87 protein-coding genes, 1 tRNA gene and 2 pseudogenes (1 of these 90 cut by a window edge) are annotated in these 101,877 nt (G+C 72.8%); 47 read left to right on the forward strand and 43 right to left on the reverse strand.

Annotation, left to right across the window (positions count from 1 at the left end; translation table 11 throughout):
• From ACLQ20_RS24005 to ACLQ20_RS24015, 3 genes are all read left to right on the forward strand, one after another.
• Positions 1-29 carry the 3' end of a response regulator gene (locus ACLQ20_RS24005; protein ID WP_425857733.1) on the forward strand. 631 nt of this gene lie to the left of the window's left edge, so the window shows 29 of its 660 coding nt (coding positions 632-660); its start codon lies beyond the left edge, outside the window; it ends in the stop codon at positions 27-29.
• Between the two features lie 171 nt (positions 30-200).
• A complete protein-coding gene (locus tag ACLQ20_RS24010) occupies positions 201-1,349 on the forward strand; it encodes an endonuclease (RefSeq protein WP_225852336.1) in 1,149 nt (382 codons plus the stop codon).
• A gap of 222 nt (positions 1,350-1,571) precedes the next feature.
• Complete coding sequence (locus tag ACLQ20_RS24015) at positions 1,572-2,069, forward strand: DUF2231 domain-containing protein (protein ID WP_327031045.1); 498 nt, start codon at positions 1,572-1,574, stop codon at positions 2,067-2,069.
• A 75-nt stretch (positions 2,070-2,144) separates the two neighbouring features.
• On the opposite strand, the gene ACLQ20_RS24020 is transcribed toward ACLQ20_RS24015, so the two are convergent.
• On the reverse strand, positions 2,145-3,308 hold the full coding sequence (locus ACLQ20_RS24020) for an LLM class flavin-dependent oxidoreductase (RefSeq protein WP_327031044.1): 1,164 nt from the start codon (positions 3,306-3,308) through the stop codon (positions 2,145-2,147).
• 190 nt (positions 3,309-3,498) lie between these two features.
• Between ACLQ20_RS24020 and ACLQ20_RS24025 the strand changes: the two genes are divergently transcribed.
• From ACLQ20_RS24025 to ACLQ20_RS24035, 3 genes are read left to right on the forward strand one after another with little or no spacing between them, the layout of a single operon-like run.
• Positions 3,499-4,479 (forward strand): aliphatic sulfonate ABC transporter substrate-binding protein, encoded by a 981-nt coding sequence (locus ACLQ20_RS24025; protein WP_151455938.1) that lies wholly within the window; start codon positions 3,499-3,501, stop codon positions 4,477-4,479.
• Complete coding sequence (locus tag ACLQ20_RS24030) at positions 4,476-5,312, forward strand: ABC transporter permease (RefSeq protein ID WP_425857734.1); 837 nt, start codon at positions 4,476-4,478, stop codon at positions 5,310-5,312. The genes ACLQ20_RS24025 and ACLQ20_RS24030 overlap by 4 nt, the downstream gene beginning before the upstream one ends.
• Positions 5,285-6,016 (forward strand): ABC transporter ATP-binding protein, encoded by a 732-nt coding sequence (locus ACLQ20_RS24035; RefSeq protein WP_425857735.1) that lies wholly within the window; start codon positions 5,285-5,287, stop codon positions 6,014-6,016. The genes ACLQ20_RS24030 and ACLQ20_RS24035 overlap by 28 nt, the downstream gene beginning before the upstream one ends.
• A 130-nt stretch (positions 6,017-6,146) precedes the next feature.
• On the opposite strand, the gene ACLQ20_RS24040 is transcribed toward ACLQ20_RS24035, so the two are convergent.
• The 5 genes from ACLQ20_RS24040 to ACLQ20_RS24060 form a co-directional block, all read right to left on the reverse strand.
• Entirely contained in the window at positions 6,147-6,713 is a 567-nt protein-coding gene (locus ACLQ20_RS24040; RefSeq protein WP_425857736.1) for a flavin reductase family protein, read from the reverse strand.
• Positions 6,714-7,188: 475 nt separating this feature from the next.
• Positions 7,189-7,821 (reverse strand): CG0192-related protein, encoded by a 633-nt coding sequence (locus tag ACLQ20_RS24045; RefSeq protein ID WP_425857737.1) that lies wholly within the window; start codon positions 7,819-7,821, stop codon positions 7,189-7,191.
• A gap of 82 nt (positions 7,822-7,903) precedes the next feature.
• Positions 7,904-8,935 carry an MBL fold metallo-hydrolase gene (locus ACLQ20_RS24050; protein WP_425857738.1) on the reverse strand — a complete coding sequence of 344 codons (1,032 nt, stop codon included), beginning with the start codon at positions 8,933-8,935 and terminating at the stop codon, positions 7,904-7,906.
• A complete protein-coding gene (locus ACLQ20_RS24055) occupies positions 8,932-20,010 on the reverse strand; it encodes a MupA/Atu3671 family FMN-dependent luciferase-like monooxygenase (protein WP_425857739.1) in 11,079 nt (3,692 codons plus the stop codon). Before ACLQ20_RS24055 ends, ACLQ20_RS24050 begins: the two co-directional genes overlap by 4 nt.
• Positions 20,007-21,263, reverse strand: a complete 1,257-nt coding sequence (locus tag ACLQ20_RS24060; protein WP_425857740.1) for an MFS transporter — start codon at positions 21,261-21,263, stop codon at positions 20,007-20,009. Before ACLQ20_RS24060 ends, ACLQ20_RS24055 begins: the two co-directional genes overlap by 4 nt.
• A gap of 221 nt (positions 21,264-21,484) precedes the next feature.
• Between ACLQ20_RS24060 and ACLQ20_RS24065 the strand changes: the two genes are divergently transcribed.
• Positions 21,485-22,285: a crotonase/enoyl-CoA hydratase family protein gene (locus ACLQ20_RS24065; protein ID WP_358119124.1), complete on the forward strand. Its 801-nt coding sequence runs from the start codon at positions 21,485-21,487 to the stop codon at positions 22,283-22,285.
• Positions 22,286-22,411: 126 nt separating this feature from the next.
• Here ACLQ20_RS24065 and ACLQ20_RS24070 read toward each other — a convergent pair whose 3' ends face one another.
• Together ACLQ20_RS24070 and eda are read right to left on the reverse strand one after the other, a co-directional pair.
• Complete coding sequence (locus ACLQ20_RS24070) at positions 22,412-23,506, reverse strand: sugar kinase (RefSeq protein ID WP_151456148.1); 1,095 nt, start codon at positions 23,504-23,506, stop codon at positions 22,412-22,414.
• 3 nt (positions 23,507-23,509) lie between these two features.
• Positions 23,510-24,136 carry a bifunctional 4-hydroxy-2-oxoglutarate aldolase/2-dehydro-3-deoxy-phosphogluconate aldolase gene (gene eda / locus ACLQ20_RS24075; RefSeq protein ID WP_225852365.1) on the reverse strand — a complete coding sequence of 209 codons (627 nt, stop codon included), beginning with the start codon at positions 24,134-24,136 and terminating at the stop codon, positions 23,510-23,512.
• Positions 24,137-24,229: 93 nt separating this feature from the next.
• Here eda and ACLQ20_RS24080 point away from each other — a divergent pair, with 93 nt between their 5' ends.
• The 3 genes from ACLQ20_RS24080 to ACLQ20_RS24090 all read left to right on the forward strand — a co-directional run bounded on the left by ACLQ20_RS24080 (position 24,230) and on the right by ACLQ20_RS24090 (position 28,101).
• The gene (locus ACLQ20_RS24080) at positions 24,230-25,006 is read left to right on the forward strand and encodes an IclR family transcriptional regulator (RefSeq protein ID WP_225852366.1); all 777 of its coding nucleotides are present in this window, start codon (positions 24,230-24,232) and stop codon (positions 25,004-25,006) included.
• Positions 25,007-25,198: 192 nt separating this feature from the next.
• Positions 25,199-26,752 carry a ricin-type beta-trefoil lectin domain protein gene (locus ACLQ20_RS24085; protein ID WP_327031035.1) on the forward strand — a complete coding sequence of 518 codons (1,554 nt, stop codon included), beginning with the start codon at positions 25,199-25,201 and terminating at the stop codon, positions 26,750-26,752.
• A gap of 86 nt (positions 26,753-26,838) precedes the next feature.
• On the forward strand, positions 26,839-28,101 hold the full coding sequence (locus ACLQ20_RS24090) for a ricin-type beta-trefoil lectin domain protein (protein ID WP_425857741.1): 1,263 nt from the start codon (positions 26,839-26,841) through the stop codon (positions 28,099-28,101).
• A 133-nt stretch (positions 28,102-28,234) separates the two neighbouring features.
• Here the strand turns inward: ACLQ20_RS24090 and ACLQ20_RS24095 are convergent, their stop codons facing one another.
• A complete protein-coding gene (locus tag ACLQ20_RS24095) occupies positions 28,235-29,176 on the reverse strand; it encodes a phosphotransferase (RefSeq protein WP_425857742.1) in 942 nt (313 codons plus the stop codon).
• A 171-nt stretch (positions 29,177-29,347) separates the two neighbouring features.
• Here ACLQ20_RS24095 and ACLQ20_RS24100 point away from each other — a divergent pair, with 171 nt between their 5' ends.
• From ACLQ20_RS24100 to ACLQ20_RS24120, 5 genes are all read left to right on the forward strand, one after another.
• Positions 29,348-29,890, forward strand: a complete 543-nt coding sequence (locus tag ACLQ20_RS24100) for a hypothetical protein (protein ID WP_425857743.1) — start codon at positions 29,348-29,350, stop codon at positions 29,888-29,890.
• A 706-nt stretch (positions 29,891-30,596) separates the two neighbouring features.
• Positions 30,597-32,123, forward strand: coding sequence for a TROVE domain-containing protein (locus tag ACLQ20_RS24105; protein ID WP_425857744.1), 1,527 nt, complete (start codon positions 30,597-30,599; stop codon positions 32,121-32,123).
• A gap of 164 nt (positions 32,124-32,287) precedes the next feature.
• Complete coding sequence (locus ACLQ20_RS24110; protein ID WP_425857745.1) at positions 32,288-33,187, forward strand: bile acid:sodium symporter family protein; 900 nt, start codon at positions 32,288-32,290, stop codon at positions 33,185-33,187.
• 84 nt (positions 33,188-33,271) lie between these two features.
• On the forward strand, positions 33,272-33,754 hold the full coding sequence (locus ACLQ20_RS24115; RefSeq protein ID WP_425857746.1) for an NUDIX domain-containing protein: 483 nt from the start codon (positions 33,272-33,274) through the stop codon (positions 33,752-33,754).
• Positions 33,755-34,014: 260 nt separating this feature from the next.
• Positions 34,015-35,892: an ATP-binding cassette domain-containing protein gene (locus ACLQ20_RS24120; protein ID WP_358119173.1), complete on the forward strand. Its 1,878-nt coding sequence runs from the start codon at positions 34,015-34,017 to the stop codon at positions 35,890-35,892.
• Positions 35,893-35,942: 50 nt separating this feature from the next.
• Here ACLQ20_RS24120 and ACLQ20_RS24125 read toward each other — a convergent pair whose 3' ends face one another.
• The 3 genes from ACLQ20_RS24125 to ACLQ20_RS24135 all read right to left on the reverse strand — a co-directional run bounded on the left by ACLQ20_RS24125 (position 35,943) and on the right by ACLQ20_RS24135 (position 39,966).
• On the reverse strand, positions 35,943-37,526 hold the full coding sequence (locus ACLQ20_RS24125) for a DHA2 family efflux MFS transporter permease subunit (protein WP_151453071.1): 1,584 nt from the start codon (positions 37,524-37,526) through the stop codon (positions 35,943-35,945).
• Positions 37,527-37,741: 215 nt separating this feature from the next.
• Positions 37,742-39,370, reverse strand: coding sequence for an isovaleryl-CoA dehydrogenase (locus ACLQ20_RS24130; protein ID WP_151453070.1), 1,629 nt, complete (start codon positions 39,368-39,370; stop codon positions 37,742-37,744).
• On the reverse strand, positions 39,367-39,966 hold the full coding sequence (locus ACLQ20_RS24135; protein WP_425857747.1) for a TetR/AcrR family transcriptional regulator: 600 nt from the start codon (positions 39,964-39,966) through the stop codon (positions 39,367-39,369). The genes ACLQ20_RS24130 and ACLQ20_RS24135 overlap by 4 nt, the downstream gene beginning before the upstream one ends.
• A 101-nt stretch (positions 39,967-40,067) precedes the next feature.
• Here ACLQ20_RS24135 and ACLQ20_RS24140 point away from each other — a divergent pair, with 101 nt between their 5' ends.
• On the forward strand, positions 40,068-40,523 hold the full coding sequence (locus ACLQ20_RS24140) for a hypothetical protein (RefSeq protein ID WP_425857748.1): 456 nt from the start codon (positions 40,068-40,070) through the stop codon (positions 40,521-40,523).
• 108 nt (positions 40,524-40,631) lie between these two features.
• Here ACLQ20_RS24140 and ACLQ20_RS24145 read toward each other — a convergent pair whose 3' ends face one another.
• From ACLQ20_RS24145 to ACLQ20_RS24170, 6 genes are all read right to left on the reverse strand, one after another.
• Positions 40,632-41,072 (reverse strand): hypothetical protein, encoded by a 441-nt coding sequence (locus ACLQ20_RS24145; protein WP_151453079.1) that lies wholly within the window; start codon positions 41,070-41,072, stop codon positions 40,632-40,634.
• A gap of 101 nt (positions 41,073-41,173) precedes the next feature.
• Positions 41,174-42,337 carry an FG-GAP repeat domain-containing protein gene (locus ACLQ20_RS24150; protein ID WP_425857749.1) on the reverse strand — a complete coding sequence of 388 codons (1,164 nt, stop codon included), beginning with the start codon at positions 42,335-42,337 and terminating at the stop codon, positions 41,174-41,176.
• A 195-nt stretch (positions 42,338-42,532) separates the two neighbouring features.
• Positions 42,533-43,459, reverse strand: a complete 927-nt coding sequence (locus ACLQ20_RS24155) for a phosphotransferase (RefSeq protein ID WP_151453066.1) — start codon at positions 43,457-43,459, stop codon at positions 42,533-42,535.
• A gap of 131 nt (positions 43,460-43,590) precedes the next feature.
• Positions 43,591-45,039, reverse strand: coding sequence for a rifampin monooxygenase (gene rox / locus ACLQ20_RS24160; RefSeq protein WP_425857750.1), 1,449 nt, complete (start codon positions 45,037-45,039; stop codon positions 43,591-43,593).
• A 213-nt stretch (positions 45,040-45,252) separates the two neighbouring features.
• Positions 45,253-45,900, reverse strand: coding sequence for a DNA alkylation repair protein (locus ACLQ20_RS24165; protein WP_425857779.1), 648 nt, complete (start codon positions 45,898-45,900; stop codon positions 45,253-45,255).
• A gap of 178 nt (positions 45,901-46,078) precedes the next feature.
• The gene (locus ACLQ20_RS24170) at positions 46,079-47,389 is read right to left on the reverse strand and encodes an MFS transporter (RefSeq protein WP_425857751.1); all 1,311 of its coding nucleotides are present in this window, start codon (positions 47,387-47,389) and stop codon (positions 46,079-46,081) included.
• A 282-nt stretch (positions 47,390-47,671) separates the two neighbouring features.
• On the opposite strand from ACLQ20_RS24170, the gene ACLQ20_RS24175 reads away from it, so the two are divergent.
• A complete protein-coding gene (locus ACLQ20_RS24175) occupies positions 47,672-48,787 on the forward strand; it encodes a MerR family transcriptional regulator (RefSeq protein ID WP_425857752.1) in 1,116 nt (371 codons plus the stop codon).
• Positions 48,788-48,977: 190 nt separating this feature from the next.
• Here the strand turns inward: ACLQ20_RS24175 and ACLQ20_RS24180 are convergent, their stop codons facing one another.
• Together ACLQ20_RS24180 and ACLQ20_RS24185 are read right to left on the reverse strand one after the other, a co-directional pair.
• A complete protein-coding gene (locus ACLQ20_RS24180) occupies positions 48,978-49,721 on the reverse strand; it encodes an SDR family NAD(P)-dependent oxidoreductase (RefSeq protein ID WP_151453062.1) in 744 nt (247 codons plus the stop codon).
• A gap of 180 nt (positions 49,722-49,901) precedes the next feature.
• A pseudogene (locus tag ACLQ20_RS24185) lies at positions 49,902-50,524 on the reverse strand (GOLPH3/VPS74 family protein).
• A 519-nt stretch (positions 50,525-51,043) separates the two neighbouring features.
• Between ACLQ20_RS24185 and ACLQ20_RS24190 the strand changes: the two are divergent.
• The 4 genes and pseudogenes from ACLQ20_RS24190 to ACLQ20_RS24205 all read left to right on the forward strand — a co-directional run.
• Positions 51,044-51,236, forward strand: a pseudogene (locus ACLQ20_RS24190) (IS256 family transposase); the annotation flags it as partial.
• Positions 51,233-51,748, forward strand: a complete 516-nt coding sequence (locus tag ACLQ20_RS24195; RefSeq protein WP_425857753.1) for an HAD domain-containing protein — start codon at positions 51,233-51,235, stop codon at positions 51,746-51,748. The pseudogene ACLQ20_RS24190 and the gene ACLQ20_RS24195, both read left to right, overlap by 4 nt.
• Before the next feature lie 380 nt (positions 51,749-52,128).
• The gene (locus ACLQ20_RS24200; protein ID WP_151453059.1) at positions 52,129-52,437 is read left to right on the forward strand and encodes a hypothetical protein; all 309 of its coding nucleotides are present in this window, start codon (positions 52,129-52,131) and stop codon (positions 52,435-52,437) included.
• Positions 52,438-53,246: 809 nt separating this feature from the next.
• Complete coding sequence (locus tag ACLQ20_RS24205) at positions 53,247-53,795, forward strand: DUF1062 domain-containing protein (protein ID WP_327030997.1); 549 nt, start codon at positions 53,247-53,249, stop codon at positions 53,793-53,795.
• A 183-nt stretch (positions 53,796-53,978) separates the two neighbouring features.
• On the opposite strand, the gene ACLQ20_RS24210 is transcribed toward ACLQ20_RS24205, so the two are convergent.
• Complete coding sequence (locus ACLQ20_RS24210) at positions 53,979-54,314, reverse strand: site-specific integrase (RefSeq protein ID WP_327030996.1); 336 nt, start codon at positions 54,312-54,314, stop codon at positions 53,979-53,981.
• Between the two features lie 17 nt (positions 54,315-54,331).
• On the opposite strand from ACLQ20_RS24210, the gene ACLQ20_RS24215 reads away from it, so the two are divergent.
• The 6 genes from ACLQ20_RS24215 to ACLQ20_RS24240 all read left to right on the forward strand — a co-directional run bounded on the left by ACLQ20_RS24215 (position 54,332) and on the right by ACLQ20_RS24240 (position 58,431).
• Positions 54,332-54,886, forward strand: a complete 555-nt coding sequence (locus ACLQ20_RS24215; RefSeq protein WP_425857754.1) for a GrpB family protein — start codon at positions 54,332-54,334, stop codon at positions 54,884-54,886.
• 171 nt (positions 54,887-55,057) lie between these two features.
• Positions 55,058-55,393, forward strand: coding sequence for a DUF6204 family protein (locus ACLQ20_RS24220; protein ID WP_225851970.1), 336 nt, complete (start codon positions 55,058-55,060; stop codon positions 55,391-55,393).
• Positions 55,394-55,542: 149 nt separating this feature from the next.
• On the forward strand, positions 55,543-56,046 hold the full coding sequence (locus tag ACLQ20_RS24225; protein ID WP_358122833.1) for a hypothetical protein: 504 nt from the start codon (positions 55,543-55,545) through the stop codon (positions 56,044-56,046).
• Complete coding sequence (locus ACLQ20_RS24230) at positions 56,046-56,567, forward strand: SigE family RNA polymerase sigma factor (protein ID WP_358122831.1); 522 nt, start codon at positions 56,046-56,048, stop codon at positions 56,565-56,567. The genes ACLQ20_RS24225 and ACLQ20_RS24230 overlap by 1 nt, the downstream gene beginning before the upstream one ends.
• A complete protein-coding gene (locus tag ACLQ20_RS24235; RefSeq protein WP_425857755.1) occupies positions 56,560-57,834 on the forward strand; it encodes a rod shape-determining protein MreC in 1,275 nt (424 codons plus the stop codon). The genes ACLQ20_RS24230 and ACLQ20_RS24235 overlap by 8 nt, the downstream gene beginning before the upstream one ends.
• A 309-nt stretch (positions 57,835-58,143) precedes the next feature.
• A complete protein-coding gene (locus ACLQ20_RS24240; RefSeq protein ID WP_151453051.1) occupies positions 58,144-58,431 on the forward strand; it encodes a hypothetical protein in 288 nt (95 codons plus the stop codon).
• A 438-nt stretch (positions 58,432-58,869) separates the two neighbouring features.
• Here the strand turns inward: ACLQ20_RS24240 and ACLQ20_RS24245 are convergent.
• Positions 58,870-58,944: transfer RNA gene (locus ACLQ20_RS24245), tRNA-Val, on the reverse strand.
• 104 nt (positions 58,945-59,048) lie between these two features.
• Positions 59,049-59,594 (reverse strand): TIGR02611 family protein, encoded by a 546-nt coding sequence (locus tag ACLQ20_RS24250; protein WP_425857780.1) that lies wholly within the window; start codon positions 59,592-59,594, stop codon positions 59,049-59,051.
• Positions 59,595-59,897: 303 nt separating this feature from the next.
• On the opposite strand from ACLQ20_RS24250, the gene ACLQ20_RS24255 reads away from it, so the two are divergent.
• On the forward strand, positions 59,898-60,329 hold the full coding sequence (locus ACLQ20_RS24255) for an SsgA family sporulation/cell division regulator (RefSeq protein ID WP_053653619.1): 432 nt from the start codon (positions 59,898-59,900) through the stop codon (positions 60,327-60,329).
• 103 nt (positions 60,330-60,432) lie between these two features.
• On the opposite strand, the gene ACLQ20_RS24260 is transcribed toward ACLQ20_RS24255, so the two are convergent.
• The gene (locus ACLQ20_RS24260; RefSeq protein ID WP_151457604.1) at positions 60,433-61,209 is read right to left on the reverse strand and encodes a glucose 1-dehydrogenase; all 777 of its coding nucleotides are present in this window, start codon (positions 61,207-61,209) and stop codon (positions 60,433-60,435) included.
• Between the two features lie 308 nt (positions 61,210-61,517).
• On the opposite strand from ACLQ20_RS24260, the gene ACLQ20_RS24265 reads away from it, so the two are divergent.
• From ACLQ20_RS24265 to ACLQ20_RS24275, 3 genes are read left to right on the forward strand one after another with little or no spacing between them, the layout of a single operon-like run.
• Positions 61,518-62,420: a helix-turn-helix transcriptional regulator gene (locus tag ACLQ20_RS24265; protein WP_327030964.1), complete on the forward strand. Its 903-nt coding sequence runs from the start codon at positions 61,518-61,520 to the stop codon at positions 62,418-62,420.
• A gap of 7 nt (positions 62,421-62,427) precedes the next feature.
• A complete protein-coding gene (locus tag ACLQ20_RS24270) occupies positions 62,428-62,883 on the forward strand; it encodes an RrF2 family transcriptional regulator (protein WP_121398934.1) in 456 nt (151 codons plus the stop codon).
• Positions 62,883-63,395: a GNAT family N-acetyltransferase gene (locus ACLQ20_RS24275; protein ID WP_151457288.1), complete on the forward strand. Its 513-nt coding sequence runs from the start codon at positions 62,883-62,885 to the stop codon at positions 63,393-63,395. The genes ACLQ20_RS24270 and ACLQ20_RS24275 overlap by 1 nt, the downstream gene beginning before the upstream one ends.
• 40 nt (positions 63,396-63,435) lie before the next feature.
• Here ACLQ20_RS24275 and ACLQ20_RS24280 read toward each other — a convergent pair whose 3' ends face one another.
• Complete coding sequence (locus tag ACLQ20_RS24280; protein WP_425857756.1) at positions 63,436-63,993, reverse strand: flavin reductase family protein; 558 nt, start codon at positions 63,991-63,993, stop codon at positions 63,436-63,438.
• A 337-nt stretch (positions 63,994-64,330) separates the two neighbouring features.
• On the opposite strand from ACLQ20_RS24280, the gene ACLQ20_RS24285 reads away from it, so the two are divergent.
• Entirely contained in the window at positions 64,331-64,510 is a 180-nt protein-coding gene (locus tag ACLQ20_RS24285; protein WP_007075522.1) for a DUF4236 domain-containing protein, read from the forward strand.
• Between the two features lie 57 nt (positions 64,511-64,567).
• Here ACLQ20_RS24285 and ACLQ20_RS24290 read toward each other — a convergent pair whose 3' ends face one another.
• Together ACLQ20_RS24290 and ACLQ20_RS24295 are read right to left on the reverse strand one after the other, a co-directional pair.
• Complete coding sequence (locus ACLQ20_RS24290) at positions 64,568-65,458, reverse strand: hypothetical protein (RefSeq protein ID WP_425857757.1); 891 nt, start codon at positions 65,456-65,458, stop codon at positions 64,568-64,570.
• A 150-nt stretch (positions 65,459-65,608) separates the two neighbouring features.
• Positions 65,609-66,130, reverse strand: coding sequence for a VOC family protein (locus ACLQ20_RS24295; protein WP_311411444.1), 522 nt, complete (start codon positions 66,128-66,130; stop codon positions 65,609-65,611).
• Between the two features lie 50 nt (positions 66,131-66,180).
• On the opposite strand from ACLQ20_RS24295, the gene ACLQ20_RS24300 reads away from it, so the two are divergent.
• Together ACLQ20_RS24300 and ACLQ20_RS24305 are read left to right on the forward strand one after the other, a co-directional pair.
• On the forward strand, positions 66,181-66,642 hold the full coding sequence (locus tag ACLQ20_RS24300) for a MarR family winged helix-turn-helix transcriptional regulator (RefSeq protein ID WP_132240103.1): 462 nt from the start codon (positions 66,181-66,183) through the stop codon (positions 66,640-66,642).
• A gap of 57 nt (positions 66,643-66,699) precedes the next feature.
• On the forward strand, positions 66,700-68,262 hold the full coding sequence (locus ACLQ20_RS24305) for a tetratricopeptide repeat protein (protein ID WP_425857758.1): 1,563 nt from the start codon (positions 66,700-66,702) through the stop codon (positions 68,260-68,262).
• 175 nt (positions 68,263-68,437) lie between these two features.
• On the opposite strand, the gene ACLQ20_RS24310 is transcribed toward ACLQ20_RS24305, so the two are convergent.
• Together ACLQ20_RS24310 and ACLQ20_RS24315 are read right to left on the reverse strand one after the other, a co-directional pair.
• Complete coding sequence (locus ACLQ20_RS24310; protein WP_425857781.1) at positions 68,438-69,940, reverse strand: sensor histidine kinase; 1,503 nt, start codon at positions 69,938-69,940, stop codon at positions 68,438-68,440.
• A gap of 53 nt (positions 69,941-69,993) precedes the next feature.
• Entirely contained in the window at positions 69,994-70,650 is a 657-nt protein-coding gene (locus tag ACLQ20_RS24315) for a response regulator transcription factor (protein ID WP_132240027.1), read from the reverse strand.
• A 94-nt stretch (positions 70,651-70,744) separates the two neighbouring features.
• Between ACLQ20_RS24315 and ACLQ20_RS24320 the strand changes: the two genes are divergently transcribed.
• Positions 70,745-71,854 (forward strand): LolA family protein, encoded by a 1,110-nt coding sequence (locus ACLQ20_RS24320; RefSeq protein ID WP_358122525.1) that lies wholly within the window; start codon positions 70,745-70,747, stop codon positions 71,852-71,854.
• 259 nt (positions 71,855-72,113) lie between these two features.
• Positions 72,114-74,333, forward strand: coding sequence for a HelD family protein (locus tag ACLQ20_RS24325; protein WP_425857782.1), 2,220 nt, complete (start codon positions 72,114-72,116; stop codon positions 74,331-74,333).
• An 86-nt stretch (positions 74,334-74,419) separates the two neighbouring features.
• On the opposite strand, the gene ACLQ20_RS24330 is transcribed toward ACLQ20_RS24325, so the two are convergent.
• On the reverse strand, positions 74,420-74,827 hold the full coding sequence (locus ACLQ20_RS24330; protein ID WP_151457334.1) for a hypothetical protein: 408 nt from the start codon (positions 74,825-74,827) through the stop codon (positions 74,420-74,422).
• Positions 74,828-75,220: 393 nt separating this feature from the next.
• Between ACLQ20_RS24330 and ACLQ20_RS24335 the strand changes: the two genes are divergently transcribed.
• Entirely contained in the window at positions 75,221-75,625 is a 405-nt protein-coding gene (locus tag ACLQ20_RS24335) for a hypothetical protein (protein ID WP_151455875.1), read from the forward strand.
• Between the two features lie 69 nt (positions 75,626-75,694).
• On the opposite strand, the gene ACLQ20_RS24340 is transcribed toward ACLQ20_RS24335, so the two are convergent.
• A complete protein-coding gene (locus ACLQ20_RS24340) occupies positions 75,695-76,660 on the reverse strand; it encodes a sporulation protein (RefSeq protein ID WP_151455874.1) in 966 nt (321 codons plus the stop codon).
• Between the two features lie 329 nt (positions 76,661-76,989).
• On the opposite strand from ACLQ20_RS24340, the gene ACLQ20_RS24345 reads away from it, so the two are divergent.
• Positions 76,990-77,424, forward strand: coding sequence for a pyridoxamine 5'-phosphate oxidase family protein (locus ACLQ20_RS24345; protein WP_425857759.1), 435 nt, complete (start codon positions 76,990-76,992; stop codon positions 77,422-77,424).
• 114 nt (positions 77,425-77,538) lie between these two features.
• On the opposite strand, the gene ACLQ20_RS24350 is transcribed toward ACLQ20_RS24345, so the two are convergent.
• Positions 77,539-78,144, reverse strand: coding sequence for a TetR/AcrR family transcriptional regulator (locus ACLQ20_RS24350; protein ID WP_425857760.1), 606 nt, complete (start codon positions 78,142-78,144; stop codon positions 77,539-77,541).
• A gap of 100 nt (positions 78,145-78,244) precedes the next feature.
• Here ACLQ20_RS24350 and ACLQ20_RS24355 point away from each other — a divergent pair, with 100 nt between their 5' ends.
• Entirely contained in the window at positions 78,245-79,411 is a 1,167-nt protein-coding gene (locus ACLQ20_RS24355) for an FAD-dependent oxidoreductase (protein ID WP_425857761.1), read from the forward strand.
• Positions 79,412-79,428: 17 nt separating this feature from the next.
• Here the strand turns inward: ACLQ20_RS24355 and ACLQ20_RS24360 are convergent, their stop codons facing one another.
• Positions 79,429-80,205 carry a DeoR/GlpR family DNA-binding transcription regulator gene (locus ACLQ20_RS24360; RefSeq protein ID WP_327030954.1) on the reverse strand — a complete coding sequence of 259 codons (777 nt, stop codon included), beginning with the start codon at positions 80,203-80,205 and terminating at the stop codon, positions 79,429-79,431.
• Positions 80,206-80,227: 22 nt separating this feature from the next.
• A complete protein-coding gene (locus ACLQ20_RS24365; RefSeq protein ID WP_425857762.1) occupies positions 80,228-82,249 on the reverse strand; it encodes a beta-galactosidase in 2,022 nt (673 codons plus the stop codon).
• A 271-nt stretch (positions 82,250-82,520) separates the two neighbouring features.
• Between ACLQ20_RS24365 and ACLQ20_RS24370 the strand changes: the two genes are divergently transcribed.
• Genes ACLQ20_RS24370 through ACLQ20_RS24385 form a run of 4 tightly spaced genes read left to right on the forward strand, consistent with a single transcriptional unit; the run spans position 82,521 to position 87,870 of the window.
• Positions 82,521-83,846, forward strand: coding sequence for an ABC transporter substrate-binding protein (locus ACLQ20_RS24370; RefSeq protein ID WP_151455869.1), 1,326 nt, complete (start codon positions 82,521-82,523; stop codon positions 83,844-83,846).
• A 21-nt stretch (positions 83,847-83,867) separates the two neighbouring features.
• Positions 83,868-84,824 carry a sugar ABC transporter permease gene (locus ACLQ20_RS24375; protein ID WP_327030952.1) on the forward strand — a complete coding sequence of 319 codons (957 nt, stop codon included), beginning with the start codon at positions 83,868-83,870 and terminating at the stop codon, positions 84,822-84,824.
• Positions 84,821-85,732 carry a carbohydrate ABC transporter permease gene (locus tag ACLQ20_RS24380; RefSeq protein WP_151455867.1) on the forward strand — a complete coding sequence of 304 codons (912 nt, stop codon included), beginning with the start codon at positions 84,821-84,823 and terminating at the stop codon, positions 85,730-85,732. The genes ACLQ20_RS24375 and ACLQ20_RS24380 overlap by 4 nt, the downstream gene beginning before the upstream one ends.
• Positions 85,729-87,870 carry an alpha-galactosidase gene (locus ACLQ20_RS24385; protein WP_425857763.1) on the forward strand — a complete coding sequence of 714 codons (2,142 nt, stop codon included), beginning with the start codon at positions 85,729-85,731 and terminating at the stop codon, positions 87,868-87,870. Before ACLQ20_RS24380 ends, ACLQ20_RS24385 begins: the two co-directional genes overlap by 4 nt.
• A gap of 90 nt (positions 87,871-87,960) precedes the next feature.
• Here ACLQ20_RS24385 and ACLQ20_RS24390 read toward each other — a convergent pair whose 3' ends face one another.
• Positions 87,961-89,748 carry a trypsin-like serine protease gene (locus ACLQ20_RS24390; RefSeq protein WP_425857764.1) on the reverse strand — a complete coding sequence of 596 codons (1,788 nt, stop codon included), beginning with the start codon at positions 89,746-89,748 and terminating at the stop codon, positions 87,961-87,963.
• Positions 89,749-90,240: 492 nt separating this feature from the next.
• A complete protein-coding gene (locus tag ACLQ20_RS24395; RefSeq protein WP_327030948.1) occupies positions 90,241-91,629 on the reverse strand; it encodes a cellulase family glycosylhydrolase in 1,389 nt (462 codons plus the stop codon).
• Between the two features lie 239 nt (positions 91,630-91,868).
• On the opposite strand from ACLQ20_RS24395, the gene ACLQ20_RS24400 reads away from it, so the two are divergent.
• Both ACLQ20_RS24400 and ACLQ20_RS24405 read left to right on the forward strand, forming a co-directional pair.
• A complete protein-coding gene (locus ACLQ20_RS24400) occupies positions 91,869-92,831 on the forward strand; it encodes a TIGR03557 family F420-dependent LLM class oxidoreductase (RefSeq protein WP_425857765.1) in 963 nt (320 codons plus the stop codon).
• Positions 92,828-93,685, forward strand: coding sequence for an alpha/beta fold hydrolase (locus ACLQ20_RS24405; protein WP_327030946.1), 858 nt, complete (start codon positions 92,828-92,830; stop codon positions 93,683-93,685). Before ACLQ20_RS24400 ends, ACLQ20_RS24405 begins: the two co-directional genes overlap by 4 nt.
• Positions 93,686-94,019: 334 nt before the next feature.
• Here the strand turns inward: ACLQ20_RS24405 and ACLQ20_RS24410 are convergent, their stop codons facing one another.
• The 7 genes from ACLQ20_RS24410 to ACLQ20_RS24440 all read right to left on the reverse strand — a co-directional run bounded on the left by ACLQ20_RS24410 (position 94,020) and on the right by ACLQ20_RS24440 (position 100,603).
• Positions 94,020-94,793 carry a hypothetical protein gene (locus ACLQ20_RS24410; protein ID WP_327030945.1) on the reverse strand — a complete coding sequence of 258 codons (774 nt, stop codon included), beginning with the start codon at positions 94,791-94,793 and terminating at the stop codon, positions 94,020-94,022.
• A gap of 251 nt (positions 94,794-95,044) precedes the next feature.
• The gene (locus ACLQ20_RS24415; protein WP_425857766.1) at positions 95,045-95,848 is read right to left on the reverse strand and encodes an endonuclease/exonuclease/phosphatase family protein; all 804 of its coding nucleotides are present in this window, start codon (positions 95,846-95,848) and stop codon (positions 95,045-95,047) included.
• An 8-nt stretch (positions 95,849-95,856) separates the two neighbouring features.
• The gene (locus tag ACLQ20_RS24420) at positions 95,857-97,347 is read right to left on the reverse strand and encodes a phosphatase PAP2 family protein (protein ID WP_425857767.1); all 1,491 of its coding nucleotides are present in this window, start codon (positions 97,345-97,347) and stop codon (positions 95,857-95,859) included.
• Positions 97,348-97,426: 79 nt separating this feature from the next.
• The gene (locus ACLQ20_RS24425; RefSeq protein WP_151457564.1) at positions 97,427-98,428 is read right to left on the reverse strand and encodes a YihY/virulence factor BrkB family protein; all 1,002 of its coding nucleotides are present in this window, start codon (positions 98,426-98,428) and stop codon (positions 97,427-97,429) included.
• A complete protein-coding gene (locus tag ACLQ20_RS24430; protein WP_151457563.1) occupies positions 98,421-99,428 on the reverse strand; it encodes a diacylglycerol/lipid kinase family protein in 1,008 nt (335 codons plus the stop codon). Before ACLQ20_RS24430 ends, ACLQ20_RS24425 begins: the two co-directional genes overlap by 8 nt.
• Positions 99,429-99,788: 360 nt before the next feature.
• Positions 99,789-100,367, reverse strand: a complete 579-nt coding sequence (locus ACLQ20_RS24435; protein WP_358122553.1) for a Clp protease N-terminal domain-containing protein — start codon at positions 100,365-100,367, stop codon at positions 99,789-99,791.
• Positions 100,367-100,603 carry an HTH domain-containing protein gene (locus tag ACLQ20_RS24440; protein ID WP_089001290.1) on the reverse strand — a complete coding sequence of 79 codons (237 nt, stop codon included), beginning with the start codon at positions 100,601-100,603 and terminating at the stop codon, positions 100,367-100,369. Before ACLQ20_RS24440 ends, ACLQ20_RS24435 begins: the two co-directional genes overlap by 1 nt.
• A gap of 131 nt (positions 100,604-100,734) precedes the next feature.
• On the opposite strand from ACLQ20_RS24440, the gene ACLQ20_RS24445 reads away from it, so the two are divergent.
• Together ACLQ20_RS24445 and ACLQ20_RS24450 are read left to right on the forward strand one after the other, a co-directional pair.
• A complete protein-coding gene (locus ACLQ20_RS24445) occupies positions 100,735-101,169 on the forward strand; it encodes a VOC family protein (RefSeq protein ID WP_151457780.1) in 435 nt (144 codons plus the stop codon).
• Between the two features lie 109 nt (positions 101,170-101,278).
• A partial coding sequence (locus ACLQ20_RS24450; protein WP_425857768.1) for a PP2C family protein-serine/threonine phosphatase occupies positions 101,279-101,877 on the forward strand: 599 nt, incomplete at its 3' end.

Consider the following 101,877-nt stretch of genomic DNA (forward strand, 5'->3'; position numbering starts at 1 on the left):
ACCTGCGCGCGGGCCCGTCGCCCCGGTAGCCGGCTCCGGCGCGACCGGTGGCCGCCTCCGGCGCGGCCGTCCGCCGGGCAGGCGCGGCCGCCCCGCCGAAAAGTTGCGGTCCCGATCTCCCGCCGTTCACCCGCGCCCCGCTAGCATCGCTGCTCATGAATACGAGGAGCAGTACCCGCTCGGGCCCCAGAAGGCTGGCGATGGCGTTCGCGCTGGCCGTCGTCCTGGTGGCGCCCGTGGCGGTGACGGCGGCGGCGTCGGCCGCCGGCCCCCTTACCGTGGCCCAGGCGCTTGCCGCGCAGGACGGCCGGACGGCCGCCGTGACCGGCTACGTCATCGGCCAGCCGACCAGCACCACGACGGTGCTCAGGTCCGGCTTCACCGCCGACACCGCGATCGCGATCGCCGACACGGCCGCCGAGACCGGCGCGAGCAGGATGCTCTACGTCCAGGTCACCGCCGCCTACCGGAGCACGTTCGGGCTGCTCACCAACCCGGGCCTGCGGGGCCAGCGGATCACCGCCACCGGCGCGCTCACCGCCTACTTCAGCCACGGCGGCCTGAAGAACCCGACGGCGATGACCCTCGGCGGCACCACGCCATCGCCGAGCCAGTCCCCGACTCCGGTCCCGACGACCACCCCGGCGCCCGGCGGCGACTACGACTCCACCTACTACGCCAACGCGATCGGCAAGTCCGGCACGGCGCTGCGCAGCTCGCTGCACTCGATCATCAAGGTGCAGACGAAGCTCTCCTACGACCAGGTCTGGGAGGCGCTGAAGGACACCGACCAGGACCCGGCCAACACCAACAACGTCATCCTGCTCAACACCGGGCGGTCCCAGAGCAAGAGCAGCAACGGCGGCGGCGTGAACGACTGGAACCGTGAGCACGTCTGGGCCAAGTCGCACGGCGACTTCGGCACCGCGACCGGCCCGGGCACGGACGTCCACCACCTCCGGCCGGAGGACGTCTCGGTCAACTCGACGCGCGGCAACAAGGACTTCGACACCGGCGGCAGCCCCGTCGCCGAGGCGCCGGGCTGCTACACCGACGCCGACTCGTGGGAGCCGCGCAACGCGGTCAAGGGCGACGTGGCACGCATGCTGATGTACATGGCGATCCGGTACGAGGGCACCGACGGCTGGCCCAACCTGGAGCTGAACCAGTCGGTCAACAACGGCAGCGCGCCGTACCACGGCAAGATGTCGGTGCTGCTCCAGTGGAACCAGGCCGACCCGCCGGACACCTTCGAGAAGCGCCGCAACCAGCGAATCTACGAGCGCTGGCAGGGCAACCGGAACCCGTTCGTCGACCACCCGGAGTGGGCGACCGCCATCTGGGGCTGACCTCGCCCCAGCGGCGTGTCGCGGCCGGTCCCCGTCGGGGGACCGGCCGACCGGCGGGCGGTCGGTCGGCCCGCGCCCGTGGGATCCGCCGCACGCGGGCGTTCCGCCTTCGCCGTACGGGACGCCGCAGCCTGGGCCACCGACAAGGTAGGCACTGGTAGGTGTACCCGCGCCCGAGCGGGGTATCCCGCGCGGCCAGCATCCGTCTGTCGGGAGGTCACCGTGGAGAGTCGAGCCAAGGCGTTGGGCCACGGGATCCATCCCATGATGATCGTCTTTCCGCTGGGACTGCTCGCCACGGCGGTGATCTTCGACATCCTGTACCTGATCACGGACCGCGCCGGATTCCAGATCTCCGCCGCGTACACCATCGGCGCCGGCGTCATCGGCGGCCTGCTCGCGGCGGTCTTCGGCTTCACGGACTGGCGGGCCATCCCGTCCGGCACCCGCGCCAAGCGGGTGGGCGCGATCCACGGCATCGGCAACGTCGTCGTCGTGCTGCTGTTCGCGGTGAGCTGGTTGGCGCGGGCCTCCGCGACGAACTGGGAGCCGAACGCCCTGGCCCTGATCTGCAGCTTCGCGGGCATCCTCCTGTCCGGGATGACGGCCTGGCTCGGCGGCGAGCTGGTCGAGCGGCTGGGCATCGGGGTCAGCGACAACGCCGGCGTCAACGCGCCGAGTTCCCTGTCCCGTCGTTCCACGCGCCGCGCCCGCGCCTGATCCGTCCGCCCGTGCCCCGGACGGACCGGGCAGGCCGGTGGGTCCGCCGGCCCGACCCGCCGGGGGGCGGGATCGTCACCGCGCGCCGGCGGGTTCCGGGACGAACGGCAGGCTCCTCGGCTCCACCGGCTGGGCCTCGCCGGCCGGGTGCCGCCACAGCCCCCGCGCGCGCAGGATCGGCAGCACGCCTTCGCCGAACCAGTACGCCTCCTCCAGGTGCGGGTGGCCGGAGAGGATGAACTCGTCCAGGCCGAGCGCGTGGTACTCGGCGATCCGGTCCGCCACCTCCGTGTGGCTGCCCACGAGGGCCGTGCCGGCGCCGCCCCGGACCAGGCCGAAGCCGGCCCAGAGGTTGGGGGCGACCTCCAGTCCGTCGCGGGAGCCCCCGTGCAGGTCGAGCATCCGGCGCTGCCCCTCGGACTCGCTGCCGCGCAGCCCCGCCTGAGCCGCCCGCAGGTCGGACTCGGCGATGCCGTCGAGCAGGCGGCGGGCCTGCGCCCAGGCCTCCTCGGCGGTGTCCCGGGTGATGACGTGCAGCCGGATGCCGAAGCGCAGTTCGCGGCCGGCCTCGGCGGCCAGCGCGCGGACCCCGTCGAGCTTGCCGGCCACCTGGGCCGGCGGCTCGCCCCAGGTGAGGTAGACGTCGCTGTGCCGCACCGCCACCGGCAGCGCGGCGGCGGAGGAGCCGCCGAAGTAGATCGGCGGGACCGGGTCCGGTAGCCGGTTGAGCCGGCCCTGCGCGATCCGCAGATGCTCGCCGGCGTGGTCCACGGTCTCGCCGCGCCACAGCGCCCGCACGATGTGCAGGAACTCGTCGGTGCGCGCGTACCGGGCGTCCTTGTCCAGGAAGTCGCCGTAGGCGCGCTGCTCGTGCGACTCGCCGCCGGTAACGATGTTGACCATCAGCCGGCCGCCGGAGAGCCGTTGGAACGTCGAGGCCATCTGCGCCGCCAGCGCGGGCGTGAGCAGGCCGGGGCGGAAGGCGACCAGGAACTTCAGCCGCTCGGTCACCTCGGTGAGCATGGCGGTGCTCAGCCAGGCGTCCTCGCACCAGGCGCCGGTCGGGGTGAGCGCGCCGACGAAGCCGAGCTGCTCGGCGGTCCGCGCGATCTGGCCCAGGTAGGCGACGGTCGCCGGGCGGGCGCCGCCGGCCGTGCCGACCGGCACGCCGTGGCCCCCGCCGACGATGTCCCGGCTGTCGCCGTAGGTGGGCAGGAACCAGTGGAAGGTGAGGGCCATCCGGATCTTTCCTCCAGTGCGGTGGCGAGAAGAGGTGCGGCGGGGCAGGCGGCCGGCGGCCGGGTGCTCCTGAGGGGTGGGACGATCCCGGCGACAGTCTACCCATAAAACCTATCGGGTTAGTAGGCTTAGTGCGACAGGCGGCTGTCAGTGCCGTCGCGCCCCCAGGTCCATCTCCGTAGGAGCTGTCATGCGAACCCCCAGAACGGCCCTCCCCCGTCGGCACCGCCTGGTGACGGCACTGCTCACCGCCGTGGCACTGGTCGCGGTCGGCGGCGTCAGCGCCTGCGGCGACGGGTCCGCGGCGGCCGGCGGAGACAAGGGCCCACTTCGGATCGGCTATCAGCGCTTCGGAGGACTGAGCCTGGTCAAGGCCCGCAACGCCGCCCCCGACGTGGAGTGGTCGTTGTTCGAGAGCGGCCCGGCGCTCACCGAGGCGCTCAAGGCCGGCTCGATCGACATCGGGCAGGTCGGCGAGGCGCCGCCCGTCTTCGCCGCGGCGGCCAAGATCCCGTTCTCCGTCATCGGCACCTCCGCGCCCGTCCCGCAGGGCGAGGCGGTGCTGGTCAAGGACGACAGCGGCTACCGCACCTTCGCCGACCTGCGCGGCAGGACGGTGGCCCTGAACAAGGGCTCCAACGTGCACTGGCTGCTCGTGCGCCTGCTGGCGGCGCACAAGATGACGTTGGACGACATCAACGTCAAGTACCTCAAGCCCGCCGAGGGACGGCCCGCGTTCGACAACGGGCAGGTCGACGCCTGGATCATCTGGGACCCGTACTTCGCCCTGGCCGAGCAGCCCGGGGTCCGGGTGCTCGCCGACGCCACCGGCCTCGCCAGCAACCGGGAGTACGTCCTGGCCGCCCCGGACGCCGTACAGAACCGGTCGGACGACATCCGGGCGTTCCTGCGGACGTACCGGACGGTGACGGACTGGGGCATCGCCAACCCCGACGAGCGGGCCCGCACCCTCGCGCCCGAGTTGAAGATCGCGCAGGACGTCACCGAACGCGCCCTGCTCCGCAGCGCCAAGCCCCTGTCCCCGGTCACCCCGGCCGTCGGCGACGAACTCCAGGCGATCGCGGACGGCTTCGTCGCGCTGAAGCTCGTTCCGGGGCCGGTCGACATCCGGGGCCGCGTCGACGGCCGGTTCAACGAGGTCTTCCAGTGAGCCGTACGACGCTGGCCGACGCCCCGGCCACGGCCACGGCGACCGCACCGACGCGGCCTGAGCGGCCCGCGCGGCCGGCCCGGCGGTGGCGCCGGCTCGCCAGCCCGGTGCTGCTGGTGCTCTCCTGGGAGCTGGCCGCCCGGATCGGGCTGCTGGCACCCGAGAAGCTGCCGGCGCCGAGCGACGTGCTGGCCACCGGGTGGCGGCTGTCCCGCGACGGCATCCTCGCCACCCACCTGTTCGACTCGCTCACCCGCGCCGGCGTCGGCCTGCTGATCGGCGGGGGTCTCGCCCTGCTGCTCGGCACCGTGGCAGGGTTGCTCCGGCTCGGCGACGACCTCGTCGACCCCCCGGTGCAGATGGCCCGGATGCTCCCCCACCTGGGACTGGTGCCGCTCCTGATCATCTGGGTCGGCATCGGCGAGTCGCTCAAGATCAGCCTGGTGGCCCTCGGTGCGTTCTTCCCGATCTACTTCAACACCTACGCCGGCATCCGGGACATCGACGAACGCCTCGTCGAGGCGGCCCGGACGTGCGGGCTGGGGCAGGCCGCCCGGCTGCGCCACGTGGTGCTGCCCGGCGCACTGCCCGCCCTCTTCCTCGGCCTACGCCTGGCGATCGGGGCGGCCTGGCTCAGTCTGGTCGTCGGCGAGCAGGTCAACGCCCAGACCGGGATCGGCTTCCTGATGATGGAGGCGCGCGAGTTCAGCCAGACCGACGTGGTCGTGCTCGGCCTGCTGATCTACGCGCTGCTCGGCCTGGCGTCCGACCTGGCGCTGCGTGTCGCGGAGAGGAGGACGCTGACATGGCGGCGCGGACTGCGGGCGACCTGACGGGCGCGGGGCCGGTGCTGACCGCCCACGCCGTACGCCGGGCGTTCGGCCCCTCGGTCGTGCTGGCCGGCGTCGACCTGGCGATCTCCCGGGGGGAGGTGGTGGCCCTGCTGGGCGGCAGCGGCTCCGGCAAGAGCACCCTGCTGCGCATCCTCGCCGGCCTCGACGGCGATGCCACCGGCGGGACCACCGTGCACGGCACGGCCGCCGTGGTGTTCCAGGAGCACCGGCTGCTGCCCTGGAAACGGGTGGCCGAGAACGTCGGGCTCGGCCTGTCCGGCGCCGACACCGGCCGGCGGATCGACCGGGCCCTGGCCGAGGTCGGGCTCGCCGACCGGCGCCGCGCCTGGCCGGCCGAGCTGTCCGGCGGCCAGGCTCAGCGGGTCGCCGTCGCCCGGGCACTGGTCCGCGAACCCGACCTGCTGCTGCTCGACGAGCCGTTCGGCGCCCTCGACGCGCTCACCCGGCTGCGGATGCAGGGGCTGCTACGCCGGCTGCGCGCCGAGCACGGCTTCGCCGCCCTGCTGGTCACCCACGACGTGGACGAGGCCCTGCTGCTCGCCGACCGGATCCTGCTGCTGGAAGGGGGCGTCATCGCCGAGGAACTCCCGGTCGACCTGGGGTCGGTGCGTACGCCGGACGAGCCGGCCTTCGGCGCGCTGCGCCGCCACCTGCTCGACCGCCTCGGCGTGCCGGCCGCCTGACCGCGCCGCCGGCCCCGCACCGGCCGGTCCTCGCCACGGAGATCCGTCAACGGCCCCCGGCCCCACCCGGCAGATCCGGGTGGGGCCGGGGCCGCTCGCGCCGATCCGGGTCGACCGGCGGGAAGCCGGGTCACGCGGCCTCTCGGCCCGCCCCGTCGACCCCGGTGTAGCGGCCCTGGTGGTGCAGCAGCGGCGAGCCGCCGTCGGCGTGCCGGATCAGTTCCGGCTCGGCCAGCACGACGGCGTGGTCGCCGACGGGCACCCGGTCGACCACCCGGCAGAGCAGCCAGGCCAGGACGCCCCCGAGGATCGGCGCCCCCTCCGGTCCGGTACGCCACCGGGTGGGGGTGGCGAACCGGTCGATGCCGCTGGTGGCGAAGGTACGGGCCAGTTCCCGCTGGTCTTCGGCGAGCAGGTGCACCGCCACGTGGCGGGCGCCGGCCAGGGTCGGCCAGCTGGACGATCCGAGGTTCACGCAGAACGACACGACCGGCGGCGCCAGCGACACCGAGGTGAACGACGTGGCGGTGAAGCCGACCGGCGGCGCGCCGGGCGCGGTGACCACGGTGACGGTGCTGGCCTGGTGGCGCAGCACCGTGCGCAGCGCGCGGGCGTCGGCGTCGACCGTCCACCCGCCCTCCGGGCCGTCCTGCCACTGTCGGACGAGGGGGTCGGTGTCGTACCGCGCGATGACCATCGGGACCTTCCGGAGGGGAGTCAGGCAGAGAATCGTGACAGAGCGGCGACGCCAGCCCCGGCCGCCCGCCCCGGCCGCCCGCAGCGACGGCACGCGGACCTCGGTCCACGGCGGCATCCTGGAGTCGGGAAGCGCCGGGACCAGGAACCGCCCCCGCGGGTCGTCGACGACCGCGACGGGTGGCCGCGCTGGCCGCGTCGAGGGGGCAGGTGGCGATCACCGAGCGGCGACGAAGCCGGGGAACCGACCGGTGCGGCCGTCGGGCGCGACGCGATCGGCGGTCAGGCCACCGGGCGCGGACCGGGACAGAGCTGCGAGGCGACCCGCATCAGGTCGACGACCCGGCGGGAGGTGAGCAGCGGTACGCGCGGCATGACCCCATTTTCCTACTGGATCAGTAGGAATACAAGTCCCCTTCACCCGCCGGTGGGCCGAAGGGGGTCGGCGCGCTGCCCCGAGCCGACGGTACGGGCCGTCAGCGCCGGCGGGCGTACGCCAGCGGCAGAGGGCTCGCCTGGCCGCTCCACGTGCCGGTCAGCACGGCGCCCTCCGACGCGGTGCCGCCGTCGGGGCGGCGCACGACGGCCAACTCCACGGAGTCGGTGACGATGACGGTGAGGTCGTCCTCGACCACGCGGCGCACGGCGCCGACGGGCGGGACCTCGGCGCCCCGGGTGCCGCTGCCGGCGATGGTCATCGACAGCTCGCGGTACTCCCGCTGGCCGTCGGCCTCGAAGTACTCCTGCGCCTGCCCTGCGTCGGCGAGGACGGCCGCCGCCAGCGTCGCGGCGTAGACGGGATCGGCGCACGCGTCGTACACCCAGCGGCGGCCGAGCACGGAGTGCTCGGTGGTGCCGACGAGCCAGTCGTCGCCGCCGTCGAGGGGCGCGCCGCGGTAGGTCAGCGGAACCTGGTGGATCGGCCCGTCGCCGGCCCTGACGAGCAGCGTCTCGACGCCGACGGCGCCGGCCGGGTCGTCGAACCGGTAGGCCGCCACGCGCTCGACGTCGACGCCGGCCGGCCCCTGGAACCAGGGTCGGCCGCGCAGCCACGCCGCCAGGAGTGCGAACTTCGTGGGGCGCATCTCCGCCCGGTGCAACAGCGCCATACGCCGCATCGTAGGGGCACCCCCGTGCCCCGCGCTGACCCGGCCGCACGCGACGCGCCCGGCGCGAGCGGGGCCCGGCGGGTCAGGCGGTGGCGTAGCGGCGCAGCCCGTCGACGTCGGACCGGGTCAGGCGGCCCTGGGCGACCAGGAGTTCCAGGTGCGCCGCGGTCTCGGTGACGGCGAGCATCGCGTTGAACACGTCGAGGTCGGCCAGCCTGTGCTCCCGCCGGGTCCAGCGCAGCCGTGCGGCGACCTCGTACGCCGAACTCGCCCCCCGGGCCACGGCGGCCTCCGTCTCGTCGAGCCGCGCGCCGTGGTGCGCGACGAGTTCGTCGACCCGCGCGTGCACGCTGGGGGTCACCGGCCCGTGCGCCGGGAGCAGCCGCGCGTCCGGTCGCCGGCGCACCAGCGCGAGCGATGCCAGGAAGTCGCCGAGCGGGTTCGCCGAGAGTGCGGCCTCGAAGCCGATCGAGGGGGTGATGGTGGGCAGCACGTGGTCACCGGCGAACAACAGGTGCGAGCCGGTGTCGTGGAAGACGACGTGCCCGCGCGTGTGGCCCGGCGTCTCGACGACGTGCAGGGTGCGCTCGCCGTGCCTGATCTGCTGACCGTCGTGGAACCAGTCGTCCGGCAGTTCCCAGTCCTCGGTGCTCAGCCGCGTCCCGGTCAGCCTCGCCAGGGTGTCGGCCAGCTCGCCGGCGCCCAGCAGCCGCAGGCGGCCGAGCTGCTCGGCGAGCGGATTCCGGTGCGGCGTCATGGACGCCGCCAAACTGTCGCGTTCGCCGGCGCCGAGGCTCACCCGCATGCCGTACTCGCGGCGCAGGTGCACGGCCTGCGTGTAGTGGTCCCGGTGCACGTGCGTGACGAGGAACCGGCGCACGTCCCCCAGCGAGCAGTCCAGCTCCTTGAGTGCCGCGTCGAGCGCGGAGCGCGCCTCGGCGATCGCCCACCCGGAGTCGACGAGCACGAGACCGTCGTCGTCGCGCAGGACGTACACGTTCACCGCGCGCAGGCCGTCGTTCGGCAGCGGCAGCGGCACGCGGTGGACGCCGGGGGCGACCTCGAACGTTCCGGGCGTGGTCCAGTCGTCGGAGTTGCCGGTGCCCGAGGTCATGATCCGACCATAGTCCGCGCCGCGACCTGCCCCGGCTCCTCGTCGACGGCCGCGACGAGAATGGCGACGAAGCGGTCGCACCAGGCCGCCACCGTGGACCGGTCGAACAGGTCCGTGGAGTACTCCACGACGCCCCGCAGGCCGCCCTCGTGCGGGGTGAAGACCGTGGCGTAGTCCCGGCGGGCGCAGCCGAGCCCCTGGTCGGTGACGTGCGCCACGAGCCCCGGCAGCCGCACCTCCGGCATCCCCGGATTCCAGCCGAACAGCGTCGTGGCGACCGGTGGCGGCATGCCGACCCGCCAGTGCGGGTCGACGGCCGCGTACACCTCGGCCAGGGGCGCCGGCTGGTGCCGGAGCGCGTCGAGGAACACCCGGTCGGTGCCCGCCGTCAGCTCCGCGAAGGACGCCGCGCGCGCCAGCGGGGGCCGCATCAGCAGCGGGCTGGTGAACAGGCCCACGACCGACTCGTCCTCGCGGTGGTCGCGGTGGGCGTACGGGCAGGCGAGGACCACGTCACGCGTGCCGGTGAGTTCGCGTACGAGCAGCGCGTACCCGCTGGCCAGGACCGGGAACAGGGTCGTGCCGCAGCGCTCGGCGAGGCCGGTCAGGCGGTCGGTCAGCTCGGCCGGGACGTCGAAGGCGAACTCGCTGCCCCGGCCGGACGGCCGCGCCGGCCGTGGGCGGTCGGCCGGGAACGACACCGCGCGGGGTGCTCCGGCGAGCTGGTCCCGCCAGTACCGCAGGACGTCCGGCGGGACGGCGGTCGCCCGTTGCCGGCGCGCGTGGTCGACGTAGCGTGCCGTGGGCGCGGCGGGGGCCGCACCCTGGCCGGTCTCCGCGGCGTAGCCCCTTCCCAGCTCGTCGAGCAGTTGGAGCATCGACCAGCCGTCACCACAGAGATGGTGCACGACCAGCATCAGCACCCACGCGTCTTCGTCCAGCCGCGCCAGCCGGGCCCGCAGCCATGGTCCCGTGTCCTCCGGGAAGGGCTCGCGGCCGGTCCGCACGCACCACTGCTCGACCTCGTCGGCGGCGAGGTCGCACACCGGCAGCGTCCCCGGCCGGGCCGGGAGCACCTCCTGGACCAGCTCACCGGCGCGTTCCACCAGGCGGGTGCGCAGCGCCTCGTGCCGGGCGACCAGGCCGTCGACCGCCCGTTGCAGGGCCGGCACGTCGAGCCGACCGGCGAGGGTCACCCGTACCGCCATGTGCACGGCCGGCGGGTCGGGGGCCTGCCGCTGGCGATGCCACATCAGTTCCTGCGGGTAGGTCGCCGGCGCCCGGTCCACGACCTCGGACCCGCCGTCCGCGGTCGCCAGGTCCCGCGCCATCGCCCGGATGCCCGGGCTGCGCAGCACCCGGTGCGTGCCGACCGTCAGGCCCAGCAGGTCCGTCAGCCGGTTCGCCAACCGTACGGCCGCCAGGGAGTGACCGCCCGCGGCGAAGAAGGGGACGTCCACCGGCAGCCGGGCCACCCCGAGCTCGGCGCACCAGGAGTCGTGGACGAGCTGCTCCATGGCGGTGCGGGGCCGGTCGGCGGCGCCCGTCACGGCGGGCGCCGGCAGCCGCGACCGGTCCACCTTGCCGTTGTCCGTGGTGGGCAGGGTGTCCAGCAGCACCCAGGCCCGGGGCACGAGGTGTGCGGGCAGGCGCTCGGCGAGCACCGCGGCGAGTCGCTCCGCGCGGGTCGCCGCCGGTTCCCCGTCGTCGTCCGCCACGACGTACGCGGCGAGGTACGGCTCGTCGCCCCGGTCGTGCCGCGCGATGACGGTGGCCTGGCGTACCCCGGGCAGCATGGCCAGCTCCGCAGCGGCCTCGCCGGGCTCCGTCCGCTGTCCGGCGATCTTGACCTGGTCGTCCACGCGGCCGACGAACTCGAGGGTCCCGTCGCCCCGTTCCCGGACCAGGTCCCCGGTCCGGTAGACCCGTGCCCCGGGCAGGCCAGGATCGGGCAGGAAGGCGGCGGCGGTCGCCGCGGGTCGGTCGAGGTAGCCCCGGGCCACGCCGGCCCCGCCGACGTACAGCTCCCCCACCGCCCCCCGTGGCACCGGCACACCGCGCTCGTCCAGCAGGTACAGCCGATGGTTGTCGACGGGGGTGCCGATGTCGACCGGCCCCGGAACGTCCGCCCGCACCGGACCCGCCGTGGCGACGATGCTGCACTCGGTCGGACCGTAGGCGTTGATCACCTCGGCCGGGAAGCCGGCGGGCGGTCGGCGCCGGAGCTGGCTGCCGCCCACGACGAGCGTGCGCGGGGCGTGCGCGGGCATCGGAAGGGCGAAGACCAGCTCGGCGAGCGGCGCCGGCAGGAAGGCCACCGTGACGCCGCCGCGGGACCACTCCTCGACGAGGGCCGCAGGGTCGCTCCGCGCCTCCTCCGGTACGAGATGCACGGTGGCGCCGGCGGCGAGCGCCGGATGGATCTCGGCGAGGTTCGCGTCGAAGGCGAGCCCGAGCGCGTGGCCGACGGTGTCGGCTCCGGTGAGGGCCAGGGCCCGCACGTGCCAGTCGATGGCGTCCACGGCGGCCCGGTGCGGCACCAGGACGCCCTTCGGCCGGCCGGTCGAGCCGGACGTGTGGACGCACCAGGCCACCTGCTCCGCCGTCGGCACCCGGCCCGGGGCTGGCAGGTCCGGGTCACCGGGATCCTCGACCCGCAGGCAGACCGCGTCCGTCGGCGCGTCCACGTCCTTCGTGGTGACCAGCAGCCGGGCGCCGCTGTCGGCGAACAGGGTGGCCACCCGGGCGGCGGGCAGCCCCGGGTCGAGGGGGAGGAAGCCCGCGCCGGCGATCAGCACGGCGAGCTGGGCGGCGATCAGCTCCGGTCGGCGCGGCAGGAGCACCGCGACGAGGTCGTCGGGCCCGACGCCGGCGGCGGCGATCCGGCGGGCGAGCAGGTCGGCCCGCTCGCGCAGTTCGCGGTACGTCCACCGGGTCGTCCCGCACACGACCGCCACGGCGTCCGGGGTGCGGGCCGCCTGCCGCAGGAACAACTCGTGCAGCCGGGCGTCGCCGACGGGTGTCCGCGGCCCGTGCAGGCGGTCGGCGGAGTCGTCCAGGTACGCCGCCAGGCCCGACAGCGGCTCGTCGGGCTCCCGGGTCGCCCGGTCGAGCAGCCGCTCGACGTAGTCCAGCAGGCGACGCACCGTCGCCCGGTCGAGCACGTCGGTCCGGTACTCGACGTGGCAGCGCACGGTGTCGCCGTGGGACAGGTAGACGACCAGGTCGACCGGGGCCTTGTCCAGGCCCACCGGGATCGGCTCGGCGGTGACCCCCGGCAGGTCGAACAGGAACGCCGGGGCGCCGCGCTCGTACTCCACGACCACGTCGAAGAGCGGGTGGCGGCCGGCCTCCCGGTTCGGGGCGAGCGCGCTGACGAGGTCGTCGAAGGGCACGCCCGCGTGTTCGTACCCGTCCGCCGAGCGGTACTGGACCCGAGCGAGCAGCTCCCGGAAGGTGGGGTCACCGGCGAGGTCCAGCCGCAGCGGCATGGTGTCGACGAAGAACCCGATCAGGTCCTCGGAATCCTCGTCGCGGCCGCTCATGCCGGTGCCGATCACCAGGTCCGGTTGGCCGCTGAACCGGAACAGCGCCACGCCGATCGCGCTGAGCAGCGTGGTGAACGGGGTGACCCGCTCGACGCGGCTGAGCTGCCGGACCCGTTCGGTCAACTCCACCGGGATCTCCACGAGGAGACTCTCACCGGCGGCCGAGACGGTGGCCGGTCGCTGCCGGTCCGAGGGCAGCACGAGGGTGGGCGGCAGCGGATCGAGCAGGTCGAGCCAGTACGCCAGGCTCTTGTCCACGCCGTCCCGGGCCGACCGGGCACGCGCCCTGGCCAGCTCCGGGTAGGTGACCGGCAGCGGGGGCAGCGCGGCCGTCGTACCGGTCGACCGGGCCCGGTAGCACGCGCCGACCTCGCGGGTCAGGACCGCGTACGAGCCGCCGTCGGTGGCCAGGTGGTGGAACGACATCACCAGCACGTGGTGTGTCGGGGAGAAGCGCAGCAGCTCGAACGCGAAGACCGGCCCCTCGACGAGGTCGAACACCCGCGCGCTCTCCCGGGCCATCGCGGCCCGCACCACGGCGTCCTCGTCGGCACCGGCATGCTCCCGCACCGGCAGGTCGACCGTCGCCGTCGGCCGGACCACCTGGCAGGGTTGCCCGTCGACCTCGCGGTAGGTCGTCCGCAGTGGTGCGTGCCGGTCCACGACGTCCTGCAACGCTCCGCGCAGCGCCGCCGTGTCGAGCGCGCCGCACAGCCGCACGGCCGCGCCCTCCGTGTAGGCCGGGGTGCCCGGGTACGCCTGCTCGACCAGCCACAGCCGCCGCTGGCCGGGCGTCAACGGAGCGATCTCGACGGTCGGTGGCGCGGCGATCCCGACGGCCTCCGGCACCGCCGTCCCGACGACCACCGAAGCCGTGGCCGCAGCCGGGGCGGGGGCCACAGCCGGGGCCGGGGCCGCAGCCGGGGCCGCAGCCGGGGCCGGGGCCGCAGCCGGGGCCGGTCGACGGGGCGTGGCCCGCCGCAGCGCGTCGATGGCCGGCAGGCCGTCCCGCACGGCCCCCGCCGGCAGGCCGAAGTCGACGAAGCAGGCGATCTCGTCGGCGCCGGCGTCGAGAACCGCGTCGAGCACCGGCCGGCAACTCTCCGGCGAGCCGATCAGGGCCCGCTGCTCGCAGTACCGCTGGTAGGCACGGGACAACACGAACCGGACGTCCTCGTCGGGGGTGTCGGCGAGGTCGACGTTCATGCCCAGGCTGTTGACCACCTGGCCGAGCAGGCTGAACGAGGAGCGCAGGTAGGCACAGAACGGCTCGAACGCCATGGCCCGCGCCTGCTCGGCGTCGTCGCCGAGGAAGGTGTGCAGCAGCACCACCACCCGCCCCGCAGCGGGATCGAGACCGTGTTCGGCCCGGGTACGCCGGTACAGCGCGACGTTCTCGGCCAGCCGCGCGACGTCCTGGGTCATCAGGTTGGTGACCACGCCGAGGCCGCGGCGGGCCGCCTCCCGGTAGCTGTCCGGGTTGCCGACGATCGCCGTGAAGGTCGGCGGTTCCGCCTGCACCGGGCGGGGGAACAGTCGGATGTCGACGTCTTCGCCGCTGCCCGACCGCGCGGTGATCGCCTCGCCGCGCCAGAGCCGCCGTACGGTGTCGAGATTGTCGTACATCACCTGCTTGTGGCGACGGTAGTTGTCCGGGTAGAAGACGAAGTCGTTGGCGTGCCATCCGGGCGCGCACCCCAGCCCGACCCGCCCCCCGGAGAGGTTGTCCACCATGGACCATTCCTCGGCGACCCGGACGGGATGGTGCAGGGGCAGCACCACCGAGCCGGCGTTGAGGCGCAGCCGGCGGGTCCGCGTCGCGAGGGCCGCGGCGAGCACCGACGGGTTGGGAAAGAGCCCGCCGAAGGAGTGGAAGTGCCGTTCGGGCAACCACACCGCGTGGAAGTCGTGGGTGTCGGCGAACTCGGCGGCCTCGATGATGGTTCCGTAGGCGTCGTCCCGGGCCGAGTCGGGGTAGTCGCCGAAGAAGTACAGGCTGAAGTCGACGGTGTCCTGCGTGCCGGCCACCGACGCGGCCGGCGCCGGCCGCGTCGACGGCTCGGGGACGACGGCCGCGCCGCCACTGGTGCTGGCGTTGGCGCCGGTGGCGGTGGCGCCGTTGCCGCCGGCGCCGGTGGCGGCGCCGAGAAGAGCGAGCTGGTCGCGCATCAGGTCCAGCTGGCGGTGCACGATCGTGACGAGGTCGGCCGGTACGTCCCGGGGGGCGTCGCCCGGGACGGCCGGTGCCGCCGAAGCGACGGGCACGGGAACCGGCCCGGCGGGCACGGGAACCGGCGCGACAGGGACGGAGGGCGACGCGGTCGTCGGACCGGCCGGCGGGGCAGCCGGAGGGAGCACGCCGGCCGAGGCGCCGCGCGTCACCGCCTCGGCGAGCCGGCGGGGGGTGTCCACGGCGGCGAACAGGTCCCGGACGGGAACCCGTACCCCGAACGCGTGGTCGATCTCCCGGGCCATGGTGATCAGGAGCAGCGAGTCGGCACCGAGGTCGAGGAAGGTCTCGTCCGGATCGACCTCTCCCACGTCCAGTCCGAGCCGCTCGGCCGTCAGCGTCCGGATGCGCGCGAGCACCTGCTCGGCCCCGACGTCGTGCCCGGCCGGCGGCCGGGGCGGCCCCGGCTCGGCGGTCGCCGACGACCCAGCCGCGCCGCTCGCGGCAGACCCGCCGGCCGCAACCCGGACGTCGGTCGCGGCGGAGGTGCCGGTCGCGACCCGGCCGTCGGTCGCGTTGGAGGTGTCGGCCGCAACCCGGACGTCGGTCGCGGCAGAGGTGTCGGTCGCGGCGGAGATGTCGGTCGCCCCGGGCGCGGAGACCCAGAACCGCCGGCGCTGGAACGGATAGGCCGGCAGTGGCACGGCTCGGCCACCGCAGTCGGCGGTCAGCGCGGCCCAGTCGACCGGGAACCCCGCCACGTGCAACTCCGCGACGGCGCGCCACAGCCCGTCGACCGGTGGGGTGCCACGACGTTGCGACGGCACCCACCGCAGGTCGGATCCCGTGCCGCGGGCGATGCTGGTCAGCGCCCCGTCCGCGCCCGCCTCGACGACCGATCGCACGCCCTGCTCGGCGAGGGTGGCCACGGCGGCGCTCCAGGCGACCGGCTCGCGCGCCTGCCGGCACAGGTGGTCGGCGTCCGGCAGCCAGCCGGGTGGGCGTACCCGGCCGTCCAGGCTGCTGATCAGGGGCAGGCGGGTCGGTGCGAGCTGCACCTCCCCGATCATCCGGCGGAGCCGGTCGAGGACCGCGTCCACGCCGGTCGAGTGGAACGCCCGGTCGACCGGGAGCGGGCGGGTCGCCACGCCGTGCCGTTCGGCTTCCCGGACGACCGCCGCCAGGGCATCCGGGGAACCCGCGAGCACGTGGTGCTCCGCGCCGTTGCGGGCGGCGATCTCCGCCGTCGACCCACGCAGCAGCTCATCGACCGTCGCTTCGTCGGCCAGGACCGCGCACATCGCGCCGGGTGGCAGCGCGTCGCGCATCAGGGCGCCCCGGTGCGCGGCCAGCCCGACCGCGTCGCCCAGGGACAGCGCACCGGCCACGACCAGTGCGGCGTACTCGCCGACGCTGTGCCCGAGGACGACGTCCGGCGTGAGCCCCCACGACCGCCACAGCTCGGCGAACGCCACCGCGGTGACCACCAGCGCCGGCTGCGCCACGTCCGTCGGGCGACCCGTTCCGACGGGGTGTTCCCGCAGCCGGGCGACGAGGTCGCCACCGGTCACTCGGCGGTACGCGTCGGCCCCCTCGGCCAACACGTCCCGCGCGACCGGGAACCGCTCGGCGAGATCGAGGACGACGCAGCGACGGTCGCCCTGCCCGGGAAAGGCCAGCGCGACCGGAGTGACGCTCTCCGGCTCCGCCCGGCCGGTCAGCACGTTTCCCGCCACGCCCGCCTCGACGTACCGGTGGAGGCCGTCGGCCAGCTCGGCGGCGGAGGTGCCGAGCGCGACCAGGCGGTGCCGGAGGTGGCGTCTGCGCCGCCCGGCGCTGGTGACCACGTCGGCCAACGCCGGCCCGGGGTCCTCGCGGAGCAGGTCGCGGTGGCGGGCGGCCAGCTCCACCAGCGCCGACGGGTCGGCCGCCGACAGGGGCAGCAGTCCCGGCGCGGGGTGGGCCGGTGGCTCGTCCGACCGGCGTCGGTCCGCCGGGGGCGGCTCCTCGACGATCACGTGGGCGTTGGTGCCGCCCACCCCCAACGCGCTGACGGCCGCCCGGCGCGGCCGCAGGTCCGCTGGCCACCGCGTGCCACGGGTGGTCACCGTGAAAGGGCCGGCGGCGAGGTCGATCGCCGGATTCGGCCGGCGGAAGTTGATCTGTGGGGCGACCCGGCCGGAACGCACGGTCAGGATCGTCTTGATCAGGCCGGCCATGCCCGCGCAACTGTCCAGGTGACCGATGTTCGCCTTGACCGAGCCGAGGAACGGTCGACCGCCCGCGTACACCTCGGCGAGGGCGTGGTGCTCCACCGGGTCGCCCAGGGCCGTGCCCGTACCGTGTGCCTCGACGTACCCGATCGACTCCGCCGGGACGCGCGCGGCGGCCAGCGCCCGCCGGGCGACGTCGACCTGCCCGGCCACTCCGGGTGCCGTGAAGCCCACCTTGCCGGCACCGTCGTTGTTCACGGCCGAGCCGATGATCACGGCGTGCACGGTGTCGCCGTCGGCGAGGGCCCGGTCGAGCGGCTTCAGCACCACGGCGGCGACGCCGTTGCCGCCGACCGTTCCGTCCGCGTCGGCGTCGAAGGGCCGGCACCGACCGCTCGCCGACAGGATCGATCCCGGGGTGTGCCGGTGACCCGTCACCTGCGGCACGTGCACGGCCACGGCGCCCGCGACCGCCTGGTCGACCTCGCCGTCGAGCAGCGCCCGCACCGCCAGGTGCACCGCCACGAGCGAGGTCGAGCAGGCGTTCTGCACGTTGATCGCCGGCCCGGTCAGCCCCAGCCGGTACGCCACCCGGGTGGCCAGGAAGTCCGGCTGGTTGCCGAGGGCGACGCCGATCGAGTCGGCCGGATCGGCGGGCCCCGTCCGGTGGCCGAGCTGGCGGAGATAGGTGTGGTGCGGATAGAGGTTCATTCCGCTGCCGGCGTAGAGGCCGGTCCGCAGCCCCCACGTGTCGCCCGGGTGCCCGGCATCCTCCAACGCGTGGTGACAGGTCTCCAGGAACAGCCGGTGCTGCGGGTCGAGCAGCTCCGCCTCCCGGGCGCTGATCGAGAAGAAGCCCGCGTCGAAGCCGGCGACGTCGTCGTCGAGGACCCCGCTGGCCGCCACGAGGTCGGGGGCGTCGACGGTGTCGCGTGGGATTCCCGCCGCGACGAGTTCGTCCGGTGTGAAGGCACGCACGCTCTCCACCCCGGCGGTCAGGTTCGCCCAGTACTCGTCGACCGTGCGCGCTCCGGGGAACCGGACCGCCATGCCGATCACCGCGATCCGCCGGTCCCGTACCGGCCCGCCGACGGGCTCCGCCGTGGGCGTGGCCGCCGGGGCGGCGAGGTGCGCGCTGAGCGCGTCGACCGTCGGGTGGGCGAAGAGCACCGGCTGTGAAACCGGGCGCTCCAGTGCCCGCTCCAGGCGGGCCCGGAGACGGACGATCTCGACCGAGCCGATGCCGAGTTCGTAGAACGGACGCGCCGGGTCGACCTGGCCACCCGTCAGGTCGCCGAGGATGCCGGTCAGCAGGGCGCGTACCTCCGCCCTGCCCGGTCCGGCCGCGCGCGCCGCCGTGGCCCCGGCGGGGTCGGTGGTCGCCCGCCGCCTGTCGTGCGGCCGGTGCGGCGACCGGTCGGCCAGGCAGCGCCGGACCAGCTCCGCGCGCCGGATCTTCCCCCCGGTGGTACGCGGGAACTGCTCCGCGGGGAGCGACAGCACCCGCTCGGGTACGACCTGCCAGCGTCGGGCCACCGCCGCCCGCACCGCCTCGGCCACCCCCGTCGCGGGTGCGTCGTCGTCGGGCACGTAGAAGATCACCAGCGACTCGGTGCCGGTGCGGGGCTCCGGTACGCCGACGGCGGCCACCAGGCCGCGCCGTACCCCGGCCACCTCCCCCGCCACCTGCTCGACCTCGTGGCAGGGCAGGTTGTGCCCGTTGAGGATGATCATGTCCTTCGCCCGGCCGGTGATGGCGATCCGACCGTCCCGCATGAAGGCGAGGTCGCCGGTCTCCAGCCAGCCGTCGCCGTCGGGGAAGGCCAGGCGGTTCGCCTCCGGGTCGGCGAGGTACCCGGGCGTGACCCGCGCCGACGAGACCTGGAGCCGGCCGATGCGGCCCTCGGGAAGCACCGCGCCGGCGGCGTCGACGATCCGCAGGGTGGCACCGGGCGCGGGCGGCCCGACGGAGAGGAACTCGGTGACGTCGGCCGGGTCGTCGTCCTCGGCGTACTCCAGGTCGCCGCCCAGGCTCGCCGTACGGATCCGGAGGCGGGTGCCGGGCTCGGCGAAGGAGGCGAAGGTGATTCCCGTGCTGGTCTCCGACATGCCCCAGGCCGGCGTCATCGCCTCCGCCGGCACCCCGGTGGCGGCGACGAACGCTTCGAAGGTCTCCGGCAGGCACTGCTCCCCGCCGCTGACCATGCGGCGTACGCCGCCGAGGTCCCACGGTTCACCGGGGGCCCGGGCGACCGCGTCGGCCACCAGCCGCAGGCCGAAGTTCGGCGCCCAACTGTGCGTGACCCGGTGCCGCCGCATCAGCTCCAACCACCGCAGCGGATCGTCGAGCACCCACTCGGTGGCGACGTGGACGGACGTGGCGCCGAGGAAGACGCCGCCGAGGTGGTAGAGCAGCAGGCCGGCGACGTGGTCCAGGGGAAGCCAGTTGAGCAGGACGTCCCGCGGGCCGATGTCGAGCATCGTCCGGGCCCCGACGGCATATTCCGAGAGCCCTCGGTGCGTCAACGGGATCACCTTCGGCCGGCCGGTGCTGCCCGAGGAGAGCTGCAGCAGCGCCACTGACCCGGGGTCGGTGTCCGTCGCCTCCGGCTCCGGTACGGAAGGGGCGGGGCCGTCGGGAGCGGTCGTCGCGGTCAGCTCCGGCACCGCGACCACCCGGTCCCGCAGCGGCAGCCGGGCCAGCACGTCCAGGTCCTCCGGCCCGGCCAGCACCACGGGCTCCCCCAGCACCCGCCAGGCGTGCACGAGGGCGGCGGCGGTGGGGTTGTCCGCGTCGTACCCGGTGGGCGCGCCGACGGTGAGCGGCACGATCCCGCCGAGGACGCAGCCGAAGAAGGTCGGCCAGTACTGCTCGCCCGAGGTGATCCTCAGGACGACGTGGGACCCCCGCCCCAGGCCGTGGGCCCGCAGACCGGGCAGCGCCGCGCGCGCCCCGGCGAGCAGCCGCCCGTGGTCGAGGAACTCCTCGCGCCCGTCGGGACCCACGATCCGGATGCCCGCGTCCGGGTGGTTCCGGGCCGCCCGCAGCAGCGCCTCGCCCAAGGTCCGGGGATGGTCGACGGGGCCGGGCAGGTCCCCGCCGTGGCTGACGGCAGCGGGGCGATCGGCGGACGTCGACTTCACGGTGCTACCTCGACTTCTTGCGTTCTCTGTCGGTGCGGACGGTGCGCCGGCGTGCGGGCGTGGGAGATGAGGAAGGCACCGGCGGCGGCGAGCGCCAGGCCGTGCGCCAGCGCGACCACCGACAGGGGCGTCAGGCGGTCGAGCGCGAAGGCACTGACGATCATGCCGATGCCGAACCCCGCGTTCTGCGCGGTGCTGGCCAGGCCCATGAGTTGCGGCAGACGGGAGGGCTCGACGGTCTGCAACCGGGTGGTGTAGCTGATCTCGGCGTAGCCGTCCGCCATGCCGGCGGCCAGCGCCAGGACGGCCACCAGCCAGATCGGGGGCCCCGCGAAGGCGAGCACGAACAGCAGCGACATCGCGCAGGTGGCGACGCCGAAGGCCCTCGGCGATCCCGGGCGGGAGGTGCCGGCGGCCCGCCGGGCGTACCACCGGCCGGCGACGAGACTGCCGACCGCCCAGGGCGTGGTGAACAGGGCGGCGAACGCGGCGGGGGCGTCGGGCCAGGCCAGGTTCGCGTACACCGGCAGGCCCACGTTGTGGGAGGCGGACCCGAACGCGTCGACGGACCGCACCGCGATCATGGCCAGGATCACGGGGGCGACCGAGGGCAGGAGGCGCCGGAGCCCCGCCCCGCGGCGGGAGCCCTTGGTGGGCGGCCCGGCGGGGCGGCCCACCACGCGCCAGGCGCGGACCGCGGAGAGCAGCAGTGCGGACACCACGAACGAGGTGGCGTCGAGCAGGAACGCGGCGTGGTAGCCGAACAGGGTCACGAGGATCCCCGCGCTGCCGAAGCCCAGCAGCATGGCCACCGAGCGGGCCGCTACCAGGTTCGCGTTGGCCCGGGCCAGGTCGTCCGGGCCGACCAGCGCGGGCAACCCGCTGCGCAGCGCGACCACCCACAGCGTCTGACTTCCGCCGAGGAGCACGGCCAGCGCGTGCAGCATGGTCGGTTGCGCGGCGGACGGCATCGCGACCAGCAGCACCAGCGCACCGGCCGACAGCAGGTCGCCGCCGATCATGAGCCTGGCCCGCGCGTACCGGCTGACCAGCGTGCCGGCGACCAGCCCCATCAGGACGCCGGCGCACAGGCGGACCGCCATGAAGATCCCGGTGGACACGGCGGAGCCCGTGATCTCCAGGGTGAACAGCCCCAGCGCCACCATGTTCAGGAAGCTGCCGTACGTGGACACGGCGTGCGCGGCGATGACGAGACGGAGCGGACGTGCGGAAGGTTCCTCCGTTGCTGGCACCTGTCGAGATCCGCCCCGCTCATGATCGTGTATGGAGCGAGGATCATGCCATTGCGGGTACGGGCATCTCAATACGTCGAAGGACCGGCGCCCGCATCGCCGACGGCGGCTGTCCGCCCGCCGTGGCGCAGAGCCGTTCGGGGCACCCCGCCTTGCCGGCCGGGCCGGCGTGTGGTTGGTTTCGGGGCAGACCAGATCAGCGGCACACCGAGGAGACACGCGTGGACGACCCGGTTCTCGTCGAGCGGGACGGTCCCGTGGAGACGTGGACGATCAACCTGCCGGAGGCCCGCAACCCCATCTCCGGCGACGACGTGATCGACGCGTTGGTGGCCCGGGTCGACGCGGTCAACGCCGACCGGGGGGTCCGGGCGGTCATCCTCACCGGCGCCGGCAGCGCCTTCTCCGCCGGCGGCAACGTCAAGGACATGGCGGACCGGGTCGGCCTCTTCGGCGGCGCCCCGCACGAGCTGCGCGACGGCTACCGTCGCGGCATCCAGCGGATCCCCCGGGCGATGTACGCGTGCGACGTGCCGCTGATCGCTGCGGTGAACGGAGCGGCCGTCGGCGCCGGCTGCGACCTGGCGCTCATGTGCGACCTGCGGATCGCCTCGGAGCGGGCGTTCTTCGCGGAGAGCTTCGTCAAGCTCGGCATCATCCCCGGCGACGGCGGCGCCTGGCTGCTGCCCCGTGCCGTCGGTGCCGCCCGGGCCGCCGAGATGACGCTGACCGGGGACCGGGTCGACGCCGCCACCGCCCTGGAGTGGGGGCTGGTCTCCCGGGTCGTGCCGCACGAGGAACTGCTCACCGAGGCGCGCCGGCTGGCCGACCGGGTGGCCGCGAACCCTCCGCACGCCGTACGGATGGCCAAGAAGCTGCTGCGCGAGGCCCAGCACCAGAGCCTCGACAGCGTGCTGGAGCTCTCCGCCGCCATGCAGGCGCTGGCGCACCAGACCCGGGACCACGACGAGGCGGTCCGGGCCTTCCTCGACCGGCGCGAACCGCACTTCACCGGGGAGTGAGCGGGACGGGCAGCCGGTGACGGCCCCGCCGTGGGTGCTGGCCGCCGGCCGGCCGCGTCGTGCACTGCGGACCGCCGCCGGGGCCCGGGAGCCGCGCCGCTCCCGAGCCGGTCGGCCGTCGGCGGGTCAGCGCTGCACGCGCGCGCCGGCGCCCCGGACGAGCGCCTCGACCTCCCGGAGGCTGGCCATCGAGGTGTCGCCGGGCGTGGTCATCGCCAGCGCGCCGTGCGCCGCACCGTACTCGACGGCCGTGGCCAGGTCACCCTTCTCCAGCAGCCCGTAGATGAGGCCGGAGGCGAAGCTGTCGCCCCCGCCGACGCGGTCCATGATCTCCAGGCCGGGCCGGTGGGTCGCCTCGACGAACCGCCCGTCGGCCCAGGCGATCGCGCCCCAGTCGTTGACGGTGGCGGTGCGCACCGTACGCAGGGTGGTGGCGACGACCTTGAAGTTGTCGTACTCCTTGGTGGCCGCCTCGATCATCCGCTGGAAGTTGGCCACCTCCAGCTCCGACAGCGACGCGTCCGTGTCGGGCACCTCGAAGCCCAACGAGGCGGTGAAGTCCTCCTCGTTGCCGATCATCACGTCGACGTACCGGGCCAGCCGGCGGTTGACCTCCTGCGCGCGGGCCTGCCCGCCGACCGCCTTCCAGAGGCTGGGCCGGTAGTTCAGGTCATACGACACGACGGTGCCGTGCCGGGCCGCGGCGGCCATCGCCGCCTCCATCGTCTCCGGGGTGGTCTCGGAGAGGGCGGCGTAGATGCCGCCGGTGTGCAGCCACCGCACCCCCAGCGTGCCGAACAGGTGGTCCCAGTCCACCTGGTCGGGCCGGAGCTGGCTGGCGGCGCTGTGGCCACGGTCGGAGGTGCCGACGGCGCCCCGGACGCCGAAGCCGCGCTCGGTGAAGTTGAGCCCGTTGCGCACGGCGCGGCCGACCCCGTCGTAGGGCAGCCAGGTCACCAGTGAGGTGTCCACCCCGCCCTGGAGCACGAGGTCCTCCAGCAGCCGGCCCACCTCGTTGTCGGCGAACGCGGTGACCACGGCGGTCCGCAGCCCGAAGCAGCGGCGCAGGCCGCGTGCCACGTTGTACTCGCCGCCGCCCTCCCAGGCCCGGAAGGTGCGGGCCGTGCGGACCCGGCCCTCGCCCGGGTCGAGCCGCAGCATGATCTCGCCGAGGGAGACCAGGTCGTACCGGCACTCGCCGGCCGGACGGATGGACAGCACGGCTCAGGCCTCCACGGTCGATCGGGCGGCCTCGACGGCCGCGGCGGTGCGGGCGGCGACCTCGTCCCAACGCCCGGCGGCGATCAGGTCGGGGGCGACCATCCAGGTGCCGCCGACGGCCAGGACGGCGGGCAGGGCCAGGTAGTCGGCGAGGTTGGCGGTGTTGACCCCGCCGGTCGGGACGAACCGCACCGAGCGGTACGGCGCGGCGAGCGCCTTGATCATCGCGACGCCGCCGAGCTGCTCGGCGGGGAAGAACTTGACCGTGTCGAGCCCGGCGTCGAGGGCCATCTGGATCTCGGTGCCGGTGGCGACGCCGGGGAAGACGGGCACGCCCGCCTCCTGGCAGCGCCGGACGACCGCCGGGGAGAACCCGGGGGTGACAACGAACCGGGCGCCCGCCTCGACGGCCCGGTCGACCTGGGCCGGGGTCAGCACGGTGCCGGCGCCGACGAGCAGGTCGCCCCGCTCGGACATGACGCGGATCGACTCGGCCGCGGCGTCGGTGCGGAAGGTCACCTCGGCGCAGGGCAGCCCGCCGCGCACCAGCGCCTCGGCCAACGGGGCGGCGTCGCGGGCGTCGTCGAGCACGACGACCGGCAGGATCCGGGCCGCGCCGACGGTCGCCACGACCGCAGGTCTCTGTTCATCATTCTGTACGCCAGTCACATATGTGACCCTAGCGCTGCCGCCCGGCCTGTCAACCCCGCTAGAGTGGCGCCCATGACGCTGCCCGGCGGGTTCCAGCCCGTGAAGTCCTCCACCCGGACGCTGGAGGTGCTGGAGGCGCTGGCCGCCTCGCCGCAGCGGCGCTCGCTGGTCGACCTGGCCCGCGCGCTGGACATCCCGAAGAGCAGCCTGCACGGCATCCTGCGCACCATGGCCCAGCGCGGCTGGGTCGAGAGCGACCCGACCGGCACCCGCTTCGGGCTCGGGGTACGCGCGCTCCAGGTCGGTGCCGCGTACCTCACCAGCGACGACACCGTGGGCCTGCTCGGCGGGGTGCTCGACGACCTGTCGCGGCAGTTCGGCGAGACCGTCCACCTGGGACGCCTGGACGGCGCGCACATCGTCTACCTCGCCAAGCGCGAGTCGGTGCACCCGCTGCGGCTCTACAGCGCGATCGGCCGGCAACTGCCGGCCCACGCCACCGCCCTGGGCAAGGCGCTGCTCGCCGAGCGCCCGGACGACGCGCTCGACGGGCTGCTGACCTGGCCGCTGCCCGCGCTCACCCCGCACACCGTCACCGACCCCGACGCGCTGCGCGCCGAGCTGGCCGCCGTCCGGGAGCACGGCTACGCGGTGGACCGCGAGGAGAACACCGAAGGCATCGTCTGCTTCGCGACGGCCGTACCCCTGGCGGCGCCGGCCACCGACGCGATCAGCCTGTCGGTGCCGGTGGCCCGGCTGGGCGCCGCCGGCGAGGACCGGATCGTGGCCGCGCTCCGCCGGGCCGTCGACCAGGTCCAGGCGGCGCGCGGCCTGCTCTCCCCCGCCTGATCCGACGCCGCTTCGACGCCCCCGCCGCCCACCGCCGGGCCCGGCGCGGGCGCGCACCGGCCGTCGCCGAGGGCGACGTGCGGGCCACAACTGGCAACCTTCTTGACAGATGTGTCGAGATATCGACAGACTTCTTTCAGAGAGCGCTCTCTTGATCCGTCTGCCACCCCCGCCGCACCGGGAGGAACCCTCTTGTCTCGAAGACTGCGCATGCTCGTCCCCGCCGCCGCCGGCCTGCTGCTCCTCGGCCTGACCCCGGCGGCGGGCCACGCCAGCGACACGTCCCCCGCCGCCCCGGACCGCGCCGAGGCGGCCACTGCCGGGCCCAGCCCCGCCCTGGTCGAGGCGATGCGCCGCGACCTCGGCCTCACCCCCACCCAGGTCGACGAACGACTGCGCACCGAGGCCGCGGCGCCGGTGGTCGAGCGGCGCCTGCGGGCAAAGCTCGGCCCGGCGTTCGCCGGCGCGTGGATCCCGCCCGGCGGGCAGCGCCTCACCGTCGCCGTCACGGATGCGGCCCTCGCCACGGACGTCCGCGCCGAGGGCGCCGACGTCACGGTCGTCGCCCGCAGCGAGCGCACCCTCGACGCGGTCAAGCGCGCCCTCGACCGGCGCACCGCCGCCGCCGACCCGCGCGACGTCCGCGGCTGGCACGTCGACGTCGCCCGCAACAGCGTGGTCGTGACGGTCCGGCCGGGCGCCGCCGACAAGGCCATCGCGTACGCCAAGGCCAGCGGCGTGCCCGCGGACGCGATCCGGGTCGTCACCGCGACCGACGCGCCCCGCCCGCTCTACGACATCCGCGGCGGCGACCAGTACGTGATCAACGGCAACACCCTCTGCTCGGTCGGCTTCGCGGTCGTCGGCGGCTTCGTCACCGCAGGCCACTGCGGGGGCGTCGGCAGCCCGACCCTCGGCTTCAACAACGTCTCCCAGGGCACGTTCGCGGGGTCGTCGTTCCCCGGCAACGACTACGGGTGGGTACGCACCAACGGCTCCTGGACGCCGCAGCCCTGGGTGAACAACTACGCCGGAGGCAACGTGACGGTCGCCGGCTCGCAGGACGCGGCGATCGGCAGTTCGGTCTGCCGCTCCGGGCGTACGACCGGCTGGCGCTGCGGGACCATCCTGGGTCGCAACGAGACGGTCAACTACCCGCAGGGTGCGGTGTCGGGCCTGACCCGCAGCAACGCCTGCGCCGAGGGCGGCGACTCCGGCGGGGCCTGGATCTCCGGCAACCAGGCCCAGGGCGTCACCTCCGGCGGTTCCGGCAACTGCTCCACGGGCGGCACGACCTGGTTCCAGCCGGTCAACGAGATCCTCGGCGTCTACGGGCTGTCCCTGGTGACCACCGGTGGCGGCGGCGGAAGCCGGCTGATCAGCAACTGGAACAACCGCTGCATCGACGTGCCGAACTCCAACTTCTCCGACGGCGTGCCCCTGCAGACCTGGACCTGCAACGGCACCGGCGCGCAGTCGTGGACCTTCACCGGCGGCACGCTGCGCACCCAGAACAACAAGTGCATGGACGTGGCGTGGGGGTCCACCGCCAACGGCGCGGTCATCCAGATCGCCAACTGCAGCGGCAACCCGGCCCAGCAGTTCGTCCTCTCGGCCGCCGGTGACCTGGTCAACCCGCAGGCCAACAAGTGCGTCGACATCAAGGAGTGGAACAACTCCGACGGCGCCCGCCTGCACCTGTGGGACTGCCTCGGCGCCGCCAACCAGAAGTGGCGTCGCGGCTGACCGGCACCCGTCCGCCGTCGCGCCCACGCCGAACGGCCGATCGTCCGCGCGAGACATCGCGCCGGCATCCTCCAAGGAGGTCCCACATGTTCAGAGTCCGTACCCGTCGCCGGCCGTGGGCGCTCGCCCTCGCCGCGACCGCGATCATCGCCGCCACCACAGCCCTCTCCGTGCCGGTCCACCCCGAACCGGCGCAGGCCGCCATCGGGGGGATCACCTGGCAGGACGAGTTCAACGCCTCCGCCGGCACGCCCGTCGACCAGAGCAAGTGGCGCTTCGACATCGGCGGCGGCGGCTGGGGCAACAACGAGCGGCAGTACTACACCAACAGCACGAGCAACGCCGTGCACGACGGCCAGGGCAACCTGGTGATCACCGCCCGCCGCGAGAACCCCGCCAACTACCAGTGCCACTACGGCCGGTGCGAGTACACCTCTGCCCGGCTGCTGACGGCGGCCACGTTCACCCAGGCGTACGGCCGCTTCGAGGCCCGCATCAAGATCCCGCGCGGTCAGGGCATCTGGCCGGCGTTCTGGATGCTCGGCAACGACATGGGCGGCGTGGGCTGGCCGAACGCGGGCGAGATCGACATCATGGAGAACATCGGCCGGGAGCCGAACACCGTCTACGGCACCATCCACGGCCCGGGCTACTCGGGTGGCGGCGGCATCACCGGCAGCCGCACCATCGGCCAGCCACTCGCCGACACCTTCCACACCTACCGGGTGGACTGGGAACCGAACTCCATCATCTGGTACCTCGACGGCGTCGAGTTCCACCGGGTCGATCCGGGTCGGCTGGGCGGCAACCGCTGGGTGTTCGACCACCCGTTCTTCATGATCCTCAACGTGGCGGTGGGCGGGAACTGGCCGGGCTACCCCGACGCCTCCACGCAGTTCCCGCAGCAGATGCTCGTGGACTACGTACGCGTCTCGGGCTACACCTCGGGCGGCAACCCGCCGACCGGCACCAACGCCATCCGGGGCGCGCTGAGCGGTCGGTGCATCGACATCCCGAGCGCCAACCCGGTCGACGGGGCCAAGCTCCAGATCTGGGACTGCAACGGCACCGCCGCGCAGGCCTGGACGTTCGCCTCCGACGGCACGATCCGGGCGATGGGCAAGTGCATGGACCCGGCCTGGGCCGGCACGGCGAACGGCACCGAGGTCAACCTCGTCACCTGCAACGGCAACCCGGCGCAACGCTTCACGCTCAACGCCGCCGGTGACCTGGTCAACCTCAGCGCCAACCGCTGCGTCGACGTACGGGACCGCAACCCCAGCAACGGGGGCAAGCTCCAACTGTGGGACTGCACGGGCGACGCCAACCAGAAGTGGTCCCGCGTCTGATCCCCTCGACGCGGACGCCGGCAGGGTCGGCCGGGGCACACCGCCTCGACCGGCCCTGCCGGCTCGCGCCCCCTCAGCGGCCGTACCGCGCTGCTGTCCCCGTTCGACCGCCTGGTGTACGACCAGGCACACGTCACACCCTGTCCGGCACGCCACACCCAACCCAACGCCGGACCTGCTCGGCCGCCTGGTCAGCAACGGCGTGCCCCACCGGGCGAGTCACCAGGTCACTCAACGCGAACATGTCCAGGACCCGCCCCACGTAGGCCCAGTCCTCGACCAGGGGCAGGTCCGCAGGCTGCTGCTCAGCGAATCCCGCGCGGAAGCCGTCCAGGAAGCCGGCGGGATAGTCGGCGCCGAACCGGGCCATGTTCGCGGCGTCGCCATACGGGCAACCGGAGTAGCTGAACTCCCAGTCGAGCAGCGCATCCACCCGCCAACCGCCGCCCACGCGAGAGACCAGGATGTTCTTCGGGTTGATGTCGGCATGCACCAGCCGGGTGTGACCGTCAACGCCTTCCAGCGCCGACGAGTGAGCCGCGCACAACTCCGCCCAGGCACGACGCGTCTCGCCGTCGAGCCGGCCCTCGGGAACCGCGGCCATACAAGCCTCGACGACCTCAACCAGTTGCTGCGACCACGGGTCTTCCTCCTTGACGGTGAGGTCCGCGTCGACGAAGAAGCCTCGTCGGTCGAACGCCACCACAGCGACCTCCGCGACGACCCTTCCGACCTCAGCCCCCAGCTCACCCGCTTCCACCTGACCAAGATCACCCTTGGCGAGCACCCCGCTCAGAGCATCGCCGTCCACATACTCGATGACCATCGCCGGCCGCACGCTCTCGTCCTCACCGGGTGTGACCAACAGGACGTCCGGAACTGGCACATGCCGACGGGCGGCGGCCATGACCCCGGCCTCGATCGCCGGGTCCGTTCCTCCGAACCGGGCAACGACTTGGCCGTCAGCAAGCGTGAGCAGACACGTCTCGTGAGAGAAGCCGCCCGCCAACACGGATGTCGTCACCACCCTGCTGCCCAGTGCCGCCGCGATGCCCTCGAGTTCTTCGACGCGCATCCGAACAGTCCATCAGGACGGTAGGACATCCAACCGACCGAAGCTACGTGCCGACGTACGCAGCGACCGCTGCTCCGCAGCGTGGCGGCACCCGCCCCGCCCGCTGGATAGGACCGACCGGTCGCGGCCTTCTGCTGTTTGTCACCCCGTCGGGCCGGGCAGGGGGCCACAGTGACCTACACCGATGCACGCCACACCGTCGAGTTCAGACGGTCGGCCCTCCGGCTGGTCCGGAGGACGACCCTGGGGCTGCTCGCCGCCGCAGTGATCGGGGTCCTCGTCAGCCTGGCGCGGGGTCGGCTGTGGTGGGACGGGCTGTGGGTGCTGCTGCCGTACCTCGCGGTCTTCCACTTCTCGCCGCTACCAACCCCACCGAGAGGCAGCCAGCGGACGCGCCTGCCGGTGCGGCTCGACGACCAGCGACTGGAGGTGTCGGGCCCCGGCGACACGACCCTGGCGATCGACTGGTCGAACGTCGAGCGCGCCGAGATCCGCGGGCGCCTGACGCCGTCGCTGCACGTCGAGCCGGCCGATCCGGAACGGACCCGACCACCGATGAGGCGATGGCAGTGGGCCGGGTACGGGCAGAGCCGCCCGTACGAGATCGTGGTGCCGCTCACCGGCATGACGCCAGGCCCGGGTGTGCTACGCCGCGAGCTGGCCCGGTGGTTGCCGGGGGCCACCCAGGAGGACACGCTGGGGCTGCGGCAGTGAACTGGCTTGCCCACTTCCGCACCGGTCGCCTACCTTCGGCCGGCACCTCCCGGTGCGCAGGCAACGGCTACTTCCGCTTCCAACGGGGAGACGCGGGTGCGAATCCCGCCGCCGCCGAAATGCGGTGTCGACCAGCAGCCCAGGTCACCTTGGCCCGCGAGGGCCAGTCTCCGTTGCCGCTTCGATCTCGGGAGGTGCGCGCGCCGCGTACCCGGTGCGTAGACAGCGGATACTTCATCTATGGGTCGGGGGTTCGAGTCCCCTCCAGCCTTCCGGGGCTGGTAGCTCAGCTGGCAGAGCGATAGCCCTTCCGCCGTCGACCTTCTGGTCTCGGGTGCGCGGCGTGGCCGTCATTTCCGGCCCCGGTCACCGGGCGGCAAACCTCGTTGCCCCCGAGGCGGCGCCACCGCTACGGTCGTGCCCGCACCTCCCGGTGCGAAGGCGACGGTTACATCTTGGAGGGGTGCCCGCACCCCGTTGAAGAGGCCGTCCGTCGCCGGCTCCGATCTCGGGAGGCGCGACCACGCCGCACGCCCGGTGCGCAGGTGACGGTTACTTCAGGGATCCGCAGGTTGGAGGTTCGAGTCCTCCGCCGCCTTCGGGCGGCTGGCTCAAGCGGCAGAGCGGCGGACAGGTCCGTCGCCGACTTCTGGTCTCGGGTGTGCGGTGCGGTCGCGCCTTCCGCTCCACCCACACGGGGTACGCGATGGCCAAGTTCAACCTCAAGCTGCGGCGCGCCAAGCTGCCCGTCACCGCCGAGGGCGCGACCGGCTTCGTCCGCGAGCCACGGGCCGAGCTGTTCCTGCTGGGCGTGTCGAACATGGTCGGCGAGGACACCTTCTACGAGGGCGCCGCCGACCGGGACTCCCGGTTCCGCGAGCTGGTCGCCGCCGTGGCCGTCGCCGACCCCGACTGGTTCGGGCGCTTCGTGCGGTGGCTGCGTACCGGCGCGATGCTGCGGTCCGCATCCGTCGTGGCCGCCCTGGAGGGTGCCCGCGCGCAGGTCGCCGCCGGCATCCCCGGTTCCCGGGCGGTGGTGGACTCCGCGTTGCAGCGGGCCGACGAGCCGGGCGAGGCCCTCGCGTACTGGCTGGGTCGCCACGGCCGGGCGATGCCCAAGCCGGTCAAGCGGGGCATCGCCGACGCGGTGACGCGGCTGTACCACGAGCGGAGCCTGCTCAAGTACGACGCCGACGGCAGCGCGGTGCGGTTCGGCGACGTCATCGACCTGACCCACCCGACGGCCCGGGACGCGCGGCAGGGCGACCTCTTCCGGCACGCGTTGGACCGCCGGCACAAGCGCGACAACCCGCTGCCCGGGTCCCTCACGATGCTGGCGGCGCGGGCCGAGCTCATGGCGTTGCCGGTCGAGCGGCGCGTGGAGATCACCGACCCGGCGGTGCTGGGCGCGGCCGGCATGACCTGGGAGGCCCTCGCGGGCTGGCGGCAGACCGCGATGGACGCCGCAGCGTGGGAGGCGATCATCCCGACCATGGGCTACCTGGCGCTGCTGCGCAACCTGCGCAACTTCGACCGGGCCGGCGTCAGCGACACCGTCGCCGAGGCCGTGGCGGCGAGGCTGGCCGACCCGGGCGAGGTCGCCCGGTCGCGCGTGCTGCCGATGCGGTACCTGTCGGCGTACAACGCGGCACCGAGCCTGCGGTGGGCGTACCCGTTGGAGCGGGCGTTGCAGCAGGCGCTGGCGCACGTGCCCGCCCTGGACGGGCGGACCCTGGTTCTGATCGACACGTCGGGGTCGATGAACAGCGCGTTCAGCAAGGACGGCACGCTGCGCTGCTGGGACGCGGCCACCGTGTTCGGCCTCGCGCTGGCCGCCCGCGCGCGGGACGCCACGGTGGTGTCGTTCTCCAACGCCAGCACGGTGTTCCCGGCCGTCGCCGGTGAGTCGGTGCTGGCGGCGGTGCGCCGGTTCAAGGAGGGTGGCTACTTCTACGGCGCCGGGACCCAGACCGAGAAGGCGGTGCGCGACCACTACGACCGGCACGACCGGGTGGTCATCCTCACCGACGAGCAGGCGCACTGGCACGGCGCGGCAGACGTCACGGCCGCCGTGCCGGCGCGGATACCGGTGTACACCTGGAACCTGGCCGGATACCGGGTCGGGCACGCGCCGGCGACCGGCAACCGGCACACGTTCGGCGGCCTCTCCGACGCCGCGTTCGCGATGATTCCGCTCATCGAGGCGGGGTCACGAGACCGGTGGCCCTTCTGACCGCGTCGTGGCGTCGGCCCCGTCGCCCGGGGCCGGCGCCGGGGCACGGCCGGTGGACGACGCCCATTGACGGTCGTCTCCGCACGTTGCAAGATGCGGGCGCACCCGTCGTGGTGTGAAGCTCCGGTGATCCCTGGCGTACCGCGATCAGGAGGCCCAGCACTGTGAATACCGGTCTGTCGCTCGTGCTCTTCCCCATCGCGCTGGGCATCGTCATGCTCGGCCTCGGCCTCACCCTGACCATCGCCGACTTCCGTCGCGTCGTCGCCTATCCCCGGGCCGTGATCATCTCCCTGGTCTGCCAGATGCTGGTCCTGCCGGCCGTCTGCCTGGGCCTGGTGCTCGCCGCCGACCTGCGCCCGGAGCTGGCCGTCGGAATGATGCTGCTCGCCGCCTCCCCCGGCGGCAGCACCGCCAGCCTCTTCAGCCACCTGTTCCAGGGCAACGTCGCGCTGAACGTCACCCTGACCGCCATCAACTCGGTACTCGCCCTGTTCACGCTGCCGGTGATCGTCAACCTCTCCGTCGCCGCGTTCATGGGCTCGGACAGCTCGCTCGGCCTCCAGTTCGACAAGGTGCTCCAGGTGTTCGCCCTGGTGCTCATCCCGATCGCGATCGGCATGGTCGTCCGGCAGCGGCGTCCCGCGTTCGCCGAGCGCATGCAGCGACCGGTGAAGATCCTCTCCATCGTGGTCCTCATGGTCGTGATCGTCGGCGCGGTCCTCGGCGTCAAGGACGAACTCGCCGCCACCATCGGCGCGGTCGGCCTCATCGCGCTGCTGTTCAACCTGCTCAGCCTGGCCATCGGGTACGCGGCGCCGCGCCTGCTGCGCGTCGGGCACCGGGATTCCGTCGCGTCGTCGTTCGAGATCGGCGTCCACAACGCCACCCTGGCCATCACGATCGCACTCAGCCCGGCCCTGCTCAACAACACCGACATCGGTATGCCACCGGCGATCTACGGCATCCTGATGTTCTTCACCGCCACCGCCTTCGGCTTCGTCGCCGCCCGCCGCTTCCGGGCCGCGGACGGTCCGACCCGCCTGCCTACCCCGACGGCGTGAGCGGGCACTGAGCCACACCGCGCGAGCGGCGGCGTGCCGTACCGCCGCTCGCGCGCGGCACCGGATTTCGCCTAGGGTCCGGTCATGCCGCCTGAGGGTTCCGACTTCACGGCCGGGCTGCCCCGCAAGCGCATGGGCGCCGGCCTGCTCGTGACCGATCTCGCCGGCCGGGTCCTCCTCGTCGAGCCGGCGTACAAGACGTCGTGGGAGATTCCCGGCGGGTGCGTCGAGGCGGACGAGTCTCCGCACCGGACGGCGGCCCGCGAGTGCCGTGAGGAGCTCGGGCTCGCCATCGAGCCGGGGCGGCTGCTCGTCGTGGACTGGGTCCCCCCGCGGCACCCCAGGACCGAGGGGGTCATGTTCGTCTACGACGGGGGCCGGCTGACCCCGTCGCAGGCCGCCCTGATCGTGTTGCCGCCCGCCGAACTGCGGAGTTGGTCGTGGTGTGACCGGCGGGAGGCCGACGGGCGGCTGGTCCCGCTGCTCGCCCGACGGGTCGCGGAGGCACTCGCCGCGCGCGACGACGGCGTCACCCGCTACCTGGAGGACGGCTTCCGGGTGAGCTGACCCGTCCGGATCCGCTCCATCTTCCCTGCCGTGGGGTCTGGACCAGCGCGTCGTCGACAGTGACCATTGGTAGCTGTGCAAATACTGTGGGTTGGATAGCTCGCTCCCCCACCGCCACCCGACCCGCGACCGACGACCACGTCACCGCGCAGCGAGGAGACACGCCCGTGACCGGAGCCGCCACCCGCACCGAACAGGGCACCACGTCGGAACAGTCGGCTCCGGCAGGGGCGCAGTCGGTCCTGCCGGAGCTGCGGACGATGTACTGGGAGACCGGGATGCAGGCGCGGTCCGAAGCCGGCCTGTTCACCGTCTTCGCCGAACTGCCCCGGCTGGTCTGGACGGCGGTCCGGACCAGCTGGCGGGCCGACCGGCTCCGGACCTCGGTGGTGGCCGCTGCCACGGTCGGCGGCGGGGCGATGGCCGCCTTCGGGCTGCTGGCCACCCAGCGGGTGCTCGTCGAGCTGTTCGCCGGGGGCCCGACCACGGAGAAGGTGGTCGCCGCGACGCCCGCGCTCGCCGTGCTGGCGGGGGCGACCGCGCTGCGCGCCGGCATGGGCATCGCCACCGGGTACGCGCAGAACGGGCTCACCCCGCGGGTGAGCCGGGAGGTGGAACGCGGCCTGTTCGAGATGTCCACGGCGGTACGCCTGGAGGCGTTCGACGCCGACGCGTTCGCCGACGACATGGAGCGCGCCTCCCGGGGCACCGAGTCGACGGTCGACCTGGTGGAGTCGTCGATGAACCTGCTCGCCGGGCTGGCCGGCCTGCTCGCCGTGGCAGTCGCCGTCGTCGTCATCCACCCACTGCTGCTGCTGGCGCTGCTGGTCGCGACGCTGCCCAAGGCCTGGGCGTCGCTGCGGGCCGGGCACCTGCGCTACCGGACCTACACGGCCGGCTCGGTGCGGCGACGGCGGCTGTGGCTGCTGCACCGGCTGATGGCCGAGCGGGACTCGGCGCCGGAGCTGCGCTCCTACGGGCTGCGCCGCTTCCTGCTGGACCAGTACGACCGGGTGATGGAGGTCGAGACCGACATCGAGCTGGCCCTCGCCCGCCGGGTCACCACGACCACCACGGTCGGGGCGGTGATCGGCGGAATCGCCACCGCCGTGGTCTACCTCCTGCTCGGGCTGCTGCTCGTCGACGGTCAGATCCCGCTCGCGGCGGCGGCGACCTGCGTGGTCGCGGTGCAGGCCGCGCAGCGTTCGCTGGCCGTCACCACCTTCCAGGTCGACCGCGTCTACACCGAGGGCCAGCACTTCGGCGACTACACCGGGTTCATGACCCGCGCCGCCGACTACCTGCACGACCCGGCGCCGGGCGCCGCGGGCACGGATCCCGGCCCGCTGCGTGAGCTGGCCGTGCGGGAGGTCAGCCTGCGCTACCCCGACCGGGACGTCCCCGCCGTGGACCGCGTGACGCTGACGATCACGGCGGGGCAGACGGTGGCGTTCGTGGGCGAGAACGGCTCGGGCAAGACCACCCTCGCCGCGATGATCGCCACCCTGCGCGCGCCCACCGAGGGCGTCATCTGCTGGAACGGGCGACCCCTGCCCGAGTGGGACCTCGACCGGTTGCGGGCCCGCATCGCGGTGGTCACGCAGGAATACCACAAGTGGCCGTTCACGGCCGCGACGAACATCGCCGTCGGCGACGTCGAGAGCGAGGCACGGCAGGACCGGATCGAGGCCGCCGCCGCCCGTGCCGTCGCACACGACATGATCCAGGAACTCCCCGACGGGTACGAGACGCTGCTCGACCGGACGTTCGCCAGGGGCCAGGACCTCTCCGGCGGCCAGTGGCAGCGCATCACGGCGGCCCGCGGCTTCCTCCGCGACGCCGAGCTGCTCGTCATGGACGAGCCGTCCTCCGCCCTCGACCCGCGCGCCGAGGACGCCCTGTTCCAGGCCATCCGGGACCGGCAGGGTCGGGCGACCACCATCCTCATCACCCACCGGCTGGCCAACGTCCGGCACGCCGACCGGATCTTCGTCCTGCACGACGGCGCGCTGGTCGAGGCCGGCAGTCACGCCGAACTCGTCGCCGCCGGCGGCCGGTACGCCGAACTGTTCGCCCTCCAGGCCGCCGGCTACCACGGCGCCCACGACGAGCCCGCCCCCGCGCCACGGCAGCGCTGACCGACGGGCGCTCCGGCCCCCGGGGGCGTCCCGGGGGCCGGAGCGTCGCGTCAGTGGATGATGACGGGAGCCTTCGGCTGCCCCTCCTGCTGGCCGTCGAGCAGGTGCGACGGCTCGCGCCGGCGCGGCAGGAACGCCACCGGGACGAACGTGAGCAGCACCAGCGCGAACGCGACCCAGAACGTGGTGGCGAAGGAACTGGCGGCGAAGTCGAGGCCACGCTGGATGAGCGAGGGGTCCACCGGGAACTGCTCGGCCAGCTCCGGCTGCTGCTGGACGGCGATGGCGAGGCCGGCCTCCGTCAACGGCTCCCCGCTCGGGTCGGTCGCCCCGGGGATCGGCCGGGAGCCGTTCAGCTCGCTGGTGAGGATCACCGACATCATGGCGGCGCCCACGGACCCGCCGATCTGCTGGAGGATGTTGACCAGGGTGGAGCCACGGGCCACGTCGTGCGCCTTGAGGGTCTTCAGCGCCGAGGTCATGATCGGCATCATGGTGCCGCCCATGCCCAGGCCCATGACGAACAGCGACCCGCAGAGCAGGACGTACGAGGTCTGCGGGTCGACCTGGGTGAAGGTGAAGAACCCGAGGGCGATGAGTGCCAGCGCGAACGGCACGGTGCGGCCGACGGGGACCCGGTCGGCCAGCATCCCGGCCACCGGCATGGTCACCATCGCGCCGATGCCCTGCGGCGCCATCAGCAGGCCGGCGGCCAGCGTCGTCTCGCCGCGGATCTGCAGGAAGTAGCTCGGGAACAGCAGGCCGGCGCCCATGAACGCGATGATGAACACGAACATGGTCACCGCCGCGACGGTGAGGTTGCGGTTGGCGAACAGCCGCAGGTCGAGCAGGGGGTGCCGGGTCCTGAAGGAGTAGAGGACGAAGGCGACGAGGAGCGCGCCGCCGACCACCATGGGCGCCCACACCCCGGTGTCGGCGAACGTGCCGGTCTCGGGCAGCGAGGAGACGCCGTAGAGGAAGAGGGCGAGCCCCGGCGAGAGCATCAGCATGCCGAGGAAGTCGAACGACTCGGACGGCTCGGGGTTGTCCTTCGGCAGCGCCAGTGCGGCGTAGACGAGTGCCAGGGCGCCGATCGGCAGGTTGATCAGGAAGATCCAGTGCCAGCTCGCGACGTCGATCAGCCAGCCGCCGAGGATCGGGCCTCCGATGGGACCGAGCAGCATCGGGATGCCCAGAACGGCCATCAGCCGGCCGATCCGGTGCGGCCCGGCCGCCCTGGTCATGATCGTCATGCCCAGCGGCAGGAGCATGCCGCCGCCGAGGCCCTGGAGCACGCGGTAGCCGATGAGCTGCCCGATCGTGTCGGCGTTGGCGCACAGCCCGGACCCGATCGTGAACAGCGCGATGGCGATCATGTAGAGCCGCTTGGTGCCGAACCGGTCGGCGGCCCAGCCGCTGAGCGGGATCACCGTGGCCAGCGCGAGCGTGTAGGCCGTCATGGTCCAGGCGACCTCGGCGTACGACGCGTTGAACTCGCGCTGGAAGGTCGGCAGGGCGACGGTGACGACCGTCACGTCGAGGATCGACATGATCGCGCCGAGGACGACGACCCCGGCGACCTTGAGCACCGAGGCGTCGAGTTTGTCCGAGGTCGCGATGGATTGCTGTGTCACTAAATCTCCTGGGTCCCCGTGGTGGCCGGCGCGAGCCGTGCCTCGACCTGTCACGTACTGACACTGTCCGCAGGCAGACTAACGAGCGGCACCGACGATCGGCGTACGATTTCCGACCGCCGGAGAGTGGGCGACGCCACGTCGGCGGGCGGGTCGACCGCCGCAAGGGGCGCTCGCGCGCGAAGTCGGGGCCCGGTCGGCCCCGCCGCCGGCGGTCAGCCCACCTTGGGTACGGCGCGGGAGATGATCGCGGCGAAGTCGACGCCGCGGGGCAGCGTGCCGTACGCCTGGCCGTGGTCGCCGCCGAGCCGGGAGGCGCAGAAGGCGTCGGCGACGGCGGGGTGGCCGTGCCGCACCAGCAGCGAGCCCTGCAGGACCAGGGCGAGCCGCTCGACGACCCGGCGGGCCCGCAGCTCGACGTCGTCGTGGTCGGACAGCTCGGCCTGCACCCGGCGTACGGCGGCGTCGAGCCGGGCGTCGGCGCCGGCCGCGGCGGTGACCTCGGCCTGGAACGCCGCCATGACCTCCGGTTCCCTGGTGAGGGCGCGCAGCACGTCCAGCGCGGCGACGTTGCCGGAGCCCTCCCAGATCGAGTTCAGCGGGGACTCGCGGAAGAGCCTCGGCATGCCCGACTCCTCGACGTAGCCGTTGCCGCCCAGGCATTCGAGGGCCTCGGCCGCGTGCGCCGGCCAGCGCTTGCAGACCCAGTACTTGCCGACGGCGAGGGCGAGCCGCTTGAACGCGGTCTCGCCAGCGTCGCCGCGCGCGGACCGGTCGGTGGCCCCGGCGAGGCGCATCATCAGGACGGTGGCGGCCTCGGACTCGACCGCGAGGTCGGCGAGCACGTTGCGCATCAGGGGCGCCTCGACGAGGTACCGGCCGAAGGCCTGCCGGTGGGTGGCGTGGTGGGCGGCGGTGGTCACGCCCTGGCGCATGCCGGCCGCCGCGCCGATGACGCAGTCGAGGCGGGTCAGGTTGACCATGTCGATGATGGTGCGCACGCCACGGCCCTCGTCGCCGACCCGCCAGGCGACCGCGTGCTCGTACTCGACCTCGGCGGAGGCGTTGGAGCGGTTGCCGAGCTTGTCCTTGAGGCGCATCAGCCGCATCGGGTTGCGCGTGCCGTCGGGCAGGACGCGCGGCACGAGGAAGCAGGTGAGCCCGCCCGGCGCCTGGGCGAGGGTGAGGAAGAGGTCGCACATCGGCGCCGACGTGAACCACTTGTGCCCGAGCAGGCGGTAGGTGCCGTCCGGCTCGGGGCGGGCGGTGGTGGTGTTGGCGCGTACGTCCGAGCCGCCCTGCTTCTCCGTCATCGACATGCCGGCCAGCAGTCCCCGCTTGGCCAGCGGCGGACGCAGCCCGAAGTCGTACGACGTGGCGGTGAGCAGCGGCTCGTAGCGCGCGGCCAGCTCCGGGGCGTGCCGCAGCGCCGGCACGGCGGCATAGGTCATCGAGATCGGGCAGCCGTGGCCGGCGTCGGGACGCCAGGTGTAGAACTTGGCCGCGCGGGCCACGTGCGCGCCCGGCCGGTCGTCCGCCCACGGCGCGGCGTGCAGGCCGTGCGTGACCGCGGTACGCATCAACTCGTGCCAGGCCGGATGGAACTCCACCTCGTCGACGCGGTGGCCGTGCCGGTCGTGGGTGCGCAGGACCGGCGGGTGCTCGTTCGCCAGCCGCCCGTGCTCGATCGCCTGCTCGCCGCCGCCGAGGCGGCCGAGCTCGTGCAGCTCGGCGGCGGCCCAGCCGGCGCCCTCGCGTTCGAGCCCGTCGAGCAGCGCCGCGTCGTCGGCCGTGTCGTGACCGACCAGCGGTGGAACCTGGTTGAGGACCTCGTGCGTCGTCACGGCGACACTCCCAGCGCGCGGTGGAGGAAGGCGGTCAGGTGCTCGATGGTGCGCGGCCCGGCGACCCCGGCGGCCAGGGGGCCGACCATCGCCTCGGCCAGGGCGCCGACCAGCGCGGTGGCGGTCAGCTCGGGATCCTGCGGGGGAAGTTCGCCGCTCGCCACCCCCTGGGCGACGTGACCGGCGATCAGCGCGGCGTACGCGCGGCGGAAGACGAGCCGCTCGGCGTCGACCGCCGGGTCGGCCGGCTCGGCGAGCAGCGCGTACGCCAACCGTGGCGACCGCAGCGCCCGGCCGGAGAACGTCTCGATGACGGCGGTGACCCGCTCGGCGACGGTGCCCTCCAGCGCCGCCGCGCGCGCCACCGCGTCCACCTCGCGCTGCGAGGCCACGCGGAACACCTCGGCGACCAGGGCGGCCTTCGTGGGGAAGTGCCGGTAGACGCTGCCGGTCGCCATCCCGGCCCGCTCGGCGACGGCGGCGACCGAGCAGCCGGCGTACCCGTGCTCGGCCATGATCTCCAGCGCGGCGGTGATGATCCGCTCCCGGGACGCGCTGAGCCGGGCCTTCACGCGTTCGGTGCTCCGGTAGACCACGCAAGGATTGAACCATCATTCAATCCTTGCCGGCAAGGGGCCTGCCAGGCTGGCGTACGACCCGCCCGCGACGCGGTCTAGGCTCCCCCTCTTCGGCCGGAATGGACCCCCTGGCCCGCCTGTTCGTCAAGGGCCGCTGGCAGGACTGGCCCGCCGCGCAACGCGACGCGGCACGGGAGTTCCTGGCGGCCTGGTGGCAGCACACGCTGGTGGATCCCGGGGCGAGCGTCCCCGCCCACGAGGCCCTGGCCTTCGTCGCCGAGGTCAGCGGACAGCTCGCCCCGTGGCTGGACACCTGGGCGCGGCTGCTGGCCGACCCGACGGCTCGGCGACGACTGGTCGCGGCGGCGGACGAGTGGTCGTACGACCTGGTCGTCGACCGCCTGCCCTGGTCGAGCTGGCGGGACGAGGAGGACACGGCGTGCCTCGCGCTGTCGATGTGGGTGCTGCGGCACGCGCCGGCCGCGCTGCGGGAACACGACGCGTCCGCCGAGCTGCGCGACCTCGTGCAACTGCTGGCCCTCCCCGACGCCGACCGGTGGGACAGGCGCGGCTAGCCACGCGAGGCTGCCGGGAACGGCGAAAGGGGGCACCCCCGTCTCGGGAGTGCCCCCTGGGCCGTAGCCGGCACGCGGTCCGCGGGCCAGCCGGGCAGGGGCGATGCGTCAGCAGCCCTGCCGGCGGCTGTAGATCTGGTGGCGCGCGCCCGCCCAGCCGATGTAGCCGACCGCCTCTACGCAGTAGGACGCCGTGCCGGTGACGCCGACCGGGCCGGCGTGGTAGCTGAAGTCACCGGAGTCGGTGTCCGCGCTACCCGAGCGGGTGCAGTGCGCGCCCTCACCGGAACGCTCGGCGCAGCGGTAGATCTGCACGAAGGTGGGTGCCGACTTCCCGTAGGCCGCGCCCCGGTGGTAGAAGCACGCGCTGTTGGTGCCCCCGTTGCTGCTGTTGTAGTAGATCACCAGTTCGCCGTAGCCCGAGGACTGCACCTGGCTGTAGATGATCGTGCCCGAGCAGGAGCCGGCCGCCTGGGCGGCGGGTGCGCCGACCGTCATGACCGACGCGACGGTCACCAGTGCCATCAGGGTCGAGAACACTCTCTTCATGGTCACCAAGGCCCAATCCACAGTCGACTGTCTTCCGTTGTGGATCATGATCGCACACGGGCGCCCGAACACCGCCCCGTGGGCGACACGCCGCCGGGGCGTCAGAGCTGCCGCAGGATGGCCACCTTGTCGTACGCGACGGCGACCACGTCCGGCTTCCCGTCCCCGGTGACGTCGCCGACGGCCAGGGCGTCCTCCTGGGACCCGACCCCGTCGACGCTGTTCGTCGCGTACCCGCCGAGGGTTCCGGTCGGTCCCTGCAGATGGACGCTCACCGCCAACCAGTTGGCGTGCGCGACGACCAGGTCGTTCCGGTTGTCGCCGGTCAGGTCGCCGATCACGAGACCGGCGGCGCAGTCGTAGGCGGGATACCTGGTCGGCGTCGCGGCGAGCCCACCGACGCCCTGCGCGAACACCTGGACGGCGGCGTCCGGGGTGTTGCCCTGGACGCTGGTCACCAGGTCGGCCCGGCCGTCGCCGGTCACGTCACCGACCGCCGCGCCGAGGCTGACCCGGCGGTGGCCGTTACCGTCCGCCGGCGTCCGGTAGGTCGTCGCCGGCCCGTAGGAACCGTCCGCGCGGCGCAGCCGCACCCACGTGCCGTGGCCGTAGAACTGCGCGAGGTCGACCCGGGCATCCCCGTCGAGGTCGGCCACGAAGACCTGGTTCGCCGGCGCACCGGCCGTGAACGGCCCGGTGACCGTCGTGTGCGTCGGGAACGTGTGCGTCGCGCTCTGCGCGTGGATCCTCACCTCGCCCTGCTTCGCACCGACGACCAGGTCCGGGCGCCCGTCACCGGTCACGTCCGCGATCGCGACGTCCTCGGCGCCACCGGCCACCAGCACCGGCGCGGCGAGCCGCCCGCCCCGCTGGAACAACACGTCGACGCCGGCGGACGAGGACATCGCCACGTCCGTACGCCCGTCGCCGTCGATGTCGGCGACCGCCAGCCGTACGTCGCTGTTGTAGCCGCCGTGCGCGGGGATCCTCGTGGGAGCGCCGTACCCGTGGTCGGCCTGCTGGGCGAAGACCAGCACCGAACTCGTCTGCGTGCCGGCGGCGGCGTCCACCCCGACGACGATGTCACGCCGCCCGTCGCCGGTGACGTCGGCGACCGCGACCGCGTTGGTCCCGGTCGACCCCGTCGCGAGGTACCGCGCGGGCGCGAAGGCCCCTGCGCCCGCCGCCCCAGCGCGCGCCGGCGCCGCCACCCCGGCCGCCACGGCGAGCGTCGCCGCCATACCGACCCTGACCAGTCTGTCCATTCCGTCCCCCGTTCGCATCCCGGCCATCGATCGACAGCCGCGCATGCGCCACGTGCCCCGGCCGTCGACGCCGCAAACCTCGCGCGAGGCCGACCCCGGCGATTGGCACGGGGACGCGGCCCGCCCGGCGGCGCGGAACGCGCACGCGCCGTCTGCCGCAGGCCGCGCCGACACCCGCTCACGCCGCAGCCGGCGTCACGGGGCGTGGCGCCACCAGGGGTTCTCGAGAACGAGTTCCTCGAGGTCACGGACGTTCTCGGCAACCGTCTGCGCGGGGATGTCCGGGCGTTGGAGCGAGACGCGGAGGTCCGCGGCGAGGTAGCTCGCCTCGCGCACCTCGCACTCCCGGCGCAGGGTGGCCGGGGACGTCCCCGTCTCGTCGGCGACGACGTCGAGGACGGCCTCCATGTGCGGGCCGCTGAACCGGACCAGGAAGAACCAGTCATCCATCGGTTCGCCGAAGCGCGCCCACTCGAAGTCCAGCAGCGCCGTCACACTGCGGTCGCGAGCGAGCCAGTTTCCCCAGTGGCAGTCCGCGTGGACCGGGACGGCCACGCTCGCCTGCGCCGGCGCGCCCTCCGCTATCGCCGCCAGACCGTCGAGCACCCGGCGAGGGATGATCCCGTCCCGGTTCAGGGCGCCGAGGCTCTCCACCTCGGCGAAGAGCGCGGCCTTGCTGACGAACCCGCCGTGGTCGAGCGTCTCTGCCAGCGTCTGCCGGGCGGGGGCCGCAGGCGTCCAGCGGTGCAGGGCGTGCAGCCGCTGCACCGCCTCCGCCGCCAGCAGGCGCGCGGTCACCTCGTCCACGCCGGGCATGTCCATGCCGGGCGTCGCCCCGGGCGCACGGGCGTAGCAGGCGTAGCGGACCTCGTGGGTCTCCAGCTCGTAGCGCCCGCTGTCGAGCAGCGGCGCCGTGATGCCGGCGGGCAGGTGGGGCGCGAGGGCGATCTCCCGGTCCAGCCGCGAGTGGCGGTCGGCCTCGATGACCTTCACGACGACGTCCGCCCCCAGGTAGACGTGGTGCGAGAGGCTGTCGCCGACGATCATGGGGCCGGGGTCCCGGCCCAGGGCCGCCGTGGCGATCGCGTGGGCCACGTCGTGGGCCTGTCGCGGGTCGATCATCGGCGGTCGCACCGCGGCGTGGCCGTCGTCCTGGAGAACGTCATCCGAGTGTCCGATCGTGAGGGCCGGTCGCGAGAACCCTATCCCCGTACGGTGATCGCCGTTGTCCACCTTCGACGTGCCTGCCGCCCTCACCCGGCCGTGGGAGTTCCCGCGGCGCCGAACCACCTGGCGAGCGCGACGTCGAGCGTCTGCTGCTCCTCGCCGACCCACGCGACGTGCCCGTCCGGCCGGAGCAGTACGGCCGGCACGTCCCACTCGTCGCTGCCGTCGGCGACGTGGTCGACCCGGTCGGCCCAGCCGTCCACCGAAAGCCGCCCCGTCTGGTCGAGCAGCAGCCCGTTGCCGGTGCGCAACAGCTCGAACAGGCGCCCGTGATTCAGCCCGACGTCGCGCAGCCGCCGCCCGAGCAGGTCGTGGCCCGCACCGAAGTCGTACCGGATGTCGATCGCCGTGATCTTCTCGATCAGGAACCGGTTGACGTCGTTGAAGTTCATGAGCTGCGCCAACAACCGCCGAACCGCCTGCGGTCCGGGTTCGTTGGTCGTCAGCTGCATCTGTGCGCGGGTGTTGTCCAGCACGTCGGCGGCCACCGGATGCCGCTCGGACCCGTAACTGTCCAGCAGGTCGTCCGGCGCCCAGCCGTTGACGGCCGCCGCCAGCTTCCACCCCAGGTTGAACGAGTCCTGGATGCCGAGGTTGAGTCCCTGCCCGCCCATGGGCGGGTGGACGTGCGCGGCGTCCCCGGCCAGGAACACCCGGCCGACCCGGTAGCGCTCGGCCTGGCGGGTCGCGTCGCCGAAGCGCGACAGCCAGCGCGGGGAGTGCGCGCCGAAGTCGGTGCCGGCGTACCTGCGTAGCTGTCGCTTGAACTCCTCGAACGTCGGCGGCACCGAACGATCCTCGACCACGCCCTCCGCCGGTACGACCGCCCGGAACACGCCCGGCTTGCCCGACGGCCCGATCCCGAACCGCTTCTCGGTCCTGCGTACCTCGGTCATCACCTCGGTGAGGTGATCCGGGGACGCCGTCACCTCCATCTCGCCCAGCAGGGTGTCGATCTTCGACGGCTCGCCGGGGAATCCGACCCCGAGCAGTTTCCGAACGGTGCTGCGCCCACCGTCGCAGCCGACGACGAACCGCGCCCGCAACGCGGTCGCGGTTCCACTTCCAAGGTGTACGGTCACGCCGTCGTCGTCCTGCGCCAACCCGACCACCGCACAACCGCGCCGGATCTCGGCCCCGACTTCGACCGCGTGCTCGGCGAGCAGTCGATCGGTGAGCGTCTGCGGAATGCCGAGCACGTATCCGTGGGCGGTGTCCAGCCCGGACGGGTCGGGCTTTTCGATGCCCGCGAAGAATCCCCTGAGCGGATACTGCCTGCCGTTTTCGAGGAACCGCTCCAACAGCCCCCGCTGATCCATCACCTCGATACTGCGCACGTGCAGCCCGAGCGACCGCACGAACGGCGGCGGCTCGGCGTCCTTCTCGACCACGAGCACGTGGACGCCCCGAAGACGCAATTCACTCGCCAGCATCATGCCGGTCGGACCGCCGCCAACAATGATCACATCGAACATGAATCCCCCATGGTGTGCCGATTCCCGCGCTCGGCCGACGATTCTGCGCCACGACGGGGGTCTTGCCGCAAGCCCTGGGGTGCGGTATATGTTAATGGTGGCAAGGAGTTCTCCTCCTTGCCTTTGTTGTTCTCCGGCCCCGCACGCGCGGCCTTTGTTGTTCCCAGGCCGACGGGATCTGCCCGTCAGTACGCTGCGCTCGTCACCGGTTCCTCACGAGCTGCCCTGCTGCCGGCGCACCATCTCGGTGATCCAGATGGGCGCGAACGGAGACGTACAGCCCGGGGAGGTCGGGTAGTCCTTGAGCACCCCCAGGCGCTCACCGATCTCGATCGCGCGGGCGCGGTGCCCGGCGTGCTCGATCCCGATCCGAGCCAGGCACTCGTTCATCGCCCACTGCAGGCGATCCGGCGCGTCTCTCATCTCCGCCTCGATGACGTCGAGCAGTCCTTCGAGGTCGAGGCCCTCGGGCCTCTTCGTCACGCGTTCGGCGGTCAGGGCCCAGCCGGCACTCGCCACCACTGGATCGGGATCGGCGGACCACGCCAGGCGCAGCTCTTCGGAGTGCGGGTTCTTCTTCACCACGTAGTTCACGAGCCAGTCGTGCACCTTGGGTGTGCGCGCCCCACGCAACATAACGTCCAACTCGTCACGCCCGAACGCCTTCGGGCGGCAGATCAGGATCGCCAGCAGCCGCGCCGCGGTGTCGTCCGTCGCCCAGAGCCGGCACGCGAGTTCCTGCTGCGTCCTGAGCCGCTTCGCGAGCGCGCGCAGCTTGCCGAGGTGCACACCATGGTCGTCACCGTGTCTCCTGTTCACCTCGCGCGCCTTCGGGTCCTCGAGTGCGGCCAACTCGGCCATCACCTCGGCCACGGTCGTCTCCGTCACCTCAGCCTCCTCCCCGAACTGTGCGGCTCAGCCTACGAGGGAAGCGCGGGTGAGCCACCTGATCAGCAAAGAGCATGGTCGAGACCACCCATCCGCTGTGGCATCGTGGACGCTGCGTCCGTGTGCCGGGCTCCGCTGGTCACCGGTGGGCCTACGGTGCAGGAGGACCCTGTGCCCGCGCCGGGTCCGGCGCTGGTTCGGCGGATCCGCCCGTCGCGCTGGCTGGCTGCGGGTCCTCCGTGCTCGCCGACCGCGCCCGCAGCCGGCGTACCTCCGGCACCGCGAGCGTCGCTGCCGTGCCGACCGCGACGGCGCCGGCCCCGGCGACCAGCGTCGCGCTGGCCCCGATCAGGGCGCTCGCCGGACCGGCCAGGGCGTACCCGATCGGTTCGAAGGTGTAGGCGCCCAGCCAGTCGTACGAGCTGATCCGCGACAGGGTCTCCGGCGGGACGTTCTCGTGCATGGCCGTCTGCCAGTACGTCCAGAAGACGGACTGGGCGATCCCGCCGAGGAACGCGACCGCGGCGATGGCGACCGGGGAAGCCGCGACGGAGAGCAGCAGGAGCATGGGTACGAAGAGGAACGCGCCGGCCACCGCCGGGATCAACGGCCGCCGGGGGTGGGCCGACATGGCGACGAATCCACCGACGAACGCCCCGAGGCTGATCGCGCCCAGGATGAGGCCCCAGCTGGCCGGCCCGCCGAGCTCGTCCTTCGCGATCAGTGGGCCGAGCACCATGAACGGCGCCAGGCCGAGCATCCGCACGAGCGCGCTCTGGAGGGTCACCGGCCAGAGCCACCTGCGCGACCGGAAGTCCTGCCAGCCGTCCCGAACGTCACGCAGCACGCTCTTGCCCGAGTTGGCGACGGGCGCGGAGCCGACCCGGATCGCGCTGATCAGCACGGCGCTGAGCAGGAAGGAGAGCGAGTCCAGCGCCAGCGCGTAACCGGCGCCGACCGCCACCACCAGCAGCCCGCCCAGAGCCGGCCCCACCACCCCCGCAGCCGCGATCATCAGCCCTCGCAGCCCGTTGGCCTCCCGGTGGTGCTCCGCCGGCACCGTCTCCGGTTGCAGGGCGCTGACGGCCGGGATGAAGAACGCCGAGGCGATTCCGGACACCACCTGCAACAGCAGGAGGTGCCAGATCCTGGCGTGGCCGGAGATCAGCAGCGCCGCCATCACGCCCTGCGACGCGAACCGCACCAGGTCGGCGGTGATCATGAGCCGACGCCGGGACATCCGGTCCGCGACCGCGCCGCCGATCACGAGAAACAGCGCCAGGGAGAACGCCTCCACGGCGAGCACGAGTCCCAGGTCGGAGGCGGAACCAGTCAGGTCGAGCACCCCGAAGGCCAGGGCCACGACGGTGATCTGGTTGCCGAGCTGCGAGGTGATGCGCCCGCCGAGCAGCAGCCGGAAGTCGCGCTCCCGCAGCACGCGCATCGATGGAAGTTTGAACAAGAGAGGGCCTCCTCAGACCGAACGGACTGCGCCGTGCCGCGTCATGGCGGCGGACACAAGCCCTCCATCTTGGCCCAACAGTTGGGCAAGGACGCCGCGAATTTCCGCGATCCCTTCGGGACTCACCACCGAGGCAGAACAGCACGTTGCGGGGCGAGGTCGTCGAGATGGTGGCGGTCGTTCCGGATATGGCGGTGGCCGCGACGTCCGAGTCGCCGCCCGCCACGCGCCGGCGGCGAAGCGCTTGCTCCTCACGCGACGTCATGCCACATAGTCGGGGGCGTGGCGGAGCACCTGACGGTGGGGCGCGTGGCGGAGTTGGCCGGGGTCAGCGTCCGCACCCTGCATCACTACGACGAGATCGGCCTCCTGGAGCCGTCCACGCGGACCACGGCCGGGCACCGGGCCTACTCGGCGGGCGATGTGGAGCGGCTGCGGGAGGTGCTCGCCTACCGGCGGCTCGGCTTCGGGCTGCGGGAGATCGCGGCTCTGGTCGACGACCCGGCCACCGACGCGGTCGCGCACCTGTGCCGGCTGCGTGGCCTGCTGATGGACCAGCGCGACCGTGCTGCCGCCATGGTGACGGCCATAGACAGGGAACTGGAGGCACGGGCGATGGGGATCAGGACGACGCCGGAGGAGCAACTGAAGGTGTTCGGGGCACAGTTGTACGACGCCATCGGATCTGCCTACCCGGCGACGCGACGCACCGAGCCACGGATCGCCGCACGCATCTGGGATGCGCTGGGGGACGCACGAACGGTGCTGAACGTCGGGGCTGGCACCGGCTCCTACGAACCACCCGACCGGGACGTCACGGCGGTGGAGCCGTCGGCGGTCATGCGGGCGCAGCGTCCCGTGGGTGCGGCGCCGTGCGTGGCCGCCCATGCGGAGAATCTGCCGTTCGAGGACCAGTCCTTCGACGCCGCGATGGCCGTCAGCACCGTCCACCACTGGCCGGACCCCGTCGCCGGGCTGCGTGAGATGCGGCGGGTGGCGCGCCGCGTGGTGGTGTTCACGTACGACGCCGATGACACCGGCTGGCGTGAACGGTTCTGGCTCACCCGTGACTACCTGCCCGAGTTCGCGAACCTTCTTGTCGGCTGGCCCTCACTGGCCGACCTGACCAGCGCGATCGGAGGACGCGCGGAGCCGTTGCTCGTCCCGTGGGACTGCACCGACGGCTTCTTCGAGGCACACTGGCGCCGGCCCGAGGCGTACCTCGACGAACATGTCCGCCGCGCGGTCTCGGTGTGGACCAGGGTCGGACCGCAGGCTGAGCAACGGGCAGTCCGCAATCTCCGCGAAGACCTCGCCTCAGGCCGGTGGGCCGAGCGCAACCGCGACCTCCTCGCCCTCGACACGGCAGAGCTCGGCCTCCGCCTGCTCGTGGCCTGAGCCGCCCTGCGGCATGCCGGCGCGAGACGCAGATCCGGCGCACGCTGATCGGCCCACCGGTGTACGGCATCCGGACGTGCCGGATCGAGGTGGTCCGGCCCGGATGCTGAGTGCCTGGCAATGGCTACGGCCCGTTCCCGGCGGAGGAACGGGCCGTAGCCGCGTGCAAGGGTGGCCGGGACGGCGGCGATCAGATGGTGAAGCCGCCGTCCACGTTGATCGTCGCCCCGGTGACGTAGCGCCCGCCGGCGCCGGCGAGGAACGCCACCGCTGCTGCCACATCGGCCGGGTCCGCGTAGTGGCCGAGGGCGGTGTACCCGTTGATCGTGTCGGCATTGGGGCCGTCGGCCGGGTTCAGCTCCGTGTCCGTGGCCCCTGGATTCACCAGATTCACGGTGATCGCTCTGCCGCCGAGTTCGCGTCCGAGTGCTTTGGTCAGGCCGATCAGGGCGGTCTTGCTCATCGCATACAGCGCGAAGCCCGGAAAGACAGCCCGCTCTGCCACGTTGCTGCCGATGTTGATGATCCGCCCACCGGCCGACATGTGTCGCACCGCAGCCTGGGAGGCGACGAACGGTGCCCGGACGTTGACCGCGACGGTCTGTTCGAACTCCTCCAGCTTCAGTTGCTCCAGCGGTCCGAGCAGGAACGCGCCGGCGTTGTTGACCAGGATGTCCAACCGGCCCAGCTCGCCGGCGACCCGGTCGACCGCGCCGACCACGGCCGCCGGGTCGGCGCTGTCCGCCTGTACGGCGATGGCCCGCCGTCCCGCAGCCTTGATCTGGTCCACCACGTCATCGGCGCGCTGCTGATTCTGCTGGAACGTCAACGCCACATCGGCGCCGTCCTCCGCCAGGCGCAGCGCCACCGCAGCGCCGATGCCGCGACCACCACCAGTAACCAGAGCCACCTTGCCGTCAAGTGCGTTGTTCATGACAGCAGCCTGGCCGACAGGAGACCCGCCGTCTGGCGGCGATCGGACGGCGCGTTCTCCTCGCCGTACCACCTCGCGCGTCAGGTGGCCGCTGGAGACAGTTCCACCTCGCCGTGGCGTTTCGACAGCCTGTCGATGTCGAGCCTGTCGGTCCTGTCGATCCCCTCATCCCGGTGACGACTAGACCTCACCGACCGCGGCGGCCTGGATCGATTTGCGCAGGGCGGGGCCGATCGGTCCGCTGAGCTTGGTGAGTTCCTGGATGCGCTGCTTGTTGGCGCGTCTGGTCCCACGGTCGAGGACGAGCGTCAGGTCGCCGGCGGCAACGATGGCCACGAGTGCGGCGTCGGCGGAGTCGATGCTGCCGACGGGTTGGTGCAGGGCGGCGTTGACCAGGTCGAGGAGTTCCGTGCGGACGCGGGGGTCGCGGAGGGGCACCCTGGTGGTGGGGAACAGCCCGAGAATCTTGCGGGTTGGAGGTGGACCCAACCGCCGTCGCTGAGCTGCTGGCGTACCGCTCGGACGGTGGTGCCCTGCCTGTGGCCGATCCAGGACTGCCATGTGTGCGGCTTGGAGCCGGCGATCTCTTCGAGGAGCGCGTCGAGGACGGGATCGCGGCAGGGGTGCCGAACGTCGATGGCGACGCGGCCACATGCGTCGGTGAGGTGGCCGCCCCGGTGGAGGTCGGCGAGGGCCGCGGCACGGAGCATGGCGCCCAGGTTGGTACCCAGGCCGACGCCGCCTTTGTCCGGGTCGTAGGCCAGCACGAAGATGCGCTCGGGAAGGCTGTCGGGTACGGCCACGTCATGCCTCCTTCGGCTCCCCGGTGGCGGGAGCTGCTGCGATGCCCTTGGTCAGCGCCGCCTGGACGATGCGGATGGCCTCGTTGGTGTCGATGCCGACGCTGGCGATGACGGCGGCGTACTCGCCGGCGGCGCGGCTTGCCGCGTCAAGCCTTGCGACAAGTCAATCAAGGGCGTAAATCTCATGGCGCCGTCTTCACGGTCCACCAGCCCGTAGCGCACCTGCGGCACTCGTACGCCACAGGGCTGGTCTCGCGCGGCGCCCCCGTCCGAGGTCATCCAGCCTGCTGAAGCTCGTCTCGGGCCGGGTCGGCTGGCACGGCTGCGGCACTTCCCTGCTGTACTGCTGGCCTCACACGAGGCGCTGAATGCGGACCTTGGGCTGCTCGTTCCTGCACTGGTTATCGGAAGGGATCAAACGTCGATGCGGAAATGGACGGACAGTCGCGTGAACTGCGGTGACATGATCGGCGTGGTGACGGCCGGGACTCCCTCCCCCTCTGCCGACACCCCATCGGCGTGCGGCTGCGCACCAAGGTCACGCGGTGCCGGATCCCGCGCAGCCGCCCTTGCGATGACGTTCGAGCTCATCGAATCCGCCCAGAAACGCTGGCGCGCGGCCAACGCCCCTCACCAGGTCGCTCTCGTGCGCGCCGGGTCCCGATCCGACAAGGGCGTGCTCGTCGAGCGCGAACAGTTCGCTGCGGCATGACCGACCCTGCGGAGAGTCCACTGCTGTTCCTCGATGTCGATGGGCCGCTCCTGCCGTTCGGGGACGGCCCGCAGCGCGAACTGTCAGGTGACGTGTCGACCTCGCATCTGTCGCGGCTCGACCCACAGGTCGGGCATCGTCTGGCGGCGCTGCCATGTGCGTTGGTCTGGGCCACGACCTGGGAAGAGGAGGCGAACACCGAGATCGCGCCCCGGATCGGGTTGCCGCGCCTACCAGTCGTACGCTGGCCGGAGGCCTCCGACGAGCACGAACGCGAGGACCAGTGGTTCGGACTTCACTGGAAGACCCGGACCGTGGTGGCGTGGGCGGAGGGACGCCCGTTCGCCTGGGTCGACGACGAGATCAGCGACGCCGATCGGGACTGGGTGTCCGCGCACCATCCCGGCCGAGCCCTCCTCCATCACGTCGTGGCATCGCGGGGCCTCACCGACGACGACTTCGCAGCCCTCGATCAATGGCTACACGCAGCCTGGGTCAACCACAGGATTTGACGATTGCTCCTCGCATGTAGGTCCTGTGCGCTCCGTGCGGCAACGTCCATCCGCGTACGCACCCTCAGGGCGATGGTTCGCACTCGGTCGCCAGCGGCTGCCCTCGTCCCGGCTGGCTGCTGTCACCGACGCGGCCGACAGCAACAGGAGACAACCGGCCGGCAGGCCGCAGGGGCGTCCACAGGGTGATGGGCGGGACCGCAATGCGATCGGGCCGTCGGCCCTGCTTCGCATAAACTCTCGTGACTGCTTCGTCGCTAGGAAGCACCGGCCGTCGTTGAGCTGTGTCATCAGCAGGGCTGAGCTGTTCGAACGGCCCACCGGAGTCCACAGGCGTCCCGCGCTGCCCGCGCCCGCCGTCACACACCGAGAGGGGTCAGATGGAGACCTGGCGTGTCCTGGCGGCTGTCATCATCGGCCCGGCTGTGAGCCTCCTAGGCGTCGCCCTGGCCACCAACTTTCGCGGGGTGACGGAGTGGCATATTCGGCGATCGATGTCCACGGCGAGCGTGCTACGGCGAGTCCCACCGTGGCGCTCGCTACCCGACGTCCCGCACGAGGAGCGTCTAGCGCGCTTCATCCTGCTGGAACGGGTGATAGGCGTAGCTTTCGCAGTGGCCGGCGTGATGATTTTGGTTGCTGTCAGCTACAGCGCCTTGACCGGTGAGCCGATAAAGACGGTGAAGTAGGCAGCTTCGTCTCGACCACCGACCCGCCCTTCAAGGAAGCAGGCCGGCTGCTCGTCCCGCCACATCAAGCGGGCCTCGACTGCTCGTACGGCCGCTGCCGGAACAGACTGAGTCGGCTCCCGTGTCACGGACCGCGCCCCTCGGCGGACACCGCCCCCATGCTCGGGCCTTGCCGCGCGGTCCCGGCGCGCACCTTCCCCGGCGCCGCGCTGGTCAGGCGCGGCGCGGCCGGCGCGCGCCCAGGCGGCGGCGGGCGCGGCCCGTTGCGGGCCGCCTTTAGACATACAGAACGTTCTTCAAGACCGTCGGCAGCCGGCCGTGTCCTCCGTCGACTGATCGTGTGACAGTCGTCCGTCGACTGATCTGCGACGCCTCAGCGCGCTGATCGCAGCATGGGCGGGCAGCCGACCTGGCCTTCGAGCTGTCCGCGGAAACGCTCCTCGACGACCTCGGTCACGGCTTCGCTGTCGCCGCTTTCCGCCACCGTGAGCAAGGCACACTCCTGGTCCAACGAGATCCCGACGTGCCCCCCGCAGGCGGATCACTTTCGAGCCGGAAAACCGTTTGAGCCCTCCTTCCGCGTTCCCGTAGGTTGCCGATGCCCCGTCGCAGCGAGGACAGAGGACAAACCGCGTGACCCCGCCCGCTCTTTAGACCTGACGCCTTCTTCCGTGCATCTACAGGCCGACCCTCCCGTCGGTTCTGCCGGGCTGCCCGCGTGCGCCCGTTCATGCAGCGTTTGAGGCCGCGCGCAATCGGCCTCGTGTCAGGTCTTTAGAGAGATCATCATGTCTTCACAACCTCATACTGTGCTGCCCTGGATCGTTCGCCGGACCAGGCTGCCTCTGCTGTCGTTGCGGTGCGTGGACTGCCGGTCGGAGTCGGCCACCACCGGCGAGGGCAGGTTCCGCGTCAACGCCAACGGCAAGCTGCTGGACGTGTGGCTGCTGGTCCGTTGCGTGTCCTGCAATCGGACGAGCAAGCTCACCGTGCACGAGCGAGCGTCGGTCAGATCCTTCGATCCGGCGTTACTCGACGGCTACCACGCCAACGATCCGGAGCTTGTGGCGGCCACGCTGCTGGATCCGCTGCTCGCCCGGCGCAACCGGTACGCCCTGGACTGGCAGGGGGCCTGGCACCTGGACACTCCGCCGGCACCGCTCGACGAGGCGTGGCCACTGCAAGTGGAGGTCGACTTCGAGGATCCGGTGCCGGTCCGCCCGGAGCGGCTCATCGCGCAAGGGCTCGGCCTCAGCAGAAACGAGGTACTGCGCCGGGTCAAGTGTGGCATTTCCCTGCGCCGTCCGACGAGCGCCGGATTCACTTTTGTCGTGATGATGAGGGACTCGATGAACTGATTTGCACTCCCAGCGGTGGGAGTCACAGCCGTTACCACGCCACATACGCATACAGCGGGAATCAGAAGTGGGGACATAGGCCGGCTCGCCCATGTCCCCACTTCTGACAACATCCGATCGTTGCCGTCTACCGCATTCTGGCTTGATCAAATGCACACAACTCGGCAGAGCCGTGAGCGCTGGCTATGCCCCGGAGGCCATGTACGCGGCGAGGATGTAGTTGGGGTGGCGGTCGAGGTCCTTGCGTGCTCGGTCGTAGCGCATGGTGGTTCTCGGGTCGGTGTGGCGGGCGGCGATCTGCACGTCGCGGAGGCTGACGCCGGCGTCGAGCGTCGTCGTCACGAACGTGTGCCGCAGCATGTGGGGTGCATCCTCGGCATCCGGATCCCCGCCGCCGCCCGACGCTTCCTCGATGCCGTACTGCACCATGATGTGCAGATCCGCGGTGAGTAGATCCCTCGAGAAGGGATCGATGAAGAGAAGGGGACGATGAGAGGCAACGCCCGACCCGTACTTCATACTGGAAGGCAGTTCTCGTGGACGGCGCACCGGTTACCCTCAGCCCGTACGACCCGCAATGGGCTGTGCTGTTCGAGCAGGAGCAGGTCATCCTCGAAGCCGCTCTGGCGCAATGGCTGGTCGGGCCAGTCGAGCACATCGGCTCCACATCGGTTCCCGGCCTGGCAGCAAAGCCGATCATCGACATGATGGCGCCGGTGCGCAGTCTGTCAGAGGCGGTAGCCGCCATCGAGGTGGTCATCGCTCTCGGCTACTGCAACGGCATGCACCGTCCGGAGGAAGCGCACTACTTCTTCAAGCCGGAGACCGACAACTGGTGGGAGCGCACCTACCAACTCCATCTCACCGAGCCGACCTCCCTGCTGTGGCGGCGACGAGTCGCGTTCCGCGATGCGCTGCGGTGCCGGGCGGATTACCGGTCCCGGTACGAGCGCCTCAAGCGCGATCTCGCGCACGCGCACGGCGCTGACCTCATGGCCTACGCACGCAACAAGGACGACTTCGTCAACGAGGTCCTCGGCGCGCGCGACAGGACGCAAGCGCCGACCGTCAGCTACACCCGGAAACCCTGACGGTCTCTGACCCGCTGTGAAATGCCCATGCGTTTCTGTGTTCCTCCGGGTAGGGTCGCCACCGCCGCACTGGTCGGCCAGGGCATGGCGACGGCGATCTGCCCGCAGCCCTTCCGGCCGCAGCCGCCGACCGATGTCGTGATGCTCAGCCGAAACCGGAGGCCCCCAGCGATGGCCCGAAAGACATATCAGGTCATCGTGCGTGGCAAGTTCGCGCCACTCGATGACGAGCAGCGGGCCGCGCTGCTCGCCAAGGCTGACGAACACGACGTGTTTCGGGCGAAGTTCACCGAGGAAGGCACCGTGACCTACGAGCGGTCCCTACTCGCCTTCACCTTCCGCTGCCTGGTCTCGGCCAACGGGGAGGACGAAGAAGCAATCGTGATTGGCAAGGCGGAAGCGCTCGCGGCAGCCGCCGTCTCGGGAATCGGTGCCGACTACCGCGACCTCAAGTCTGTCTCGACCGACCTCGACGACATCAAGATCCGCCGCCGACGGCAACACTGACACTCGTAGCCGTCGGGCTTCGCCACCGGCGCCCGAGAGGCGGCCCGAGGGGCGCTGCACCTCCGTGACGACGATAACGTCCGGTACCTGGACTCGGTGCGGACCTCCGGCGCGGGCGGAACCTGGAGATCGGAGACGGCGCCGACACGGTGGACTTCGACCTCAACCCCAACCAGATGCGGGAGCTGCACGACGCGCTCACCGCCACCATCACCGCTGACGACTTCGCCGACGCGCCCGGCGCCTACTGGCCCAAGGAGAACGTCGAGCGGTACGTCGACTGGTCCGACTTCGAGCACGAGCACGGCTTCAGCCTGGAAGCCGGCGACGGGCATCCGCATGGTGAACCTCACCCTGCCCCTCAAGCAACTGCAGGCACGGCGCGACCAGCTCGCCGCTTGAACCTCATGATCGAGCGCCGCGACGGCGGCGGGTGGGCGCTGCCCGACGGCCACATCGAGCCGGGCGCGAAGACCGCGGCCGACCCGGCGGGCCCGGGATCTGACCGAAGAAGCCGGGCTGGTCGCCACTCTCACCGACCCGCGGGTCGAGTTAATCGATCATCAAGAAGTTCCGGAGTCACGGCAACGTTTGCTGGGGTCGAGAGCGTAGGTAGTGGCCGTGAGATTGGAACTGAGGGCGCGGGTGGCTGATGCATGATCGCGAGGATAGGGAGGTGACAGCCTTTGTACGGGCGCGCTACGGATCGCTGCTCCGGACCGCCTTCCTGCTGTGCGGGGACCAAGGGAAAGCCGAGGATCTGGTCCAGACGACGTTGGCCAAGACGGTTGTGGCGTGGCCTCGACTGCAACGCTCAGAAGGCGTCGATCACTACGTTCGGCGCATTCTAGTCAACACCTTCGTGACCTGGAGGCGGCGCCGATCCTGGTGGGAACAGCCCTTGGGTCGGCTGGTGGAGAGTCAGGCACGCGACGAGTACGTGGGGGTGGAACAGCGGGACCTGCTCCGCCGGGCGTTGGACGGGCTGCCAGCACGACAGCGTGCTGCCGTCGTACTGCGCTTCTACGAGGACCTGTCCGAGCAGGACACGGCGCACGTACTGGGTTGTTCGGTTGGCACGGTCAAGAGTCTTTCATCAAGGGGTCTGCAGGCTCTGCGTAGGCAGTGGGTTGAGGCCGACGCTGCTGCTGATCAAGAGGTGCGCTATGCATAACACGACCAAGTTGCGTGACGGCCTGGCAGACCTGGCCGAGTCGGTGGTACCGACCGAGGGCTATGAAGGCAAGATCATGCGGCGGGCGGACCGGCGTCGAGGGCGGCGGCGTATCGCCGCCGGAGCCGCGACTGCCGTGTGCGTGGCGGTGCTGGTCACGATGTTTCGGGTTGTCGGATTCGGGTCCACACCGCAACTCGCTGCACCGCTGCCGGATGGCCCGTTTCTGGGGTGGTCCCCGGTGGGAGACGTGGACGCTGGCCTGGTACGTGAGGCCACCGGCGTCTGGGACCGTACCAACTCGGCAGGCCCGCACACTGATGTTCGGGCCCTTGTCGCGACGCGCCATCCACGCCTGCGCTCGACGGTGGTCGTCCTGCAGGGATACGACAAGCAGGGCGACGCGCGGTTGGCGTTTTTCACCGGTGATCTTGGTGCGGCGGACGCCTTGCGGATGCGGGTTGATCGGCCGGTGCCCGACCCGGTGAAGACTCAGGTGATAAGTCTGGTCAGTCCACGGTTGTCCGGAGCCGTCGGCGAAGTCAGTGATGACTCCGCGGGTACCTATGCCATTGCCCTCGCCATGCCGGGCGTGACAGCGGTGCGGGTGTCGAGTACCGCAGTCGATGATGAAATGATCCAAGAACCGGACGGACCCACGAGTCGTCTTGTGGTAAAACGGTTCCCGCTCGCTGCGACCGCGCAGACGACGACGATCGCGGGGTTCATCAAGCCGAAGCGACCGTTCGCCAGCCTCACGAGAGTATTCGAGGTGCCCGGTGAGGACGGTGTGGACGGCGATGCGCGAGCCGTACCCGCTGAGGTGGTCGGCAGGAACGGCCAACAGATAATCGTGGCGTTCCCAAAGGATCAGGGAGTCCGGCGAGGGCAACTGGCAGTCGTCGCCGAAGGTTTGGTCGGACGCGTAACGGCAGTCGATACCGTCCGCGGCGAAGCCACTGTCGACCTCGTTACCAGCACCGGGTTCGCCGGCCAGGTGTACACGAATATCAGTAATGTTCCGGGTTCCGTACGGGGCACCGGCGGAAAGCTGGTCATGCAGGGCGTTCCCGCAGACGGTGAGGTTTACCAGACCAACCGTGTCTTGATGCCGGATCCGTCCCAGCAGAGCAATCAGGTTGGCGCTGTCACGATCGGGCGAGCGTCTGCGGACAAGGCGGCAGGCGCGACCACGGTGGAGCTTACGCCAACAGCCGACCTTGCCAACCTGACCAGATTGTCGATCATGACGCCATCCGCCCCCTGACGGCGCCCCGCCGACGCAAGGATGCGCGGAGGCGAATCGCCTTCGCGCATCCTCAACAGGTCCGTAGATCAGTAGTGGACCGAGCCGCTGCCGGAAGCCTTTGCGATGTCACCGCCGCTCCCCGGCTGCTGGCTCGGCCGCCAATAGGCTCGCTCGCGCGGTAACCCGGTAACGCCCGGTCAGCACCGATCAACGTGCGAGCCTCCCCGCTCTCCTTCGGGAGGGCCGGGGGCCCGTTTCGCGCTGTAGTTGATGTACGTCAATTTCTCTGGCAGGCTCGGCATTCGGATCGAACAGAGTGGAGCTCGCATGTCTGCACTTCGTCGGGTCGTCGCAGCCACAGCGCTGGTCGGGGCGGTGTCCGCGTCCGTCCTGCTCTCCGGGCCTGCGGTCGCCGCCGAAACCAAGTCCTTTTACGGCAGGGGAATGAACAACAACTACTTCACGGCGCTGACCAACGCCAACAACGCTGCGCGCTCCCTTGCCAGCGCCGACGGCTTCGACCCGGACACGCAGTGCAGCCACGGTGGAAGCTTCACGACGCAGCCGTGGCCGGGCCTCTACTCGGTGCTGGCGCAGATCAACTGCACCCGCTGAGTATCCAAATCAGGAGCCTTCGGGGGCAGTCTCGCCCGGCTCCGGGGAACGCTTCGTGTAGCAGCTGCGTCGGGTAACGACCAACGCCGACGCAGCCTGCGGGCTGGACCAACCGTCACCTCCAGCGGCGGGGCTCGCGGGCGTCCCTCATGCGAACGGTTGGGTGGCTCTCATCCTGTTGGCCCACCAACCCAGCGGCCCTGCTCACCTCCGGGTGGGCGGGGCCACTTCGTGCTGCCTGGACCACCTCACCGCCCAAGCGCGGCGTCACGTGCTCGCCCTCCGACGCGTACTCGACGAACACCGGCCGCGGCCGACGGGCGGGATCAACGCATCCGCGACGCGTTTGCTTATGATCCGCTGACGCCTAACGACGGCTAACGACAGAATCAGCAAGAGCCACCCCCGTCCGAGGGTGGCTCTTCTGCGTTATTTCGATGGTGGGCGATACTGGGATCGAACCAGTGACCTCTTCGGTGTGAACGAAGCGCTCTCCCGCTGAGCTAATCGCCCTCAGCGCCGCTGACTCTACCTGATCGAGGGACCGGACCGGAAATCCGGGGTCCGCGCGCCGCGCCGCGATCGGTCGACCCGGCGGAGCGCCGGGTCGGTCCGGGTCAGTGCGTCGCCAGGTAGTGCAGCGCCTCGGCGACCACGTCGATGCCGAAGCTGTACTTCAGTGACAGCCAGACCACCGAGCCGACGAAGGCCAGGCCGACGGAGCCGAGCACGAAGCGTACGGCCAGTGAGCGGTCCTTCACCCACTGGGTCCAGTTGTGCACGTGGCGACGGGTGAAGCCGAGCAGCCGGCGGGCCCAGTGGAACTCAACGGCCCAGATGCCGAGCCCGGCGATCACCAGCAGCCAGCCCGGCCCGGGCAGCGGGATGAGGGCGATGCCGATGGTGACGACGAGGGCGCCGGCGATGGCGATGAAGATCTTGAGGGTGACCCGTCCGGTCGGGTTGGCCCGGATCAGGTCGAGGGTGGTGCTCAGCCGCTGCCGCCAGCGGGGTCGCTGCCGCCGCTCGGCCAGCTTCGTGCCGCCTGCGCCATCCCGGTCGGTCGTCGGCCGACCGGGCCGGTCGTGCTGCTCCGTCGGCACCCCGTACCCCCGCCTTTCGGCTGCTCGGGCCGCGACGTTCGGCGGGCCCGGCACTGCCATCGGATCCACTGAGGATCGTTTCGTAACCATTTCCTCCCCCAGTGTGGCTCGCGCCCGTCACTGCAACGGCCGACTGGACGTTACCGGAGTAAGTCGACGACTGAACCACCCGATGCCGGGCGGGATCACGCACTGGGCAGAACCGGAAATCCTACATGAATATTCACATTCACGCGGCCTTTCCGACCCCCTTCCCACCACTGGGTGAAGTCAGCGTATGGCGGAGCGTAGCCAGGAGTAGCACCTGAGTATGGGAAAAGCGGGACACGCGCGTTCCGCAGCGGTGCCGGGGGGAGATCGTCCATGAGTGTCATCCGACCGACGACCGTAGAGGTCGAGACGTCGCTAAGGCTCGTCGCACCTGACGCCACCGCCTTGCCGGTGCGTGCCAGTCTGCGTTACGACCCTGCTGATCCGTATGCGGTCCATGTCCTGTTCCACGCCGAATCCGCCGGCGGAGAGGCGGTCAGCTGGTCGTTCGCCCGGGAGCTGCTGGTCACGGGCCTCGACGAGCCGGCCGGCATCGGCGACGTGCGGGTCTGGCCCTGGGCCACCCCGCGTGGGGACTTCGTCGCGCTGGCGCTGTCGTCGCCCGACGGCAACGCCCTGTTCGAGGTGCCGCGCAGCGTCCTGGTGCGCTTCCTGCGGCGGACCTACGTCGTCGTCCCGCGCGGCCGCGAGGCCGAGCACCTGGACGTCGACACCGCGGTGACCCGGCTGCTCGCCGGCCGCTGAACCACCGGCCACACCGGCCGTCCGGGGCCGCGCGGATCTGCCGAGTCCGCGCGGCTCCGGCCCACCATGGGGTACGCGCACCGCCTCCCGCCCTTCGCCGAGCTCAGCCGTGGGTGGTGATGCCGCCGTCGACCGGGATCACCGCACCCGTGAGGTACGCGCCGGCGCGGGACGACAGGTAGATCGCGGTGCCGGCCATGTCCTCCGGCCGGCCGATGCGGCCCAGCGGCACCTGCCCCTCGATGGCGGCCCGGGACGCGGGGTCGTCCAGCGCGAACGCCATCATCTTGCTCTCGAACGGCCCCGGCGCGATCGCGTTGACGGTGATCTGCTCGCCGGCGAGCTGGTGGGCCAGGCTGCGGGTGAGCATGTGCACGGCGGCCTTGGTCGCCGAGTACGCGTACACCTCCATCATCGGCACCCGGATGCCGTCGATGGACCCGATGTTGATCACGCGGGCCGGGTCGTCGGCGCTGGCCGACGCGCGCAGCGCGGGCAGCAGCGCGGTGGTGAGCCGGAAGACGGCCTTGACGTTGACGGCCCAGAGCTTGTCGAACGCGCTCTCCGGGTACGACTCCAGCGGCGCGCCCCACGTCGCGCCCGCATTGTTGACCAGCACGTCGAGCCGGTCGAACCGCTCCCGGACGGTGGCGGCCAGGCCCTCGGCGCCGGCGTCGTCGCCGAGGTCGGCGGGGATGGCCTCGCAGCGCCCCTCGGCGGAGAGCTCCTTGGCCACGGCCTCGCAGACGTCCGCCTTGCGGGACGAGATGATCACGTGTGCGCCGGCCCGGACGAAGCCCTGGGCGATCATCAGGCCGATCCCCCGCGAGCCGCCGGTGACCAGGACCGTCTTGCCTTCGACCGAGAACAGATCCGTCATGCCCATCCCATCGCGAGTCGGCCGGGGCCGCCGGGGCGGGGGCGGCCCGGTCCGGTCCGGTGCGGACCGGCTCCGGCCATGCCTCCACCGGACGGCGCTACCGTTCGGTAACGTAGCCCGCCTTCGACGACCTCGACAACCCCCGTCGGTCGGCCCGGGGCCGGCCCGCCGCACGCCCGCCCGCCCCGGCCCACCGGCCGGCCGGCGGGCGCCCGCGGGCCGGGCCCGCAGTGCGACCGGCCGCGCGCGTTACCTGGGAGGCGCTCCCGGGATGCATTGGCCGTCGCTCCGGGCTACCGTCGCAGGCGATGGTCTCTTCCGGTCAGCTCTCCCCCGCTCCGCCCGGCAACCCGGCGACCGCCCCCGCCGAGATCGACACGGTCGCCCTCGGTGACCTCGCCCCCGAGCCGCGCTGGCGTCGTCCGGTGCTGCTGGAGAAGGACCTGCTCGTGCTGACCACGGGCGGACACGGCACGGCCGAGTTGGACTTCCGCGCCCTGCCCTGCCGCCCCGGGACGCTGCTGCGGGTGCGCGCCGGCCAGGTGCTGCGCTGCGCCGGCCCGCAGCTCGACGCGACGGTGGTGCGCTGGGATCCGGCGGCGCTGCGCGGGCTCGACGTCGATCCGGACGCCGTCCCGGCCTGGCTCCAGCTCGCCGGCGAGGACGAGGACGCGGTGATCAACGAGGTGAGCCAGCTGGCGGTGGACTGCCAGCGGCACCGGGGACTCGCCGTCGCGCGCGGACTGCTCCGCCACCAGCTCGCCGTGCTGCTGCTCCGGCTGTCGATGCTGCCCGAACGCGCCCACCCGGCGACCCGGGCGGAGGCCGCCACCTTCCATCGGCTGTGCCGCGAGGTCGAACGCGGCTACCAGCACACCCGCCGGGTCGAGGACTACGCCGCCCGGCTGGGCTGCTCGGTGCGTACGCTCACCCGGGCCTGCCTGGCGGTGACCGGGCGCAGCGCCAAGCAGGTGGTCGACGAGCGGGTGGCCCTCCAGGCGAGCCGGCTGCTGGCCGCCACCGACGAGCCGATCGCCCGCATCGGTCGGCGGCTGGGCTTCTCCGAGCCGACGAACTTCGGCCGGTTCTTCACCCGGGAGGTCGGGGTGAGCCCGGGCGCGTTCCGCGCGGCCCGCGAGCAGCCGGTACCCGGGCCGGTCGTCCGGCCCCGCCCGCCCGCCGACGCGACCGGCCGACCGCGCGGGGCATGATGTCGGGGTGCAGATCTCCGCGCGCGGCGACTACGCGGTACGGGCGGCCCTGAGCCTCGCCACCGCGTACCCTCGGCTGCTGTCCACCCAGGCCATCGCCACGGAGCAGGACATGCCGCGCAAGTTCCTGGAGGCCGTCCTGGCCGACCTGCGGCGGGCCGGCATCGTCCGGGCGCAGCGCGGCGCCGAGGGCGGCTACACGTTGGCCCGGCCGCCGCGCGAGGTGACCGTCGGCGCGGTGCTGCGCGCCGTGGAGGGTCCGCTGGCCGGGGTGCGCGGGCTGCGCCCGGAGGAGACCAGCTACGAGGGCGCGGCGGAGAACCTGCCCGGGCTCTGGGTCGCGGTGCGGGCCGCCGTGCGACGGGTGGTCGACGAGGTGAGCCTCGCGGAGATAATCAGTGGCCGGCTGCCCGCCCACGTCCGTAGGTTGACGGCTTTGCCCGACGCCTGGGAGCCGCGCTGATGCCCACCCCCGTCCTGCACACCGACCGCCTGCTGCTGGAGCCCTACCGGCCGGACGACGCCGAGGACGCCGTGTCCCTGCTCGCCGACCCGGAGGTGGGCCGGTTCATGGGCGACGGCCCACTGAGCGCCGAGGCGGCCGGCGCCCTCTTCGGGCGGATCTTCACGAAGGTCTACGCGGAGGACCTCTTCGACGTCTGGGCGGTGCGCCGGGACGGTCGCTACGTCGGGCACGCCGAGATCAAGCGGACGGACCAGGTCGACGGTCACGAGATCATCTACGCGTTGGCGAAGCCGGCCTGGGGCGCCGGTCTCGGCACGGAGCTGGCCCGGGCCCTGGTCCGCCACGGCTTCGACACCCTCGGCCTGCCCCGCGTGTACGCGACGGTCGCCGACGCCAACCACGCCTCGCTGTCGCTGCTGGGCAGGATCGGCTTCGTCCACGAACGTGACATCGCCGAGGACGACGGCAGCGTGACCCGCGTGCTCGTCGTCGACCGCGCCCCCGCCTGAACGCCGCCCCCGGCCGCGCCGTGGGGCGGGCCCGGCCCGGTCAGGGTCGCGCCAGCGGGCCCGTCGTGGTGTAGCCGCCCCGGTGGTGGACCAGCGGGTCCCCGTCCTCGCCGCCGCCGAGCGCGAGCGGCTCGACCACGAAGAGGGTGTGGTCGCCGACCGGCACCCGGTGCACGACCCGGCACAGCAGCCGGGCCAGCGCTCCGGTCAGCAGCGGCACGTCGAACGGCCCCGTCGTCCAGTGCGGATAGGCGGCGAACCGGTCGATCCCGCCGGTGGCGAAGACCCGGGCGGCCTCCCGCTGGTGGGCGCCGAGCAGGTGCACGGCGACGTGCTCGGCCCGGGCGAAGACGGGCCAGCTCGACGAGGCGGTCCCGAGGCAGAACGAGACCAGCGGCGGGTCCAGCGAGACCGACGTGAACGACGTGGCCGTGAAGCCGGCCCGTACGGGCCCGCCGGAGGCGTCCGGGTGGGCCGGGGCGACCGCGGTGACGACGGTGACGGTGGCGGCCTGCCGGCGCAGCAGCGCCCGGAACAGGTCCCGGTCCACCGGCAGCAGGTCGGCATCGCCCTGCCTGGACCACTCCACGGTGGTCACGCCGGCTGCGGAGTCGGGTGGGCGCCGGAGGTGCGGGGCAGCCCTCCGTCGACGGGCAGGCGAGCCGCGTGGAGAAGATCGTCCCGCTGCGTCATCGCCCCATGCTGCCGGGGGCCGGGGCCCCGGTCAATGCCCCTATCGGAGGCGGGATCGACGTCGGCCGACACCGCCCCGGACCCCTATTGCCGGCGGGTGGGGTTCGACCCCCTCGGGCGCACAGGATTCGTCACCGCCCCTCGACGCCGTCCAGAGCGGACGGACAGGGGTTTCACGATTCGGCGATCCGGGCATGTTCGGGTTCGACAGGGCAGGGAAGGGAATCGAAGGGAGTCCGACGATGGGTCTGATGTTCCGCAAGCGCAAGAAGTACGGTCCGATCATCCTGAACTTCACCGAGAACGGCTTCTCCTCCTGGAGCATCAAGATCGGTCGCTGGTCCTGGAACTCGCGGGCCAAGGCGCACCGGGTCGACCTGCCGGGTCCGCTGTCCTGGAAGCAGGACAAGTCCCGGGCGTGAGGTCCCGAGGTCGAGCGGGGTGCCGGTGATCCACCGGCACCCCGCTCGACGTTCGCGTCAGGACGCCGGTCCGTCCTCGCGCGCCGAGACGACCACGTCCCCGCCGAGCCGGCCGTGCTCCGGGTCGCGGGTCGCCTCCCCCGCGTCGAGCAGGCCGGTCAGCGCCCGGACGGCGTCGGACGACCGGTAGACGGTCGCCGTGAGGGCGTGCCGGCGCAGCTCGGTGACCGTACGCGGGCCGGAGCGCGCCAGCTCCGCCAGCAGCTCGCGGCGCAGCGGGCCGGGCTCCGGGGCCGCGACGACGTCGAGCAGCCGCCCCGCCGGGTCGCGGTAGCGCACGCCGGCGGCGCCGTCGACCGCCCAGAGCGCCTCCTTGAACGCCTCCAGGCTCTTGTCCGACCCCGTCGCGAAGGCGAGCAGCCGCGCCGGAGCCCCGTCGGCGGGCACCAGTTCCAGCTCGGTCGTCAGCGGGAACCCGGCGTCGGCGAGGGCGGCGCGCGCGGGGGTGCCGACGGCGGTGGCGAGCAGCACGTCCGCCGGCTTGCCGATCGCCGCGGCGGTCAGCACGGCGGGATCGGCGTCGTCGTCGTCCACGACGGACAGCAGGGGCGCGCCGGCCGCGCCGGCCGCCTTGACCGCCACCGGCAGCCGGGCCGGTCCGCCGGGCACGAGGTGCACGGCGACGCCCGCCGGCAGTTCCGCCTCCACGGCGCCGAGCCGGGCCGGCAGCTCCTCGGTGCCGTCGGCGAGCACCAGCACGGTGAGCTGGCGCCCCCGCAGCCGGTCGGCGTGCCGGGCGACCACCCGCAGCGCGGCCTCCGCGGAGCCGGCGTCGCCGCCGGCGTACGCCAGGGCCAGGGTGGCCCGCCGGGCGCGGTGCAGCGCCCCCGGCAGCCAGGTCTCCAGGTGTCGGACGAGCAGCTCGCGCAGGACGGCGTCGGTCGGCATGCTGCCGTTCTACCGCACGCCCGCCCCGGGCCGGGCACAGCTCCCCCCATCCGGGCCGGACAGCGCGGCGCGCGGTCGGCGCGGCGCGCGGTCGGGGCGGCGTCCCGTCCCGAGCCGGTCAGGACGGGACGCCGTCGGATCCCGGTCGGGTCAGGCCGGGACGGAGACGCCGACGCCGCCACGGGTCTGGCCGCCGTAGCGCCGCCGCTCGGCGTCCAGGTCGAGCCGGCCGATCCGCTTGCGGGCGGCCAGGGCGGCGTCGTCGAGCCGGTCGGCGGGCACCAGCCAGACGATCTCGAACTCCAGCCCGTCCGGGTCCTGGCCGTAGAGGCTCTTGGTGGTGCCGTGGTCGGACGCGCCGCCCAGGGCGCCGGCGGCGGCCAGCCGCTGGGCGGTCACCTCCAGCTCGTCGAGGGTGTCGACCTCCCAGGCCAGGTGGTAGAGCCCGACGGTGCCGCGGCCGGCGGTGGAGGGGCCGGTGCCCGCGCCGACCTCGAACAGGCCGAGGTCGTGGTCGTTGGTGGAGCCGGGCGCCTGGAGGAAGGCGGCGCCCCGGAAGCCGTCCGGCGTCATCGGGATCGGCCGGAAGCCCAGCACGTCGCGGTAGAAGGCGACGCTGCGGGCGAGGTCACTGACGTAGAGCACGGCGTGGTTGAGGCGGTGGATTCCCATGCCACCGACGCTAGCGCGGTTTGGTTGAACGTTCAACTATCTGGCGTATGATGGGCGTCATGACCCGCTGGCTGGACCCCGACGAGCAGCGCACCTGGCGCGCGTACCTGACCGCCTCCCGGGCGCTGATGGAGGCGCTGGACCGGGAGCTGCAACGCGACGCCGGGATGCCGCACGCCTACTACGAGATCCTGGTCCGGCTCTCCGAGGCGCCGCAGCGGCGGCTGCGGATGAGCGACCTCGCCGAGGCCAGCGGCTCCTCGCGCAGCCGGCTCTCGCACGCCGTGGCCCGGCTGGAGGCGGCCGGCTGGGTCCGCCGCGAGGAGTGCCCCACCGACCGGCGCGGGCAGATCGCCGTCCTCACCGACGAGGGATTCGCCACCCTCGCCGCCGCCGCACCCGGCCACGTCGAGGGGGTACGCCGGCACCTCTTCGACGCGTTGAGCCCGGCCCAGGTGGACCAGTTGCGTCGGATCAGCGAGACGCTCGCCGCACACCTGACCGGTTCTTGACCAATACACTCCCGCTCGGGTCTTGTACTTACCGTCGTCGGATGAGCACGATGGGGCGTGCCTTACGGCTTCGGTGAACTGACTGACCAGGCGCACCACCTGGTGTCCTCCGGCGACCTCGCCGGTGCCCAACGGCTGCTCGCGGACGCGCTGACCGACGCCGACCCGCGTCCGGCCAACGCCACACCCGAGCTGGCCGAGGCCGCCAGCCTCCAGGCCCGCGTGCTGGTCGCCCTCGGCGAGCCGCACTCGGCCCGGGGCTGGGCCGCCTTCGCGTACGCGGCCGCGACCCGGCTGCACGGGCGCTCCGACCAGCGCACGGTTGCCGCCGCGGCCACCCTCGCGGCGGTGCTGCACCGGGTCGGCAGCTGGTCCCGCGCCGCCCGGCTCTACCAGGAAGTGATCATCGAGCTGACCGCGCTCGACGGTCCCGAGTCGCTGCGGGTGCTCGCCGCCCACGCCGACCTCGCCACCGTGGAGTACGCGCGCGGCCAGTGCCAGGTGGCCCGCGACCGGCTGCTGGACGCCTGGGAGCTGCACCGCGAGGTCTACGGCGACGGGCACCCCAGCGGCATCAAGATGCTGGCCCGGCTCGGGGCGATGCGGCGCGACTGCGGGCAGTTCGCCGAGGCGCACGACAACCTGGCGCTGGCCCGGGAGCTGTGCCGACAGCACCTGCCGGCGGACGACCCGCTGGCCACGCAGGTGGCGGGGCTGGCCAGGGCGGCCGCCAACCCGGACCACGTCTGCGCCGACACCGCACCCGTCGGCCGGGACGGTCCGATCGTGCCCTCCGCGCGCACCCCGCCTCCGGGCGACGGGCCGGCGACGGCACAGCACCCCTCGCAGGCGGGCTACCGCCCGGCGGAGCCGGACCCGTACGCCGGGCCGCCGCACGTGGTGCCGACGCCCCGGCAGCCGACGGAGGACCCGCCGCCCGGCTGGTGGCCCCCCGAGGCCGACGCCGGGGACGGGCCGGCCGACAGCGCCGTGCCGCCGGCGGTCGTCCCCCTGGCCAACGGCGCCACCGAGGAGGCCGAGGGGGTGCACCGGGTCCGCCAGCCCGGCGCGCCCGAGGAGCCCTACCAGCCGTCGCGGCTGCTGCCGGTGCCGGTGCACCGCGCGCCGTCCCGGCGCACCAACCGGCTGCTGCCGCTCGCCGTCGGTGGCGTCGCGGTGGTGCTGCTGGGCATGGTCGCGGTGATCACCGGGGTGGCCGGGATGGACGGTGCCCCCGACCCGGCGCCCCCGGCAGCCACCGGCGCACCGGCCTCCACGCGGACCGGGGACCCGGCCGGCACGGGCGCCCCGTCGGCCGCCGGCCCCACGGCCGGGGCCGTGGCCTCCCCCGGCAGCCCGCCGGGCTCGGTGACGCTGCGGGACAACCGCGACAACGTGGCGCTGCGCTGGACGTACCCGGCCGGCGGCGAGGGCCCGGTGGTCATCTCGGGCGGCCGGGTCGGCCAGGCGCAGACGGCCTTCGCCAACCTGCCCGCCGGCACCACCGCCTTCGTCGTCTACGGACTGAACCGCAGCACCGACTACTGCTTCACGGTCGCGGTCGTGTGGTCGACCGACACGATCGCCCGCGCCCAGCAGGTCTGCACCCGCCGCGGCTGAAGGCCCGTCGCGGCTGATGGGCCGTCGGCGACTGACGGACCGTCGCGACTGACGGCCCGCTCCGGCTGACGGCCCGTCGCGGCTGACGGGCCGCCGCGGGTCCCGGGTGGCGCGGCGCCGATCGTGGGCGCGCCGGGCGGTCCGGCCGGACCACCGCCCGGCGTGGCCCGGTCCGTCAGGGCCGCTCCGGGTCGGGCAGGGCCGGCAGCAGCAGCCGTACCCGCAGCCCCGGACCGCCGTCCCGGCCGGGGTGGGCGTCGGTCAGGACGATGCCGCCGCCGGCCCGGCGGACCAGCTCGCGCACGATGGCCAGCCCGAGGCCGGCGCCGCCGTCGTCCCGGGCGCGGGCGTCGTCGAGCCGGGTGAACCGCCCGAAGACCCGCTCCCGGTCCGCGGCCGGGATCCCCGGCCCGTCGTCGGTCACCGTCACCAGGTGGTACGCCCCGTCGCCGGCGCCGCTGCCGCCCGTTCCCCTGCCGGCCGTCCCGCCGTCCGCCGCTCCCCGGCCGGCCGTCCAGCCGTCCGGCGCTCCCCGGCTGGGCAGCCCGCCGTCCACCGCTCCCCGACCGGCCGTCCCGCCGGCGTCGCCCGCCTCGTCGGCGCCCGGGCCGGCGGTCAGCACCACCTCGCCGTGGGCGTGCCGGACCGCGTTGTCGACCAGGTTGGTGAGGATCCGGCGCAGCTCGTCGGGGTCGCCCTCGGTCCACAGCGGCATCGCCGGCGCGTCGAGGCGCACCGGCGGCGACGGATAACGGGCGGCCACCGCCGCCAGCAGGGCCCCCAACTCGACCGGCCCGGTGGCCCGTGCCGTCGGCCGCTCGTCGAGCCGGGCCAGCAGGAGCAGGTCGTCGACGAGCCGACCGAGCCGCTCGGTGTCGGCGAGCAGGTTCGCCGACACCGCCGTCCAGTCCGTCCGGTCGGCGAGCCGCCGGGCGACCTCCAGCTCGGTACGGATGTTCGTCAGCGGGCTGCGCAGCTCGTGGGCGGCGTCGGCGACGAACGCCCGCTGCCGGTCCCGGGCGGACTCCAGCCGGCCCAGCATCCCGTTGAGCGTCACCGCCAGCCGGTGGATCTCGTCCTGCGACGCCGGTACGGGCAGCCGCCCGCCCCCGTCCCGCCCGGTGATCTCCTCGGCGCCCCGGCGCAGCGCCTCCACCGGGCGCAGGGTCGCGCCGACCACCCGCCAGGCCACGGCGGCCAGCACCGCCACCAGCAGCGGAAAACTCACCAGCAGGATGGTCCGTACGACGTGCGCGCTGTGCCGTACGTCCGCCAGCGACCGGGCCACCAGGACGGTGCGCGGGTCGGCGGCGGTGCCCGCCGGTACGGTCACCACCCGCACCGGCCCGGCCAGGCCGACCCGCTCCCCCGACACCGTCAGCCGCTGCCGCGCGCCGGTGTCGATCCGTTCCGGCGACACCATCGGCACCAACCGGTCGGCGTCGATCGAGGCGGCCCGCACCCTGCCCTCGGCGTCGATCACCTGCACCCGGACCTGTCCGCCGGCCACCGGCAGCGGATCGGGCAGGACCTCCTCGGCGGCGAGCAGCGCGACCGCGTCGGCGGTCTGGAACGCCTCGGTGTCCACGGCGCGTTGCAGGGCCCAGCCCAGCACGGCGAGCAGGACGAGCCCTCCGACGGCCAGTCCCCCCGACACCCCGAGCACCCCGACCACCATCAGCCGCCCGCGCAGCCCGAGCGCGGCACGCAGGCGCCCGCGCGCCCCCCGCGTCACGGGGCGAGCCGGTAGCCGGCGCCCCGGACCGTCTCCAGACGCTCCCGGCCGATCTTGCGCCGCAGGTACCCGACGTAGACCTCGACGGCGTTGGGCGCCGTCTCGACGCTGGCGTCCCAGACGTGGTCGAGCAGCTCCGTCTTGGAGACCACCTCGCCGGGGCGGCGCATCAGGTAGTCGAGCAGCGCGAACTCGCGGCTGGTCAGCGCGACCTCGGCGTCGGCCCGGGTCACCCGCCGCCGGGCCGGATCGAGCCGGAGGTCGCCGACCGCGAGGACCGTGGGGCGTTCGGGGGCGCCGCGACGCAACAGGGCCCGCAGCCGGGCCAGCAGCACGACGTACGAGAAGGGCTTGGTGAGGTAGTCGTCGGCCCCGCAGTCCAGCCCGTCGGCCTGGTCGTACTCGCCGTCCTTCGCCGAGAGCATGAGCACCGGGAGCCAGTGCTCCTCGGCGCGCAACCGGCGCACCAGCTCGTAGCCGGAGAGGCCGGGCAGCATCACGTCGAGGATCATCGCGTCGTACCCACCGTGCCGGGCCGCGTCGAGCCCCGCCGGGCCGGTCGCCGCCACGTCCACCGCGAACCCCTCGGCCTGCAGACCCCGTTGCAGGGCGGACGCCAGCCGCGACTCGTCCTCCACCACCAGCAACCGCACGGGGTCAAGGGTGCCACCCGTGCGGGCGGTCGTACGGTCGTCCTCAGCGCCCTCACAGCGTCGGGGAGGCAGGATGTCCGGCAGGAGGTGTCACATGTCCGTCCTGAAGAGCCGTCCCGTCCTACGCTGGCTGGTCCCGGTGACCGCCGTCGTGACCGTCATCGGCGGCGGCGCCGCGCTCGGCACGTTCGCCGCCCAGGCCGAGCCGAGCCTGCCGCCGCGTACCGCCGCCCAACTCCTGGTCGACCTGCAGACCTCCCGGCTGGAGGGGCTCTCCGGCACGGTCGTGCAGCGCGCCGACCTGGGCCTGCCGCCGCTGGCCGGCCTGGTCGCCGGCGACGGCCCGGCCGGCCTGCTGACCGGCACGCACACGCTGCGGGTCTGGCACTCCGGGCCCGACCGGCAGCGCATCGCCCTCGTGGACACGCTCGGTGAGCGGGACGTCATCCGCAACGGCCGCGACGTGTGGGCCTGGAACAGCCGGTCCAACACCGCCACCCACCGCACGCTCCCCGAGGGCGCCGGCGGGACCGGGAGCCCGGAGTTGCCGGTCACCCCCGGGGAGGCGGCCGACCGGGCCCTGGCGGCGATCAGCCCGAGCACCGAGGTGAGCGTCGGCCGGTCCGCCACGGTCGCCGGCCGGGACGCGTACGAGCTGGTGCTCGCCCCGCGCGACGCCGCCTCGCTGGTGTACCAGGTGCGCATCGCCATCGACGCGCGCCAGCACGTGCCGCTGCGCTTCGAGGTCTTCGCCGACGGCAGCGACAAGCCGGCCTTCGAGATGGCCTTCACCCAGGTGTCGTACGCCCGGCCGGACGCCGAGCAGTTCACCTTCAACCCGCCGCCCGGGGTGAAGGTGACCGAGGAGACCGCCGGGAACAAGCCCGCCGACGCGCCCGGGAAGCGACCGGCGCACGGCGAGCGGCCGGACGTGCGTACCGTCGGCGAGAGCTGGGCCACGGTGGTGGTCGCGCGGCTCGACGGTGCCGGCACGCCCGCCGACCGGGCCGGGACCGCCCCCGCCGGGGACGGGTCGACCGGCGACCCGGCGGCGCTGCTCGGCAAGCTGCCGAAGGTCAGCGGCGACTGGGGCAGCGGCCGGCTGCTGACCGGGAAGCTGTTCAGCGCGCTGCTCACCGACGACGGCCGGCTCATCGCCGGAGCGGTGACGCCGGAGCGGCTCTACGAGGTCGCCAGGGGCTGAGGACCGGCAGTCCGGGGGCCCGCCACGCGGCGGGCCCCCGCTGTCTCTCCGGGGCGGCCTGTGGCGTGGCCCGGCGCGCTTGGTCGCGACGGCCGGCGCACGGTATCTTTCTCAGTTCAGGCAACAAAAAAGAACGGCTATCGAAAGCCGTTCCGAGAGAGATGCTAACCAAATGGGAGACGGCTTGTCAAGGCATTCCGCCGATTCCGCCGAATTGCAGTCCGATGACGAAATCGGCCGCGAACAGGAATACGTCTCGATGCTCTACCGCCGGCTGGACGAGCTGCGCGAGCAGGCGTCCCGACGGCTGACCGAGGAGCTGCGGGCGACCGGCGGCACCCTCCAGGCCCGCTCCCAGCGCGACAGCGCGGTGCGGATGTACGCCGACCAGGTCGAGCAGCTCTCCGCCGTCGAGAGCGGCCTCTGCTTCGGCCGGCTCGACACCGACGACGGCGGCCCGCACTACATCGGCCGGATCGGCATCTTCGACACCGGCGGCGACTACGACCCGCTGCTGATGGACTGGCGTGCCCCGGCGGCCCGCGCCTTCTATCTCGCCACCGCGGCCAACTCCCAGGGAGTGCGCCGCCGCCGGCACCTGCGCACCCGGGAACGCAAGGTGATCGCCCTCAACGACGAGGTGCTGGACCTGGAGACCGCCTCCCCCACCGCGCACGAGGAGCTGACCGGCGAGGCGTCGCTGCTCGCCGCGCTCAACGCCGGGCGCACCGGCCGGATGCGCGACATCGTCGAGACCATCCAGGGCGAGCAGGACCGGATCATCCGCGCCGACCTGCCGGGCGTACTGGTCGTGCAGGGTGGCCCCGGCACCGGCAAGACCGCCGTCGCGCTGCACCGCGCGGCGTACCTGCTCTACACCCACCGCGAGCAGCTCTCCACCCGGGGCGTGCTCATGGTCGGCCCGAACGCCACGTTCCTGCGCTACATCTCCCAGGTGCTCCCGGCGCTGGCCGAGACGGGCGTGCTCCTGCGGACGCAGGGCGACCTCTTCCCGGGGGTCAGCGCCCGCCGGGCCGAGCCAGCCGAGACCGCCGCGCTCAAGGGCCGCGCGGTGCTGGTCGAGGTGCTGGCCGCCGCCGTACGGGACCGGCAGTGGGTGCCCGACGAGCCGCTGGAGATCGAGCTGCCGCAGCAGGAGGTGCTGCTGCTCGACCCGGAGACCGTCCGCGCCGCCCGGGAGCAGGTCCGCCGCTCCGAGCGGCCCCACAACCTGGCCCGGGCGCTCTTCGACGTCGAGATCGTCCACGCCCTGGCGGCCCAGGTCGCCGAGCGCATCGGCGCGGACCCGCTGGGCGGGGAGAACCTGCTCGACGAGGCCGACGTGGCGGAGATCCGCCGCGAGCTGCGCGAGGAGCCCGAGGTGCGGGCCGTGCTGGACCAGCTCTGGCCGGTGCTCACCCCGCAGCGCCTGCTCGCCGACCTGTACGCCTCCCCCGACCGGATCGCCGTCGCCGCGCCCATGCTCACCGAGGCCGAGCGGGCCATGCTGCACCGCGAGCCGGGCGGCTGGACGCCGGCCGACGTCCCGCTGCTCGACGAGGCGGCCGAGCTGCTCGGCGAGGACGAGCGGGCCGCCGCCGCCCGCCGGGAGCGGATCCGGGCCCTGCAACGGGAGTACGCCGAGGGCGTGCTGGAGATCGCCCGGGGCTCCCGCTCCATCGACGTGGAGGACGAGGCCGACGGCGGTGAGATCCTCGGCGTCACCGACCTGATCGACGCCGACCGGCTGCTGGAGCGGCAGGAGGAGGCGGACCGGCTGACCACCGCCCAGCGGGCCGCGGCCGACCGGGGCTGGGCGTTCGGGCACGTGATCGTCGACGAGGCACAGGAGCTCTCGCCCATGGCCTGGCGGCTGCTGATGCGCCGCTGCCCGAGCCGCTCGATGACCATCGTCGGCGACGTGGCGCAGACCGGCGCGCTGTCCGGCACCCCGTCCTGGGCCGACGCGCTGGAGCCGTACGTGGCCCAGCGCTGGCGGCTGGAAGAGCTGACGGTCAGCTACCGCACCCCGGCCGAGATCATGGCGGTCGCCGCCGACGTGCTCACCGAGATCGACCCTGCACTGCGCCCACCCCGCTCCGTACGCTCCAGCGGTGTCCCGCCGTGGGACCGCGCGGTGGCACCGGAACGCCTGGCGGCGGAGCTGGTCGCCGCCACCACCGGGGAGGCCGCCGGCCTGGACGACGGCCGGCTCGGGGTGATCGTGCCGGCCGGTCGGGTCGACGAGCTGGGCGCCGCGCTCACCGCCGCCCTGCCCGAGGCGGCCATCGGCGAGGACCCGGAGCTGGAGAGCCGCGTGGTGGTGCTCACCGTCGGCCAGGCCAAGGGCCTCGAATTCGACTCGGTCCTCCTGGTCGACCCCGACCGCATCGTGGCGGAGTCGCCCCGGGGTCGCAGCGACCTCTACGTCGCCCTCACCCGCGCCACCCAACGCCTGGGCATCCTCCGCCCCACCTGACCCGCCGGCCCCGCCTGACCCGCCGGCCCCGTTGCGCCCGCCGGCTCCCTGCGACCTGGTTGGCGGGTCACGACCTGGTCGGCGGGTCACTCCGGGGTGAAGTCGCCGACCTGGCTGGCGGTGCCGGACTGGTCGCTGGTGGAGCCGCCCGCCGGGGTGCTCAGGCCGCCGGTGGTGGCGTCGCCCGTGGTGGTCGGGGCCACCTTGCCCGGGTGCCGCTCCGGCTGGCGTGCCACCCGGCGCACGCTGGCCGGGCCGGCGGTGCCGCCGGTCGTGGTCACGGCGCCCTGCCCCCGGGTCGGTCCGCCGTCGCGCAGCACCTCCGGGTCGACCGGAACGTGCGCCGGGTCGTCCGGGTCCTCGTCCTGGATGACCCGCTGCACGTCGGTAGGGGGCACGGTCACCTCGTCGAGAACGCCCTCGCCGTACACGCCACCGGCGATCCGCTCCTCGGCCCGCCGGGCGGCGTCCTGTCGCACGTCGTCCTCACGCATGTCCATCACCTCACAGGAGTGGTCGGTCCGACCTGCGTGCCCGCCACCCCCACCGACAAACCCGCCCCACCTGTCGCCCCGCCGCCCCGCCCCGAAGCCGGCGTCGTCGATCATGCAGTCGTGGTGCCCGTCAGATACCGATTCAGGCGTTTTGCACCCCACCACAACTGCATGATCGACGACGCCGGCTTCGGGGCGGGGCGGGGGTGGGTTTGGTGGGGGTGGGGTGCAGGGAGCGGGGCAGGTATCCGGGGTGCCCGGGGTGTTACTGCCCCCGTCGGGTCGGGTAGACGGCGGGTGCCCCCGCCATGCACGCGAACCGTGCCGTGGCCGACACGCGGTAGCGGGGCGAGGGAACGCAGGTACGACTCATCGCATCCTGAGGAGGACAAGATGAGCACGCAGGCTGCTTCCACCAGGCCGATGAACCGGCCGACGCAGGACGCGCCCAACCGGGCGATGCAGGACCGGGCCATGCAGGACCGGGCCATGCAGGAGACGCCCACCCGCCCGATGCCGATGATGCATGACGGGCACCGGGAGGCCATGCAGGCACCCGGCACGGAGACCAAGCCGTCGCTGCGTACGACCGAGTTCTGGGTCTACATCGCGGCCGTGATCGGCGTGCTGGCCGCCTCGCAGCTGGTCGGCCAGAACTCGACCGGCGTGGACATCTTCCGGGCCGACAACGCCTGGTTCATGATCACGCTGCTGACCATCGGTTACCTGGGTAGCCGCGGTCTGGCCAAGGCCGGCAGCAACTGGCGCAGTGGCGAGGAGCGCAAGGCCCGGCACTGACCGGGCGACGCACCACGGCAACGGTGGCCCTCGGGACTACGGTCCCGGGGGCCACCGTCGTGAGTGGTCCTACTCCTCGAAGCCGCCGAAGTCCTCGCCGTCGCCCTCGAAGGCGTCGCCGATCATGTCTCCGACGATCATTCCCCCGACGGCTCCCATCGCGGCACCGGCGACGACGCCACCCATGCCGACGCCTCGGCCGTGACCGTGCCCGTGCTTGTGACCGTGGCCGCCGAAGCCGTGGGCGCCGCGCAGGCTGCCGTAGCGGGAGGTGGTCTCCCGGAGCCAGCCGTCGACGACCTGGACCCAGTCCGTCTTGTCGGCGTCGGCGTGCGAGAGCCGGTAGTGGCCGAAGGCGTCGTGCCCGGGGGTCAGGAACCCGCCGCGCTTGTCGCACTCCAGGATGACCTCGACGCCGTGCGGGCTGGTCACGAAGGTCAGCTCGACCTCGTTGATGGTGCTCGCGTACTGGGGCGAGGCGAAGAACTCGATCTCCTGGTAGAACGGCAGCGTCTGCTGCGTGCCACGGATGTGACCGCGCTCCAGGTCGGCGTGCTTGAACCGGAAGCCGAGCCGCTGGAACGCCTCCAGGATCCGCTCGTGCACCGGCAGCGGGTGCACGTTGACCTGGTCCAGGTCGCCCTTGTCCACCGCCCGGGCGATGGCCAGCTCGGTGCGCAGCCCCATCGTCATGCCGCGCAGCCGCTGGCCGTAGACGTCGGTGATCGGCGTCTCCCACGGGACCGGGAGCTGGAACGGCAGGGAGAGCTGCTGCTTCGGGGCGAGCTGGAACGCGCCGCTGACCGGCAGCCGGTGGAACTCCATCACGCCGGCGTACTCGGTGTCACCGCCCTCGATCTCGACCCGGGTGACCAGGCTGACGACGACCTGCTCGACGTTGGCCGGGGCGTCCCCGCCCTGCAGGTTGACCTGCCCCTCGAGGGTCAGACCGGGGCGGGTGTTCGGGTTGGTCAGGACGGTGTCGACGCTCGGCCCGCCCACCCCGAACGCGCTCAACATCTTCTTGAAGACCATCGGAACTCCCGTGCAAAGACACCGCACTCCACCCTGGAGCCGGTCGCTGACTCGTCGGGACACTACGCGGAAGCGCTGTGAAGTGCCTGTGAGAGTGCACCACGACGGCGCAGACCGCAGGTGGACCGGCATCCCCGCGAGCCTCCCGGTGATCAGGACGCCATGGACCCTAAAACGGCGGGATAACGTCCATGGCGTCCTGATCACCATTGGACGGACCGTGGGCGGCGGTGCGGCACCACAGCCGTGCCACGAGACGCCGTCGGGGTCAGGCACCTTTCGGGCATGCGGCAGATCTGGGCAGGGGGTTGGGCGTGGAGGTTTCGGGCGTGGGGGCGAGCATCGGGCGTACGGGTCTGCCTGAGCCGCAGGCAGCGGTCCCACCGGAGGTCGCGGCTCGCCTGGTCCGGGAGTTGAGAGTCTGGCTGTGCACCCTGCGCCGCGACGGTTCGCCGCACGTGACGCCGGTCTGGTTCGTCTACGTCGATGACACGTGGTGGATCGGTTGCGGGGGCGAGAGCGTCAAGGCCCGCAACGTGGCGGCCGATCCACGGGTGTCGCTGGCCCTGGAGGGCGGGGAAGCCCCCGTCGTGGCCGAGGGTCTCGCCCGGGTGCGCCGAACCGACTTCCCGGACCCGATCGTCAAGGCTTTCGCGACCAAGTACGGAGGGTGGGACATCCGCGAGCCGGTCGCCCCGGAGAGCTTCCGGGTGTTGCTGGAGATCCCCGTACGACGCTGGTTGCTCGCGGGCGCGGCCCGTTGATTCGGCTCCCCGGGAAGCGGAGCGCGTCGCGCTGATGTCGTAGACGGCTCAGCTCGACAGCGCCGAGCCGTCTGGTAGCCCGCGCATCCGCAGGAGCGGGACGGTCAGTGCGGATCACGCCTTCGGGGCGGCGATCGCGGGAAGGTCTCCGGTGAGTGCGGCCACTGCCCGCTGGATTCGAAGCGGGGCCGCTGGATCGGTGCCGCCCGTGAGGGCGACGTGGTGCAGTACGCCGACCACCGCCAGGGCCAGCGCCTCCACGTCGGCGCCGACGGCCACCCGTCCGAGTTGCCGCTCGGCGGCCAGGTAGCCGGCGACGGCACGCTCGACCGCCTGCAGGCCGGCGGTCCCACCGCCCAGCACCGTCTCGACCTGTGTCACCAGGTCGGGCCGGAAGGCCATCAGCCGGGCCAGTGCCAGCAGCGTCTCCATCGGCGTAGCCAGGATGGCCTGGTTGAGGTTGCCGGCGACCGTGCCGGACCCGGCGCGCTCCGGGAGGCCGGCCACCTCGCCGGAGACCACGAAGGACCGGTCGATCCAGTACCCGGCCAGGAAGTCGTCGAAGTTCGCGAAGTGCGCGTAGAGCAGCCCGGTGGCCACGCCGGCCTCGCGCGTCACGGCCCTGCCGGTGAGCCGGCTCGGTCCGTCTCGCACGATCAGCCGCTCGACGGCGGCGAAGAGCTGCTGCCGAATCTCCGGGATGGCTACTCCACGCGGCATGTCCGAAGTCTAGGCGGTGCCGCCGTCCCTCGTTGCGCCCGGTATGAACAGTCGCTCATACTAGTTTGAGCGAACGCTCATTCTGACTCGGGAGTGCTGGATGAAACGTGCAGTGATCGTGGGAGCGGGCATAGCCGGGCTGGCCACCGCGCTGCGACTCGGACGCGACGGATGGCACACGGTCGTGGTGGAACGCGCCCCCGCCCGACGCAGCAGCGGCTACATGGTCAATCTGATAGGCCCGGGCTACGACGCCGCCGAGCGCCTCGGCCTGCTCACCGCGCTGTCCGCGTATGACCTGGGTCTGTTCACCACCGTGCTCGTCCGCGCCGACGGACGGCCCAAGTTCACGGTGCCGTCCAGCCTCGCCGAGGCCGCCCTCGGCAACCGGGCCGTGTCGGTGTTCCGCGGCGACCTGGAGTCGACGCTGTACGAGGCGGTGCGCGACCGTGCCGACATCCGCTTCGGCACCACCGTCACGTCTCTGGACCAGGACACCGAGCGGGTGCGGGTGGTGCTGAGCGACGGCACCACGGAACACGCCGACCTGCTCATCGGCGCCGACGGGGTGCACTCCGCCACGCGGACGGCCGCGTTCGGCTCCGGCTTCCAGGTCGATCTGCCGTACGTCGTGGGCGCCTTTCCCCTGGCCCACCCGGTGGCGGGCGTGCCGGATTCCTCAGCCACCACGTTCATCGGCCCGGGACGCACGGCGGCGATCGTCAACCTGGGCCCGCGGCGATCGTCGGCGTTCTTCACGTACCGCAGCGCGGACCCGGCCGCCGACCTGCGGCGCGGAGCGGTGGAGGCGCTCGACGCGGCGTTCGGGGATCTCGGCGGGGGTGTCCCCGACGCGATCCGCCACCTCGGGAAGGACCCGGCCGGCGCCTACTTCGACGCGATCAGCCAGGTGGTGATGCCACGCTGGAGCACCGGCCGGATCGTGCTGCTCGGGGACGCGGCCTGGTGCGTCACGCTCTTCGCCGGGCACGGGGCGACCCTCGCGCTCGCCGGCGCGGACCAGCTCGGCGCCGCCCTGCAACGGCACGACGACGTGCCGGCGGCACTGACCGAGTGGGAGGCGGGACTGCGCCCGGAAGCCATGAAACGGCAGGCGCTCGCCCGTCGAGGAATGCTCCAGTACGCGCCGCCGAGCCGGTTCCACGTGTGGATGGGCGACGTGACCATCCGGGCGATGACCCTCCCGGGTGTGCGCGGTCTCGTCCGGCGCGGTATCGAGCGCGCGAACCGCAAGGCCGTGCCGTGACCACGAACTCGGGCCGGTCAGTCGATTCCGACGACGATCAGCTCGCCCACCTGGCCCGCTAGCTGGTCGCGCGCCTCCTCGGGCAGCCCGGCGTCGGTGACGAGCACGTCGGCCTCGGAGAGCGGGGCGATGGTGGCCATTCCGATCGTCTCCCACTTGGTGTGGTCGGCCAGCACCACCAGGCGCCGGGCCGCGCCGACCAGGCAGCGGTCGGTGCCCGCCTCCAGCAGGTTCGGCGTGGTGAATCCGGTGCGCGGGCTCATCCCGTGCACGCCGAGGAAGAGCACGTCGACGTTGAGGGCGCTGATCGCCGCCTCGGCCACCGGCCCGGTCAGGGCGTCCGACGGGGTACGGATCCCGCCGGTCAGCACGACCGTCTGGTCGGCGCCCGGGTGCTGGTGCAGGGCCTCGGAGACGGGGATGGAGTTGGTCACCACGGTCAGGCCGCGTACGTCGGCCAGCAGGGTGGCCAGCGCGGCGGTCGTGGTGCCGGCGGAGAGCGCGACGGCCATGCCGGGCTCGACCAGGGCGGCGGCCCGTTCGGCGATGGCCCGCTTCTCGGCCCGCTGCCGCAGCGACTTCGCGGCGAAGCCGGGCTCGTCGCCGGGTCCGGGGCCGACCAGGGTCGCGCCGCCGTGGACCTTGTCGACCAGCCCTCGCTCGGCCAGCACCTCCAGGTCGCGCCGGATCGTCATGTCCGAGACGCCGAACCGGCTCACCAACTGGCTGACCCGCACGCCGCCGCGCTGCCGGATCATCTCGAGGATCACGGCCTGTCGCTGTCGGGCCAGCATCCGGAGGACCTCCTTCGCGCCGTCACGCCGCAGACGAGCGGGCCGCCGCGGCGGCGGTCGGCGCCTCGCGGATGACGGCCACCTCGCCGGCCGGCACGACCAGGTCACCGGCGCAGGTCGTGCCGGTCAGCAGTTCCACGCCGGTGACGTCGAGCCGGGCGTCGGCGTCGGTGTGGTTGATGACGAAGAGCCAGGTGCGGTCGCCGGCGCGCCGCCGGACCACCTCCACCTCGGCGGGCACCCACGCCGCCGGGCGTACCCCCGACTCGGCCACCAGCCGGGCCACCAGCCGGTCCGTCGCCGCCGCGTCCAGCCGGGTGCCGACGTACCAGGCCGCGCCCGCGCCGACCGGGTGCCGGGTCAGCGCCGGCACGCCCGGCAGGGGCCCGTCGGCGTACGCGGCGAGCACCTGCGCGCCCTCGGGATGCAGCCACTCCGTCCACACGTCGGCGACCGAGCCGTCGTCGAGGGTGACCCGCTCCCCCGCCCGCAGCGGGAAGAACTCCTCGACGCGGACGCCCAGCAGTTCCCGGAACGCCCCCGGGTAGCCGCCGAGGCGGATGTGGTCGTGCTCGTCGACGATGCCGCTGAAGTACGTGACCAGGGCGGTCCCGCCGGCCTCGACGTACGCGCACAGCGCCGCGGCGTGCGCGTCGCGCACCAGGTAGAGGGTGGGCGCCAGCACCAGCCGGTAGCGGGACAGGTCGGTGGCCGGGTGCACGACGTCGGCGGTGATCCCGGCCCGCCACAGCGCGTCGTGCAGCGCGCCGAGGCGGTCGGCGTACGTGACGTCGACGGTGGGGTGCGAGTCGAGCTCGGCACCCCACCACGCCTCGTAGTCGAACAGGATCGCCACCTCGGCGTCGACCCGGCTGCCGCGTACCTCGGCGAGGGCCCGCAGGTCCGCGCCGAGCCGGCACACCTCGCGGAACACCTTGGTCTCCGGGCCGGCGTGCGGCAGCAGCGCGGAGTGGAACTTCTCCGCCCCGGCGCGGGAGGCCCGCCACTGGAAGAAGAGGACCCCGTCCGCACCGCGCGCCACGTGCGCCAGGCTGTTGCGGCGCAACTGGCCGGGGGCCTTGGCGACGTTGCGCGGCTGCCAGTTGACGGCGCTGGTGGAGTGCTCCATCAGCAGCCACGGGTCGCCGCCGGCGACGCCCCGGGTGTGGTCGGCCGCGAGGGCGAGCCCGACGTGGGCGCGCGGTTCGGCGGCGGTGAGGTAGTGGTCGTTGGCGACGACGTCCACGTCGGACGCCCAGGAGTGGTAGTCGAGGTACTTGATGCCGGTGCCGATCATGAAGTTCGTGGTGACCGGCTGGCGGACCAGGCGCGTGAGCACCTCGCGCTCGGCGCGCAGTTGGGCGCGCTGCTCGTCGGAGGAGAAGCGCAGGAAGTCGAGTTGCTGGGTGGGATTGGCGAAGGTCGGCGCCGTGCGCGGCGGGTTGATCTCGGCCCAGTCGCCGTAGCGCTGGCTCCAGAAGGCGGTGCCCCAGGCGTGGTTGAGCCCGTCCAGGTCGCCGTAGCGCTCGCGCAGCCAGCGGCGGAACGCCTCGGCGCTGACGTCGCAGTAGCAGTGCACGTTGTGGCAGCCCAGCTCGTTGGAGACGTGCCACATGACCACGGCGGGGTGGTCGGCGTACCGGGTGGCGAGGGCCTCGACCAGAGCCAGCGACCGCTCGCGGAACACGGGCGAGCTGGGGCAGTACGCCTGCCGGCCGCCCGGCCAGAGGATCGCGCCGTCGGCGCGCCGGGGCAGCGTCTCCGGGTGCCGGTGGGCCAGCCACGGGGGCGGGCTGGCGGTGGCGGTGGCCAGGTCGACCGAGATCCCGCCGCCGTGCAGCACGTCGATCGCCCGGTCCAGCCAGCCGAACTCGTACGCGCCGGGGGCGGGCTCCAGCAGCGCCCAGGAGAAGATCCCCACCGACACCAGGTTGACCCCGGCCCGGCGCATCAGCGCGACGTCCTCGGCCCAGGTGGACTCGGGCCACTGCTCGGGGTTGTAGTCGGCACCGAACCAGATGTCGTCACCCTGCCATCGCCGCATGAATGCAGAGCGTGCCCGGCCGAGGCGGCCAAGTCAACACGTTCCAACATCGACCATCTTTACAACGTTTACCGCTTAACGGCCTTGTCGTGACGGGGTTGTCGGGAGATTGCCGCCCCCTTGACACCGTCCGGAGGACGAGTAGCTTGAGGCGCCACTGGCAATTCGTGTTCGCCAATGTCGATTCGCGATGGATCCGGGTGTGTGTTCACGATTGCCGGGACACCGCCACCGACGGCCCTCGGGCACCTCTTCATCCGCAGGAGGCACCATGTCCCGTCCCCGCACCCGAGCCGAGTACCTCGCCCGGCTCGTACCCCCCTCAGTGGCCGGCCTCAACCGTCGTTCGCTGCTGGCCGGCGCGGCCGGCACCACCGCGCTGCTCGGCACGGGCCTGCTCGCCGGCTGCGGTTCCGACTCCGGCGGCTCCGACGCCAAGACGGTGTCGCTGGGTTCCAACCAGTCCGACCCGAAGCCCAAGGAGGTGATCGCGAAGGTCATGGACGGCTTCCGGACCTCGTCCGGCCTCGAGGTCGCCGTCAACACCGTCGACCACAACACGTTCCAGGAGAACATCAACAACTATCTCCAGGGCAAGCCGGACGACGTGTTCATGTGGTTCGCCGGCTACCGGATGCGCTTCTTCGCCGCCCGGGGCCTCGCCGGTGACCTCAGCGACGTCTGGGGCAAGCTCTCCGGGATGTCCGACGCGTTCCGCAAGGCGTCGACCGGCGACGACGGCAAGCAGTACTTCGTGCCGTCGTCGTACTACCCGTGGGCCGTCTTCTACCGCAAGTCGGTCTGGCAGCAGAACGGCTACCAGGTGCCGAAGACCCTCGACGACCTGACCGCGCTCGCCGGGGAGATGAAGAAGGACGGGCTCACCCCGATCGCCTTCGCCGACAAGGACGGCTGGCCGGCGATGGGCACCTTCGACATCCTCAACCTGCGGATCAACGGCTACCAGTTCCACATCGACCTGATGGCCGGCAAGGAGTCCTGGACCTCCGACAAGGTGAAGAAGGTCTTCGACACCTGGCGCGGCCTGCTGCCCCTGCACCAGCCCGACAGCCTCGGCCGGACCTGGCAGGAGGCCGCCCAGTCGTTGCAGCAGAAGAAGAGCGGCATGTACCTGCTCGGCCTCTTCGTCGGCCAGCAGTTCGACGGCGCCGACCTGGCCGACCTCGACTTCTTCACCTTCCCCGAGATCGACCCGGCAATCGGCGCCAAGGCCCTGGACGCGCCCATCGACGGCTACATGATGGCCCGCAAGCCGAAGCAGGAAGCCAACGCCAGGAAGCTGCTGGAGTACGTCGGCTCGAAGGCGGCTGCGGACATCACCGTCAAGAGCGACCCGAGCACGCTGGTCGCCAACAGCGAGGCCGACACCAGCGGCTACAGCGCCCTGCAGAAGAAGGCCGCCGAGCTGGTCGGCTCGGCCACCGAGATCGCCCAGTTCCTGGACCGCGACACCCGCCCGGACTTCGCCTCCACGGTGATCATCCCGGCGCTCCAGCAGTTCATCAAGGACCCGAAGGACATCGACGGGCTGACGTCGAGCATCGAGAACCAGAAGAAGTCGATCTTCACCGACTGACGGCGAGAGGGTGAGGGCACCGTGTCCGACCTGCCCCTGATCCAAGCGGATCGCGCCGCGCCGCCGCCGGCCGCGGCCACCTCCACGGGTGGTCGCCGCCGGCGCGTACGGCTGCTGTCCCGCACCGACCGCGTGGTCGTCGCGCTCATGGTGGCCGTACCGCTGCTGCTCGTCGTCGGCCTGGTCTGGCTGCCGGCGGGCGCCACCGTGCTGCTCTCCGGCACCGACTGGGACGGCATCGGCCCGGTCTCCGAGATCGAGTGGGTCGGCGGCCGCAACTACGCCGACGTGGTCCAGAACTACCCGCCGTTCGTGCCGGCCGTGCAGAACAACATGCTCTGGCTGGCGGCGCTGTTCGTGGTGGCCACCCCGTTCGGCATGTTCCTGGCCGTCCTGCTCGACAAGGAGCTGCGCGGCACCCGCTTCTACCAGACCGCGCTCTACCTGCCGGTGGTGCTCTCCCTGGCGCTGATCGGCTTCGTCTGGCAGCTGCTCTACTCCCGCGACCAGGGCCTGGTCAACGCCGTCCTCGGCACCGACGTCGACTGGTACGGCGACCCGGACGTCAACATCTGGGCCGTGCTGGTGGCCGCCGGCTGGCGGCACGTCGGATACATCATGCTGCTCTACCTGGCCGGGCTGAAGGGCGTCGACCCGTCGCTGCGGGAGGCCGCCGCCGTGGACGGCGCGTCGGAGGGCCGGACGTTCTTCAAGGTGATCTTTCCGGTCCTGCGGCCCATCAACATCATCGTGCTGGTGGTGACGGTGATCGAGTCGCTGCGCGCGTTCGACCTGGTCTGGGTCATCAACAAGGGCCGCAACGGCCTGGAACTGATCTCGGCGCTGGTCACCCAGAACGTGGTCGGCGAAGCGAGCCGCATCGGCTTCGGCTCGGCGCTGGCCACCATCATGCTCGTCGTCTCGCTGGTCTTCATCACCGTCTACCTGGCGACCGTGCTGCGGGAGGGACGCCGATGAGCACCGCGACCGTGCCCCGGGAGGACCGGACCGCCCCCGCGACCGAACGCCGCCCGCCGCCGCGCCCGGCCCGGGTGGTGCTGCACGTGTTCCTCGCGGCGGTGGCGATCGGTTGGCTCTTCCCGATCCTCTGGGCCGTGCTGACCTCGCTGCGCTCCTACGAGTACACGGCCACCAACGGCTACGTCTCGCTCGGCGGGTGGACCCTCGACAACTACGTCACCGCCTGGCGGACCGCCGAGTTCGGCAAGCACTTCCTCAACTCCGTCTACATCACCGTGCCGGCGGTGCTGCTGACCCTCTTCCTCGCCTCGTGCGTGGCGTTCGTCATCGCCCGGTTCAGCTGGAAGACCAACATCGTCCTGCTCGGCCTGTTCACCGCAGCGAACCTGCTGCCCCAGCAGGCCCTGCTCATCCCGCTGTTCCGGCTCTTCACGCAGGTGCCGCTGCCGGCGTTCATGAGCGACTCGGAGCTGCTCTACGACAGCTACTGGGGGCTGATCCTGGTCAACGTCGCCTTCCAGTGCGGCTTCTGCGTCTTCGTGCTCAGCAACTACATGAAGGCGCTGCCGCGCGACCTCTACGAGGCGGCGATGGTCGACGGGGCGAGCGTCTGGCGGCAGTACTGGCAGGTGACCATGCCGCTGTGCCGGCCGGCTTTGGCCGCGCTGGCCACCCTGGAGGTGACCTGGATCTACAACGAGTTCTTCTGGGCCACCGTGCTGATGCGCACGGGCGACAAGTTCCCGGTGACGAGTTCGCTCAACAACCTGCGCGGTGAGTTCTTCACCGACAACAACCTGGTCTCGGCCGGTTCGGTGCTGGTCGCGATCCCGACCCTGGTGATCTTCTTCCTCCTGCAGAGGCAGTTCGTCCGGGGCCTGACCCTGGGGGCTTCAAAGGGATGACCATCGTCCACCTACGCCGTGCCCGGACCAGCCTGGTGCTCGACGCGCGGGGCCCGGGGCTGCCCCGGGTCGCGCACTGGGGGGCCGACCTCGGCCCCGTCCCCGACGGCGACCTGCCCGCCCTGGTCGACGCCACCGTCGCGCCGGTCGTACGCAGCAGCTTCGACGCGCCGACGGTGCTGTCCCTGCTGCCCGAGGCGTCCGCCGGCTGGGGCGGCCGGCCGGCGCTCGCCGGGCACCGCGAGCGCCGGGACTGGTCCACCGCCTTCCGGCTGACCGGTCTCGACGTCGCCGACGACGGCACCGGCTCCGCCCGGGTCACCGTCCGGGCGGCCGACGGCGGGGCCGGGCTGACGCTGACCGTCGAGATCGCGCTCGACCCGACCGGCCTGGTGCTGCTGCGGCACCGGCTGCGCAACGACGGCGACACGGCGTACGAGCTGCGGGAGCTGACGCCGGTGCTGCCGGTGCCGGCGGTCGCCACCGAACTGCTCGACCTGACCGGCCGGTGGTGCCGGGAGCGGTCCCCGCAGCGGCACCCGTGGCCGATGGGCGCCTGGGTGCGCGAGGGCCGGCACGGCCGTACCGGGCACGACGCCACCCTGCTGCTGGTCGCCGGCACGGCCGGTTTCGGCTTCGGCCACGGCGAGGTGTGGGCGGTGCACACCGCGTGGAGCGGTGACCACGTGACCGTCGCCGAGCGGCGGCCGACGGGCGAGTCCACCCTCGGCGGCGGCGAGCTGCTCACCCCCGGCGAGGTGCTGCTCGACCCCGGCGGGGAGTACGCCACCCCGCTGCTGTACGCGGTCTTCTCCGCCGACGGGCTGGACGGACTCAGCGACGTCCTGCACACCCACCTGCGCGCCCGCCCGCAGCACCCGGCCACGCCCCGCCCGGTCACCCTCAACGTCTGGGAGGCCGTCTACTTCGACCACGACCTGGACCGGCTCCGCACGCTGGCCGACCAGGCGGCCGAGGTCGGGGTGGAACGCTTCGTGCTCGACGACGGCTGGTTCCGGGGCCGCCGCCACGACCGCGCCGGCCTCGGCGACTGGTACGTCGACGACACCGTCTGGCCGGACGGCCTGCACCCGCTCGTCGACCACGTACGCGGGCACGGGATGCAGTTCGGGCTCTGGGTGGAACCGGAGATGGTCAACCCCGACTCCGAGGTGTTCCGGGCCCACCCGGAGTGGGTGCTGTCGGCACCGGGCCGGCTGCCGCCCGCCTGGCGCCACCAGCAGGTGCTCGACCTGGCCCAGCCGCCGGCGTACACCTACCTGCTGGAGCGGCTGGACGCGCTGCTCACCGCGTACCCCGGCATCGACTACCTCAAGTGGGACCACAACCGGGACCTGACCGAGGCGGGGCACCAGGGCCGCCCCGGGGTGCGCGAGCAGACCCTCGCGGTCTACCGCCTCCTCGACGAGCTGCGCCGCCGCCACCCGGGGGTGGAGATCGAGAGCTGCGCGTCCGGCGGAGCCCGGGTGGACCTGGAGATCCTGCGACGGACCGACCGGGTGTGGGCCAGCGACTGCAACGACGCCCTGGAGCGGCTGGCCATCCAGCGCTGGACGGGGCTGCTGCTCCCGCCCGAGCTGGTCGGCAGCCACATCGGGCCGGAGCGCTCGCACACCACCCACCGCGTGCACGACCTGGGTTTCCGGGCGGCGACGGCGCTCTTCGGCCACCACGGCATCGAGTGGGACATCGGCGCGATCGACGCGGCACAGCGCGGCGAACTGGCCGCCTGGGTCGCGCTGCACAAGCGGCTCCGCCCGCTGCTGCACGCCGGCCGGGTGGTCCGGGTCGACCACCCGGACCCGGCCGTCTGGGCGCACGGCGTCATCGCCCACGACGGTTCCCACGCGGTGTACGCCGTGGCGCAGCTGGCCACCTCGGTGACCCAGGCGCCCGGGCCGGTCCGACTCCCCGGTCTCGACCCCCGCCGGCGGTACGCGGTGCGGCCCGCCGCCGGAGTGCCGGAGCCCGCCACGCTCCAGCGGGCCGCCCCGGGTTGGCTGGCGAGTGGCCGTGGGGTGAGGCTCGGCGGCGCGGTGCTGGCGACCGTCGGGCTCCAGCTGCCGGCGCTGCACCCCGAGCAGACCCTGCTGCTGGAGGTCACCGCCGCCGACTGAGCCGGTTCGCGGGCAGCGGTTGTCGTGCACGCCAACGGACGGTGTCCCCCTGCGTAGTGAGGCGCAGGGGGACACCTCAGGCAGAGAGGGTCACTGGCCGTGCAACCTCATGCTCGGCCACCAGCCGTACTCTGCGGGTCCCACGGTCCACGACTGCACCGGCGGGTTGAAGCCGCCGTCGGTCTTCGCGGTGAACGTGTGCAACCCGATGCCGTCGCTGGGGTACTGGTAGAGGACGGCGAGGTCGTCGCGTTTGTCGCCGTTGTAGTCGCCGGAGACAATCTTGATCCTGGCGAACTGGCCGAAGATGGTCGACGTCCAGGAGGCCAGCGGCGCCTCGAAGTTGCCGTCCGCCTTGGCGATCCAGGTGAACAGGCGCAGGCCGTTGTCGTTGAGCAGGACGGCAACGTCGTCGCGGCCGTCCCCGTTGAAGTCGCCGTCCACGACCTTCATCGAGGTGAGCGACGTGAACGGTGCGCTGTTCGGGGTCGACCAGGAGGTGTAGCCGGTGCCGAACGTGCCGTCAGCCTTGCCCGGCCAGGTGATCAGCGCCATGGCCGTGCTGTTGTTGTACCGGTAGAAGAGGCTCGCGTCGTCCCGGCCGTCGCCGTTGACGTCCCCGGCGAAGACCGAGGTGGTCGTCCAGCTACCGAAGTTGGGCGCCTTCCACACCTCGACCGGTTCTTCGAAGCCCCCGTCCGGTCGGGCGATCCAGTTGAACCATCCCTCGTCGCCGTTGGCGTATCCGTAGAAGGCGGTCAGGTCGGTCCGGCCGTCGCCGTTGAAGTCACCGGAGGCCATCTTCATGTTTTCCAGGTGGCCGAAGTTGTCGTCCGTCCAGGACCTGATCGGCGCGCTGTACTTGCCGTCCGGTCGGGTGATGAACGTATCCAGGTAGAAGTTGCCCCCGGCGCGCTTCGACATGACGGCGACGTCCCTGACGCCGTCGCCGTCGAAGTCGTCGTTGAAGACCTTGACCTGTTCCTTGTAGGCCCCGTTGCCGCCCGACCACTCGCCGAGCGGCGCGGTGAACGCGCCGGTGGAGGTCGCGGGGAAGGTCTGCGGCGCGCCGTCGCCGGTGGCGTACACGTAGAGGAAGTTGATGTCCTCGTACTGGTCGAGCGCCGGGCCCTGCGGGATGTTCGCGGTCAGCCAGGAACCGAGGTCGTCGACGCGGGTCTCCACCGCCTCGCGGCGCGTCTCGGTCTCGGCCAGGCAGCCGCCCTGCCAGGATGTGTGGTGCAGGGCCACGAGCTGCGGCTGGCCGTTGACCATGCGGACGGTCGGCCCGCCGAGGTCACCGCGGCAGATGGCGGCCTGCCCGCTGCCCAGGATCGCCAGCGTGCCGGCGTTCACGCCCTGCACGGAGAAGGTGCCGGTGTGCAGCTGGTCCGGCACCCAGGTGGTGGCGGTGCGACCGAAGCCGGCCACGGTGAGCTGCTCGCCCACGGTGGGGGCGGCGCCCAGCGGCACCGGAGCCGCGTCGACCCGCGCGGCGAGCCGGACGAGCACCGCGTCACGGTTGGGGTGCGGCACGATCCGGAAGACCGGAACGACCGCGCCGCTCGACGCGGTGAGGTCGGAGCGGCCCACGGTCACGGTGGCCGGCTTCGCGGGCGTGCCGGCGACGACCGGCTGGCCGTCGACGCTGAAGCAGCTCTTGGCGGTCAGCACCCACCACGGGTCGACCAGCGCGCCGCTACAGGCCTTGAGGCCTGGCCCCACCTCGATCTTCGCGGCGAACGCGAAGGAGCCGTCGCTGACGGCGGCACCTCCGGTGACCGCCTGGGCCGGCGAGACGCCGAGCAACCCGGCCAGCAGGGCGGTGGCGAGCAGGCCGGCAATCCAGGCTGTCCGCCGACGGTACGACGATGGCACAGACGATCCCTTCCGGATCAACTGGCGGGGGCGATGTACGACAGCGACGACGACAGGCGTCGAAGCGCGACTATGGTGTGCCGGACGACGCTCTCATGGGCGGCCGGCGCGTACAGCCAGGCGTGGCACCATGCAGACTCGTGCCCAACCGTGTGGCTGGGCACGATCGCGAACGATCATGCACGACAAGGACCCCCGTGTCCCTTGCGGACTCGCGACCACCAGAAGGCGATTGCAGGGTCACCGTAGGCATTCCCGCCTTCGGCCGCTGCCCACTCAACGGTGCGGTATCCCACATCGTCGATGTCTTGCGTCGTCTCCGATCCGCCCCTATGGTCAGCGGCCTCCGGGGGCGGCGCATCGGGCCGGCCAGCCCCGACCCGTCCGGCGCGCTGCGACCGCCCGTGCGGCACCCCGGCTCTTCGCCGATGTCACGAGGAAGAAAGGTGGCCGGGCCCGCGCGGGGCCCGGCCACCGGTGGTACGGGGAATCTCAGCTCGCGGTGCAGGTCACCGCGGGCGTGGCGTTGGTGCCGTTCCAGCTGGCGATGAAGCCGAAGCTGGTGCTGGCGCCGGCGCCCAGCCGGCCGTTGTAGTCGGCGTTGCGGGCCGTGACGGTCGACCCGCTGCTGCTCAGGACTGTGCTCCAGGACTGGCTGACGGTCTGGCCGTTGGCGAACGTCCACTTCGTCGTCCAGCCGGTGATCGCCGCCGAGCCGGCGGTCACCTTCACCTCACCCTGGAAGCCGCCCTGCCACTGGTTGCTCACCGTGTACGTCGCCGTGCAGCCGCCCGGCGGCGGGGTGCTCGGCGGCGGGGTCGTGGGCGGAGGCGTGGTGGGCGGCGGGGTCGTGGGCGGAGGCGTCGTCGGCGGCGGAGTGGTCGGCGGCGGGGTGCTGCCGAAGACCGTCGCCTCCTTCGCGGTGGCCTTGATCCCGTTCGCCCCGTTGAAGATGCGCTGGCCCCAGGTGCTCAGTGCGGCGGGGTTGAAGTTGGTGACCATGTCGAGGTACTCGACGCCACCGCCGTTGCCGCTCCACGACCAGCCCAGGTAACCGATCCCGTTGGCCTGGCTGTAGGAGAGGATGGTGTCCTCGTCGGGGTTGCCGTCGGAGTGGTCGAAGCCGAACTCGCCGACCACGATCGGCAGCTTGGCGGCGCGGAACCGGCCCAGGTAGTCGCTGATCTCGGCGGCGGTGTCGAAGACGCCGTACATGTGGATGGAGAAGACCGTGTTCTTCTGCGGGTCGGCCGCGAACACCGACGCGGCGTTGTCGCGCATGGTGAACGACCAGTCCTGACCCCAGTTCGGGGCGTCGACCATGATGGTGTGCGTCAGGCCGCCCGTACGCAGGCGCTTGATGGCGTTGGCGGTGTCGGTGGCCCAGGTGCCGTAGCCCTGGTTGCCGTACGGCTCGTTGCCGATGTTGACGATGACGTACTTCTCCTGGCCGGCGAGGGCGCTGGAGACGCTGAGCCAGTAGTCGACCGCCTGAGCGAGGGTGGCCGCCCCGCTCTGCTCGCCGTAGCCGGTGGTGTCGTGCACCTCCAGTACGCAGATCAGCCGGTTGGCCTTGCACAGCGAGATGACGTTGGCGACGTCGGCGGTGTCGTTCTTCGCCCACCGCTGGCCGCTGGCCAGCACCACCCGCACCGTGTTCGCCCCGAGCGCCTTGATGTTGGCGAAGGAGCTGGTCTGCTGCTGGTACCAGGTGTGCGCGTGGTTCACGCCACGCATGACGAACTCGCTGCCGTTGGCGTCGTAGAGCTTGCCGTCGGCGACGGAGAAGCCGGTCGCGGCCCGCGCGGGCTGACCGAACGCCAACACGGCGACCAGCAACGCGAGCAGGGCCGCACCGGCGGCGGAGAGTCTCTTCTTCATGGCCTTCCTCAAAGGGAGGACCCCCGCTGCCCAGGTGGGGGTGGGACGTCACAGGGGATGGCGGCTGCAGCCCGACAGCCGCCGCCCGGCTCCCGGCGGCGCAGGGATCAGCGTAGGCCGGTCGGGCCGGTCACGCAATGAACCGGTTAAGCAGCGGACCGCCGACACCGGACGCGAGGGTTGACCCGACCTGGCAGGGGTATCCGGGGATGATCCGCCCGGGTCGGAAGGAGACACCCATGGTCAAGGTCGGCTACACCCTGATGTGCGAGCAGGCCGGTCCGAAGCAACTGGTCGACTACGCGGTGCGGGCGGAGGCGGCCGGCTTCGACCAGCTCGTCATCTCCGACCACTACTACCCCTGGCTGGACTCCCAGGGCCACTCCCCGTACGCCTGGTCCGTGCTCGGCGCGGTCGCGCACGCCACCAGCCGGGCGGAGCTGATGTCCTTCGTCACCTGCCCGATCCGCCGCTACCACCCGGCGGTCGTGGCGCAGAAGGCCAGCACGGTCGGGGTCCTCTCGGACGGCCGGTTCACCCTCGGCCTCGGCGCGGGCGAGAACCTCAACGAGCACGTGGTCGGCGGCTGGCCGCACGTGCAGCAGCGGCACGAGATGTTCGAGGAGGCCCTCCAGATCATCCGGCCCCTGCTCAACGGGGAGACGCTGACCTTCTCGGGCAACCACTACGACGTGCCCGACGCCTACGTGTGGGACCGGCCGGCCCGCCCGGTGCCGATGGCCGTCGCCGCCTCCGGCCGCCAGTCGGTCACCCTCGCCGCCGAGTACGGCAACGGCCTCGTCACGACCGAACCGGACCCGCACATCATCGAGATGTACGACGAGGCCGGCGGCGCCGGGCAGCCCCGCTACGGGCAGGTGGCCATCTGCTACGGCCCGGACGAGGCGGAGTGCCGCAAGATCGTGCACGACCAGTTCCGCTGGTTCGGGATGGGCTGGAAGGTCAACGCCGACCTGCCCGGGCCGGAGTCGTTCGCCGCCGCCACCCAGTTCGTCCGCGAGGAGGACGTGGCCGAGGGGATCTCCTGCGGGCCCGACGTGGACCGGCACGTCGAGGCGTTCCGCAAGTTCGTCGACGCCGGCTTCACCCACGTGGCGATCGTGCAGGTGGGCGGCGAGACGCAGCCGATGTTCCTGGACTGGGCGCAGGAGCAGCTCCTGCCGAGGCTGCGCGAGCTGTGAGGGCGGCACCGGTCCGGCGTCCCCGGGTGACCCCGCCGGGCCGCTTCGGTCCGGCGGAGCTGCGCCTCGCGCTGGCCGCCCCGAAGCCGGCCGCCGGGCTGACCAGCGAGTGGCGGCTGGTCGACGGGATCCGTACGCACACCCGCCGCGCCGGCGACCCCGGCACCGCCGCCACCCCGGTCGTGCTGGTGCACGGGCTGGCGGTGTCCCACCGCTACCTGACCCCGCTCGCCCTCGCGCTGGCCGACACCCACCCGGTGTACGCGCCCGACCTGCCCGGCTTCGGGCTGACCGAGCGCCCCGGCCGCGCGTACGACGTGCCCCGGCACGCCGCGCACCTGGCCGCCTGGCTGGCCGCGTACCGGATGCCGCCCGTCTGCCTGCTCGGGCACTCGTTCGGCGCGGAGGTCGTCGCGGCGCTCGCCGCCCGGCACCCCGACGCGGTCGCGGCGGTGGTGCTCGCCGGCCCGACCAGCGACCCGGCCGCCCGGTCCCGGCGGGGACAGTTCGGGCGCTGGCTGGTGGACACCCTGCGGGAGGCGCCGTTGCAGGCGCCGATCCTGCTCCGGGACGTCCTCGACGCCCGCCCCTGGCGGGTCCACGCGACGCTGTCGCACTCGGTGCGCAACGGCATCGAGGCGGACCTGGTCCGCATCGCCGCGCCCACCCTGGTCGTGGCCGGTTCCCGGGACCCGGTCGTGCCGCCGTCCTGGCGCGCGCAGGTGGGCCGGCTGGTGCCGCACGCCCGTACGGTCACCGTGCCGGGCGCCGCGCACAACGTCGTGACCACCGCCCCGGCGCAGGTCGCCGACGCGGTCCGCGCCCTGCTGTCCCCCACACTCACGAACAGGTGACGAGATGCGTATCGGCAACACGGAGATCCGTCCGGCCGGCGGCGGCCTGGGCTGCCTGCTGATGATCCTCTTCTCGATCGTCGCCTCGGTCGTCCTGACCGTGGTGCTCAACCTGCTCCTGTAACCCTGCCCGGGGCTCGCGCTCGGGCTCGGGCTCGGGCTCGGACTCCGGCTCCGGCTCCGGCTCCGGCTCCGGCTCCGGCTCCGGCTCCGGCTCCGAGATCTTGGTATGGGAGTGCCCCTGGAGGGGCCGTTTCTTGCCAAGATCTCGCTCGGGCACCGCTCGTCGGGCAGCGCTCATCGGGTACCCCGCCGTCGTCACGGCGTCGGCGGGTCAGCCGCGCAGGCCGAGGGCGGTCAGCGCCTCACGGGTCGCCTGGCGAACCGGGTCCACGACGGCGTGGCGCACCCAGCGGACGGCCGGCGACACGGTCGCCCGCCACGCGGCCGCCAGTGCCCGACCCACCGGGCGGACAGCGTGCCGCCACAGCCAGCCCGCCCCGAGCACGAAGGGCCGCAGCGTGAGCGCGTAGCACCACCAGAGCAGCCGGCCGGCGGCCCACCACGCCCAGCCGAGCGCGCCGAGCAGCACCCGCCCCACCGCCGCCAGCCACCGCCCGACCGCCGCGAGCCCCGCCACCAGCAGGCGTCCGAGCGGCGCGAGGAGCCGGGCCAGCCAGCGCAGCGGAACCCAGATCAGGTGGTACGCCAGCCAGGCCAGCGGTATCCACACCACCGTCCGGGCCAGCCAGGCCAGCCCCCGTGCGAGCCACACCAACGGCACCCAGACCAGCGTGCGCAGCAGCCAGGCCAGGCCAAGGCCGAGCCACCGCAGCAGCCAGGCCACGCCGCCGCCGAGCCAGCTCAGCGGCACCCACACCAGGATCCGCAGCAGCCAGCCCAGCGGGCGCAGCAGCCAGCGGTCCAGGAACCGACCGAGCGGCGCGAGCAGCCAGCGGTGCAGCCACCGGCCGACGGCGGCGACCACCTCCCAGGCCAGCCGGACGGGCACCACCACGACCAGCGCGATTCCCCGAACGACGGCGACCAGCAACGGGGTGGGTGGGGACCCGGCGTTCCCCGGGTCCGCGCTCGGCGAGTCGATCACCGGCTCACGGTAGTCAGCACCGACAACGCGCCGCCCTCCCGGCCCTCGGGGGCGGACCGGGGTCGCCCTGCCAGGCCGGGCGGGGCATGCGGTCAGGCCGGGCGGGGCGGGCGGTCAGGCCGGGCGGGGCGGGCGGTGAGGGCGAGCGGGGCGGACGGTGAGCGCGGGCGGTCAGGCGCGGGCAGAGCGGTCAGGCCGGGCGGGCACGCGAGGGCAGAGGGTCAGGCCGGGCGTAGGCAGGGGCAGGGCGGTCAGGCGGGGTCGAGGTCCAGGTCCGCCACCACCGGATAGTGGTCGGAGGCGTACTCGGTCTCGCCGCCCCGCAGCACCCGGCAGTCGCGCACCCGGCCGGCGAGCGCCGCCGTGCCGAGCAGGTAGTCCAGCCGCATCCCGGAGAACTCCGCCCCGCCGCCGTGCCGGGTGGGCGCGGTCAGCCCGCCGTCGGGCGCCCCCGCCGTCGCGTACAGATCGACCAGGCCGGCGGCGAGCAGCCGGGCCACCGCGCGGGTCTCCACCGTCCGCCCGTCCCGGCGCAGGTGACGGCGGCGGTACGCGGCCGGGAGCCGGGCGATGCGGTCGGTGTGGTCGGCGACCGGGTCGAGGGTGTTGAGGTCACCGGCCAGCAGCGCCAGCTCCCCCGGCGCGCGGCGCAGCGCGGCGGCGGCCCAGCCCGCCTCGATGCGCCGCCGCAGCCCCGAGTACGGGTCGAGGTGGACGCTCAGCACCGTCAGCGGGCCGGCGGTGGTCGCCACGGTGACCCGCTGCGCGGCATGGTGGAACGGCCGGCGTACCCGGGTCGCGGTGAGGGCGCGCAGCGGCGGGCGCAGCAGCACCGCCACCGGCTGGCCGAAGCAGGAACGGGCCAGGTGGGGACGCATCCCCACCCGGCCCGCGAAGTCGGCGAGCACGTCGCCGGAGTCGAAGTGCCGCAGTTCCTGCAACGCCAGCACGTCCGGCCGCTGGTCGGCGACGACCCGGACCAGCAGGTCCCGACGGTCGGCGCCGCCGGAGTCCCGTCCGCCGGTCCGGATGTTCCAGGTCATCGCCCGCAGCATCGGCGGCGTCAGTCCGCCCGACCGGCCTTGGCCAGCTCGTCGTCGAGGGTGTGCACGTCCTCGGACTCGATGCTCGGCCGGTTGCCCTCGTGGACGTCCTCGTTGGGGCGGAGCACCCAGTAGAGCAGCCCGATCCAGAGGGTGGTGAGGATGATCGCGCCCATGAAGTCGGTGGGGTGGTGCATCCCCCGGTACATCCGGCTGATCGCCACCCCGGTCGGCATCACGACCGCCAGCGCCACGAAGAGCCACCGCCACCACCGGTCGGTACGCGGAAAGACGATCACCGCGATCGCCACCCAGACGCAGAGCGTGGCGGCGATGTGGCCGGACGGGAAGGAGGAGGTCGGCATCGGCCCGTCGAGGTTGCCGACGGGCGGTCGCGGCCGGTCGACCGCGGCGGCAGAGGCGAGGAAGAGGCTCAGCTCACCGAACATGGTCAGTGCCACGAAGAGCACCGGCCGCCAACGCCGCCACACGGCCAGCACGATCGGGCAGAAGACCAGCGAGATGAGCAGGATGGCGTGGGTGTCGCCGACCTTGCTCCACCAGTAGCTGAAGTCGTCCCGGCCGGGGCTGCGATGCTCGGCGAACCACCTCGGCACGTCCGTGTCCAGGGTGGCGAAGAAGGTGCCGCCGGCGTGGTAGCTGACGAACATGCCGAAGCCGTAGAGCGCGCCGAGGATCAGCACCCAGCCGACGATCAGCTCGAACACGGCGGCCCGGGGGTGCGGCAGCAGGTGCGCCTCGTCGGGGGCGGGCGCCACGTCGTGCGCGGCCTCCGGCTCCAGCCCCTCGGTCAACGCCGGGACCGGCCGGCCGCGCTCCAACCGCCAGAGCCGGAAGGCGTACGCGGTGACGCCGAGCCAGGCGGCGCCGAGCAGCCAGGCCCCCAGCACGTCCGAGACGAAGTGCACGCCCAGCGCGATCCGGGTCAGTCCGATGAGGAAGACGACGAGGGCGACCAGGGCGATCGCGGGCTTGCGCCAGCGGCGCGACATGGCCGGCAGGAAGACCAGCAGCAGCGCCCCGTACGCGACCATCGAGCCGAGCGCGTGGCCGCTGGGGAAGCTGTCCCCGGCGTACGTGCCGATGGGCACGTCCACCTCGGGGCGCAGCCGGTCGACAAGCGTCTTGAGCGCCGGGTCGAGGACGAGGGCGCCGACGCCGGTGACGATCAGGAACACCGCCAGCCGGCCCTGCTTGCGGATCAGCAGGCCGACCACGGCGACCGACACCAGCCAGATGATGACCGCCCGCCCGCCGAGGTCGGTGAGCGCGTTGAGCACGGTCACCAGCGGCCCGTGCGGGGCGACCAGGTCGTTGAGCCACTGGGCCACGCCGTGGTCGACGTCGTGGAGCGGGGACCACCGGGTCCGGACGAGGACGAGGAGAATCCCGAACCCGACCCCGGCACCGAGCACGATCGCCAGTCCGGCGAGCGTACGTTCGGTGAAGTGACCCAAGGGTCGTCGTAACGCCTCTTTGACCGCGCCCACGGCAGCCTCCCTCTCGCTTCTGGCGTGCCGCATTACCCGATCGGCGCTCCGCGTACACCGAGGGATGTCCGATGCGGAGCTAGAGGGAGCTCATCTCGCCGGTGTCGTGGATCTCCTGGCGCTCGGCCTCGGGCTCCCAGAGGTCGGGCTGGGCGGGCTCGCGCGCCCCGATGCGCAGCGCCTCCAGCTGGGCGGCGAAGGAGAGTCCACCGAAGAGCGCCATGCCGGTCAGGTTGGCCCAGAGCAGCAACGCCATCATCCCGGTCAACGCCCCGTACGTCTGGCCGAACCCGCCGCTGAACCGCACGTACGCGGCGAGCAGCAGGCTGGCCAGCCACCACAGCGCGGTGGCGATGCCGGCGCCGAAGAAGAGCCAGGACAGGCCGGGCTGCTTGCGGCGGGGGGCGTGCCGGAAGATCACCGCGACGGCGAGGACGGTCAGGCCCAGGCTGAGCGGCCAGCGCACCACGTTCCAGAGGCCGTTGGCGAACTCGCCCCAGGCGTAGTGTCGCTGCACCGAGTCGCCCATCGGGCCGCCGCCGACGAGGATCAGGAAGCCGGTGAGCGCCGGTACGCCGGCGGTGAGGGCGAGGACGCTGGCGCGGACGTACTTCCACAGCGCGGGCCGGTCCCGCTCCACGCCGTAGATCCGGTTGGCGCCGCGCTCGATCTGGGCCATGGTGGTGGTCAGCGCGACCAGGCCGGTGAGCATGCCGAGGCCGAGCGCCAGCTCCCCGGCGCGTTCGGTGCGGTCCCCCTCGCCGAGCAGCTCGGCCACCATCGGTTCGCTCGCCCCGGGGGTGAGGGCCAGGACCGTGTCGGCGACCACCCGGCCGCCCTCCTCCACGCCGAGTTCGCTGATCAGGCCGGTCAGCGCGATCAGGAACGGCACCACGGCGAGGCAGAGTTGCAGCGCGAAGGCGCGCGAGTGGCTGAACCCGTCGCCGTAGCGGAACCGGATGAACGCGTCGCGCAGCAGGTGCCAGCCGCCCTGCCGGCGCAGTGTGTGCCAGGCGTCGTCGGCGTTGAGTTCCTCGTCGGACATCAGCCGGGTCTCCGGCACGATCCGGGTGCTACTCACGGCGGGCTTCCTCGATCAACTGCTCACCACGCTCGGCGGCCGCCTGCGCGTCCTCGGCCAGGTCGGGATCCTGCGCCGGCTGCGGCACGCAGAGCCACAGCGCCCGCCGCCGGATCTCGGCCTTCAGGGTGCGACCCGGCTCGATGAGATCGCCGTCGAGCTCCCGGGGCTGGGCCCGGTTGCTGGTGATCTCCACCCGCCTGGCCTTGAAGACCTCCATGCGGGGGACGCGGTCCTGCCGGCGTACGACCGCCCAGCCGAGCGCCAGCCATTGCCGCAGCGTGCGCGGGGTGAGCACCGCGACGTCGAGGTAGCCGTCGTCCGGTTCGGCGTCGGTGAGCAGCCGCACCCCGCCCTGGAGGCGGCCGACGTTGGCGACGAGGACGGAGCGGGCCCGGCGGCGGATCGGCTGCTGGTCGTCGATGCGGATGGAGACCCGCATCGGTCGGTCGCGCAGGTGCCGGGCGGCCCCCACGACGTACGCCGGCCAGCCGATCCGCTTCTTGGTGGTCTCCGAGGTGTCGGCGAGCATCTGGGCGTCGAAGCCCATGCCGGCCATCACCGTGAAGTAGTGGTCCTCGACCGCGCCGACGTCGAGCAGCCGGCGGCCACGCTCGACGGCGACCTCCAGCCCGGCGGCCAGGTCACCCGAGAGGCCCAGGTTGGCCGCGAGGAGGTTGCCGGTGCCCTGGGGCAGCACGGCGAGCGCCACCTCGGTGCCGACCAGGCCGCTGACGCAGGCCATCACGGTGCCGTCGCCGCCGCAGGCGAAGACGACGTCCACGCCGGCCTCCACCGCCTCCTGCGTCTGGCCGCGGCCCGGGTCCTCGACCGTGGTCTCGAACCACAGCGGCTCGGGCCAGCCGGCCGCCGCGAGGGCGTCGTGGACCGTCTGACGCAGTTCGTCGAGGTCGGCCACCTTCACCGGGTTGACCACCACGGCGGAGCGCAGGCCACCGCCGTCGGGTGCCGCGCGTCGCTTGTCCTGTCGAGGGTCCACGGCGCCAGTGTGCAGCAGATCCGGCACGGCAGCGACCCGGCGGCGCGGTGATGTTACGCGCAGCGCAAACGCGTTTGCCCCCGCCCCGACCGTCCCCCACCTCCCACCCCACCCGCACCCCCTCTCCACCCCGCCGTCGGCCCGCCGATCATGAGGTCGACGGCGGCGCTTGAGATCGACATCCCCGCCAACCTCATGATCACCGGGCCGGGCCGAAGGTGCGCCGGAGTGGGCCGGGCCGTGGGTGGGGGTGGGGGTGGGCCGGAGGTGAGGTGGGCCGAGGGTGCGCCGGCCGGAGTGGGCCGGGCCCAGCCGCGGGTGGGGTGGGCAGGACGTGGGGTGGGTGAGGTGAGGGTTTGGTCAGGCGGGGGTGCGGAGGGCGGTCTCGACGCGGCGGCGCAGGTCGTCGAGGTCGGCGCCGGCCTCGGTGAGCACCCGTGCGCCCAGCCCATGACCCTCGCGGAGCACGCCGAGCAGGATGTGCTCCGTGCCGATGTGGCGGTGGTGCAGTCGCAGCGCCTCACGCAACGCCAGCTCCAGCACCTTCTTGGCGCGCGGGGAGAAGGGGCCGCCCGCGTACCGCCGGCGACCCCAGCGGCGGCGCGGCGCCGGCGCGGCCTCGCGCAGCGCGTCCGGGCCGAAGGACTCCTCGATCCGGGCCACGATGGCGGCCAGGTCGATGCCGATCTCGTGCAGGGCCGCGGCGTCGGCGTCGGCGAGGCCGGTGGCTCCCCGCACGGTGTGCCGGCGGACGCGGGCCCGCAGGTCGTCGGCGCGGAGGCCGGCCTCGGCGAGCACCCGGGCGGCGAGGTTGTCGCCGTCCGAGAGCAGGGCGAGCAGCAGGTGCTCGGTCCCGACGGGCCGGTCGCCCTCGGTCCGGGCCTCGTCCCGGGCGTACCGCACGACCGTGCGGGCCCGGTCGGTGAACCGTTCGAACATCACGCCTCCCAGGAAGATCCGACCGCCGGACGACCGGCGTGCTTCTTGTGGACCGCCTGCCGGCTGACCTCGAGCTCGTCGGCGATCTCCTGCCAGGACCAGCCCTGTCGACGGGCGTTGTCCACCTGGACCACCTCGAGCCGTTCGAGCAACCGGCGCAGCGCGCGGACGGCGCGCAGCCCGACCCGGGGGTCGGTGCTGCCGGCTGCCGCCGCGAGTTCCGTTGCCTGACTCATGTCGTCAACTTACGTTGACATCGCCGCACTGTCAACCCATGTTGACAACTTCGTCCGGGCACCGGGTGCCAGGCGTGGGTGCGCAGCGAAACCGGGGAGACGACGGAGGATCCCGCCTCTATGGTGGTTCGATGGCGTCGGTCAAGCAGGTCCAGGTCACCTTCGACTGCGCAGAACCTGAGCGCGTCGCTCGTTTCTGGTGCGAGGCGTTGGGATACGTCGTACCGCCTCCACCTGAGGGGTTTGCCACCTGGGACGACTTCGATCGCGCGCTGCCGCCTGAGCGGCAGGGCTCCGCGTTCGCATGCGGCGATCCCACAGGCGTGGGCCCGCGACTGTTCTTCCAGCGCGTTCCCGAAGGCAAGGTCGTCAAGAACCGGCTGCACCTCGACGTGCGGGTCGGCACCGGGCTCGTGGGTGAGGAGCGCGTGGCCGCGCTTGAGGCCGAATGCGCACGACTGGTCGCGCTCGGCGCGGTGCGCGTGCGACTACTGACTGCCGACGGCTACGACGAGTCGTGCCTCGTGATGCAGGACGTCGAGGGCAACGAGTTCTGTCTCGACTGAGTGGCCGCGAACGTGGCAACCCGGACCACCTGCGCCGGCAACCCACAGTACGATCCGCCGGTGCCCCTCCTCCGCCGGCCGCCGCGCCGAGGTCACCGTGCCCGGTGACGTGCACCGTCTCCCGCTCGGCGAGGTCACGCTGGAGTTCGCCGGCGGCAGTGTGGTCGGCAACCGCTACCCGGCCAACTTCGACGTGCTGCACGTCGACCCCGCCCTGCCCTTCGCCGCGGTGGTCGACGGCATGGGCGCCGGCGAGGGCAGCCGCCGGGCCGGCACGACGGCCATGAGCACTTTCGTCGCGCAGGTCCGGGCCGCCTGGCCCGCGGTCGACGCGCGCCAGTTACGCGCCGCCGTGGGCCACGTCCAGTCAGCCGTACGCGCCGCCGGCGCACAGTTGGCGGAGCTGACCGGCTGCACCCTGACCGCCCTGCTCGTGGAGCCCGACGGCGGGCAGGGCTGGCTCGTCCAGCTCGGCGACTCCCGTGCCTACCGCCTGCGCGACGGCCTGCTGGAACTCCTCACCGTCGACCACACGGCGGCCTGGCTGGGCGTACTGCACGGCTGGTACCCGGTCGGCTCCCCCGCCGCCGATCGCGCCCGCTACCAGCTCACCCGCTACGCCGGCCATCCGGACGAGCCGGAGGCGGACCTGCTCGCGGTGTCGCTGCGCCCCGGCGACGTCTGGCTGCTCTGCACCGACGGCGTCAG

It is taken from the genome of Micromonospora sp. DT46, assembly GCF_049841735.1.
In the GTDB taxonomy this organism is placed as follows: domain Bacteria; phylum Actinomycetota; class Actinomycetes; order Mycobacteriales; family Micromonosporaceae; genus Micromonospora; species Micromonospora reichwaldensis.

Coding starts and splice junctions, on each gene's coding strand:
- ACLQ20_RS24010 (WP_225852336.1), top strand. CDS start 201: ATGGCGTTCGCGCTGGCCGTCGTCCTGGTGGCGCCCGTGGCGGTGACG.
- ACLQ20_RS24020 (WP_327031044.1), bottom strand. CDS start 3,308: ATGGCCCTCACCTTCCACTGGTTCCTGCCCACCTACGGCGACAGCCGG.
- ACLQ20_RS24025 (WP_151455938.1), top strand. CDS start 3,499: ATGCGAACCCCCAGAACGGCCCTCCCCCGTCGGCACCGCCTGGTGACG.
- ACLQ20_RS24035 (WP_425857735.1), top strand. CDS start 5,285: ATGGCGGCGCGGACTGCGGGCGACCTGACGGGCGCGGGGCCGGTGCTG.
- ACLQ20_RS24040 (WP_425857736.1), bottom strand. CDS start 6,713: ATGGTCATCGCGCGGTACGACACCGACCCCCTCGTCCGACAGTGGCAG.
- ACLQ20_RS24045 (WP_425857737.1), bottom strand. CDS start 7,821: ATGGCGCTGTTGCACCGGGCGGAGATGCGCCCCACGAAGTTCGCACTC.
- ACLQ20_RS24050 (WP_425857738.1), bottom strand. CDS start 8,935: ATGACCTCGGGCACCGGCAACTCCGACGACTGGACCACGCCCGGAACG.
- ACLQ20_RS24080 (WP_225852366.1), top strand. CDS start 24,230: ATGACGCTGCCCGGCGGGTTCCAGCCCGTGAAGTCCTCCACCCGGACG.
- ACLQ20_RS24090 (WP_425857741.1), top strand. CDS start 26,839: ATGTTCAGAGTCCGTACCCGTCGCCGGCCGTGGGCGCTCGCCCTCGCC.
- ACLQ20_RS24095 (WP_425857742.1), bottom strand. CDS start 29,176: ATGCGCGTCGAAGAACTCGAGGGCATCGCGGCGGCACTGGGCAGCAGG.
- ACLQ20_RS24105 (WP_425857744.1), top strand. CDS start 30,597: ATGGCCAAGTTCAACCTCAAGCTGCGGCGCGCCAAGCTGCCCGTCACC.
- ACLQ20_RS24115 (WP_425857746.1), top strand. CDS start 33,272: ATGCCGCCTGAGGGTTCCGACTTCACGGCCGGGCTGCCCCGCAAGCGC.
- ACLQ20_RS24120 (WP_358119173.1), top strand. CDS start 34,015: ATGTACTGGGAGACCGGGATGCAGGCGCGGTCCGAAGCCGGCCTGTTC.
- ACLQ20_RS24140 (WP_425857748.1), top strand. CDS start 40,068: ATGGACCCCCTGGCCCGCCTGTTCGTCAAGGGCCGCTGGCAGGACTGG.
- ACLQ20_RS24145 (WP_151453079.1), bottom strand. CDS start 41,072: ATGAAGAGAGTGTTCTCGACCCTGATGGCACTGGTGACCGTCGCGTCG.
- ACLQ20_RS24150 (WP_425857749.1), bottom strand. CDS start 42,337: ATGGACAGACTGGTCAGGGTCGGTATGGCGGCGACGCTCGCCGTGGCG.
- ACLQ20_RS24155 (WP_151453066.1), bottom strand. CDS start 43,459: ATGATCGACCCGCGACAGGCCCACGACGTGGCCCACGCGATCGCCACG.
- rox (WP_425857750.1), bottom strand. CDS start 45,039: ATGTTCGATGTGATCATTGTTGGCGGCGGTCCGACCGGCATGATGCTG.
- ACLQ20_RS24165 (WP_425857779.1), bottom strand. CDS start 45,900: ATGGCCGAGTTGGCCGCACTCGAGGACCCGAAGGCGCGCGAGGTGAAC.
- ACLQ20_RS24180 (WP_151453062.1), bottom strand. CDS start 49,721: ATGAACAACGCACTTGACGGCAAGGTGGCTCTGGTTACTGGTGGTGGT.
- ACLQ20_RS24195 (WP_425857753.1), top strand. CDS start 51,233: ATGACCGACCCTGCGGAGAGTCCACTGCTGTTCCTCGATGTCGATGGG.
- ACLQ20_RS24200 (WP_151453059.1), top strand. CDS start 52,129: ATGGAGACCTGGCGTGTCCTGGCGGCTGTCATCATCGGCCCGGCTGTG.
- ACLQ20_RS24210 (WP_327030996.1), bottom strand. CDS start 54,314: ATGAAGTACGGGTCGGGCGTTGCCTCTCATCGTCCCCTTCTCTTCATC.
- ACLQ20_RS24220 (WP_225851970.1), top strand. CDS start 55,058: ATGGCCCGAAAGACATATCAGGTCATCGTGCGTGGCAAGTTCGCGCCA.
- ACLQ20_RS24230 (WP_358122831.1), top strand. CDS start 56,046: ATGCATGATCGCGAGGATAGGGAGGTGACAGCCTTTGTACGGGCGCGC.
- ACLQ20_RS24235 (WP_425857755.1), top strand. CDS start 56,560: ATGCATAACACGACCAAGTTGCGTGACGGCCTGGCAGACCTGGCCGAG.
- ACLQ20_RS24240 (WP_151453051.1), top strand. CDS start 58,144: ATGTCTGCACTTCGTCGGGTCGTCGCAGCCACAGCGCTGGTCGGGGCG.
- ACLQ20_RS24250 (WP_425857780.1), bottom strand. CDS start 59,594: ATGGCAGTGCCGGGCCCGCCGAACGTCGCGGCCCGAGCAGCCGAAAGG.
- ACLQ20_RS24255 (WP_053653619.1), top strand. CDS start 59,898: ATGAGTGTCATCCGACCGACGACCGTAGAGGTCGAGACGTCGCTAAGG.
- ACLQ20_RS24260 (WP_151457604.1), bottom strand. CDS start 61,209: ATGACGGATCTGTTCTCGGTCGAAGGCAAGACGGTCCTGGTCACCGGC.
- ACLQ20_RS24265 (WP_327030964.1), top strand. CDS start 61,518: ATGGTCTCTTCCGGTCAGCTCTCCCCCGCTCCGCCCGGCAACCCGGCG.
- ACLQ20_RS24275 (WP_151457288.1), top strand. CDS start 62,883: ATGCCCACCCCCGTCCTGCACACCGACCGCCTGCTGCTGGAGCCCTAC.
- ACLQ20_RS24285 (WP_007075522.1), top strand. CDS start 64,331: ATGGGTCTGATGTTCCGCAAGCGCAAGAAGTACGGTCCGATCATCCTG.
- ACLQ20_RS24290 (WP_425857757.1), bottom strand. CDS start 65,458: ATGCCGACCGACGCCGTCCTGCGCGAGCTGCTCGTCCGACACCTGGAG.
- ACLQ20_RS24295 (WP_311411444.1), bottom strand. CDS start 66,130: ATGGGAATCCACCGCCTCAACCACGCCGTGCTCTACGTCAGTGACCTC.
- ACLQ20_RS24300 (WP_132240103.1), top strand. CDS start 66,181: ATGGGCGTCATGACCCGCTGGCTGGACCCCGACGAGCAGCGCACCTGG.
- ACLQ20_RS24310 (WP_425857781.1), bottom strand. CDS start 69,940: ATGGTGGTCGGGGTGCTCGGGGTGTCGGGGGGACTGGCCGTCGGAGGG.
- ACLQ20_RS24320 (WP_358122525.1), top strand. CDS start 70,745: ATGTCCGTCCTGAAGAGCCGTCCCGTCCTACGCTGGCTGGTCCCGGTG.
- ACLQ20_RS24325 (WP_425857782.1), top strand. CDS start 72,114: ATGCTCTACCGCCGGCTGGACGAGCTGCGCGAGCAGGCGTCCCGACGG.
- ACLQ20_RS24330 (WP_151457334.1), bottom strand. CDS start 74,827: ATGCGTGAGGACGACGTGCGACAGGACGCCGCCCGGCGGGCCGAGGAG.
- ACLQ20_RS24335 (WP_151455875.1), top strand. CDS start 75,221: ATGAGCACGCAGGCTGCTTCCACCAGGCCGATGAACCGGCCGACGCAG.
- ACLQ20_RS24340 (WP_151455874.1), bottom strand. CDS start 76,660: ATGGTCTTCAAGAAGATGTTGAGCGCGTTCGGGGTGGGCGGGCCGAGC.
- ACLQ20_RS24350 (WP_425857760.1), bottom strand. CDS start 78,144: ATGCCGCGTGGAGTAGCCATCCCGGAGATTCGGCAGCAGCTCTTCGCC.
- ACLQ20_RS24355 (WP_425857761.1), top strand. CDS start 78,245: ATGAAACGTGCAGTGATCGTGGGAGCGGGCATAGCCGGGCTGGCCACC.
- ACLQ20_RS24360 (WP_327030954.1), bottom strand. CDS start 80,205: ATGCTGGCCCGACAGCGACAGGCCGTGATCCTCGAGATGATCCGGCAG.
- ACLQ20_RS24365 (WP_425857762.1), bottom strand. CDS start 82,249: ATGCGGCGATGGCAGGGTGACGACATCTGGTTCGGTGCCGACTACAAC.
- ACLQ20_RS24370 (WP_151455869.1), top strand. CDS start 82,521: ATGTCCCGTCCCCGCACCCGAGCCGAGTACCTCGCCCGGCTCGTACCC.
- ACLQ20_RS24380 (WP_151455867.1), top strand. CDS start 84,821: ATGAGCACCGCGACCGTGCCCCGGGAGGACCGGACCGCCCCCGCGACC.
- ACLQ20_RS24385 (WP_425857763.1), top strand. CDS start 85,729: ATGACCATCGTCCACCTACGCCGTGCCCGGACCAGCCTGGTGCTCGAC.
- ACLQ20_RS24395 (WP_327030948.1), bottom strand. CDS start 91,629: ATGAAGAAGAGACTCTCCGCCGCCGGTGCGGCCCTGCTCGCGTTGCTG.
- ACLQ20_RS24400 (WP_425857765.1), top strand. CDS start 91,869: ATGGTCAAGGTCGGCTACACCCTGATGTGCGAGCAGGCCGGTCCGAAG.
- ACLQ20_RS24415 (WP_425857766.1), bottom strand. CDS start 95,848: ATGCTGCGGGCGATGACCTGGAACATCCGGACCGGCGGACGGGACTCC.
- ACLQ20_RS24435 (WP_358122553.1), bottom strand. CDS start 100,367: ATGTTCGAACGGTTCACCGACCGGGCCCGCACGGTCGTGCGGTACGCC.
- ACLQ20_RS24440 (WP_089001290.1), bottom strand. CDS start 100,603: ATGAGTCAGGCAACGGAACTCGCGGCGGCAGCCGGCAGCACCGACCCC.
- ACLQ20_RS24445 (WP_151457780.1), top strand. CDS start 100,735: ATGGCGTCGGTCAAGCAGGTCCAGGTCACCTTCGACTGCGCAGAACCT.